We start from the raw sequence: 113,188 nt of genomic DNA, 5'->3' as shown, positions 1-113,188 counted from the left end.
GGCGAGCATCGCCGCGCCCGTGTGATGCGTCGTTGGTGTGCCAGCCGGATACCAGCGCGCCCGCAGTTGCATGAACGGCGTCTCGATCACGCGGTACAGTACCCAGCCGCCCAGGATGCCGGCCGCCATGACCGCTGCAATGGTCAAGGGCGCGCCGGGATCGATGCCCCTGCTGACCAATTCCGGCCGCAAGGCCATGAACACCGGCTTGTGCACCAGGTAGATGGCGTAGGACCACAGGGCCAGGCTGGCCGCGCCGGGAATGCACGCCCGGTTCAGGATCGAGCCGGGGCTGAGCGCCGAACAGGTCAGCAGCGCGAAGCTGGCGGCGACCAGTGAAAACCCGAACGTGGATGCCGCAAAAGCGGTCGGCACGTCGTTCGTTATGCCGTACAGCACAGCTGCCGACATGGCCAGGCCCGCTACCAGCAGCGCATTCCCGTGGCGCAGAATGCGTGCAAAGGCCGCCGGATGGAAATTCTTCAGCATCGCGATGGCGACACCGGGCAGCAACTCGTCGAAGCGGGAAAAGCTCGCGTAGTACACCGGCGCCGCAAAGGCATCCATCCCATCCAGGAACGCCATGCCGCGCACCGTCATGCCGGTGCCGATGGCGGCAAGAAGGGCGCACCAGAGCAGGCGCGGCGAGCGCTCGCTGCCGACCAGTACCAGCACTGCCAGCGGGAACACCAGGTAGAACTGCTCTTCGATGCACAGTGACCACGAGTGCGTGAAGGTTTCCCCATAGTTCAAACCGAAGTTCTGGGTGAAGGTAAGGAACTGCCAGACCGGCGCCATGCTCTTGCCGGCGATGGGACTATCCGGCAGCAGCAGGTACACGGCCAGCACCGCGTAGTAATTCGGCAGTGTGCGCAGCAAGCGGCGTGCGAAGAAGGTTTTCAGGTCCAGGTGATCGCCACGCGCGGCCGGCGCCAGCAGCTGATTGCCGATCAGGTAACCGCTCAGCACGAAAAACAGGTCGACGCCGGCCCAGCCGATTTTCCCCATGAAGCCGAAGGTCGGCGCGTGGCTGACGAAGCCTTGGTAGTGCGACATCAGGACCAGCGCGATGGCGAGCGCGCGCAGGGTGTCCAGCCCGGCGAGCCGGGCGGATGTGGATTGAAGCTGCATCATGCGGAGTTCTTGTCGAGGTGTTGTAGTGCTTCCGCCAGGGCGGGCATATAGGTGCGGCTGGCGCGCAGCACGCTGCCGTCATGCAGGCGCAGCAGGGCATCGCGATTGGTCAGCGAGCGCAGTTCGGCGATCATGTCCAGCCGCACGATGGTCGAGCGGTGCACACGGTGGAACTGGCGCGCATCGAGCTGCATGGCCAGGTTGTGCAGGCGCTCGCGAACCAGCCAGGTCTTGCCGTTCGCATGCAGCGTGGCGTAGTCGCCGTCGGCCTCGATGCGCTCGACCTGCGCAACCGGCACCAGCACCGTGCGCGCGCCGACACGCACGCTAAAGCTGCGCAGCGCCGGCGCGGCTGGTGGCAACGTACGGCCGTGGGCGCGATAAGGAAAGGCCTGCTGCGCGCGGTCCAGGGCTTCGTCCAGGCGTTCGTCATCGACCGGCTTGAGCAGGTAATCCAGGGCCGCCAGATCGAACGCCTGCAGGGCGAAGCTGTCGTAGGCGGTCAGCAGGATCGCCATCGGCCGCTGCGCCGGCGGCAGCGCGGCCAGCACCTCGAGCCCGGTCTTGCCCGGCATCTCGACATCGATGAATACCAGGTCGGGCCGCAGCGCCAGGATGCCGGCATGCGCGCTGTCGCCGTCACCGAACTCACCGACCAGAGCGAAGCCGCTGCGCCGCGCCAGCCTGAGCTTGACCGCCAGCCTGGCCAGCGGTTCGTCGTCGACAATGACAACCCGTATGTTCATGCCGCCGCCTCCATGCTGCGTAGCGGCAGGGCGATACGCACGCCAAAGCGGCCGTCCGGCCCCCATCCCGTCTCGACTTCCTGATCGTCGCCGTACAGGTGGCGCAAGCGTTCCCTCACGTTGGCCAGGCCGATACCGCAGCCCGGCTGCGCCGGCTGCTGACCGTCGTTGCGCACCTCGACCAGCAGGCGCCCGCCGACATGCTCAAGACGGATGTCGAGCCGCCCGGGGACGGACAGCGGCGCGATGCCATGACGGATCGCATTCTCGACGAGGGGCTGCAGCATCAGGTAGGGCATGACGTTGTCGAGCAGGTCCGGACCGGCTTTCATATTCAGGCACAGGCGTTCGCCCAGGCGTGCCTGTTCGATCTTGAGGTAGGCGTCGAGCAGGGCCAGTTCTTCCGCGAGCGAATGCTCGTGGCGGCCGTCGTGCGCAAGCGTGGCGCGCAGGAAGTCGGCCACGCAGCCGAGCATGCGGTTGGCCTCGCGGTTGGACTGGGCCGACACGAGCGCGGAAATCGCGTTCAGGGAGTTGAACAGGAAGTGGGGGTTGACCTGCAGGCGCAGCGCGCGCAGCTGGGCGTCGCGCGCTGCGGCCTGCGCCTCTGCCAGATGCAGGCGCACCTGCTGCAGCGACAGGTAGTAGGCCGCCACTGCATGTACGGCGCAGAACGCGATCAGGGCCAGCCAGCAGCCGTCCAGTCCCTCGGCCAGTTCATTCCAGCGGTAGTGCTTTTGCAGCCCGAGCCAGATGCCCAGGCCCTGTCCCAGCACGGCGTTCAGGATGGACATGGCGTAGCTGGCGGCCAGCAGCACCAGGGCCATGCGCAGCCAGGGCCAGTCACGGCGCCACATGGCGCGCTGCAGCAGCGCCAGCGGAATCAACCACACCAGGCAGGCAACGAAGTACAAGCTGCGAAAGGCCGCAGCATACTCGTAGCCGAAGACAGGCAGCCCGAGGATGGCCATGCAGGCGGCGACCGGCAGGGCGGCCAGCACGGGGACGAACAGGGGCGTTTCGACTTTCATGCCGGCTTTTCGAATTGTAGTGTTGCTATTCTATCGTCTCAGTCGCCCATGGAAAACAGCATCGAGCTGATCTTCCAGCCGTCTTCTGCGCGCACCATTTGCCAGCTCTCGCTGCCGCGGTTGGTCACCTTGCCGTCTGCGAGAAAGTCGAAATCGAACCACACCGAGGCGACGGCGCCATTGGTGTCGACCCGCACGTTGTAGAAACGTTCTTCGATCGGCTTGTCTGCCGTCTGGATGAATTCGGCGAACTTCTTCCAGCTCGAAGGAACCACTTTGCGTGCCTTCGGATTGCGCGCCTTGACTTTGGCCCAGACCGCATCGTCAGCCACCGACAGCCAGCTGTCGTGGTCTTGCAGGAACAGGCTGCCGAGGGTCTTGCCGTCACGGGCGATGATCGCCGCCTTGAATTGATCGACGACCGCGTGGATCGCCGCCACGTCGGCTGCTCGGGCGCCTGGGGCGGCGCCTTCGGCGGCATGTGCGGCACTCGCCAGGCAAAGTGTGAGAAGAAGGGAAGACAGTAGAACGCGCATGGAAACTCCCGGGGGTTGGAAAGATTCCACCTTAGGCAGCAGGCGTACAGCGGTCCAGGGGAATGCGCCGACCCGTGCATACCCTGCGATGAAAGGGTTGAGCCTGAATTGGGAATTTCAAGGAAACCACTGGCTTTCAAGATGGGATCAAAAGATGAACGAGCCAGATCGTCGCCGAGCACGTGTCTGAATGTCAGACGTGACCCCGCTGTGCGACCCCGTTATGCGCGCACTCGTCGCACAAACATCTGCATCAACTTTCTCACGCAATCGGTGTAGACTGGTCCGCGCTTCAGATCCGAAGCGCTACCGGAGTGCATATGAAAGCAATATGGAATGGTGAAGTGCTGGCGCAGTCGAACGATACGGTCGTCGTCGAAGGGAACCATTATTTTCCCCCCGCCTCTTTAAACCGCCAGTTTTTCAGCGACTCGAGTACAACAACCAACTGTCCCTGGAAGGGGACCGCGAGCTACTACAATATCGAGGTGAACGGCAAGGTTAACAAGGATGCGGCGTGGGTGTACGCCACACCAAAATCCGCCGCGTCAAATATTACTGGCCACATCGCGTTCTGGAAGGGTGTGGATGTGACGCCCTGACGCGATTCATCCGTTGTTTCGATAGGCAACTATCGACCCTTAGCAGACGTCGGTAAACAGTTCGGCTGTCCAATCGGCAAACGCGCGCATCGCCGGAGAGAGAAAGCGGCGGTGGGGATAAAGTAACGCTACAGGAACGGGTGCTGGCCGCCAGTCGGCCAGCACCTCGACTAACTCTCCGCTCCGCAATTGTTCCGCCACGAGCATCTCAGCCAACTGAATCAGGCCGCGTCCCTCGATGCCAAGCTTGATATAAAGCCCAGTCTCGTTGACTGCTACATTGCCAGACACCGGAACGGTGACGCAATGCCCGTCTTCGACAAAATGCAGCTCACTTCCCCGCCGCGTCGTGCTGGAAAAGTAGTGGACAGCCTGGTGTGCTTGCAGATCCAGCAGCGTCTTGGGAGTTCCCTTTTCTTCCACATAGGACGGCGCTGCGCATGTGACCCAGCGCAACGGCCCCAAACGACGTGAGACTAGCGTCGAGTCATTGAGGTTGCCGGTACGGATTACACAATCGACGCCATCCTGGATCAGGTCCACCTGACGATCATTTATACCGATCATGAGATAGCTATCGGGGTAGCACTGCTCAAAAAGCCAAGGTAGCTGTCAATCGATCTTTCCCTGACTCTGAATCGCTGCGTACATCCGTTCGATATACTTTCGATTTGCACGTTCTGAAATCAAATAATCTACCTGCTGTAGCAGCATCTTCGCGTGCGGCCATGAGATGAGTAATTCTTGTGGGGCATAAGGCCTTTCCACCACGACTGGCTGTGAGTAACCCATGATTTTGTCTCCATCTAAAATTACTGGAAGGACAAGCCAGTAGATCGAGCCGTTCGCACCTTGAAACGCTGCACATAGAGATCCGCCATCCCTGAGCTCTTCAATTCCTAGTGCAAGGGCAATCGATGGCATCATAAGCTGATAGCCTTAATTTAGAATTGATAACCGCGACTGGTCAATGTCGACCAGTGGCGGTCAGGCCGGACTCGACCCAGAGGGGACCAAACGATGCTCGCTATTCGTAGATCTTTCCCGAGAAGAGAAAAGTTGCGAACTTTCGCCAGGGGGATGCAAGTAAAAGGCCTTGTTGAGAGCCGAACCCTGAATCTTCTGCCCATGCACTAGCCCCTTCCAGAAAGTCTTCGATGGATTCATTTTCCCAGTGTTCAGCATCACCTCTACGATCCACGATCAACGCCTGAACAAAGGCGAGAAACGTTGCTTCATCAGTAACCCCCTCAAGCTGCTCATTCAATTGCGTCATATGGCTTGCTTCCGATGTTTGGCGGTCAATGGCAAAATCCGCTCTTGGCCGAAGGCGGAAGTTCCCGCGAGCATGTATGCCTCAGCCTCTTGTGTCAAACATTACTGTTTCGTTTCTGACCTTATCGTTCGTCCGCACTTATGCTCAGTCACCGCAGGCTTAATGCGTGCGAACTGAACAGAAGCCACCTGATGAGAAAATCGAACTTGATCAGGGCATCAGTACACATCGCGCCGGTAGCGGCCATCTGCCATCATGGCATCGACCGTGGCCGCGCCCAGCACCTCGACCAGTGCATCATGCACGCCGCCAGCCATCCCCTGCAGGCTGCCGCAGACATAGATCGCCGCGCCGTCCCGGACCCACTGGCGCAAGAGGTCAGCCTGCGCGGCAACCAGGTGCTGTACATAACGCGCCGTGCTCCCGTCGCGTGAAAACGCCAGATCGAGCCGGGCGAGGGCGCCGCTGTCGCGCCACTCTTCTAGTTCGCCCCGGCACAGGAAATCGTGGGCTGCATTACGCTCGCCGAACAGCAGCCAGTTGTCGTGGGTGCCAGCGTTGATGCGCGCCTTGAGCAGTGCGCGCAGGCCGGCCAGCCCGCTGCCGTTGCCGATCGCGATCAGGGGCCGCAGCGCATTTTCACCCAGCCGGAAGCGTGCATGCGCGCGCACCCGCAGCCGGATCGTGTCTGTCGCAAGCGCGTCCGTGCACAACCAGCCCGACGCCGCGCCCGGCGTGCCGTCGGCACGCTGCTGCAATCGCACCAGCAACGTAAGTTGGCCTTCTGCGGGCACCGAGGCAATCGAATATTCACGCGGATGCGCCGGGTCGGCCGGCGCGCTGACTTGCGCCAGGTCGCCGGCTTCCCATGCCGGCAGCGCGCCATCCTGCGGTATCAACGCGAGGCGGTATAGCGGCGCGCCGGCGCTGCCGGGATTGAGCAGGGTGCGTCCGGCGATGCGCCACGCGCCGTAGGCGGGTGCTTCCCAGTCCGGTGCGTCGCTCGTGCCGGCCAGATGGCTCAGGTGGTGCTGCCAGGCGGCCAGCGCGTCCGGTGCGCCGCGATCGACGTCGATGCGCTCGAACAGGCTCGTTGCGCCGCGCTCGCGCAGCCAGGCATCGAGCGCGCGGCCGAAGCCGCAATAGTTGGTGTACGTGATGTCGCCCAGGGCCAGCATGCCGTAGTGCAGCTGCGACAGGTCCGGCGTCGTGCCCATCGTCTGCGTGGCAAAGCGCGCGGCGGGATCGGGTGCGTCGCCTTCGCCGTAGGTGCTGCAGACGAACAGGATGCGGCTGGCGCTGGACAACGTAGCCAGATCGAGTGTCGAGATGCAGGCCGCGCGCGCGTCCAGGCCCCCGAGCGCCAGCGTGGCAGCCGTCCGTTCGGCCAGAAATTCTGCGCTGCCGGTCTGGCTCGCGTAGACCACGAGCCAGTCGGCAGCCACGCTGCTGGGGCGCGCCTTGGCCAGATGCATGCGCCACAGACCCAGGCACATCGCAAGATAGGCGCCGGACAGCGCCAATGCGCTCCCCCAGCGCAGCGGTTCGATCGTCAACATCATTGCATCATCATTGGAGCATCATTGCATCATCAAGCGCCAGGCGCCCGTCGTGGTTTCTTTCAAGCCGGCTCCGGCGCGCACGAGAAAGCGCGCCGCAATCCCGCGTTGTTCCGCAAACGCCAGCCCGTCGTCGGGCCCCAGCACCGTCAGCGCAGTGGACAGCGCATCAGCTGCCATGCAGGTCGGCGCCAGCACGGTAACCGAGGCCAGGTCGTGATCCACCGGATAGCCGCTGCGCGGGTCGAGCGTGTGCGCCATGCGCCGCATGCCATATTGAAAGCTGCGACGGTAGTCGCCCGAAGTGGCGATCGCCAGCCCGTGCAGGGCAACGATCGTCTGCCCGATACCCTCGCAATCCGGCACGCCCTCGACCTCGACCCACCACGGCTGGCCATCCGGCTTGACCCCGGCGCCGCGCAATTCGCCGCCCGCTTCGACGACGAAATGGCGCACGCTGCGCTCCTCGAGGCAGGCGGCCATGCGATCGACCGCATATCCTTTAGCGACCGACGAGAAATCCAGGATCGCGCCGCCCGGTTGCAGCAGGCGCCGCCCGGCCTGGTCGAGCACGGGGTGGCGCTCGCCCCGGCGTGCGATAACGTCAGCAACCAGCTCAGCCTGCGGCGCCTGGAACCCCGGCTGGTCGTAGCGCCCGCGGGCGCCGAAACCCCACAGATCGACAAGGGCGCCGGCGGCCGGATCGTAAGCGCCGCCGCTGTCTGCCGCCACCTGCAGCGCATACTCAGCGACCGCGAAAAACTGCGGTGGCAGCGCATGCCAGCTACCTGCCGGCGCGCGGTTGTAGCGCGACAGCAGGGAGTCGGCATTCCAATGGCTCATTTGCGCAACGATCTCGTCCAGCTCGCCTTGCAGCGCCTGGGTGAGCACGGCGCCATTGGCGCCCGGCGGCAGCATCAGCCGCGCCGACCAGGTCGTGCCCATCGACGTGCCGGATGTGGTGAACAGCGTGCTGCCGCCGGGCGGCATGGCCGCGTCGACGTTCAGGGGAACAAGAATGGTGCGCATCGAGCCCGTGCGCCCTTACTGCGGCAGAACGTCGAGCGTGGCCGTATAGCTGTAGCGCTTCGCGCCCGGCGTTGGCGGCCCTTTTGGCGACTCCAGCGGGAACTTGGCCGAGAGCCAGTACATATTCGCTTCCGGCACCGTGAACTTGACCTCGCCCTTGGCGTCGGTGGTAAAGCGTAGCTCGCCCAGCGTGCCGCGGTATTTGACGGCGCCCGGCACCATGCTGAACGGGAAGTTCGGCAGCGGCTTGCCGTCGAGCTGGAAGCGGAAGGTGATCGGCTCGCCCGCGCGCAGGTCGGACGGATTGGTGACCGGGACCATTTCGAGGCCGACGCCGCTCGGCTTGAGCGCCGTGTCGTTCATGTCGTTGGCCGAGACGAAGGTTTCCAGACGAGTGTGCGTGGTGCTGGTGGTCACGTCGGTGGCGCCGGCCGGCACTTGCGCGCCCGGTGTGCCTTCGACGCCGCGGAAGCGCTTGACCTCGCCACCCAGCTTGTAGCTGCCCATCACGTTGTTGCTGACGATGGCCAGGCGGTAGGTGCCGTCCTTTGGCAGGCGGATGTCGATCGTGCTGCGGAATTTGCCGAGCACGGCGCCTTCGGCCTTGGTCGTCACGCCATCGGGGCCCGTGATCGTCAGATTATCCAGGCGCAGCGGCACGTGGTGAAATTCGAACAGGCCTTCCGAGATCGCGCCGTCCAGCGTGACCCACGGTTCCTTCGCTTCGACCATGGCCGTGCTGGGCAGCAGCCAGCCACGGTGCGCCTGCGCGCTCATCGACATGCCGGCCAGTGCCAGGCCGAGCAGGGCGCCCTTGAGGATTCGGTTGTGCATGGGATTCTCTCCTGGTTGTTGTTATTGGAGCTCGAGGGCGACGGCGCCCAGTTCTTCCTTGCCGGCCGCATTCGCTGCGACCTTGCCCTTGCCGGCCCACGTGAACGGCACTTTCACCAGTTCACGCCCGCCCGCTTCGCGCGATGCTTCGACGACCAGCTTGTAGTCGCCGGCCGGCAGTTTGTCGAGGCCGTGCTTGGCGCCGTCGAATTTCATCGTCTGGCTGCCGGCAGGACGGGTCGCGCCGCTGACGCCATCGAGCGGGAATTTCGCATCACGCCCGGCCTTGCGCCACCACGTGCGCAGGTCCTTGACCCATTTGTCGCCGGCGGCGTCCTTTTTGAGGTCGTACAGCACGGCGAGATTGGCCGCGACGCTCTGGTCGGCGCGTTCGAGCCAGATCGCTACATACGGCTTGTGGTATTCGGCCACGTTCAGTTGCGGCAGGTCGAATTTGACGGACAGGTCGGCGGCCATGGCCCAGCCGGAAACGAGCGGCAGGGTCAGGACGAGCGAGTGGGACAGTTTCATTCTTGGTCTTCTCTCAGGTTGGAAATCGGTGGAACGCTCAGTGGGCAAACTTCAGTGGACAAACAACAACGCCAGCACGGCCGGCAGCACGATGCCGAAGCCGATCACCGGCCAGGTCGACGGCCGGTTGGCCGCGTGGTATTTCATGATCAAAAAGCCCGTAATGCAGAACACGATGCACGCGACCGAAAAAATATCGATGAACCAGCTCCAGACGGCGCCCGTATTGCGGCCCTTGTGCATGTCGTTGAGCCACGAAATCCAGCCGCGGTCGGTGCGCTCGAATTCGGCGCTGCCGTCCACCGCGATGCGCAGCCAGGCATCGCCACCTGGGCGGGGCAGGGCGATGTACGCGTCTTCCTCGGTCCATTCGGCGCGCTCGCCGCGCACATCGACGGGGAACGCGCTGTTGGTCCAGTCGGCGATGCTGCTTGGCAGCGGCACCTTGGCATCAGCGTGTTCTTCGGCCCATTGCCTGAATTCGGGAAGCAGTGGCGCTGGCAGTGTGGCTTTCAGGCGCGTGACCTCGGGCGTGGCCTTGATCAGCCCCGCGTTGTTCAGCGTCAGCCCGGTAAAGCTGAACAGCAGCATCGCCATCAGGCAGATTGCCGAGCTGATCCAGTGCCATTGGTGCAGCTGCTTGAGAAACATGGCGCGCCCCGCGCCCGGGAGGCGCTGGGGCATGCCGCCAGTAGCGGGAGCGGGGGCGGGCGTACTGGTTGCTTTGGCCGATGCCGGTAACACCGGCTGGACAACATCAGGGGATGGGGCGGAGGTGGGCATGTGTTAAATGATAACGATTATCATTTACAAGGTCAATGCGGTATTGACGACAACCGCACATTTGCCGCTCAAGAGCGAGTGTTCCAAAACACATTTGGAAATAAATTATTCTGGGAATGTAATCTGCCCTGCATGGGATCATGCGTTACAATCATGAGCGCAAACAGGCAGGATTTTGCACATGTATCGGTACTGAAACAGTCCTTCCCCCACAACTTGATGTCTTGAAGTGCAATCCGCTAAACGGTCAGGCCGTGTCGCGGAAGGTTAAATAACCCGCCCAACCCTCGCGAAGCGCGAAAAGAAAGGTGAGCAAGAATGATGCAACAACAAAACGCCAACTCATACCTGTTCGGCGGCAATGCCCCGTACGTGGAAGAGTTGTACGAGGCCTATCTGGACAATCCGACGTCGGTGCCAGAAAACTGGCGCGCCTACTTCGACCAGATGCAGCACGTGCCGGCCGTCGATGGCTCGAACCGTCCTGACGTCGTCCATTCATCGGTCATTGCGTCGTTCGCCGAACGCGCCAAGCAGGGCCCGATCCGTACCGTGGTCGCCTCGGCTGACTCCGAACTGGGCCGCAAGCGCGTCGCCGTGACCCAGATCACCGCCGCCTACCGTTACCTCGGTTCGCGCTGGGCCAACCTGGATCCGCTGCAGCGCCAGGAACGTCCACTGCTGCCAGAACTCGATCCTGCGTTCTACGGCTTCACCGAGTCCGACATGGACACGGTCTTCAACATCACCAATACGTATTTCGGTCAAGACACCGCGCCACTGCGCGATATCCTGAATATGCTGCGTGACACGTACACCCGCTCGATCGGTGCCGAGTTCATGTACATCAGCGACCCGACCGAAAAGCGCTGGCTGCAAGAGCGTCTCGAGTCGATCCGTTCGACCCCGACCTTCTCGGCCGAAAAGAAAAAACACATCCTCGAGCGCCTGACCGCGGCCGAAGGCCTCGAGCGCTACCTGCACACCAAGTACGTCGGCGCCAAGCGCTTCTCGCTCGAAGGTGGCGAATCGTTCATCGCGTCGATGGACGAAGTCATCCAGCGCGCCGGTGAAAAGGGTGTCCAGGAAATCGTTATCGGCATGGCCCACCGTGGCCGCCTGAACGTCCTGGTCAACACCCTGGGCAAGAGCCCGGCCGACCTGTTCGAAGAATTCGAAGGCAAGCACGCCGACGACCTGCCAGCCGGTGACGTCAAGTACCACCAGGGCTTCTCGAGCGACATCACCACGCCGGGCGGCCCGGTCCACCTGTCGCTGGCCTTCAACCCGTCCCACCTCGAGATCGTCAACCCGGTCGTCGAAGGTTCGGTCAAGGCGCGTATGGAACGCCGTGGCGACCGCAAGGGCAAAGAAGTCTTGCCGATCCTCGTGCACGGCGATGCTGCATTCGCCGGCCAGGGCGTGGTCATGGAAACCCTGAACCTGGCGCAGACCCGCGGCTACGGTACGGGCGGTACGGTCCACATCGTCATCAACAACCAGATCGGTTTCACCACGTCGGATCCGCGCGATGCGCGCTCGACGCTGTACTGCTCGGACGTCGTCAAGATGATCGAAGCGCCGGTGCTGCACGTGAACGCCGACGATCCTGAAGCCGTCGTGCTGGCCAGCCAGATCGCACTCGACTACCGCGCCGAATTCGGCAAGGACGTCGTGGTCGATATCATCTGCTACCGCAAGCTGGGCCACAACGAACAGGATACGCCAGCGCTGACCCAGCCGCTGATGTACAAGAAGATCGCCAAGCACCCGGGCACCCGCAAGCTGTATGCCGAAAAGCTGGCAGCGCAAGGCACCATCGAAGCCGACGGCGGCGACAAGCTCGTCGCTGCGTTCCGCGATGCGATGGACGCCGGCAAGCACACGGTCGATCCGGTGCTGACCAACTTCAAGAACAAGTACGCCGTCGACTGGGCGCCGTTCCTCAATAAAAAGTGGACCGACGCGGCCGATACCGCCGTGCCGCTGACCGAACTGAAGCGCCTGGCGCAACGCATCACCACCACGCCAGAAAACTTCAAGCCACACTCGCTGGTCGACAAGGTGCTGGCCGACCGCGCCAATATGGGCCGTGGCGAAGTCAACCTCGACTGGGGCATGGGCGAACACCTGGCCTACGCGTCGCTGTTGTCGTCGGGTTACGCCATCCGCCTGTCGGGCCAGGATGCCGGTCGCGGCACGTTCGTGCACCGTCACGCCGTGCTGCACGACCAGAACCGTGAGCGTTGGGACCAGGGCATCTACCTGCCACTGGCCAATGTGTCCGAGACCCAGGCCAACTTCACCGTGATCGACTCGGTGCTGTCCGAAGAAGCCGTGCTCGCCTTCGAGTATGGTTTCTCGACCGCCGAACCGAACACGCTGACGATCTGGGAAGCCCAGTTCGGCGACTTCGTCAACGGCGCGCAAGTCGTGATCGACCAGTTCATCGCCTCGGGCGAAGTGAAGTGGGGCCGCGCGTCGGGCCTGGTCATGATGCTGCCACACGGCTACGAAGGCCAGGGTCCGGAGCACTCGTCGGCACGTATCGAGCGTTTCCTGCAACTGTGCGCTGACAACAATATGCAAGTGGTCCAGCCAACGACCGCAGCCCAGATCTTCCACCTGCTGCGTCGCCAGATGGTGCGCCAGTTCCGCAAGCCTTTGGTCATCTTCACACCAAAGTCGCTGCTGCGTAACAAGGATGCCGGTTCGCCGCTGACCGATCTGGCCAAGGGCGGTTTCCAGACCGTGATCGGCGAATGCGACGAGAAGATCGACGCATCGAAGGTCAAGCGCGTGCTGGTCTGCTCGGGCAAGGTCTACTTCGACCTGGTCAATGCACGCAAGGCGCGCAACGTGACGGACACCGCGATCATCCGCATGGAACAGATGTACCCGTTCCCGCACAAGTCGTTCGGCGCTGAACTGAAAAAGTTCCCGAACGCCGGCGAAGTGGTGTGGGTGCAGGACGAGCCGCAAAACCAGGGTCCCTGGTTCCAGATCCAGCACAACATCTTCGAAGGCATGGAAGATGGCCAGCGCCTGGCGTACGCCGGCCGCCCGGCATCGGCGTCGCCTGCGGTCGGTTATGCCGACAAGCACATCGCGCAGCAAAAGGAACTGCTGGAGACTGCGTTCTCGAAGCTCAAGGGCTTCATCCTGACGAAGTGATCGCAAGGCGCCGCACGCAGACGTGCGGCTCCTGACGAAGTAAGCATAAGTAAGACCACGACCCCCGTGCCCGGCGCGGGGGTACTTGCAAAGAATAATTACTGGAGTTTTAAATGGCACAAATCGAAGTCAAGGTCCCTGTATTGTCGGAATCGGTTGCTGAAGCAACCCTGCTGTCGTGGCACAAGAAAGTCGGCGAGTGCGTCGATCGCGACGAAAACATGATCGACATCGAGACCGACAAGGTGGTCCTGGAACTGCCGGCGCCAAGCGCCGGCGTGATCGTGCAACTGCTCAAGGCTGACGGCGATACCGTCGTCGCCGGTGAAGTCATCGCCGTCATCGATACCGAAGCGTCGGCGCAAACCAGCCCGCTGGCAGTCAAGGCCCTCCCGTCGGCCGCGCCAAATGCGTCGATCGGCGCGTCTGCAGCGCCCGCAGCACCAGCAGCAGCGCCAGCATCGAGCGGCTCGAAAGCAGGCGTTGCCATGCCGGCCGCCGCCAAGATCCTGGCCGACAACAACCTGAGCGCCGACGGCGTCGACGGTTCGGGCCGTGACGGTCGCGTCACCAAGGGCGACGCCCTGGCCGCTGTCGCCGGCAAGCCAGCCGCTGCACCTGTACCAGCTGCCGCACCTGCCAAAGCGCCACTGCAGCAAGTCGCTGCCGCCGCGCCTGCCAGCCAGGGTGACCGTCCGGAAGAGCGCGTGCCGATGAGCCGCCTGCGCGCCCGTATTGCCGAGCGCCTGCTGCAATCGCAGTCGACCAACGCCATCCTGACCACGTTCAACGAAGTGAACATGGCGCCAGTCATGGACCTGCGTAACAAGTACAAGGACAAGTTCGAGAAAGAACACGGCGTCAAGCTGGGCTTCATGTCGTTCTTCGTCAAGGCTGCCGTTGCCGCACTGAAGAAGTACCCAGTGCTGAACGCGTCGGTCGACGGCAACGACATCGTCTACCACGGCTACTTCGACATCGGTATCGCTGTCGGTTCGCCACGTGGCCTGGTGGTGCCGATCCTGCGCAACGCCGACCAGATGTCGATCGCCGATATCGAAAAGAAAATCGGTGAATTCGGCCAGAAAGCCAAGGAAGGCAAGCTGACCCTGGACGATCTGAACGGCGGTACGTTCTCGATCTCGAACGGCGGCGTGTTCGGCTCGATGATGTCGACCCCGATCATCAACCCGCCACAGTCGGCCATCCTGGGCGTGCACGCGACCAAGGACCGCGCGGTCGTCGAAAACGGTCAGATCGTGATCCGTCCGATGAACTACCTGGCCATGTCGTACGACCACCGCATCATCGACGGCCGCGAAGCCGTCCTGGGCCTGGTCGCGATGAAGGATGCGCTGGAAGATCCGGCCCGCCTGCTGCTGGACCTGTAAGTCTCAACCTGACCGGCGCCCCGTGGCGCCGGTCATAGTTTGCCGGAGAACGACATGCTGTCAGACGAAATCAAGCGGCTGCACGAGCTGCACCAGGCCGGCGCGCTGACCGACGCCGAATTCGAGCAGGCCAAGGCGCGCATTCTCTCTGGCGCGTCCACCGTCAGCCTGACGAAGGAGAGCGCGTTCAAGAGCGGCTCATCGTTCGACACGCACCGCGACGATCTGCTCAGCGGCCTGCGCCGCACGCGGCTCGATCGCTGGCTCGGCGGCGTGTGTGGCGGCCTGGCGCGCACCTATGGCCTCGAGTCGTGGGTCTGGCGCCTGATCTTCGTGCTGTTCGTCCTGACGTTCGGCTTCGGCATCCTGATCTACCTGCTGCTGTGGGTATTTGTTCCGGAAGAATAAAAAAGGAATCATGTAATGAGCGATAAACAATTTGACGTCGTCGTCATCGGCGGCGGTCCTGGCGGTTACATTGCTGCCATCCGCGCAGCCCAGCTGGGCTTCAAGGTTGCCTGTATCGACGAATGGAGCAACGCCGCCGGCAAGCCTGCCCCGGGCGGCACCTGCACCAACGTCGGCTGCATCCCGTCGAAAGCACTGCTGCAGTCGTCGGAGCACTTCGAGCACGCCGGTCACGCGTTTGCCGACCACGGCATCAACGTTTCGGGCCTCGAACTCGACCTGGGCAAGATGCTGGGTCGCAAGGACACGATCGTCAAGCAGAACAACGACGGCATCCTGTTCCTGTTCAAGAAGAACAAGGTCACTTTCTTCCATGGCCGCGGCGCGTTCGCCGGCACTGCCGAAGGCGGTTACACCATCAATGTCAGCGGCCCGACCACCGACACGCTGACCGCCAAGAACGTGGTCATCGCGACCGGTTCGAACGCACGCCAGCTGCCGGGCGCCGAATTCGACGAGAAACTGATCCTGTCGAACGTGGGTGCACTGGCCATCGATGCAGTCCCGGGCAAGCTGGGCGTGATCGGCGCCGGCGTTATCGGCCTGGAAATGGGCAGCGTCTGGCGCCGTGTCGGCGCTGACGTCACCGTGCTCGAAGGTCTGCCTACTTTTCTCGGCGCCGTCGATGAGCAGATCGCCAAAGAAGCGCACAAGCTGTTCGTCAAGCAGGGCCTCAAAATCAACCTCGGTTGCAAGATCGGCGCGATCACCAAGGGCGAGAATAACGTCACTGTTGCCTACGCCGACAGCACCGGCGCCGAACAGAGCACCACGTTCGACCGCCTGATCATTTCGATCGGCCGCGTGCCGAACACGATCGGCCTGAACGCCGAAGCCGTTGGCGTGCAGCTCGACGAGCGCGGCTTTGTCGTCGTCGACGACGAGTGCCGTACCAATCTGCCAGGCGTGTGGGCAGTGGGCGACGTCGTGCGCGGCCCGATGCTGGCGCACAAGGCCGAAGAAGAAGGCGTTGCCGTGGCCGAGCGTATCGCCGGCCAGCATGGTCACGTCAACTTCAACACGATCCCTTGGGTCATCTACACCTCGCCAGAGATCGCTTGGGTCGGCAAGACCGAGCAGCAGCTCAAAGCCGAAGGCATCGCCTACAAGGCCGGTACCTTCCCGTTCATGGCCAACGGCCGTGCGCGCGCACTGGGCGACACGTCGGGCATGGTCAAGTTCCTGGCCGATGCCACGACCGACGAAATCCTGGGCGTGCATATCGTGGGCCCAATGGCGTCCGAGCTGATTTCGGAAGCCGTCGTCGCGATGGAGTTCAAGGCCTCGGCCGAAGACATCGCCCGCATCTGCCACGCGCACCCGTCGCTGTCGGAAGCCACCAAAGAAGCCGCTCTGGCGGTGGACAAGCGTTCGCTGAACTTCTAAGCAGCAGAAACTTCGCCGGCATGCTTGCCGGCGCGTGAACTCCATGGGGTGGACGGCGTCGCCGTCCACCCCATGTTTTTATCGGTATCCCATGAACGTTCAAGAATATTATGTGCACGAGCTTAACGCGCGTGGTTTCACGTCCGACCCCGCGCAGCAAATGGCGGTGGACCGCCTGCAGCAGGCGTACGACGACTGGGTCGCCTACAAGGCCCAGCGGTCGTCCGCTTTCAAGCGTCTGATCAACCGCCCCACGGTGCCCAAGGGCGTCTATATGTGGGGCGGGGTGGGGCGCGGCAAATCGTTCCTGATGGACTCGTTCTATTCGGTCGTGCCGGTGGTGCGCAAGACGCGCCTGCACTTCCACGAATTCATGCGCGCCGTCCACGGGCAGCTCGATGAACTGAAAGGCGTGGCCGATCCGCTCGACGAAGTGGCCAAGCGCATCGCCAAGAAATACCGGCTGATCTGCTTCGACGAATTCCACGTCTCGGACATCGCCGATGCGATGATCCTGTACAACCTGCTCAAGGCGCTGTTCGACAACGGCGTGAGCTTCGTGATGACGTCGAACTACGAGCCGTCGACGCTGTACCCGGACGGCCTGCACCGCGACCGCATGCTGCCGACGATCGCGCTGCTGCAGGACAAGCTGGACGTGCTGAATGTCGATGCCGGCAACGATTACCGCAAGCGCGCGCTCGAGCAGGTCGAGGCCTATTACACGCCACTCAATGCCGCGTCCGACCGCGCCCTGCGCGATGCCTATGCCAAGGTGGCCGACATCGCCGACGAAGCGCCGATCGTGCATATCGAGAACCGCGAAATCCGCGCGCTGCGGCGTGCCGGGGGCGTGATCTGGTTCGACTTCGCCACACTGTGCGGTGGCCCGCGCTCGCAGAACGATTACCTGGAACTGGCCAGCCAGTTCCACACGGTGGTGTTGTCCGGTATCCCGGCAATGTCGGCGGGCCAGTCGTCCGAAGCGCGCCGCTTCACCTGGCTGATCGACGTGTTCTACGACCACAAGGTCAAGCTGATCATGTCGGCGGCCGTCGAGCCCGAAGAACTCTACACGCAGGGCCAGCTGGCCAATGAATTCCACCGGACCGTATCGCGTATCATCGAGATGCAGTCGCGCGAATACATGCTCTCCGAGCGGCGCGGCGCGGCCGACAAGATCGCCTGATACGGCCAGGCACGACAACAAGGATTCACATGACACGCATTACCACGCTGCGCGCAGGCGCGTTGCTGGCCCTGGCAAGCCTGCTGGCGGCCTGCTCGACGACACAGCCGGCGGCGCCGGAGGTGCCACCTCCCGCATCGACATCGACCGCGCAGGCCCAGGAGCGGCTGGCAGCGGTGGCCGCCGAGCGCCGCGCCATCGAAACCCGCTACGCCGAACGCGAAGTAGTCTGCTACGACAAATTCTTCGTCACCCGTTGCCTGGACGAGGCAAGCGAGCAGCAGCGCGTGGCCCTGCTCGAGCAGCGCGCCATCGAGATCGAAGCCTCGCGCTACCTGCGCCAGGCCAAGGTCGATGAGCGCGACCGCGCGCTGGCCGTGGCCGAAGCCGCGTTCCAGAAAGAAGAAGCCGAACTGGCGGCCAATCCACCGGCCGTCAAGGCACCACCGAGCGCTGCCTTGCCAGCGCCGCGCACGACGCCGGCCGAGTCGCGTGCAGAGCGCACCAAACGCCTGCAGGAGAACGCGGCCCGTGCGCAGAATGCCCAGGCGAGGGCAGCCCAGAATGTGGCGGCGGCCGAAGCACGGCGTGTGGAATCGATCGAGCGTCAGAAGCAGGTGGCGCGCCGTGTCGCCGAGCGCGAGGCAAAAGCCGCCAAGCGCGTGGCTGACGACGCAGCGAAAAAGGCAGGCCAGCCGCCGGCAGCGGGCAACTAGGCGCCGGCCGGTTTGACCAGTTTGACGATGGCCATGGTGCAATTGCCGCCCTTGCCCTGAGAACGCTCACCGGCTTTGCTGATGAGCTTTTCGGCGGCCTGGCGCGGCGTGGACTTGGCGGTCACGGCGGCCAGTTCGGCGTCGGTGAAGAAGTGCCACAGGCCATCGGAGCCGAGCAAAAAGCTGTCGCCGGCAACCAGGCCCGTGTGGCTGCCGGTCGTAACGAACGGCTCCTTGCGGCTGTTTCCCAGTACATTGAGCAGCAGCTTGGAGCGGCGGTGGTTGCGCGCCGCATCGGCTGGCAGGCGGTCGCTCGAGATCAGGTGCTCGACATAGGCGACGTCGCTCGTGCGCATCGCGCACTTGTCGTGCTCGAAGCGATACAGGCGCGAGTCGCCCACGTGGGCCCAGACTGCTTCGCCATGGGGACTGATGACCAGGCCGACGAAGCTGGCGTGAAGCTCCGTTTTGCCGGCGATGGCGTTCATCTTGATCACCGTGTGGGTTTCGCTGATGATCTCGTGCAGCAGTTGGGCCAGGCGCTCGAGGTCCGGGTGGTCGCCCGGCTTGAATTCGTCGAATACCTGGCGCGCCGTGTGCAGCACCTGTTCGGCCCCGGCCGGGTTGGCGATGCCGTCGGAGAGCACCGCGAGCACATAGCCGGGCGCGCGCGCACCCGTAAACAGGGCGGCGCGATCGTTTTGCTGGGGGCGGTTACCGATGTGTTGCGCAGTACCCGCTTCGATCCTGTAGGAAGTCATAAATGCTTGTTTTCTTAGGCCTAACGCCAATCTTTGTTGGCGGCAATGACCGCGTGGATTAAACTATGCACCGAGAACCAACCAACAAGCAAGAAGATTTGCTTACGGCAATACTGGAAGGCCCGCTGCGCCAGCGCCGACCGGCTCCCATTCCCGCAATCCCATCTGTAAACACTGTTTGGAACAGACCATCATGATCGATGTCCAGGACATCCAGCGCCGTATTATTGAACTCGATGTGGAACACCGCGACCTCGATGCCGTCATCTCCATGTTGACGGCGGACGGGCACGCGGACGGGTTACAACTGCGCCGCCTCAAAAAGCGTAAACTGCAGCTCAAAGATCATATTACGCTGCTGAAGATGCAGCTGGTCCCCGATATCCCGGCCTGAGCCATTGCTGCACGCCACGTTTCTTCAAGATAAGTTACGACACATACATTGACCGACCATCTCCCTGTTCCCGGCCCTGCCGCAGAGCCGGCCGGGACGGCTGGGTCGGCCACTGGCGCCGTGGAAGCACATTCCGCTGCGTCGACCGACTCCGCTATCCCCGCCGGCAAGTACGACGCTGACCTCGACCGCCTGTTCGGTGCGGGCGGCCCGCTCGCGCCCGCCGTCGGCACCTTCAAGCCACGCCAGGCCCAGACCGAGATGGCCAAGGCCGTCGCCCACGCCATCGACAACCAGCAAGTGCTCATGGCCGAGGCCGGTACGGGCACCGGCAAGACCTTCGCCTACCTGGTCCCGGCGCTGCTGTGGGGCGGCAAGACGATCGTCTCGACCGGCACCAAGAACCTGCAGGACCAGTTGTTCATGCGCGACATCCCGACCATCCGCGCCGCGCTGCGCGCGCCGGTCTCGGTGGCGCTGCTCAAGGGCCGCTCGAACTATGTCTGCCATTTCCATCTGGAGCGCACGCTGCAGAATGGCCGCCTGACGTCGCGCGACGACGTCGGCCACCTGCGCGAAATCTCGCGCTTCATCAAAATGACGAACTCGGGCGACAAGGCCGAGCTGGCCAAGGTGCCGGAAACCGCCACGGTCTGGAACCTCGTCACGTCCACGCGCGATACCTGCATGGGCGCCGAGTGCCAGTACTATCAGGACTGTTTCGTCATGAAGGCGCGGCGCGAAGCGCAGCAGGCCGACATCGTGGTCGTCAACCACCACCTGTTCTTTGCCGACGTGGCGCTGAAGGACACCGGCGTGGCCGAGCTGCTGCCGTCGGCCAACACCATCATCTTCGACGAGGCGCACCAGCTGCCCGACACGGCGACGCTGTTCTTTGGCCAGTCGGTGTCGACCTCGCAAGTGCTCGAACTGTGCCGCGACGTGCTGGCCGAAGGCCTGGCGCATGCGCGCGGTGGCCCGGACTGGGCCAAGGTCGTGACCGTCGTCGAGAAAGCGGCGCGCGACCTGCGCCTGGCGTTCGGTGAAGGCAATCTGCGCCTGTCGCTGCCGCAGATCATGCCGACGTCGCAGTTCTTCCCGGCGCTCGACAAGCTCAAAGCCGAGCTGGCAGGGATGATCACCGTGCTCGAAGAAAACGCCGCGCGCGCCGAAACGATCGAAGCCTGCCGTGTGCGGGCGCATGACCTGGCCGCCGCCATCGACGGCTGGAAACCGGACGCCAAGGCGCCCGCTGCCGAGCAGGCCGTGCTGTGGGCCGAAGCGTTTGCGTCGTCGCTGCAGTTGCACAAGACGCCGCTGTCGATCGCGCCGATCTTTTCCAACCAGCGCGAAGGCACGCCGCGCAGCTGGATCTTTACGTCGGCAACGCTGGCCGTCAAAAACGACTTCAAGCATTTCTCTGACCAGCTGGGCCTGACGGGCGAGCCGGCCAAAACGTGGCCAAGCCCGTTCGACTACGTGAACCAGGGCTTGCTGTACGTGCCGACCGGCTTGCCGGAACCGCAGGCGGCTGTCTACACCGACGCCGTCGTCGACGCGGCGCTGCCGGTGATCAAGGCCGCTGGTGGACGCACGTTCTTCCTGTGCACGACGATTCGCGCCGTCAACAAGGTGGCGGAACGCCTGCGGGTCGAGTTTGTCGAGCGCGGCTGGGATTTCCCGCTGTTCGTGCAGGGCGAGCGGGGCCGCACCGAATTGCTCGATTCGTTCCGCACGGCCGGCAATGCCGTGCTGGTGGGTAGCCAGAGCTTCTGGGAAGGCGTCGACGTGCGCGGCGATGCGCTGTCGCTCGTGATCATCGACAAGCTGCCATTTGCGCCGCCGGACGATCCGGTGCTGGCTGCGCGCATCGAGGTGATGGAAAAGCAGGGGCTCAACGGCTTCATGCATCATCAGTTGCCCGAGGCGATCATCACGCTCAAGCAGGGGGCAGGGCGCCTGATCCGCGACGTCGACGACCGGGGCGTGTTGATGATCTGCGATCCGCGCCTCATCACCAAGCCGTACGGACGCCGCATCTGGCAAAGCCTGCCATCGTTCAAGCGCACGCGGGTGCAGGAAGACGTGCTGCGCTTCTTCGAACCGGCGGCGGCAGAGGCGGATGACAGCGATACCGGCGCGGGTGCTTGAGCGCCAGTTTAAGAGCGTGGTGTTTCGGCCGTTGCTGCTCTTGCCACGCTGCTTGTCAATTCGCTAAGACATCCCTCTTGGTGGCGTGTCAAAGCGGCATTCAGCGTTCCGGATCATGAAATCCGGCTGCATTTTTCCGCGACCAAGTGTCGATACAAGCGTTGCTTCAGGTAAAATCGCCTTCATGCGGATACTGATTAGCAACGACGATGGCTATCTCGCGCCCGGCATCCAGGCGCTGGCGGATGCGCTCGCGCCAATCGCCGAGATCGTCGTCGTCGCGCCCGACAGCAACCGCTCGGGCGCATCCAACTCTCTCACACTCGACCGCCCCCTGTCGGTCCACAAGGCGGCAAACGGCTTTTACTTCACCAATGGCACGCCGACCGATTGCGTGCACATTGCGCTGACCGGGATGTCCGATGCGCTGCCCGACCTCGTGGTTTCCGGCATCAACAATGGCCAGAACATGGGCGACGACACGCTGTATTCCGGCACCGTGGCTGCGGCCACCGAAGCGTATCTGTTCGGCGTGCCGGCCATCGCGTTCTCGCAGGTCAATAGCGGCTGGGCCCACGTGGACGATGCGGCCCGCGTGGCGCGCGACATCGTGGAGCGTTTCGCCGCGGGCGGGTTTGCCGCCTTGCCGTCGCCGTTCCTGCTCAACGTGAACATCCCGAACCTGCCGTACGAGCAGATCGGCCCGCTGACGCCGGCCCGCCTCGGCCGCCGTCACCAGGCCGAACCTGTCATCCGCGCCCAGGATCCGCGCGGGCGCGAGATCTTCTGGATCGGCGCCCCGGGCGCCTGCCTCGATGCGGGCGAGGGCACCGATTTCCACGCCACGGCGCAGGGGCGCGTGTCGATCACGCCGCTGCAAATTGACCTCACCCACAAGACCCAGCTCGATCTGCTGGCTGGAGCCTTGCCATGAAAGACGCGCGGCCGAACTTCCCGTTGCCCCTGTCGTCGACGACCAGCGGCGTGCGCAAACCCGGCGCGCCGGCACCGGTGTTCACCCCGCAGACCGCGACCCGCAACGCCGCCAGTGGCAGCAAGGCGCCGCCGGAGGCAGGGCCGGCCGCACGCGCGCCCGGCTATGTGCCGGCTGCTACCGGCGCACCGACCGCCCAGCGTTCGGACCTGGCGGCCACCGAGGCGGTGCGCCGCGCGATGGTCGCGCGCATTGCGCGCCATGGCGTCAATGACCCGCAGGTGCTGCGCGCCATGGAAATCGTGCCGCGCCATCTGTTCCTCGAGCCCGCGATGTCGGGCCAGGCGTATGTCGATGCGTCGCTGCCAATCGGTCATCAGCAGACGATATCGCAGCCGTATATCGTGGCGCGCATGATCGACATGATGTGCGCCGGCCGCAAGCTCGAGCGCGTGCTCGAGATCGGCACGGGCTGCGGCTACCAGGCCGCGGTGCTGTCGTTCGTCGCGAAGGACGTATACTCGATCGAGCGCATCAAGGCCCTGCACGAGCTTGCCAAAACCAATCTGCGCCCGATGCGCATATCGAACCTGCGTTTGCAGTATGGCGATGGTATGTTAGGCTTGCCGCAGGTGGCGCCGTTCGACGGTATCATTCTCGCGGCCGCCGGCCTCGATGTGCCGCGCGCGCTGCTCGAGCAGCTGGCCATCGGTGCGCATCTGGTCGCGCCCGTTGGCGCCGAGGTGCAGCACCTGCACCGCATAACCCGCACCGGCAAGGCCGAGTGGACCAGCGAAACGCTGGAAGCATGCCACTTCGTGCCCCTGCGCCCGGGCACCATCTAATTTCAATCTGGGCCGCCAGGCCCGCAGTACGCCGACAAGACTAAAGAATGCCAATGACACAAGCACCGCGTTTCGCCCTCCTGACGATCATCATCGGCCTCGTTGCCGGCTGTTCCACCACGACCCGCCAGGCGCCCGTCGTCGAGCGCGGCACCGCACCAGTCCAGACCCGCCCGGCACCGGTGCGCGTCGACGATACCCCCAAGCACGACGAACGCGGCATGTATACCGTGCGCAAGGGCGATACGCTGCTGCGCATCGCCTTCGACTTCGGCCAGAACTACCGCGACCTGGTCGACTGGAACAGGCTGGCCAATCCGGACGACATCAAGGTCGGCCAGGTACTGCGCGTGAGCCCGCCGGGCGGCGAGCGCACGGCCAACGTCCAGACCCAGCCGATCCCGATGCCGCCGGCTGCTACCGCGCCGCGCAAGGCCGAGCCGCGCGTCGACAAGAAACCAGTTACCGAAAGCACGGCCGATACGCGGCCAAGCGTCCCGGCCGTCACGCCGGTCGTACCGGCAGCGCCAGCGGCCCCGGTTGCCGGCGCCAGCGACGAAGCGCGCCTGAGCTGGATGTGGCCATCGGAAGGGCGCGTCATCGCCACCTTCGACGACGGCCGCAACAAGGGCCTGGACATCGCCGGCAAGGCCGGCCAGCCCGTGGTGGCCGCCGGTTCCGGCAAGGTCATGTACGCTGGCAGCGGGATTCGCGGTTATGGTAACCTCGTGATCGTCAAGCATAGCAACAGCCTGTTGTCGGCCTACGCGCACAATCGCAAGATTGTCGTGAAGGAAGGTGACAACGTGGCCAAGGGCCAGCTGATCGCCGAAATGGGCGATTCCGACGCCGACCTGGTCAAGCTTCACTTCGAGATTCGCCAGCAGGGCAAGCCGGTCGACCCGACGAGGTTCCTGCCCGTTCGATAGGATGGTATGACACAGCCGCCGCACTCGCTCGATTCGCAGGACACCGACGAGTTTCCGGATGACCCGGAAAGCGGGGCGGTGGCTGCTGCGGGCGACGGCGAGCCGCTGGCGGTTGCCACCGTTGTCGATACGGTCGACGAGCTGCGCAAGGTCTTGCAGGCCGAGCTCGCGACCGACACCACCCAGCACTACCTGAACCAGATCGGCACCCGCGCGCTGCTCACGCACGCCGAGGAAGTCCATTTTTCCACGCTGGCCAAGGCCGGCGATTTTGGCGCGCGCCAGACAATGATCGAGCACAATCTGCGCTTGGTCGTCTCGATCGCCAAGCATTACATCAACCGCGGCGTGGTGCTGCTCGACCTGATCGAGGAAGGCAATATCGGCCTGATGCGCGCGATCGACAAGTTCGAGCCCGAGCGCGGCTTTCGCTTTTCGACCTACGCGACCTGGTGGATCCGCCAGAGCATCGAGCGCGCGATCATGAACCAGGCGCGCACGGTGCGTTTGCCGGTGCACATGGTGCGCGAACTCAATGGCGTGCTGCGCGCCAAATACCATCTCGAAGCGCAAACCCGTGACGGCAAGGAAGCCTCGAGCGAGGATATCGCCAGCCTGGTCGGCCGCCCGGTCGAAGAGGTGCAGGACATCCTGATGCTGTCCGAACATCCCACCTCGCTCGATGCGCCGCTCGACAACGATCCGCAATCGAGCCTGATGGACGTGCTGCCCGACGACGGCGAGAGCAGCCCCGATGCCCATGCCGAGCAGCAGGAAGCCGCGCTGCTGGTGCGCGACTGGCTGGCGCGCCTGCCGGACAAGCAGCGCCTGGTCGTCACGCGCCGCTTCGGCCTGGACAACGACGAGCCGGCCACGCTCGAGACGCTGGCCGACGAGCTAGGCGTCACGCGCGAGCGGGTGCGCCAGATCCAGCAGGAAGCGCTGGTGAAACTCAAGCGGGCGATGGCCGCCCGTGGCGTCGTGCGTGACGCTTTGCTGTAGGGTGGACGGGGCACCGTCCACGCGGTGATGGTTGGCAGCCAGATCATCCGGCACGTAAGCGGCGCCGATAACGCTCACCGCGTGGGCGGCAAAGCCGCCCACCCTACGCCGTCCACGCGGTGATGGTTGGCAGCCAGATCATCCGGTTACGATAGCGCCTCATCCGTTTCCTTGCTATCATGCGCGCGCCTGTGCGGCCGCGCCGCCAGCGCATTCTCCCCTCGACGCTCACTCCTTTCTGATCGCCCATGCACGACATTTTCATCGACATCAAATCCCTTGACATGGACGGGCGCGGCGTTGGCCACCTCGAGAACGCCGACGGCTCGCCCGGTAAAGTGGTCTTCGTCGAAGGCGCACTGCCGGGCGAGCGCGTCAGCTACGAGACGCTCAAGAAAAAGAAGAACTGGGAAGCGGGCCGCATGGTCACGCTGCAGCGCGCGTCGTCGATGCGGGTCGAGCCCAAATGCATCCACTTCGGTTACTGCGGCGGCTGCTCGATGCAGCACCTGGAGCCGGGCGCGCAGGTCGCGATGAAGCAGCGCGTGCTCGAAGATAACCTCAAGCACATCGCCAAGGTAAAGGCCGAGACCATCCTGCGGCCAATGTACGGCCCGACCTGGGATTACCGCTACCGCGCGCGTCTGTCGGTGCGTAACGTGCCGAAGAAAAACACGGTGATGGTGGGCTTTCACGAGAAAGCCTCGGCGCTGGTGGCCGACATCGTCACCTGCGAAATCCTGCCCGACCACGTCGCGCGCCTGATCGTGCCGCTGCGCGAACTGATCGCGGCACTGTCGGTGATCGACCATGTGCCCCAGATCGAGCTGGCGATCGGCGAAGGATCGACCGTGCTGGTACTGCGCATCATGGCGCCACTGAGCCGCAAGGACGAAACGCTGCTCAAGGCATTTGCCGACACATGGAAGATTCACTGGTGGCTGCAGCCGAAGGGGCCTGACTCGGCGCATCCGTACTATCCGCTGGGCACCGACCTGTATTACACGCTGCCCGAGTTCGGCATCCGCATGCCGTTCAAGCCTACCGACTTTACCCAGGTCAACCACCAGATCAACCGCGTGCTGGTCTCGAAGGCGCTGCGCCTGCTGGACGTGCAGCCGACCGACCGCGTGGCCGACCTGTTCTGCGGCCTGGGCAACTTCACGCTGCCGCTGGCAACCCAGGCGCGCGAAGTCGTCGGCATCGAGGGCAGCACGGCGCTGACCGAACGCGCGCTGGACAATGCCCGCGCCAATGGCCTGGCCGCCAAAACGGCATTCTCGACCCGCAACCTGTTCGACGTGACGAAAGAAGACCTGGTGACGCTGGGCCGGTTCGACCGCATGCTGATCGATCCGCCGCGCGATGGCGCCATGGCGCTGGCGCAAGCACTGGCCGAGCTGCGCACCACCCACGAGCACCTGATGCCGCAGCGGATCGTGTACGTCTCGTGCAGCCCGTCGACACTGGCACGCGACGCCGGCATCCTCGTGCACGAAGCCGGCTACGTGATGACGAAGGCAGGCGTCGTCAACATGTTCCCGCACACCTCCCACGTGGAATCGATCGGTGTGTTCGAGCTGGGTGAGAAGCCAGCTCCAGCAGAGGAGTGGACTTGAAAAGCCGGGGTCAGGTCTGACATTCGGACACGACCTCGACAGTCGGGCAGCGGAAATTGGCTGGGATCGGGTCATGCTAACGATGGGCTAGACACCGTTGGAAGTGGTTAAAGCTGAGGTCGTGTCCGAATGTCAGACCTGACCCCCGCTGTGGGTACGGAAGTGAATGAACGAAAAAAAACCGGCCAGTGGCCGGTTTTTTTATCGGGGCAGGGGACGATCAGTCGTCGCCGCCCACGATGCCCAGCAGGCGCAGCAGGCTGGAGAAGATGTTGAAGACGTTCAGGTAGATCGACAGCGTGGCGGTGACGTAGTTGGTTTCGCCGCCGTTGACGATGCGCTGGACGTCATACAGGATGAAGGCCGAGAAGATACCGATCGCCAGGATCGAGATCACGATCGACAGCACCGACATCTGCAGGAAGATGTTGGCGACGACGGCCAGCAGCAACACGACGACGCCGGCCATCAGCCAGCTGCCCATGCCCGAGAAATCGCGCTTGGTCGTGGTGGCGATGCTGGCCATCACGGCGAACACGATCGCGGTGCCGCCGAAGGCGGTCATGATCAGGCTGCCGCCGTTCGAATAGTTCAGCGTGTGCGTCAGCAGCGGGGCCAGCATCAGGCCCATGAAGAACGTAAAGCCCAGCAGCAGGGCAACGCCCAGGCCGGAGTCCTTGTTCTTTTCAATCGCCCACATGAAGCCGAATGCGACGGCCATGAAGATCACGAAGCCGAGGATACCGCTGAACAGCGCGACACCCATGGACACGCCAAGGAAGGCGCCTGCCACGGTCGGGATCATCGATAGCGCCAGCAACCAGTAAGTATTGCGTAGCACTTTGTTACGCGAGGCCTGGCCACCTTTGGTCAGGTCGATGGTACTTTGGGTACTAGGATACATAGTGCCTCCGGAGGAATGAATAACTGCAGGTACTGTACAGCAACTACCTATCATCCTATAACACGTGGCTTAAACGAGCATGAAGGTTGACGGAGAAACTGGACGTAGATTTGCCGCCACTGTACCACCTTGCCGACCGCCACCGCAATATGAGCTTTTCGGGTCGGATATGGTAAAATTGAAGGTTAATTGAGTCCCAAAGTTTGTTTACATCGCTCAGTTCTAAACCTTTCATTTTATTGGAGTTTTCTCATGGCAATCGAACGCACCCTGTCCATCATCAAGCCTGACGCAGTCGCAAAAAACGTGATCGGCAAAATCTACAGCCGTTTCGAAGAAGCTGGCCTGAAGATCGTCGCTGCACGCATGGTGCAACTGTCGCGCGCTGAAGCCGAAGGCTTCTACGCTGTGCACGCTGCACGTCCATTCTTCAAGGACCTGGTCGACTTCATGATCTCGGGCCCAGTCATGGTCACCGCCCTCGAAGGCGAAGGCGCGATCCTGAAAAACCGCGACCTGATGGGTGCAACCGATCCAAAGAAAGCTGACGCCGGCACCATCCGCGCTGACTTCGCCGATTCGATCGATGCCAACGCTGTTCACGGTTCGGACGCTGCCGAAACCGCTGCTGTGGAAATCGCTTACTACTTCCCGGCACTGAACGTCTACTCGCGTTAATTAGTAAGGGGGAGCGCAGTCCGGGCGCGCCCCGGAGCATTCTCCCCGGACTAATGCAATGAGTAACCCGCTCGCCTGCGGCCAAGGGCTGACGCGAGCGGGTGCTGAAACTGAGGAATTTTTGCCATGACGACGCTCACCAACCTGCTGGACCTCGATCCCGCGCAACTCGTCGCTTATTGCGCCGACTTGGGTGAGAAGCCGTTCCGCGCCAAGCAATTGCAACGCTGGATCCACCAGTTTGGCGCCGCGGACTTCGACAGCATGACCGACCTGGCCAAGTCGCTGCGTGAAAAGCTGCGTACGCGCGCCGAAGTGCGCGCGCCAGCCATCGTCAGCGACAACACGTCCACCGACGGCACGCGCAAGTGGCTGGTCGATGTCGGCAATGGCAATGCGGTCGAAACCGTGTTCATCCCGGAAGAAAACCGCGGCACGCTGTGCATCTCCACGCAAGCCGGCTGCGCCGTCAACTGCCGCTTCTGCTCGACGGGCAAGCAGGGCTTCAACCGCAACCTGACAGTGGCCGAAATCATCGGCCAGCTGTGGATGGCCGAGTTCGAGCTGCGCCGCACCAAAGGCATCGAGCCAGGCCCGAAAGGCGAACGCCAGATCACCAATGTGGTGATGATGGGCATGGGCGAGCCGCTGCTGAACTACGAACCCACTGTTACCGCGCTCAAACTGATGCTCGACGATAACGCCTACGGCCTGTCGCGCCGCCGCGTGACCTTGTCGACCTCGGGCGTGGTGCCCAACATCGACAAGCTGTCGCAGGATGTGCCGGTGGCCATGGCAGTGTCGCTGCACGCGTCGAACGATGCGCTGCGCGATATCCTGGTGCCGCTGAACAAGAAATACCCGCTGCGCGAACTGATGGCTGCCTGCAAGCGCTATCTCGAGTTTGCGCCGCGCGACTTCATCACCTTCGAATACTGCATGCTCGACGGCTTCAACGACAGCGACGAGCACGCACGCGAACTGATCGCGCTGGTCAACGACCCCGTGGTCGGCGTGAACTGCAAGTTCAACCTGATTCCGTTCAATCCGTTCCCCGAGTCGGGCCTGTTCCGCTCCAAGAATCCCCGCATCAAGGCGTTTGCCCAGGTGCTGATGGATGCTGGCATCGTCACCACCGTGCGCAAGACGCGCGGCGACGATATCGACGCCGCCTGCGGCCAGCTGGCCGGTGAGGTCAAGGACCGCACCCGGGTGGCCGAGCGCATGGAGAAAATGGCCGAGTACCAGAAAAAGTTCGGCGCCGACTTCGGGCGCATCGTGGAGATCCCGACCTGATGAAGCTTGCCGCCGCCGCGCTTGCACTCGCCTCGACCCTGACCCTGCTGGCCGGATGCGCCAGCAACGCGGGCAGCGGGTCGGGTACTACCGGCGAGCTCAAGACGGCGTCGGATCAGACGGCGGGCGAGAAGCGTGCGTCGATCCGCATTCAGCTGGCGGTCGGTTATTATCAGCAGGGCAAGTACGAGATCGCGCTCGACGAAATCAAGAAGGCGCTGGCGGCCGATGCGGCCTATGCCGATGCGTACGGCTTGCGCGCGCTGGTCTATACGTCGATGGGCCAGTATCCGCTGGCTGAAGAGAATTACCAGCAGGCGCTGCGCCTGCGCCCGAACGATCCGGAGTTTTCAAACAACTTCGGTTCGTTTTTGTGCCAGTCGGTCAACCGCCCGGCCGAGGCAATGCGTTATTTCGATGCGGCACTGAAGAACCCCACTTACCAGACGCCGCTCAGCGCGCTGGTGAATGCGGGCGTGTGCAGCATCAAGAACCGGAACAACGATGCGGCCGAGCGCTATCTGCTCGAAGCCTTGCGTCTGAACCCCGGTCTGCCGACGGTCAATACCGGATTGGCGCGGGTGTACTACGAGCGGCGCGACCTTGAGCGCGCCGGTTTTTTCATCAACCGTCTGCTCGAGACAGCCAAGCTCGAGACGCTGTCGGCCGATGCGCTGTGGCTTGCCATGCGCATCGGCCGCAAGGCGGGTGACCGGACCCATGAAGCGTCGCTGGCAGCCCAGCTGCGGCGCCGCTTCCCCGGTTCGCCCGAGTACGCAGCGTACGAGCGCGGGGCGTTTGGTGAGTAAAGAAGAACAAGGACAAGGACAAGGACAATGAACGAGCAAGCAGACCAGCCAGCCGCACCGGGCAACGCGTCCGGCATCCCTGGCAAGACCCTGCAATCCCAGCGCGAAACCATGGGCTGGAGCGTCGAGCAGGTTGCCGACCAGCTCAAGCTGGCGCCGCGCCAGGTGCTGGCGCTGGAAGCGGGCGATTACGCGTCGCTGCCCAGCCCAGCCGTCACGCGCGGTTTCGTGCGCGCTTACGCGAAGCTGCTGCGCATCGACGCGGCGCCACTGGTGTCGATGATCGAACTGAACATGCCGCCGGAAGCCCGCGCGGGCGCCCAGTCGGCGATGGCTGCTGCGCGCCGTGAACAAAAACCGGCTGCGTTCTCGGAAACCCGCTTCCCGATCAATGGCAAGCGCCGCAGCCTGCCGCTGGGCTGGATCGCCGCCGTGGTCGTCGTGGCCGGCGCCGCCGTTGCGGCCTGGCAGTTCAACCTGATTCCAAGTCTGAACCGCGATGTCGAATCGGGCGATACGATGGTGCTCGAGAATCCGGCTGCCGGTGTCGTGGCACCGGGTACTGCTGCGCCGGTCCAGCAAGGCCTGATCAATCCGTCGGTGCCGCTCATCTCGGTGCCGTCGCCATCGAGCCAGGGCACGGCCCCGGCGGGTGCACCGACGACGGCGCCAACGACGCCGACCGCACCGGCTGCGGCGCCTGCCGCGGCGCCGGTCACTGCGCCGGCAACCGCCACGCCGGCGCCAGTTGCTGCTGCACCGGCCGCCGCAGCACCGGCTGCCGCAGGCGCGAACACGCTGGTGCTGAACGTGCGCGCCGATTCGTGGATCGAAGTGCGCCCGAGCGGCGGCGGTCGTCCGCTGATCTCGCGCCTCGTCAAGGCCGGCAGCACCGAGTCGGTCGAAGTCGCCGGTCCTGTCAACCTGACCGTCGGCGTGCCGGGCGCCGTGACCGCGACACTGCGCGGCGCCGATGTCCCGCTGCCACAGCAGCCGGGCAAGACCATTGCACGCGTGGCCCTGAAATAAGCTGATCACTCGCTGGAACCAACATGAATTCCTTGAACGAAACCCCTGTCCCCGAATTCGCATCGGCCGCCGCCATTCCGTCGGGTCCGATGGCCCGCCGCGCCAGCCGCAAGGTCCTGGTCGCGCACGGCGCGCGCCAGGTGTGGGTCGGTGGCGATGCGCCGGTCGTCGTGCAGTCGATGACCAATACCGATACCGCCGACGCGATCGGCACAGCGATCCAGATCAAGGAGCTGGCGCGTGCCGGTTCCGAGATTGTGCGCATCACCGTGAACACGCCGGAAGCCGCGGCTGCCGTGCCGGCGATCCGCGCCCAGCTCGACCGCATGGAAGTCGATGTGCCGCTGGTTGGCGACTTCCACTACAACGGCCACCTGCTGCTGCGCGACTATCCCGAGTGCGCGCAGGCGCTGTCGAAATACCGCATCAATCCGGGCAATGTGGGGCAGGGCGCCAAGCGCGACACCCAGTTCGCCCAGATGATCGAGATCGCCGCCAAGTACGACAAGCCGGTGCGCATCGGCGTGAACTGGGGCAGCCTGGACCAGTCGCTGCTGGCGCGCATCATGGACGAGAACGCCTTGCGCACCAATCCATGGTCGGCCCAGGCCGTCATGTATGAAGCCTTGATCACGTCGGCCATCGAAAACGCGATCCGCGCTGAAGAAGTGGGCCTGGCGCGCGACAAGATCATCCTGTCGTGCAAGGTCTCGGGCGTACAGGACCTGATCGCCGTGTACCGCGAACTGGCCCGCCGCTGCGATTATCCGCTGCACCTGGGCCTGACCGAAGCGGGCATGGGCAGCAAGGGCATCGTCGCCTCGACCGCCGCGCTGTCGGTGCTGCTGCAAGAAGGCATCGGCGACACGATCCGCATTTCGCTGACACCTGAGCCGGGCGGCGATCGCACCCGTGAAGTCATCGTCGGCCAGGAAATCCTGCAGACGATGGGTCTGCGCAAGTTCACGCCGATGGTCATCGCGTGCCCGGGTTGCGGCCGCACGACGTCGACCGTGTTCCAGGAGCTGGCTGACAATATCCAGACCTTCCTGCGCGACCAGATGCCGGAATGGAAAAAAACCTATCCGGGCGTGGAAGGCATGAACGTGGCCGTGATGGGTTGTATCGTCAACGGTCCCGGCGAATCGAAGCACGCGAATATCGGCATCAGCTTGCCGGGCACGGGCGAATCGACGGCGGCGCCGGTGTTTGTCGATGGCCAGAAGTTTGCCACGCTGCGCGGCGAACGAATTGTCGAAGAATTCCAGACGATTGTGCTGGACTATGTGAAGAAAAACTACGGCCGCGAGTCGGTGATGTAGGGTGGACGGCGTAGCCGTCCACCCTACGCGATGAATTGGTTCCAGCAGTATCGGCACCGTTTGAACGCGCAAACAATTGGTTCAGGCAGTACAAGCACCGTTTGAACACGAAAAAGAGTTAACAGAAAATGTCCAAACCAGAAAAAATCGTCGCCATCAAAGGCATGAACGATATCCTGCCCAGCGATGCACCGCTGTGGGAATTGTTCGAGAACACCACCGAAACGATCCTGAAAAGCTACGGCTACCAGAAGATTGTCACGCCGATCGTCGAGCAGACGAGCCTGTTCTCGCGCGCCATCGGCGCCGTGACCGACATCGTCGAAAAAGAAATGTATTCGTTCGAAGATTCGATGAACGGCGACCAGCTGACGCTGCGCCCGGAAGGCACCGCCAGCGTTGTGCGCGCCGTGCTCGAACACAATCTGGTCTACGACGGCCCGCGCCGCCTGTGGTACAAGGGCCCGATGTTCCGCCACGAGCGTCCGCAGCGCGGCCGCTATCGCCAGTTCTTCCAGTTCGGCGCTGAGGCCATCGGTTTTTCGGGCCCGGACATCGATGCCGAGCTGATCATGATGTGCCGTCGCCTGTGGGATGACCTGGGCATCGAGAACGTACGCCTCGAACTGAATTCGATCGGCAATGCCGAAGAGCGCCAGCGTCACCGCGCCGACCTGATCGCCTACCTCGAGCAGCACGAAAGCATCCTGGACGCCGAGGCCAAGCGCCGCCTGCACAGCAATCCGCTGCGTATCCTCGACACCAAGAACCCGGCCATGCAGGAAATGGTCAACGCGGCCCCGCGCCTGCTTGATTATCTGGGCGAAGAATCGCTGGCGCACTTCAACGGCGTCAAGTTCCTGCTGGACCAGAACGCAGTGCAGTACACCGTGAACCCACGCCTCGTGCGCGGCCTGGACTATTACAACCGCACCGTGTTCGAGTGGGTCACCGATGCACTCGGCTCGCAAGGCACGATCTGCGCTGGCGGGCGCTACGATCCGCTGGTGGAAACCTTTGGCGGCAAGGCCACGCCGGCCGTCGGTTTCGCGATGGGCATGGAGCGTATCATCGAGCTGATGAAGGCGATGGGCGAGCCGGCCGAGCCGAACCAATGCGACGTCTATATGGTCCATCAGGGCGAGAAGGCGCAGCTGCAAGCCTTCATCCTGGCCGAGCGCATTCGGGATGCCGGACTGGATGTTGTGTTACATTGCGCAACGCCAGCGGGTGCCGGCAGCTTCAAGAGCCAGATGAAGAAGGCCGACGGGTCCGGCGCGGCGTTTGCCGTGATCATTGGCGACGACGAAGTTGCCAACGAAACCGCGGCCGTGAAGACGATGCGCGGCGAGATCGGCGAGCAGCAGCAGAGCACCGTGCCATTCCTGGAAGTGGTCGATTACCTGGTCGACCAGATCACTGGCGCGCACGTGCATGACGAACACTGCGGTCACGATCACGATCACATCCATAAGCATTAACACCCGTCGTATTACGCATTCCATCCACTCACTACAAGAACACGCACATGGCATACGATCACCAAGAGCAGGAACAACTTGATTCCTTCAAGGCGTTCTGGTCGAAATACGGCAACATCATCGTCTGGGTCCTGATCCTGGCGCTCGGTTCATTCGCCGGCTGGAATTTCTGGAAGACCCACCAGGCCAACAAGTCGATCGAAGCTTCCGCGCTGTACGACGAACTGCAGACGTCGCTGCTGGCCAATGACAATGCCAAGGTGCAGCGTATCGCCGGCGACATCCGCGCCAAGTACGAAAGCTCGCCGTACACGCAGATGGCAGCCCTGGCCGCAGCCAAGACGGCGTTCGAAGCGAACGACCTGAAAACCGCGAAGGCCCAGCTGCAATGGGCGGCCGACAACGGCAACGATGAATACAAGTCGATCGCCAAGCTGCGCCTGGCTGGTGTGCTGCTCGATGAAAAAGCCTTCGACGAGGCCCTGAAAGTGTTGAATGGCACGTTCCTGCCGCAGTTCACTGCTGAAGTGAACGACCGCAAGGGCGATGTGCTGGTCGGCCAGAACAAGCTGAACGAAGCGCGTGCTGCCTACGTCGCGGCACTGGCCGCGATGGATGCCGCCAGCCCGGCACGTCAACTGGTGCAGGTCAAGCTCGAAGCCATCGGCGGCACGGCGCCGGCAGACAAGACCGGCCAAGCGCCAGCCGCAGACCAGAAAGCGGCTGCGTAAATTTTTCGCATGAGATGGCCCGCGTCCGCCTTCGAGCGGCCGCGGGCTTTGCGTCCTTTATAGTCCAGGAACAAGGTAGAACATAATGCGTATTAGCAGCAAGCTTGTTGGCGTCGGCGTACTGGCCCTGATGACGGGTTGCTCAACCCTCAATTCGCTCAATCCATTTGCATCCGACAAGAAGGGCGATCAACCCGCCAAGCTCGTCGAACTCAAGGGCAGCATGGCCGTGCGCACCGCATGGAAACTCGACATCGGCAAGGCCAAGGGCTACCAGTTCTCGCCTGCGCTGACCGGCAACACGCTCGTCGTGGCCGCGGCCGATGGCGCCATTGCGCGCGTCGACGCCGCCACTGGCAAGCAGCTGTGGCGCGTCAAGGCCGACAGCGACCTGTCGGCGGGCGTGGGCACGGATGGCAACCTGATCGTCGTCGGTGGCGAGAAGGGCATCCTGATGGGCTACAACATGGACGGCAAGCTGCTCTGGAAAACGCAGCTGTCGAGCGAAATCCTGTCGGCGCCGGTCGTGTCGCAAGGCATCGTCGTCGCCCGTTCGATCGACAACCGCATCGTCGGTGTCGATGCGACCGATGGCAGCAAGAAATGGACCGTGCAGAAGGTCGCGCCGCCGCTGACGCTGCGTAACGCGCCGGGCATGATCGTTGCCGGCACCGACGTGATCGTCGCGCAGCCGAGCGGCAAGCTGTCCGCACTGATCATCGCTACCGGCGCACCGCGCTGGGACGTCGAGGTCGGCATCTCGCGCGGCGCGACCGAACTGGAGCGCGTCACCGATATCGGCGGCGCCCCGGTGCTGTTCGAGAACGAGGTGTGCGCCGCTTCCTACCAAGGGCGCGTAGGCTGCTTTGACGTGGTGACCGGTTCGGCGCGCTGGACGCGCGACCTGTCCTCCAGCGTCGGCGTGGCCGTCGACCAATTGTTCGTGTTCGCACCGGACGACAAGGGAGCACTCAATGCATTCACCCGCGACACGGGCGCCAGCAGCTGGAAGAACGACAAACTGTCATTCCGCCGCCTGTCGACCCCGCTGTCGTATGGCCGCGCCGTCGCGGTCGGCGACTACGAAGGCTACGTGCACTTCCTGTCGCGCGAAGATGGCTCTTTCCTGGCGCGCGCCGCAACCGACGGGAGCCCGATCGTGGGCACGCCGCTGGTGGCCGGCGCAAACCTGATTTTTCAAACACAAAACGGAACTGTGACCGCCATCGCGGTCGAATAAGAAAACATGAAGCCGGTAATCGCACTCGTAGGTCGACCCAACGTCGGGAAATCGACCTTATTTAACCGCATGACCCGTTCGCGCGACGCGTTGGTGGCCGACATGCCAGGCCTGACGCGCGACCGCCACTACGGCGAAGGCCGCATTGGCGAACGACCATTCCTGGTCATTGACACGGGCGGTTTCGAGCCGGTCGCCAAAGAAGGCATCATGCACGAAATGGCGCTGCAAACGCGCCAGGCCGTCGCCGAAGCCGACGTGGTCGTGTTCATCGTCGACGGCCGTCAGGGCCTGACCCCGCACGACAAGACCATCACCGATTTCCTGCGCAAGAGCGGCCGCAAGGTCATGCTCGTCGTGAACAAGTCCGAAGGCATGAAGTACACGGCCGTTACAGCCGACTTCTATGAGCTCGGCATGGGCGATCCGTACGTCATTTCGGCTGCCCACGGCGACGGCGTGACCGACCTCGTGGTCGAGGCGCTCGACGCTGCGTTCGCCGCGCGGCCGGACGAGCCGGCCGAACTCGAGCACGTCGACCATGGCATCAAGATCGCCATCGTCGGCCGCCCGAACGTGGGCAAGTCGACCCTGATCAATACGCTGGTCGGCGAGCAGCGCGTGATCGCGTTCGACATGCCGGGCACCACGCGCGACTCGATCGAAGTACCGTTCGAACGCGACGGCAAGAAGTTCACGCTGATCGACACCGCGGGTATCCGCCGTCGCGGCAAGATCTTCGAGGCCATCGAGAAGTTCTCGGTCGTCAAGACGATGCAGTCGATCGCCGACGCCAACGTCGTCGTGCTGCTGCTCGACGCCCAGCAAGACATCTCGGAACAAGACGCGCACATCGCCGGCTTCATCCTGGAGTCTGGCAGGGCGCTGGTCGTCGCCGTCAACAAATGGGATGGCCTCAAGACAGACGAGCGCGACGAAGTCAAAATCGATCTCGACCGCAAGCTCGATTTCCTCAGCTTTGCCAACACGCACTTCGTCTCGGCACTGCGCGGCACCGGCATCACGCAACTGATGAAATCGGTCGAGGCGGCCTATGCTGCGGCCACTGCCAACCTGTCGACGCCGCGCCTGACGCGCGCGCTGCAAGAGGCGGTAGAGAAGCAGGAGCCGAAACGCAAGGGCTCGGGCCGTCCCAAGATGCGCTACGCCCACCAGGGTGGCCAGAACCCGCCGATCATCGTCATCCACGGCAATGCGCTGGACGGGATCAGCGAGCCCTACAAGCGCTATCTTGAGAAGCATTTCCGCGAGACGTTCAGCCTGGTCGGCACACCGCTGCGGATCGAGCTGCGCAGTGGCAAGAACCCGTTCGCGAAGCCGTAGCAGTACGACAAAAAGTGGCGAAACAGGTTACAGTAGTTCAGGGCCGCATTCGCTTTGGCAGAATATGGCCTCACCCATGTGGCATGACTACTTGAAAATCGGCAAATCGCCTCAAACTTTTAACTACAACAACATCACGGAGCTGTTATGAGCAACAAAGGGCAACTGTTACAAGACCCATTCCTCAACGCCTTGCGCAAGGAACACGTCCCTGTCTCGATCTACCTGGTCAACGGTATCAAGCTGCAGGGTCATATCGAATCCTTCGACCAATACGTCGTTTTGCTTCGCAACACCGTGACCCAGATGGTCTATAAACACGCCATCTCCACCGTCGTGCCGGCCCGCGCCGTCAACCTCAATCTTGACTCCAGCGAAGCCGAGTAACGCCGATGGCTGACGCCCCCGGCACGCCGCTCATGCGCGCAGCCCTGGTCGGCATCGACTTCGGGACTGGCGACTTCAACGCCAGTCTCGAAGAGTTGTCCCTGCTTGCGAAGTCCGCTGGCGCCGAACCGATCACCACGATCACGGCCAAGCGCTCGAGCCCCGATCCCGCACTCTTCATCGGCAGCGGCAAGGCCGATGAAATCGCCCTCGACGCCAAGGCACTCGGCGTCGACATCGTCATCTTCAATCACGCACTCTCGCCTGCCCAGCAGCGTAATCTCGAGCGTCGTCTCGAGCTGCGTGTCGTCGACCGTACCAGCCTGATCCTCGATATCTTTGCGCAGCGCGCCAAGAGCCACGAGGGCAAGCTGCAGGTCGAGCTGGCCCAGTTGCAGCACCTGGCCACGCGCCTGATCCGCGGCTGGACTCACCTTGAACGGCAAAAGGGCGGTATTGGCCTGCGCGGTCCGGGTGAAACCCAGCTCGAAACCGACCGCCGGCTGATCGGCGAACGCGTCAAGGCGCTGCGCGCACGGCTGGCCAAGCTGCGCAAGCAGCACGAAACCCAGCGCCGCCAGCGCGGCCGCAACAACACGTTCTCCGTCTCTCTGGTCGGCTACACCAATGCCGGCAAGTCGACGCTGTTCAACTCGCTGACCAAGGCCGGCGTGTATGTGGCGAACCAGCTGTTCGCCACGCTGGACACGACCAGCCGCCGCATGTACCTGGGCGACGACGTCGGCAGTGTCGTGATTTCCGACACCGTCGGCTTCGTGCGCGACCTGCCGCACCAGCTGGTGGCGGCGTTCCGCGCCACGCTCGAAGAAACGATCCATGCCGACCTGTTGCTGCACGTGGTCGACAGCGCGTCACCCACGCGCATGGAGCAGGTGGAGCAGGTCAACGAGGTATTGCGCGAGATCGGCGCCGATCATGTTCCCCAAATCCTGGTCTGGAACAAGATCGATGCTGCGGGCCTGGAGCCCGGGGTCGAGCGTGATGAGTATGATAAGATCAACCGGGTGTTCATCAGTGCCCATAGCGGCGCCGGCCTGGATCTGCTGCGTTCGGCGATCGCCGAAACCGCCAAGTCCGGACCTGGTCAAAGCTATCGAGCCACCCCGGAAAACGAAGAACAGGACGACGCTTTCGAGCTCGCCGAGGTCGATGCGTCGGTGGACGCGCTGCCTGACGCGCTACCCGAAGGTCCTGCCGACCATCTGCCAACTTCCACCCTTGTCGGGCCACGCTAAGCCTATGTTTGTTTCCATACTAAAAAGATTCGGCGTCAAACTGTCGCTGAACGACCCACGCTGGGGCCGCAACCCAGAAGATGACCGCAAGGCCCAGGACGGTCGCCGTCCGGGCGACGGTCCGCCCGACCTCGACCAGATGTGGCGCGATTTCAATGCGCGCCTCAACAAGATGTTCGGCAACCGTGGCAACAACGATGGCGGCGGCGACAGCGGCGGCCCGAACCGCGAAATGCGCGGCGCCGGCATTGGTGCAGGCGTCATAGCCATCATCGTTGGCTTCATCTGGCTGGCCTCGGGCGCATTCATCGTGCAAGAGGGCAAGACGGCCGTCGTCACGACGTTCGGCCAGTTGAGTCACACGACGACGCCTGGTTTCAACTGGCGTTGGCCGTACCCGATCCAGGCCCACGAAATCGTCGATGTCTCGACGATCCGTACAGCCGAGATTGGCTACCGTGGCACGGCGAGCAACAAGCAGCCGCAGGAATCGCTGATGCTCACCGATGACGAAAACATCGTCGACATCCAGTTCGCGGTCCAGTACACGCTGAAGGATCCGGTAGCATGGGTATTCAACAACCGTGACCAGGACGACACCGTGCGCCAGGCGGCCGAGACGGCCATCCGTGAAGTGGTCGGCCGCAGCAAGATGGACTTCGTCCTGTACGAAGGCCGCGAGAAAGTTGCTGCCGACGTGCAGGCGCTGATCCAGACGATCACCGACCGCTACAATCTGGGCGCGCTGATCAGCAACGTGACCATGCAGGGCGTGCAACCGCCGGAGCAGGTGCAGAGCGCGTTCGACGACGCCGTGCGCGCCAGCCAGGATCGTGCCCGCGCCCGCAACGAAGGTGAAGCGTATGCCAACCAGGTGATCCCGACCGCGCGCGGCCAGGCGTTCCGCCTGCAGCAGGATGCCGAAGCGTATCGCTCGATGGTCGTCGAGAACGCGACTGGTAATGCGTCGCGCTTCGACCAGGTGGTCGCTGCCTACGCCAAGGCGCCGGGCGTGACCCGCGACCGCATGTATGTCGACACGATGCAGCAGATCTTCTCCAGCACCACCAAAGTGATGATCGACTCGCGTGCCAATAACAATATGCTGTACCTGCCGCTCGACAAGCTGATGCAGCAGGTTGCAGCCAACGATGCCCAGGTCGGCAGCAAGTCGGGGCCGGTGCAAGTGCCAGCCACTGCCCAGCCGGCCGAAGTGACCCAGGCCCTGGAAGCCGTGCGCCAGCGTGACGAGCGCAGCCGCGATTCCTCACGTGATCGGGAGACCCGTTAATGAACCGCCTCGTTACCATCTTCGTGGCCGGCTTCATCGCACTGATGCTGCTGTCGTCCACTATCTTTGTCGTCGATCAGCGCCGCTACGCAATCGTGTTTGCGCTCGGCCAGGTCAAGGACGTGATCGACAAGCCGGGTCTGCACTTCAAGCTGCCGCCACCGTTTCAGAACGTGGTCTACATGGACAAGCGCATCCTGACGCTCGACACGCCCGACGTGAACCGCTTCATCACGTCCGAGAAGAGCAATGTGCTGGTCGATTCGTTCATCAAGTGGCGCATCAGCGATCCGCGCCTGTACTACGTCAGTTTCGCGGGCGATGAAACGCGCGCGCAGAACCGGCTCTCGCAGGTCATCAAGGCAGCGCTCAGTGACGAGATCACCAAGCGCACCGTGCGGGAAGTGATTTCGGGCCAGCGCGCAGCCGTGATGGCAGCGGTGCAGGCCAAGCTCGTCGCTGAAGCCGCGGAAGTCGGCATCGGCATCGTCGACGTACGCCTCAAGCGCGTCGAGTACACCGAGCAGAACATCAACTCGGTCTACGAACGCATGCGCGCCGAGCGTGTCCGCGTCGCCAACGAATCGCGTTCGACCGGTGCTGCCGAATCCGAGCAGATCCGCGCCGATGCCGATCGCCAGCGCACCGTGATCATCGCCGAAGCGTTCCGCGACGCCGAAAAAGTCAAAGGTGACGGTGATGCCAAGGCATCGGCCATCTACGCCGAAGCCTTTGGCAAGAACCCGGAATTCGCGCGCTACTACCGTTCGCTCGAAGCGTACCGTGCGAGCTTCAAGGACCGCAGCGATGTCATCGTTGTTGATCCAAGCTCGGAGTTCTTCAAGTACTTCAAGGCGCCTGCAGGCGGCGGCAAATAACGCCGTTCCCGCCTCGCTGCGGGGGTAGTTGAACACTCTGGGGGAGCAGGGCCACTGGCCTTGCTCCCCCAGTTTCGTTTGCGGCAGGCATTGCCCGTACTGTCCGGCATCGTGGCAGATTATCAGCCTTGACCCCCGCCGGTCCCGCTTTCGCTGCCTCAATCTGGTGGTTTTCGGTTAAAATCACCGATTCGGCGTTCGCGTCGTGCGCTGGCACGCCTGTCGTACGACGCTTGCCATTGACTATCCCAAACCCATAACGTCGTTGCCCATGCCGAATTGGCTATTGCCTGAAAATATCGCCGATGTCTTGCCGTCCGAAGCGCGCAAGATCGAAGAGTTGCGCCGACTAATGCTCGACAACTTCCGGCTCTACGGTTACGAACTGGTGATGCCGCCACTGCTCGAGTATCTCGATTCGCTGCTGGCCGGCGCCGGTGCCGATACCGACCTGAAAACCTTCAAGGTCATCGATCCGCTGTCCGGCCGCCTGCTCGGCTTGCGCGCCGACATGACCACGCAGGTCGCGCGCATCGATGCGCACCTGCTCAACCGCGACTCGATCACCCGCCTGTGCTACGCCGGCAGCGTGCTGCATACCCGCCCGTCGGGCCTGCATGCCACGCGCGAGCCGATGCAGATCGGCGCCGAGATCTACGGCCACGCGGGCCTGGAAGCCGATGCCGAGATCCAGGAACTGGCGCTGGGTTCGCTGGCTCTGGCCGGCTTCACGAATGTGCGCCTTGATCTGGCCCACGTCGGCGTGCTGCGTGCACTGCTCGACGACGACCCGGCCGCCAAGCGCGACGAGAACCAGCTCTACAGCCTGCTGCGCGCCAAGGATGCGCCGGGCCTGGACGCCATCTCGCAGAATTACTACCCGCAGACCCGCAAGGCGCTGCTGGCCTTGCCGCGCCTGTACGGCAATATCGACGTGCTGGCCGAAGCCCGCGAAGCCCTGCCGGCGCTGCCGGGTGTGCAGCGCGCACTGGCCGAACTGGCGGCGCTGGCCGCCGGCGCACTGGACCGCGCCGAGATCGCGATCGACCTGGCCGACCTGCGCGGCTACCAGTACGAAAGCGGCGCCATGTTCGCGCTGTACGTGACGGGCTTGCCGAATGCGGTTGCGCGCGGCGGTCGTTACGACCATGTGGGCGAAGCATTCGGCCGTGCGCGGCCCGCAACGGGCTTTTCGCTCGACCTGCGCGAGCTGGCCCGGCTGCTGCCGATGGCCGAGCGCAAGCATTCCATTCGCGCGCCGTGGGGCAATGCCCCCGAGCTGAAGGAAAAAATCGCTGACCTGCGCAAGGCAGGCGAAGTCGTGATCCAGAGCATGCCGGGTCATGACAATGTTCAGGACGAGTTCGAGTGCGACCGCGTACTCGTCCTCGAAAGTGGAAATTGGATTCTCAAAAACTTAGGTTAAGTGATGTCAAATACTAACGTGGCAAAGAACGTCGTTGTCATCGGCACCCAGTGGGGCGATGAAGGCAAGGGCAAGATCGTCGACTGGCTCACCGACCACGCCGCTGGCGTGGTGCGTTTCCAGGGCGGCCATAACGCTGGTCACACCCTGGTGATCAAGGGCCAGAAAACCGCGCTGCAGCTGATCCCTTCGGGCATCATGCGCGAAGGCGTCGCCTGCTACATCGGCAACGGTGTCGTGGTCTCGGTGCCGGACGTCATGCGCGAAATCGACAAGCTGGCCGCGGCCGGCGTCGAAGTCGTCTCGCGCCTGATGATCTCGGAAGCCTGCCCGATCATCCTGCCGTACCACGTCGCCATCGACAAGGCACGCGAACTCAAGCGTGGCGAGAACAAGATCGGTACCACGGGCAAGGGCATCGGCCCGGCCTACGAAGACAAGGTCGCCCGCCGCGCCATCCGCATCGCCGACCTGCTCAACGCAGAGCGCTTTGCCGAGAAGCTCAAAGAGAACCTTGACTACCACAACCACGTGCTGGTGAACTACCTGGGCGCTGAAGCGATCGACTTCCAGACCACGTTCGACGACGCGATGGCTCTCGTGCCACGCCTGCGTCCAATGGTCGGCGACGTGTCGTCCGCCCTGTACGCCGCGCACAAAGCCGGCGGCAAGCTGCTGTTCGAAGGCGCGCAGGGCTCGCTGCTGGACGTCGACCACGGCACCTATCCGTTCGTCACATCGTCGAACTGCGTGGCCGGCAATGCCGCGGCGGGCGCCGGCGTCGGTCCGAACATGCTGCACTACATCCTGGGCATCACCAAGGCCTACACCACCCGCGTCGGTTCGGGCCCGTTCCCGGCCGAACTGCCAACCGACGCTGGCGTCGGCGAGCACCTGTCGCGCGTGGGCCACGAGTTCGGCACCGTCACGGGTCGCGCCCGTCGCTGCGGCTGGTTCGACGCTGCGCTGCTGCGCCGCTCGGTCCAGATCAATGGCGTGTCGGGCATGTGCCTGACCAAGCTCGACGTGCTGGACGGCATCGAGTCGCTCAGGCTGTGCACCGGCTACAAGATCGACGGCCGCGCGGTCGACATCTTCCCGGTCGGCGCTGAAGACGCAGCGCGCTGCGAGCCCGTGTACGAAGAGATGCCAGGCTGGACCGAAAGCACCGTCGGCGCCAAGTCGATGGAAGAGCTGCCGGCCAACGCCCGTGCCTACATCCAGCGCATCGAAGAACTGGTCGGCGTGCCGATCGACATGGTCTCGACCGGTCCTGACCGCGAAGAAACGATCGTGCTGCGTCACCCGTTCGCGGCCTAACGACAAAATCTGGAGTCAAAAAAGATGAATTCCCCTGTATCGACGGAAAAAGACCTGTGGGTCTCGTGGGACGAATACCACCGCCTGATCGAGCGCCTGGCGCTGCAAGTGTATGAATCGGGCTGGAAGTTCGACCAGGTGCTGTGCCTGGCGCGCGGCGGTGTGCGTCCGGGCGACGTGTTCTCGCGCATTTTCGATGTGCCGCTGGCGATCCTGTCGACCAGCTCGTACCGCGAAGAAGCGGGCACCAAGCAAGGCGACCTGGACATCTCGAAGTACATGACGATGACCAAGGGCCCGCTGGCCGGCCGCGTACTGCTGGTCGACGATCTGGCCGACTCGGGCGTCACGTTGCGTAAAGTCAGCCAGCATCTGACCGAAAACTACCCGCAGGTCACCGAAGTGAAATCGGCGGTCATCTGGGTCAAGGGTACGTCGTCGATTCGTCCAGATTATTTCCTGGACGACCTGCCGCACAACCCATGGATTCACCAGCCGTTCGAAGAATACGACGGCCTGCGTCCGCACCAGCTGTCGGCCTGGTTGAAGAAGTTCGAGAAGTAATCGCTTGAGAAATCATCTGGTCGTTCATCGACCGGTCGAAGCGGGGACAGGCAGCAGCCTGTCCCCGCTTTTTTATGCTGCAGGCAGCTGCCGAGAAGCTGTCTATGCAACCATGCCCTCTGGTAAGATTGCGTCTGTTCCAAAGTCGGTAACCCCAACAATAACAAGCCATGACCCAAAGCTTTTTCTCCACGTTCATTCTGCTCATCCTCGTGACCGACCCGTTCGGTAACGTCCCGCTGTTCGCGGCCGCCCTGAGAGACACGCCAATCGAGCGCCGCAACCGCATCGTGATCCGCGAGTGCGCGATTGCGTTCGTGCTGCTGCTGGTGTTCATGTTCTTCGGCAAGCACTTCCTGGAAGCGTTGCACCTGAGCCCGATCGCACTGCGCATCGGCGGCGCCGTGATCCTGTTGATGATTGCGATCCGCATGATCTTCCCGCACCCCGATGGCGTGCTGGGCAAAAGCGAAGGCGGTGAGCCGTTCATCGTCCCGCTGGCGATTCCTGCGCTGGCCGGCCCATCGGCGCTGGCTACCGTGCTGCTGCTGTCAGCCACCAGCTTTACCGAAACGATGGTGCATGTGGCCGCGCTGGCGGCGGTCGGCATCGTCTGGCTGGCCGTGTTCCTCAGCGCTGAAAAGCTGCAGCAAAAGCTGGGTCCACAGGTCATGACGGCGTTCGAGCGCCTGATGGGCCTGATCCTGACGGCAATGGCGGTCGAGATGCTGCTGGGCGGTATCCGCGAGTTTGTGCAGACGCTGTAACGCTCGCGTCACGCTCGTTTTACGCTGGCGTGCGTGAGCGGCGCTGCAAATCTGGCACACTTCGCTTGCGCGGTGTGCGCGGATCAACACGAAGCATCATGGGTATGAATCAGGTAGTGGGAGCGCCGACAGACGTGCGGCAAGAACCGTCATTATTCCTCGGCGACGGCACGGTGCGCGCGCTGATGCGCGAACACGACTGGACTGCCTCGCCACTTGGGCATCCACGCGACTGGCCGCAGGCCTTGCGCACGACGGTTGCGCTGATGCTCGACTCCAAGTTCCCGATGTTCGTCGCTTGGGGCGACGAGCTCGGCTTCCTGTACAACGATGCCTACAGCGTGATTCTGGGCGCCAAGCACCCGGCGTCGCTCGGCCAGCGCTTTCGCGACGTGTGGTCGGACATCTGGGAGGACATCGCGCCACTCGTCGAACGTACGATGGGCGGCGAGTCCATTTACCTCGATCGCTTTCCATTGACCGTGCGCCGCCATGGGTACGATGAAGCAACTTGGTTCCGCTTTTCGTATTCGCCCGTACGACGTGAAGATGGCCTGGTCGCCGGCCTGTTCTGCGCCTGTGTCGAGACCACCAACGAGGTGCTGGCGCAGCGTTACCGCGACGAAGAACACAGTCGCCTCATCAACCTGTTCGAGGAAGCGCCCGGCATCATCGCCGTGTTACGCGGCCCCGACCATGTATTCGAACTGACCAACCGGTCCTACCTGACACTGGTCGGCCATCGCGATCTGATCGGCAAGCCGGTGCGCGATGCGTTGCCCGAGGTGCAGGGGCAGGGCTACTTCGAGTTGCTCGATCAGGTCTATGCCAGCGGCCAGTCGTTTGTCGGTCATGCCGTGCCGCTGCGCGTGCAGCGCGAGCCGGGCGGCCCGCTCGAAGAATGTTTTCTCGATTTTGTCTATCAGCCGATCCGCGACCAGTACGGGAAGGTGACGGGTATTTTCCTGGAAGGCAGCGACGTCACGGTGCGCAAGCGCATCGAGGACGAGCTGCGCGAAGCCAACCGCCAGAAGGATGACTTCCTGGCGATGCTCGCGCACGAACTGCGCAATCCGCTCGCGCCCATCACCACTGCCGCGCAACTGCTGCAGCGCGGCCAGATGGACGCGCCCGGCATTGCGCGCGCCAGTGCGATCATCGCGCGCCAGGCCCAGCACATGACGGCGCTCGTGAACGATTTGCTGGACGTCTCGCGCGTCACGCGCGGACAGGTCACGATGGCGCAGGAGAACGTTGCCGTTGACTCGCTGGTGCAGGAAGCGGTGGAGCAGGTCCGTCCGCTGATCGACAGTTGCCAGCATGCGCTGTTCCTCGACATCGAACCGGGCCTGTACGTGCTGGGCGACCGCACGCGGCTGATTCAGGTCCTGTCCAATATTCTGAACAACGCCGCCAAGTACACGCCAGCCGGAGGGCGCATCGTGCTGAGCGTGCGTACCGATGGTGGCGACGTGCGCATTGCCGTGCGCGACAACGGCCAGGGCATCGAGCTGCCGGTGCTGCCCTACATTTTCGACCTGTTCATCCAGGCCGAGCGCACGCCAGACCGCTCGCAAGGCGGGCTGGGCCTCGGGCTGGCGCTGGTCAAGAGCCTGGTCCTGCTGCATGGCGGCCGCGTCGATGCGCTCAGCGACGGACTGGGCGAGGGCAGTGAATTCGTCGTCTACCTGCCGCTGCTGGCGCCGGTCGTGCCGGTGCCAGCCGAAGCGCCAGCCGCGCCCGCGACTGAGGCGTCAGGCTTGCGCGTGCTGGTGGTCGACGATAACGTTGACGCCGCCGAGATGCTGGCCACGCTGCTGGAGATGAATGGTTACGCCGTCAGTGTCGAGTTCGATGGCGCCAGTGCGCTAGCCACGGCACTGCGCGAGCGGCCGGCTGTGGCGCTGCTCGATATCGGCTTGCCGGACATGGATGGGATGGAACTGGCGCGCCGTCTGCGCGCACAACCGCAGACGGCCGATGCGGTACTGGTGGCGCTGACCGGGTATGGCCAGGCGGAAGACCAGGAGCAGGCCCGGCAGGCCGGCTTCAACCATCATATGGTCAAGCCGGCCGATATCGACCGGTTAATGACGTTGCTGGCCAGCATAGAGCGCTAAGCCGGCAACGTCTGGCTCGCCTTACTTGCCCAGCATCGAAACGACGTTGTCGGCCCCTGGCGCGCCGAACGCCTGCTGTTTGAGCACATGCAACTGGTCGCGCACCTGCGCGGCTTTCTCGAACTCCAGGTTCTTGGCGTGATCGACCATGAGTTTTTCGAGGCGCTTGATTTCCTTGCTGATCTGCTTCTCGCTCATCGACTCGATCTTCGCCGTTTCCTTGGCGTCCTGCAGCACCTCGCGCTCCGCATTCGGGTTGTACACGCCGTCGATCATTTCCTTGATCTTCTTGTGCACGCCTTTCGGGATGATGTTGTTCTCGAGGTTGAACGCAATCTGCTTGGCACGGCGGCGTTCGGTCTCGTCGATGGCGCGCCGCATCGAATCGGTAACGCGGTCCGCATATAGGATCGCCACGCCGTTCAGGTTACGCGCCGCGCGGCCGATCGTCTGGATCAGCGAACGCTCGGAGCGCAGGAAACCTTCCTTGTCGGCGTCAAGCACGGCTACCAGTGACACTTCCGGCAAGTCGAGGCCCTCGCGCAGCAGGTTGATGCCGACCAGCACGTCGAACGTGCCCAGGCGCAGGTCGCGCAGGATTTCGACGCGTTCGACCGTGTCGATGTCGCTGTGCAGGTAGCGCACCTTGATGCCGTGGTCGCCCAGATATTCGGTGAGCTGCTCGGACATGCGCTTGGTCAGCGTCGTCACCAGCACGCGCTCGTCCTTGGCAATGCGGTCGTTGATCTCGCCCATCAGATCGTCCACCTGCGACAGGGCAGGGCGCACGATGATCATCGGGTCGACCAGACCGGTCGGGCGCACCACTTGCTCGACGACGTTGTCGGCGCGGCCCTGTTCGTACTCGGCCGGTGTGGCCGAGACGAAAATCGTCTGGCGCATCTTGCCTTCGAACTCGACGAATTTCAGCGGCCGGTTATCCAGCGCCGATGGCAGGCGAAAGCCATACTCGACCAGGTTTTCCTTGCGCGAACGGTCGCCGTTGTACATCGCGTTGAGCTGGCCGATCATGACGTGCGACTCGTCCATGAACATCAGCGCGTCTTTCGGCAGGTAGTCGATCAGCGTCGGCGGCGGCTCGCCCGGCATCGCGCCGGACAGGTGGCGCGAATAGTTCTCGATGCCCTTGGTGAAACCGATCTCGGCCATCATTTCGAGGTCAAAGCGGGTGCGCTGCTCGAGGCGCTGCTCTTCGATCAGCTTGTTCTGCTGGCGGAATTCTTCGAGGCGGTCGCGCAGCTCGGCCTTGATCGACTCGACCGCGCGCAGCACGGTCGAGCGTGGCGTGACGTAGTGCGAACCCGGATACACGGTAAAGCGCGGGATCTTCTGGCGCACGCGGCCCGTCAGTGGATCGAACAACTGCAGCGATTCGATCTCGTCGTCAAACATCTCGACGCGGATCGCCAGCTCGGCGTGCTCGGCCGGGAAGATGTCGATCGTGTCGCCGCGCACGCGGAACGAGCCACGTGAGAAGTCCATCTCGTTGCGCGTGTACTGCATCTGGATCAGGCGCGCGATGATGTCGCGCTGGGCCACTTTGTCCTTGTGGCGCAGCGTCAGAATCATCTTGTGGTATTCGTTCGGATTACCGATACCGTAGATCGCCGAGACGGTGGCCACGATGACGACGTCGCGCCGTTCCATCAGCGACTTGGTGCACGACAGGCGCATCTGCTCGATGTGCTCGTTGATCGACGAGTCCTTTTCGATGAACAGGTCGCGCTGCGGCACATAGGCTTCTGGCTGGTAGTAATCGTAGTACGAGACGAAATACTCGACCGCGTTTTGCGGGAAGAATTCGCGGAACTCCGAATACAACTGCGCCGCCAGCGTTTTATTCGGCGCAAAAATGATCGCGGGCCGGCCGGCCTGCGCGATCACATTGGCCATCGTGTAGGTCTTGCCGGAGCCCGTGACGCCCAGCAGCGTCTGGTACATCAGGCCGTCGTCGATGCCTTCCATCAGGCCCTTGATCGCGGTGGGCTGGTCGCCCGCCGGCTCGAACGGCTGGTGCAGTTTGAACGGCGAATCCGGGAACGTGATGACGGTCGGTTCGGGAGAAGTTGCGATGGATAATTCAGCCATGCTTACAGACCTTTGTTAGAATGAGAATCCGCTCGCGGCCCTGCAGGTTCAAGGGCCGCTGTCTATACAATTGCAAACCCCGCCGCTGCTAATCCAGCCAACAAAACCGAGTTTATCAGATGACTTCCACTGCCTCCGCCAGCCTGTTCAGTGCCATTGAAATGGCCCCACGCGACCCGATCCTGGGCATTACCGAAGCCTTCAACGCCGACACGAACACCGCGAAAATCAACCTCGGCGTGGGTGTCTATTATGACGACAAGGGCAAAGTGCCGCTGCTCGAGTGCGTGCAGAAAGCGGAAGCGAAACTGATGGAGCAGCCAACGCCGCGAACCTACCTGCCGATCGAAGGTCTGGCAGCGTACGACAAAGCGGTGCAAGAGCTGGTATTTGGTGCCGACAGCCCGGTAATTCAAGAGAAACGCGCGCTGACCGTGCAAGCCATCGGCGGCACCGGCGCACTCAAGATCGGCGCCGACTTCCTCAAGCGCTTCCTGCCATCATCCGACGTGTACATCAGCGATCCGAGCTGGGAAAACCACCGCGCGCTGTTCGAAAGCGCCGGTTTCACCGTCCACAACTACGCGTATTACGACGCAGCCACCCGCGGCGTGAACTTCGACGGCATGCTGGCCGCCCTGAAGGCGATGCCGGCAGGTTCCATCGTCGTGCTGCATGCGTGCTGCCACAACCCGACCGGCGCCGACCTGACGCAAGACCAGTGGGACCAGGTGATTGCTGCCGTTCAGGCCGGCAATCTGGTGCCTTTCCTCGACATGGCGTATCAGGGCTTTGCCAATGGTATCGATGAAGACGGCGCCGTCGTGCGTCGCTTCGCTGCGACCGGCATGGCGATGCTGGTGTCGAACTCGTTCTCCAAATCGTTCTCGCTGTACGGCGAGCGCGTGGGCGCGCTGTCGATCGTGGCCACCACAAGCGAAGAAGCCACGCGCGTGCTGTCGCAACTCAAGCGCGTCGTGCGCACCAACTATTCGAACCCGCCAACCCATGGCGGCAAGGTCGTCGCTACCGTGCTGGCAACGCCTGAACTGCGCAAGCTGTGGGAAGAAGAGCTGGCCGGCATGCGCGTGCGCATCCGCGAAATGCGCGGCGCGATGGTCGAAAAGCTCAAGGCCAAGGCCCCGGGCCACGACTTCGAATTCGTGCGCGAGCAGGTCGGCATGTTCTCGTACTCGGGCTTGACCAAGGAGCAAGTGGGCAAGCTGCGCGACGAATCGATCTACGCCGTGGATACGGGCCGCATCTGCGTCGCGGCGCTCAATTCGACGAACATCGATCGCGTCGTTGACGCCATCGCCAAAGTTCTCTAAAATCTTGGCTCTCTTGATCGCTGTAGGCGCGCAAGAGAGCAGCAGTAGATGGAAAATGAAACGCCTGTTCCGATTTGACAGAAACGTTTCATGAACCATATAATGCCAGCTTCAATTCCCTGATAGCTCAGTTGGTAGAGCGACGGACTGTTAATCCGCAGGTCCCTGGTTCGAGTCCAGGTCGGGGAGCCAGAATACAAGAAGGCCGCATCGAAGGATGCGGCCTTTTTCGTTATGCGGCCTTATGTCGTCTTTTTGGAGAGTTCGCGTGAAGCAACCACTTAAAAGTCACGCCACCTTGATCGAAGGGCAGATGTTCCGCTTCGCGCGAGCCGGGCAGGGCAGTCCCTCGATCGTGCTGATCGGCGGCGCCGGCGGCCCGCTCGATGGCTGGTTCAAGCTGTATCCCGAGATCGAGGCGCTGGGCACCGTGTTCAGCTACGACCGGCCGGGCACGGGCGGCAGTCCGAAGCCGACCGAGGCGCAGTATGGCGAGACCGTGGTCGCGCAGCTGCGTCTGTTGCTGCAGTTCGCCAAGGTGCCGCCGCCGTTCGTGCTGGTGGCGCATTCCTTCGGCGGCCTGCACGCCAACCTGTTCGCGCGCGAGTTCGCCGATGAGGTGGCGGGCGTGCTGTTCATTGAGGCGACGGCGCCACAGGACATCGACAATCTGAAGCAACACCAGTCGGCGCTGCAGCGGGGCTTCGTCAAGCTGCTCGACCGCGTGTCGCCGCGCGATGCGTTCGACGAGCTGCGCAACGAGCGTGAGACCGTCAGGGATATTCTCGAGGCGCCGGCATTCCCGCCCGTGCCGGTGACGGTGCTGTCGGGCACGAAGCGCCTGCCGAGCTGGCTGGTGCCGGCGGCGCTGGTGCGTGAGCGCGAACGTTCGCAGCTGGCGCTGGCAGCCTTGTCGCCATTGGGTGAGCGGGTCGTGGCCGAGCGCAGCGCGCATTTTCCGCAGTTGTCCGAGCCGGAACTGGTGATCGATACCTTGAAGCGCTTGCTGGCGCGGATCGGTCGCTAGATTTTCTTTTAGAAAAATTTGCGAAATCGACACCAGCAGGTATAATGCGGCCTCAATTCCCTGATAGCTCAGTTGGTAGAGCGACGGACTGTTAATCCGCAGGTCCCTGGTTCGAGTCCAGGTCGGGGAGCCAGAATACGAAGGGCCGCATGCAAATGCGGCCCTTTTTGTATTGGGGCCTGGATCGGCTTACTTGCCCGACACCGGCTTGACCTTCGCCGCTGCCTCAAGCGCACGTTCACGCGCCGTCGCGATATCATCGGCCGTCGCCAGTGCCACGCCCATGCGCCGCCGTGCAAACGACTCCGGCTTGCCAAACAGGCGCACATCGGCGCCCGGTACCTGCAGCGCTTCGGCCACGCCCTCGAACGCAATCCCGGCTTCATCGAGCTGACCGTAGATCACGGCCGATGCACCCGGCGCGCGCAGGGCCACGTTCACCGGCAAGCCGAGAATCGCCTTCGCATGCAGTTCGAACTCGCTTTGCACCTGGCTGGCCATCGTCACCATGCCCGTGTCGTGCGGGCGTGGGCTCACTTCCGAGAACCACACCATATCGCCCTTGACGAACAGTTCGACGCCGAACACGCCCAGTCCGCCCAGATTGCCTGTCACCTTGGCAGCGATTTCGCGCGAGCGCTCCAGTGCCAGCGGCTGCATCGGATGCGGCTGCCACGATTCGACGTAGTCGCCCTGGACTTGCTTGTGCCCGATCGGATCGCAGAAGCTCGTTTCAATCTGGCCATCCGCGCCCAGCGAGCGCACCGTCAGCAACGTGATTTCGTAATCGAAGTCGATGAAGCCTTCGGCAATCACGCGCCCGGCATCGACGCGCCCGCCGCTGGCGGCGTATGCCCAGGCCGCGGCCACGTCGCCCGCACCATCGAGCTTGGACTGGCCCTTGCCCGACGACGACATCACCGGCTTGACCACGCACGGAAAGCCCACGGCAGCGCACGCAGCCTGCAGCTCGGCCAGGCTACTGGCAAACTGGTACGGCGACGTGGCCAGCCCCAGTTCTTCGGCGGCCAGGCGGCGGATGCCTTCGCGGTTCATCGTCAATTGCGCCGCGCGTGCGGTCGGGATGCAGGTGATGACGCCCGCCGCTTCCAGTTCGGCCAGCTTGTCGGTGGCGATCGCTTCGATTTCCGGCACCACGAGGTGAGGGTGCTCTTGCGCGATCAGCGCTTCGAGCGCGGCGCCGTCGGTCATGTCGATCACGTGCGCGCGGTGCGCGACCTGGTGACCCGGCGCGTTTGAATAGCGGTCGACCGCGATCACTTCGACGCCCAGGCGTTGCAGCGAGATGATCACTTCCTTGCCCAGTTCGCCCGAGCCGAGCAGCATGACGCGGGTTGCGGAAGGAGAGAGTGGGGTGCCGAGGGTGCGTGAAATGGTCATGGTCGTTCGGGGAACAAGGAGGTGGTGGGAAGCTGCGACTATAGCAAAAGCGCCCTTTGGCAGCGGCCGGCCAGCCGATTCACACACTGCTCTGGTCAAACCGCAAATGCCCAGCTATAATATTGCCTCAATTCCCTGATAGCTCAGTTGGTAGAGCGACGGACTGTTAATCCGCAGGTCCCTGGTTCGAGTCCAGGTCGGGGAGCCAGAACAAGAGAAGGGCCGCATGCGAATGCGGCCCTTTTTGCATTTCCGGCGCCAGTCAGTCAGCGTCCCTTCTTTTTATTTGCGGTGTAGGTCCGCGTATAAAACCCCGCCGGCTTCTTCGCCACCCACAGGATGAACGCCGCGATATCCGCGTGCCCGCGCAGCGCTTCCCACGTGTGATAGGTCTGCAGCAGTTCGCGCTCGGTGAACGCCGAGTGGATCTTGCGATGGCAGATCTTGTGGATCGGGTACTGGTCGCGCCCCTTGAACGTCTTCGGGATCAGGTGATGGCGGTCGACGTGCTCCGTTCCCAGCGGTCGCCCGCATAGCGGGCAGGGGTCATCGGGCGTGGTCGTGGCTTGGTGAAGTGGCATGCGCGCCATATGCAGGGCGATTTTTTACCGCACAAGTCTTGACCCGAGTTTGCTGGAATGATACCAAGCGGGACGAACCCTTGTTAAATGGTATTAGTGTAGAATTAACCCTGAATTATCGCGCAGCACGTTACCCCTCCAGCCCTGAAAGCGACGCAGTTTGCAATGATCGAAGACAACTCCACCGTTTGTTCCGTGCTGTTGATCGACGATGAGTCGTTTGCCCAGGACATCATCGCCCATGGCCTCAAAAGCTGTGTCGGTCACCAGCTCCGGTACGAATCCAGCCCGGCGCGTGCCGTCGAGGTCGCGCGCGATGTCGATGCGACGGTGGTGATCGTTGATTTACGCATGCCTGGTGGTATGGATGGTTTCGACGTGATCGCCATGCTGCGCGCGCATCCGGACACGCACGACGTGCCGGTCATCCTGCTCTCTTCCGAAGACGACCCCGACACCAAGGCCAAGGCCTTCGCCATCGGCGCCAATGACTATATGGTCAAGTGGCCCGATCCGCGCGAACTCGTGGCGCGCGTGCGTTACCACAGCGGCGCCTGCATCGCGCGGCGCGAGCGCGACGAAGCCTTTGCGTCGCTGCGCCTGAGTCAGGAGCAGCTGGCGGCGAGCCAGCTGGCGCTGCACCAGGCGCAAAAGATGGAAGCGATCGGCCAGCTCACTGGCGGCGTGGCCCACGATTTCAACAACGTCCTGCAAATCATCGGTGGCAATCTGCAATTGCTGAAAATGGTCGGCAACCTGAACGACGCTGCGCGTACGCGCGTCGAGATGGCGCTGTCGGGCGTCGAGCGCGGCGCCAAGCTGGCCGCCCACCTGCTGGCCTTCGCGCGGCGCCAGCCGCTGCAGTCGATCGTCATCGATCCGACCCACCTCGTGCGTGAGCTCGACGACATGGCCCGCCGCGTCCTTGGCGCCGGCACCCGTGTCGAGACCGAGGTCGCGCCGGCACTGGGCAGCACCATGGTCGATCCCAACCAGCTCAACAATGTGCTGCTGAACCTGGTCATTAATGCGCGCGACGCAATGCCCGATGGCGGCACGCTGACCATCCGCGCCGTCAATGCGGCGGCCGATGACGATTTGCCGCCCGACGTTCCGCACAACGATTACGTGATGCTCGAGATCGCCGATACGGGCAAGGGCATGCCGCCCGACGTGCTGCGCCGGGCGTTCGAGCCGTTCTTTACCACCAAGCCGACGGGCCAGGGCACGGGCCTGGGGCTGTCGATGGCGTATGGTTTCGTCAAGCAGTCTGGCGGCGAAATCGTGCTGCGCAGCAAGCCGGGCAAGGGCAGCAGCGTGCGTATCTATCTGCCACGCAGCACCGCGACGCCGGCTGAGCAAGCAGAGGCAGCCGTGCACCCGTCACTGACAGGCGGCCTGGAAACCATTCTTGTGGTTGAAGACGAAGAGGACGTGCGCTCATCGACCTGCGGCATCCTATCGGCGCTCGGCTACGAAGTGCTGGAAGCGAGCGATGCGGCCAGCGCTGCGGCGCTGGTGGAAGAAGGCCGGCATATCGACCTGGTGTTTACCGACGTGATCATGCCGGGGCCGCTGTCGAGCCTGCAACTGGGCGAGATCGTGCGCCGTCACCTGCCGGAGTGCGAAGTGCTGTACACGTCAGGCTACGCCGAAGGCGTGCTGACCCACGAAGGCAAGCTGGACGCGTCGGTCCATCTGCTGCAGAAACCCTACCATCCGGACGCGCTCAGTGCGCGCATCCGTCATTTGCTGCGTCGTTCGCGGCGCGCCTCAGGCAAGCCGCAAACGGCCAGTCACTTCGGCTTGATGTAACGGTGCGAGCCTGGCGGCGGCTCGTTGAGCACCGCCCAGAAGATTCCCAGGTCGGCAATCGCGCGCACGAATTCATTAAAATCGACCGGCTTGACCACATACGCATTCACACCCAGCTCGTAGCTGCGGATCACGTCCTGTTCTTCCTTGGACGACGTCAGCATCACCACCGGCACTGACCGCAGGTCAGCGGTGTTGCGGATTTCCTTGAGCACTTCGAGTCCGTCTACCTTCGGCAATTTCAGGTCGAGCAGGATCACGGCCGGATTGCCGAGCTGGCGGCCGTCGAATTCGCCGCGCCGGTGCAGATAGTCGAGCGCCTCGGCGCCGTCGCGCGCGACCACGACTTCGTTGGCCAACTGGCTCTTCGACAGGGCGATGAGGGTGAGCTCCAGGTCGTGTGGATTGTCTTCTACCAGGAGGATGGGCTTAAGCATGGGTGCCTTGTTCTGTGATGGCTTGTTTGGGGAGGGTAAAGGAGAAGGTCGCGCCTTCGCCCTGGATCGAGTCGGCCCAGACGCGGCCGTTGTGGCGTTCGATGATGCGCCGCACATTGGCCAGGCCGATGCCCGTGCCCTGGAAATCTTCCATCCGGTGCAGGCGCTGGAATACACCGAACAGCTTGTGCACGTAATCGCGGTTGAAGCCGGCGCCGTTGTCGGCCACGTGGAACGCGATATCGTCGCCGGCATCCTCGGCCCAGATCCGGATCACGGCCGGGTTGCGTCCGTTGGTGAATTTGACGGCGTTGGACAGCAGGTTGAACATTGCCAGGTGCAGGAAACTCGGATCGCCCTGCACGACCGGCAGGCGGTCAATGTGCCAGTCGACGCGGCGCTGGCCGATCTCGATGCCCAGCTTGTCGATGCAGCCCGATACTAGGTCGGTCATGTCGATGCTGGTAGGGCGCAGCGCGGCCCGGCCCATCTGCGAGAACGACAGCAGATCGTCGACCAGCTTGCCGGCCAGGCGCGCCGACTCCTTGATGTTCTTCAAAAAGCGCTGGCGCAGGGCCACGTCTTCGCTGCCGGCCGATTCGAGCAGCAGGTCGGAGAAGCCGGCGATATGGCGCAGCGGCGCGCGCAGGTCGTGCGAGACCGAATACGAAAACGCTTCGAGTTCCTTGTTGGCGCGGCCCAGTTCTTCGGCCAGTTCGGCCATCTGCTCGGCGCGCTCGAGCGCGATGCCCAATAGCGCCGTGCGGAACTCGGTGGTCATCTCGATTTCGGCGGCGTGCCACGGCAGGCTGTGGCCGTGGATGGTTTCGCGCCAGGTGGCAAAGCTTTGGCGCGGCGTCAGTTGCCCTGGCGTGCCGGCACTGGCTTCCTTCTCGTGCGGATTGCCGGCCCATTCGACGGTCTGCACCAGCTCGGGCCGGAACCACAGCAGGTAATGCTGGTGGATGCGCGAGATCGGCAGCGCCAGTAAACCGCTGGCATTCTGGATAAAAGCCCTGGCCGGCGGGTATACGGCGGCCAGTTCGTCGGTATGAAAGACTTCGGTGTGGCCATGCACGGCGAGCCACGTCGACAGGTCGCGGATGGCTGTTTCGTCGGGCGTGTCGCCGTAGGTCAGGATGCGGTCGTCGACCACGACGGCCACGCCGCCGGCACGCGCAAAGCGCAGCAGTTCGCTGAACACACCGCTGAGGTTGTCGACAAAGTCGGTGCCCTTGGTGAGGCGGCCGAGCACCTCGACCATGATGCGGCGCACGTCGAGGCGGAACTGCAGTTCGGCGCTGTCTTCGCGGCTTTCGATGCACAGTGCCAGGATCTGGCCTAGCTGCTCGCAGGCCGTGCGCTTTTCGACCGATACCGGGCACGGCGTGGCGTTGTGGCATGCGATCAGGCCCCACAGCTTGCCCCGCACGATCAGCGAGACCGACATCGACGCCAGTGTGCCCATATTGCGCATGTATTGCAGGTGCACGGGCGAGACGCTGCGCAGCGCGGCAAATGACAGGTCGTTGCGCGCGCCGCTGGCCGGATTCTCGGCCGGGATCAGCGCCTCGGCCTCGTAATTGGCGTCCTGGATCACGCGGATCGGCGAGAGCGTGTACAGCTCGCGCGCCTGCGACGGAATATCGCTGGCCGGGAATGCCTGGCCCAGGTATGACTTGTAGTCGGGCGCTTTGGCTTCGGCCACCACGCGGCCGTGGCCGCTCGGGTCGAACCGGTACACCATCACGCGGCCGTAGCCCGTGACCGAGCGCACGTGGCGCGCGGCCAGATCGGTCAGTGCGGTGATCGACGCGTGCTCGCCGACTTTGGCGAGAAAGTCAGTGATGAGCGGGTATAGATGGCGAAAGTCGGCCGGCTCGGCGCGCTCGACGGTTTCGAATTCAGCGATCACCAGGCCATCCCAGACGTGACCGAGCACATCGAAATGGCGGCCATTGTCGAGCGTGACGGTACCGAGATACATCGGGCGCTGGCCGAGCGTGTCGCTGGCCAGTTCGCGCGCCATGCGCTCGCCACAGGCCTGGCCAATAACGGCGGCCACTGGCAGGCCGAGCGCTGCTTCCGGTGCCAGGCCCGCCAGCGGGAGCAGGTTGGCGCTGGCCTGCAACACGTCGAGTGCAGGCGAGAGCGTCAGCATGAAGCCGTGTGGCTGGATACTTCCAGGCGTGCGAATCGGTTCGCTGGCGCAGCTGGAAATGTCGAGTTGGTCGGGGGATGCCTGGGTCATGGGCCTTTGGGGTAACGCACAGGTGAGCAGGGCCATATTGTAACGTGAAAGTGTGTTTTCAAATCACGGTGTAACGATTTGTCCCCGCTTCGACGTGTCCTTGAAATGAGAATTGTTCTCATTTAAGATGGGTCCTGGTCCAGGAACAGGAGGCGCAGATGACCGCATACCGGGAAGCCGATGGCTTGGGTGGCGAACACGTGACGTTGCTACGGGCGCATGCAGACGCACAGGCGCGCTGCAGTGCGCTGCTGCAGGCGCAGGCCGCGCGCATCGCCGCCATGGAAGCGCAGTTGATCCGCGCGCGCGCCGCGGCGATGCGCGTGACGACGGCGCTGGCGTGGGAACGCGAAGACCGCGCCGCCCTTGATGCGGCGCTGCCGGGCCTCGGCCGCCGCGTTGCGCTGGGCCGCCAGGTGGCTGCGTTGCAGACGCGCGTGCATGACTTGACGCGTACGCTGCAGCGCCGTGAGCTGGCCGGGCAGACAGGCAGCGCGGGTCACTCGGCGCACTCGCCGGCAGGATTGGCCGCGGACCTGGAAGCGAGCCTGCAGGCCGCCGACCTGGTGATTTGCCAGACCGGTTGCATGAGCCACGGCGACTACTGGCGCGTGCAGGACCATTGCAAGCGCACCGGCAAGCTGTGCATGCTGGTGGACCAGCCCGACGGGTTGCAGATTGTGCGGATCCACCGGCCTGACGAGGTGTTTTTACCCTGAGATACAGAGGCAGGAGGGGTCGGGACGCGGGTTTGGTTATGTCGTTCATGCGTGTAAGCCAGGCTAGCGCCGTGGTGTGCGGCGGTGGGGTGAACGCGTGGGCGGCATAGCCGCCCACGCTACAGGATTGCCGGTCTGCGCAGAGGCGTTCTCCCGGCGCTACAGCGCGAAGATGATGTCGCTGATCCGGTCGTACAGCGGATCAGCCGATGGCCCTTGATTGGGCCAGTTCAGGATATCGAAGTGGTCGTATCCCGGGTAGTTGCCCAGAAAGTTCCATGTTCCGGGCAGCGCCGTGCCGTTGTAGTCGCGTACCGGGTGCCCGCCGGGCGCGCGCATGCTGACCGTGTTGACGACGCCGTCGCTCGCGAACCAGTCGCTGTCGATGCGCACCCGGTTTGGCACATTGATGGTGTAGCTGCCCATGCCGCGCTGGGCGGCCGAGGGCACGATCCACTCGCCGGCGAACGATTTGAAGTAGGGCATCATGTCGGCGCGCGCGTACTGGAACGCCGTCGTCTGGATTGGTGCGATCGCGCGGTCGGTGCCGTTGCAGCACCAGCTGCCGCTGGCGGTGGCAAGGGTAGCAACTGAAAAATAGTAGACGCTGGGCGAAGTGAGCGCCCACCGGTTGAATTCGCGAGCGCCGTCCGGCGCGAGCTCCCAGCTGGCAGCCCGGTTGCGCAGGATGTCGCGCAGCACGATGGGCACATTGGGCAGGATATTCAGGACCGCGTCACTGAGCGTGGTGCCATTGTGCGGCGCCGAGATCGTCGTCGCGCTGCGGATCCAGCCCGTCTTGCCGCCCCTGAACAGCGCGCCGTCGCCTTCGTCCGTCGTTGCGCCGTGCTCGAGCAGCTGGATCAGGGCGCGGATGGTCGTGCCGCCCTGGCTGTGGCCGATCATGTGGATCGGATGGTTACGGCCCCATTGCGGGTACAGTGCGAGCGGATAGGCGTGCGGGTTGTTGCGTGCATCGGCGGCCCAGCATTTGCCGGGCGGCTTTTGCACCTGACCGGGCACGCCCTGGGCGGCGACGTGCGCCTTGCCGTAGTCGACGCAGCCGCCCTTGATCTGCGCATACAGCTCGGCTGCGCGGTCCCAGTTCGACGCGATCGGGCTGACGGCGGCGGCAACCACCGTGTGCGGGCCGCGGTAGACCTGCATGTGCGCGGCGATGTCGCCATAGCCGCCCCAGTAGTTGAAGCCGCTCTTCTGGAACTCGTCGGGGCCGAAGCCCAGAAAGCCGTGTACCAGCACGACAGGATCGTTGTTCGCGGCTGTGGCGGCGGGGACAGCCAGCAGCCCGATGGCGAAAACGAGAAACGCGGCAGCGCAGGCGTGGACGAGACGAACCATTGGTATGCTCCTGACAATGCAACAGCCGCATTGTCTGATGCATCACGAAGCGGCGGTTTGCGCTGGATCGACCGGGCGCACCGTAAAGCGAACTCATGCAGGAAGAACTGCGCAAGCCGCTTGACAAGCCCGCGCGATCAGCGCGCGGTCGTACTACCCACCGATGTCGTCGGATCGGATTCGGCCGTCGGGGCCGGCGCCGGCATGATTGCCGCCGTGGCCGCTGCCTTCTCGGCCCCGTCGATGCGCTCGTCATGCCAGACCACATAGTCGTCGACCGAGTACAGTCGGCACGGCTCCTTGCTCTTGGCCGAGCACGTGGCCAGTGCGCGTCCGTCCGGATCTTCGCCTTCCTCGGCCCAGGTCCAGCCGCCGCTGGCCGACACGGCAAACGCACGCGGCGTCATCTTGGTCAGGTAATCGCGGTAGGCGCGGCGGCCGGTCTCGGACAGGAACGGTACGGCGGCGATATCGTCGACCTGCGCGTAATCGGTGCGCGCCGGGCTGGGCGGGGCAGGGACGTCGATCACGACGGCGGTCGGCATCCCGATCTCGCGCAGGAACTGTTCAGTATCTTGCAGCCAGACTTTTTCGCCGTCGCGGCTGGCCAGCATGCCGTGTGCGTCGCGCTTGAAGGCGGGGAATTCGACCAGGCGGCCACGGCCGCCGGCCGCGGCATAGGCGGCGTGCATGCGGCTGGCCAGCTCCGGGCCGAACAGTGAATCGTTCTGGCCGTACATCCACAGGCTCGGGACTTTTGCCTTGGCGCCGTAGTCGGCAAAGGCCGCCACCAGTTGCGAGCGCCACGCGCAGCGGTTGCTGTCGTCGCGCAAGCCGCCCGCAAAATTGATCAGGCCGCGCACGCCCGGCAGCGCCTCGGTGCCCAGCGCGATGGCCGCCAGCCCGCCATACGACTGGCCGGCCACGATCATGCGACCGCCGTCGATCCATGATTGCTGGCGCGCATAGGCGAGGGTGGCGCGGATGTCTTCGGCCTGGGTGTAGCCATTGGCCGTCATGTCGCAGCCGCGATCGCGGTAGCGCCCGCCTGACTTGGAAAAGCCCTGGCGCATCGGCACCATCACCGCATAGCCACGCTTCACGAACACGGACGCCATATGATAGAAGCGGTCGCGCGACTGCAGGCTCGGGCGGCCCGGATCCTTGCCGTGGTTGATGACGATCAGGGGGAAGGGCCCGGCGCCATCGGGCTGGAAAACGGTGGTTTCGAGCAGGACATCGTCTGGCCCGGCCGGCACCTGGATGACGCGCTCGTTCATCCGGTAGTCGAGCGTGCTGGTGAGGGGCTTGGGTGCCGGCAGTTCTTGCGAGAAGCCGACTGCGGGCAGCATCGCCAGCGTGGCAAGCGAAGCGGAGATCAGGGTGCGAATGGCGTGGATGTTCGACATGGCTGACTCTGGAAATGCTGCCACACGAAACTATTTCCGCACGGCACAACTTGAGTCTAGAGCCAATAAATCCGTAGAGCAATATCTGGTTGGTCAACTTTTGCATTAAATGGTTTGGGTGTGGCGAAAGCGCCATCCGACGTGAAGTCGAGCAAAGGCGTAAGATAGCGAGCCTGACAATTACGGTGAAACAGCAGGATGAGCAAGTACGCGCCACGCGAATGGGCACCCGACGAAAAGCCGATGCTGCCCGGCTCTCCGTCCACGCCAGCGCACACGACAAAGCTGCGATTGGCCTATCTGGCGGTCGGCATCCTCGTCACGATCACGGGCGGCCTGGGCAACGCACTGGTCGCCGTCAACCTGATCAATCTGCAGGGCGTGCTGGGCGCGTATCAGACCGAAACGGCCTGGCTGCCGGCCGCCTACGTGATGGCCAACGCGTCGATGAACCTGCTGCTGGTGAAATTCCGGCAACAGTTCGGCCTGCGCCTCTTTACCGAATGCTTCCTGGTGCTGTACGCGCTGGTCACGCTGGCCCACCTGTTCGTCAACGATCTCGGCTCGGCCATTGCCGTGCGCGCCGCCCACGGCATGCTGGCCGCCGCCGTCAGTCCGCTTGGTCTGTATTACACGTTGCAGGGCTTCAAGAAAGAATGGCGCCTGAAAGGCATCGCGATCTCGCTCGGCACGGCCCAGCTGGCGCTGCCGCTGGCCTATATTTTCTCGGGCGACCTGCTGCGCATTGCCGAGTGGCGCGGCCTGTACATGTTCGAGCTGGGCCTGGCGCTGGTGTCGCTGGGCGCCGTGCTACTGCTCAAGTTGCCACCGGGCGACCGGATCAAGGCGTTTCGCCCCACCGATTTCGTCACGTTCGCGCTGTTTGCGCCGGGCATGGCGCTGCTGTGCATGGTGCTCACGTTCGGGCGCATCTTCTGGTGGACCGAACAGGCGTGGATCGGCGTGGCGCTGGCGGTGTCGATCTTCCTGCTCGCGGCCGCGATGTGCGTCGAGCACAACCGGGCGAACCCGCTGCTCAACCTGCGCTGGCTGACCAACCGCAGCATCCTGCGCGTTGCGCTCTCGCTGCTGCTGGTACGCATCGTGCTGTCCGAGCAGAGCGTGGGCGCCGTGGGTTTTCTGCGCGCCGTGGGGTTGGACAATAACCAGATGCAGTCGCTGTTCCTGTGCGTGCTGGCGGCCACCGTTGCCGGCATCGTGGTGTCGGCGCTGACCGTCAACGTGAAGCACCTGATGGCGCCGCAGGTGATTGCGTTGCTGCTGATGGCGCTGGGCGCCTGGATGGACGCGCATGCCAACAACCAGACCCGCGCCGAGCAGATGTACCTGAGCCAGAGCCTGCTCGCGTTCGGCGGCACGCTGTTCATCGGGCCGTCGCTGATCTCGATGATCGTCACCGTGATCGGCAATCCTGGCGCCCTGATCAGTTTCTCGGTGCTGTTCGGCCTGACCCAGAACCTGGGCGGCCTGATCGGCTCGGCGCTGGTCGGCACATTCCAGATCATGCGCGAGAAATTCCACTCGTCGACGATTGTCGAGGGCCTGAGTTTGCTCGATCCGCTGGTGGCCGGGCGCATCCAGTCCGGTGCGGCGGCGGCCGGGCAGTTGCTGGCCGACCCCGCCGCGCGCACGCGCCAGAGTCTGGCGTCGCTGGCCGCCAGCGCCACGCGCGAAGCCAACATCCTGGCCTACAACGACGTGTTCCTGATGATCTCCCTGATTGCTGCCGTGAGCGCGACCTGGATCTTCCTGCACGCCGTCTGGATGCATTACAACCCACCGGCTACCGCGGCGGCAGCGGCGCCGGCACCGGCACCCGCCGCACCTGTCAATAACATTCCTGCACCCATTACCGTCACCGATTGATATGTCAGAACCCGTTCCTACCCCCGCGCGCCCGAAGCGCAAGATCATCCTCAGTGCGCTGGCCTTTGCCGCCATCGCGCTCGTCGGCATCCTGATCGTGCTGTACGCCTGGAACCTGCCGCCGTTTCGCAGCACGCTGCAGGCGACCGAGAACGCGCTGGTGCGCGGGCAGGTGACGATCATCAGTCCGCAACTGAGCGGCTACGTGACCGAGGTCCGCGTGCAGGATTTCCAGACCGTCAAGAAGGGCGAGCTGCTGCTGCGCATCGATGACCGGATCCCGATCCAGCGCCTGGCGCAGGCCCGCGCCGAACTGGCCAACCGCAAGGCGGCGCTGGCCAATTTCGCGCAGACGAACGCCAGCGCCCGCGCCACCATCGCCCAGAACCAGGCGCTGCTGGCATCGAACGAAGCGCAGGCCCGGCGCAGCAGCGCCGACCTGCGCCGCGTGGAAGAGCTAGCGGCCGATGGTTCGCTGTCGGCGCGGGAACTGGACGCCGCGCGCGCCACGCGCGCCCAGTCTGCGGCCAGCCGCGACCAGGCGCGCGCCTCCGTCGAAATCGCCCGCCAGAACCTGGCGTCGGTCGGCGTCAACCGCGCTGCCCTCGAAGCGGCAGTCGCCAGCGCCGAAGCGGCTGTCAAGCTGGCCGAGATCGACCTGGCCAATACCAACATCACTGCGCCGCGCGACGGCCAGCTGGGGCAAGTGACCGTGCGTCAAGGCGCTTTTGTGAATGCCGGCGCGCAGCTGACCGCGCTGGTGCCGAACCAGATGTGGATCATCGCCAACCTGAAGGAAACGCAGATGGCGGGGGTGGCCGTTGGCCAGCCGGTCAGTTTTAGTGTTGACGCGCTGGGCGGCGCCAAGCTGCGCGGGCACGTCGAGCGCATCGCGCCGGCGACCGGTTCGGAGTTTTCGGTGATCGCGCCGGACAACGCCACCGGCAACTACGTCAAGATTGCCCAGCGCATTCCGGTGCGCATCAGCATCGCCCCGAACCAGCCGCTGGCCAACCGCCTGCGGCCCGGGATGTCGGTGGTGACGACGATCGATACGGCTGCTGCCACCACGGCGAACGCGGGGCAGCGGTGAAGCGGCGGTTAGTGGTTCTGACGGTGCCACTCCTGTTGGCCGCCTGCGCGATGGCGCCGCAGCCGGCGCCGCCGTCCTCGGTGACGGTGCCGGTGGCGTGGCGCACGACCTTGCCCGGCGCGAATGCCAGCGTCGAGCGTGACTGGTGGCGCGCGTTCGGCGATCCGGCGCTGGACGCGCTGGTGCGACAGGCCCAGGCGAACAATGGCGACCTCAAAATCGCCCGCGCGCGGCTGCAGGAATACCAGGCGCGCATTCGCGTGGCCGACAGCGCGCGCCTGCCTGCGCTGAACCTGTCGCTGGCGCCGACGCGGGCGCGCGCCATCGGCCCGCAAGGCACGCCGATTGAATCGACGTCGCTCGTGGGCGCGGTGCAGGCCAGCTACGAGCTGGACCTGTTCGGCCGCGTGGCCAACACGGTCGAGGCGGCGCGGTTCGAGGCGCTGTCGCAGGAGGCGGCGCTGGAAGCAGCGGCGCTGGCGGTGGCGGCCAATACGGCGTCGGGTTACCTAAACCTGCTGGGCCTGGACGCGCAGCTGGCACTAGCCAAGGCCACGCTGGCCTCGCGCGAGCGCTCGTACAACCTGGCGCGGCACCAGTTCGAGGTGGGCTACAGCTCGCGCCTGGAAATGTCGCAGGCCGAAGCCGAATTGCACGCGACGGCCGGCACCGTGCCGCAGCTGGAGCGGCAGGTGGCGCAGCAGGAGCAGGCACTGAATCTGCTGCTGGGCGCGAGTCCGGGCGCGATTGCGCGCGGTACCGATCTGCTGTCGCTGCGTGAGCCGACCCCGGGCGCCGGCTTGCCATCCGAACTGCTGCGGCGCCGGCCCGACATCGCCCAGGCCGAGCAGGCCATCGCGGCGGCCGACGCCAGCCTGGCCGTGGCGCGCGATGCGCTGCTACCGTCGATCCGGCTGACGGCGTCGCTCGGGGCAGGGGCGGGCGGTATCTCGCAATTGCTGCGCTCGCCAACGGAATTGTGGAGCATCGGCGGTAGTGTCCTCGCGCCACTGTTCGACGCGGGCCGCCTGCGTGCGCAGGCCGAGATCGCCGGCACGGTGCGCGATCGCGCCATCTATGGCTATGAATCCGTGGTGCGCACGGCGTTTGCCGAGACCGAGAATGCCCTGGCGTCGATCGACGGCTTGCAGCGGCAACTGGTGGAAGCCGAGGCACGGCGCGCGGCGGCCGGCGAAGTGCTGCGCGTGGCCCACAACCGCTACACGAATGGTTATGCGTCGTACCTGGAAGAGCTCGACGCGCAGCGTACCGCGTTCAGTGCCGACCTCGCGGCGCTGCAACTGCGCACGAGTTTGCTGGCGGCGCATGTCGATCTGTACCGGGCGCTGGGTGGCGGCTGGACGCCGGCGCCGTGAACGGTGCGGCTGGCTTGAAGCGCGCTGTCTGCACGACCTGCCTGCGGGCGCAGTCGGCCTGCATTTGTCGCTGGATCACACCGGTGCAGGCGCAGGCGCACTTGCTGATCCTGCAGCATCCGCTGGAAGTGGGCAATGCCAAGAACAGCGCGCGCTTGCTGCACCTGTGTGTGAATGGCAGTGTAATGAAGGCCGGCGAAGCGTTCGATGCCGGGGTGCTCGACAGCCTGCTGCATGCGGACGGGCGCACGCCCGTGCTGCTGTATCCGGCCACACCAGATGATGCCGGCCTGCCCGCACCGCCGCCGATGCCGGCGCTGCCCGCCGACGCGCTGCGGCTGGTGCTGCTCGACGCCACCTGGCGCAAGAGCCGCAAGATGCTGTATCTGAACCCGGCGCTGCAACGGCTGCCGCGCCTGGGCCTGACGGACGTGGCGCCTTCGAACTACCGCATCCGCAAGGCGCACGCGCCGCATCAGTTATCAAGTCTCGAAGCGGCGGCGCAAGCGCTTGGACAACTTGAAAACGCGCCCGGGTGCTTTGGCCCGCTACTTGACGCCTTCGACGGGTTTGTCGCACAACAGGCGGCCTACGTGCGTGCTTGAGCTGCCGGATCACTCGCTGCAACGCAAGCGAATCCGATGAACAGGGTGTGAACCGTTGTGTGGGTTGCTGAACTGAAAAACCCGTGACGGTGAACCGCATTTTGACCTGTTTCCTGTATGATCAAATCATGCAAGAACAATCCTCAACCTCCCCCACGGTGTACTACGACGGCGGCTGCCCGGTATGCACCCGCGAGATCGCCCTCTATCAGCGTCAGGACGGAGCCGACCAGGTGTGCTGGGTCGACGTCGCCCACTGCGCGCCCGAAGCGCTTGGCCCGGGACTGAACCGCGAGGCCGCCATGGCGCGCCTGCACATGCGCCGTCCCGATGGCACCCTGGCCAGCGGTGCGGAGGCATTCACCCTGCTGTGGCGGTCCCTGCCACGCTGGGCGTGGCTTGGACGGCTGCTGGGGTCCAGGGTCGCGCTGGCGTTGCTGGAGCCGGCCTATCGCCTGTTCCTCGTCATGCGGCCGCTGTGGCGCGGCCGCGGCAGCAAGCGATGAGTGGCACGTGCCTACGGGTGGCGGTGGTGGGGGCCGGCATTGCCGGGGCCACCTGTGCGCGCGCGCTGGCCGATGAAGGGCATGCGGTGCAGGTGTTCGACAAGTCGCGCGGGGTTGGCGGGCGCATGTCCACCAGGCGTGTGACGTCGATTGCTGGCGTCAACGCCATGCTGGGTCTGGATCACGGGACGCCGTGCTTTGCTGCCACGGGCGCCGACTTCCTGGGTTTCGTGGAAGAGAGTCAGCGCGCCGGGCTGCTGGCGCGCTGGACGCCGCGGCTAGCGCATGGCGCAGCCCTGCCTGGCGGCGCGTTCTGGGTTGCCACGCCCGACATGCCGGCCCTGTGCCGCGCGTTGTTGAAGGACCTGCCGTTGCATACCCTGTGCACGGTCGATGGCGTGCGTCGCAGCGGCGCAACGTGGTCTCTGGAGAGTGCCGGTGTGACCGTGGCCGATGGCTTCGACGCCGTGGCGCTGGCGATCCCGCCGCAACAGGCGGCCGCGCTGCTGGGCGTGCATCGCCCGGATTGGGCCGCGCGCGCGCAGGCCGTGCCGATGTTGCCCGTCTGGGTCTTGATGGGCACAACCGACGCGCCCGCAACGGGCTGTGACTGGGACCTGGCGCTGCCCGCATCCGGCCCGTTGGCGCTGGTGGTGCGCAACGATGCCAAGCCGGCCCGCGCAGTGCTGGCGGGGCAGGCCCAGTGGGTGGTGCACGCAACGCCCGACTGGACCGGCGCGCATCTGGATACGCCGCCTGACCAGGTGCAGGCGATACTGCAGGCGGCGCTTGCCGATTGCATCGGCGGCACTCTGGCCTGGCGTTTCGCGGCCGTGCATCGCTGGCTGTATGCAACGTTGGCAGCGGCGCCCCGTGACGAGGAGACCGCTGGCGCCTGGTGGGACGCGGGCATGGGACTTGGCGTGTGCGGCGATGCCCTTGCCGGCGGCGGTGTGGAAGGCGCCTGGCGCTCCGGCCGCGCATTGGCAGCGCTGGTGTCTGCTGCTGCGAGCGAGGCCCAAACATGAGCGCGCTTGCAAACGAAATCGCCCGCTTCGACCGACTCGGCGCTACCTGGTGGGATCCGAACGGCCCGATGCGGCCACTGCATGTCACGAACGCGTTGCGCCAGGCCTATCTGCTGGCGTGCATGGCCTCGCATTTCGGCCGCGCCGATACGTCGCTGGCGGGTCTGCGCATCCTCGACGTCGGCTGTGGCGGCGGGCTGCTGTCCGAACCGCTGGCGCTGCGCGGCGCGCACGTGGTCGGCAACGATGCCTCACCCGGCAACCTGGCGGCGGCGCAACGCCATGCCGCTGCGAGCGGCGCGGTAGTCGATTATCGCCTGGGCGAACTGGAGACTGTCCTGCAGCCCGATGAATGCTTCGACGTGGTACTGGCGCTCGAAGTGGCCGAGCATGTGGCCGACCCCGACGCCTTCATCGAAGAGGTGGCTCGGCGCGTGGCGCCCGGTGGTTTGCTGCTGGCGTCGACGATCGACCGCAGCTGGAAGAGCTACCTGTTGGCCATCGTGGCAGCGGAGTACGTGTTGCGCGTGCTGCCACGTGGCACGCACCAGTGGCGTCGCTTCGTCAAACCCGCCGAGATGCTGGCTGCAGCCACTGGGGCCGGGCTGCAGCGGATCGATCTACGCGGCATGCGTTACCTGCCGGTTTTGCATCGTGCCTCATGGTGCAACGATACGAGCGTGAACTATCTGGCGACCTTTGCCCGTCCGCACAACTAGCGGCTTGCGTGCGTCTTGAATTTGGTGGAGTAGCGGCGTAATATACTGTATGGACATACAGTATGGAGCAGCGGCCATGATCGACACCGATGAGCCCATCCGTCGCGAGCGGGTAGAAGAACACATCATGCTGGCGCCGCCGCGCGTTGCACGCAAGGGACGTGGTGCGGTGTCAAATATGCAAGGACGCTATGAGGTCAACGGTCGTGAACGTTTTGACGACGGCTGGTTTGATGCTGATTCTGAATCGACTGCCGGGTCGACCGGTGAACCGGCTGCGTTCAAGACGGTGGTCACCGACGAGTTCGCCAAGACTATCCTGTCGCGCAACACGTCGCCCGATATTCCGTTCAGCGTATCGCTCAATCCCTACCGGGGTTGCGAGCACGGCTGCATTTATTGCTTCGCGCGGCCCACGCACAGCTATCTCGGCCTGTCGCCGGGCCTCGATTTTGAGTCGCGGCTATTCGCCAAGGTCAATGCCCCGGAATTGCTGCGGCGCGAACTGGCTAAGACAGGCTACGTCCCCGAACACATTGCCATCGGCGTGAACACCGACGCCTACCAGCCCTGCGAGCGTGAGCGCCAGATCACGCGCCAGGTACTGGAGGTATTGTCCGAATGCCGCCACCCGCTTGGCCTGATCACCAAGTCGTCGCTGATCGAGCGCGACATCGACCTGCTGGCGCCAATGGCGGCCAACAATCTGGCGTGCGCGGCAGTGACGCTCACGACGCTCGATGCCCAGATATCACGAACGCTCGAGCCACGCGCGGCCGCGCCGATGCGCCGTCTGCGCACGATCCGTAAGCTAACCGACGCCGGCATTCCTGTCAGCGTGAGCGTGGCGCCGATCATCCCGTTCGTGACCGAGCCCGAGATCGAACGCATCCTCGAGGCGGCGCGCGACGCCGGCGCGGTCGGCGCGCACTACACGGTGCTGCGGCTGCCGCACGAAGTCAATCCGCTGTTCCAGGAATGGTTGCAAGCCCATTTTCCGGACCGCGCGCAGCGGGTGATGAACCGCATCCGCGAGATGCGGGGTGGCAAGGATTACGATGCCGACTTTGCACAGCGCATGCATGGTGACGGCGTGTGGGCCGACCTGATCCGGCAGCGCTTTGAAAAAGCGGTCGAACGCCTTGGCTTCAAGTCATTGCGCGGCCGCTTCGGGCGGCTCGACCGCTCGCAATTCCGGCGGCCACTGGTGGTGCCGGCGGGTACAGCGAAGGCACGCGCAAGCGTCGCGAGCCAGTTGGACCTGTTCTGAACGCGCGCGCGTACATCGACGCATTTCTCGAGCACATATGTTGCAATTGCCCGCGGTGGCTGCCGCCCGCACCGATGCTTGTCTGACGCTTGTTCCTGGCAGGCCGCCATGGTTGCCGACCCTGCGCGGGCTGGTACACCATTGACGTCCATCTACCGAGCAACCCGCCTCGATTGCCCATGCGATACTCGCATCAATCAAAAGGAGAGCGCGATGTTTTTTGATAGCTGGGAAAGTCTGTACCGTGTTGTCGTGGTCGGGGTTGCTGCTTATGCGGGCCTGATCTTTCTGCTTCGGCTGAGCGGCAACCGAACGCTTTCAAAAATGAATTCGTTCGATTTTGTCGTGACGGTGGCTTTCGGATCGACCTTGTCGACCATCCTGGTCAACCAGAATGTCAGCCTGGCGCTGGGCCTGGCGGCACTGGCCCTACTGGTCGTGCTGCAACTGGCGATCACGTGGTGCTCAGTGCGCTCATCGCTGGTCAACGCCATCGTCAAGACCAGGCCGACCGTGCTGCTAAAAGGTGGCCAGCTCTGCCAGGATGCCCTCAAGCGTGAGCGCGTAACCGACGACGAGGTCATGGCCGCAGTGCGCAAGCAAGGGCGTGGATCGTTGCACGACATCGATCTCGTCATCCTTGAAGCCGATGGCAGCCTGTCGGTCATTCCGACCAGCCAGGCCGGCGACCGCTCCGCCTGTGCAAAACTTGGTGGCGTCGCGGACTGATCCGCGTCGCGCTGCGCCTCAGGTGGCGCAGGGCACCACTTTCCGCACGAGCCGTTCCACGCTCAGGCCCTGGATCAACACCGACAGTACAACCACGATATAGGTCATCGTCACGATCACGTCGCGTTCCGGGCCGGCGGGCAGCGACAGGGCCAGTGCCACGGAGATCCCGCCCCGCAAGCCACCCCAGGTCAGCACCTGCCACGCGCCTTGCGGCAGGCCCGCGTGCTTGCCGAGCGCCGCGACCGGCAGACCGGCGCTGAGCAGGCGGGCGAGCAGGGTCACCCCGGCCGCGAGGAGGCCTGCGGCCAGCAACGGCCCCGAAAACGGCAACAGCAGGGCTTCGAAGCCGATCAGCACGAACAGCACGGCGTTGAGCATCGAATCGAGCAGCTCCCAGAAGCCATCGAGCTGTTCGCGCGTGTGCGCCGACATCGCCTTGCGCCGGCCGCGATTGCCGATCAGGATGCCGGCCGCGACCATTGCCAGCGGACCGGACACGCCGAGAACATGGGTCAGGCTGTAGCCGCCCAGGACCGCTGCTACTGTCAGCAGGACTTCTTCCTGGTAGCTGTCGATGCTTTTGAGCATGAGGTAAGTCACGCCGCCAAGGACGGCCCCGAACGCGATGCCACCGCCGGCTTCGCGCAGCAACAGCACCGAGGTTTCGACGCCGCCCGGCACATGATGCTCGACCGCAATCGCTGCCATGACTGAAAAGATGACGATCCCGACGCCGTCGTTGAACAAGGATTCGCCTGACACCACCGACTCGAGACTGGCCGGCGCCCCGACCTTGCGCAGCAGTCCGGTAACCGAAATCGGGTCGGTCGGCGCGATCAGCGCCCCGAATACCATGCAGAACGGCAGCGGCAGGGCGAGTCCGGTCAGCGGCAGCAGGTAGTACAGGCCGAATCCGACCGCCACCGCGGCGGCCAGCGTGCCGAACACCGCCAGCAAGCCGATCTGCCAGCGGTAGCGCGCCAGTTGCTGCAGGTCGACGTGCAGGGCGCCCGCGAACAACAGCAGGCTGAGCATGCCTTCCATGAGCACCTGCGAAAAGTCGACCGTACCGAGCAGCTCGGCCGCATACTGCCGCGGATGGGTCACGCCCGCGTAGTCGAGCAGGAGCGCCGCAGTGGAGAGCATCAGGGCCGCAGCCATCACCCCGATCGTCGACGGGAGCTTGAGGAAGCGGGCGTTGAACCAGGCGATCACGGCAGTGATAACCAGGAAGACCGGGATAAATTCAGGCATCGTTGGGCCTTTCGCTCGAACAGGTGGTGGTGCCGGATGCCACGAACGGTTGGGAAGGGGCAGTCTTCAGGCTGCGGCTCGCGCGCCTGCTGGCCAGATTGCCGTAGCGGGCATGGCAGAGGCGTACCTGCGCCAGATCGGGGGCAAAGTCGAGTGCGCGCTCGGCCCGTGCCAGCGCGAGGCCGGCGTGATGGCGTGCGGCGGTGCGCGTTGTTGCGTCGTCGCAGGTACCGATCTCGCCCAGCACGCGCTGCACATGCAGCGCCACTTCGACCAGATGGGCACCGTCGCGCGCGATGGCGGTAAAGCTCTCTTCGACCATGTCGCCGAGCACCAGGCACGGCACCGACACCCGGCTGCATTCCGGCTCGGCGTGTTCGGCCTGACGGCCCCAGAGCGCGAACAGGCGGTGCAGCGTGTCGAGGATGGCGATGGCCGTGCCCGGATCGTTGATCGCCGGCGACAGCGCGCGGCAGCCGATCTCGGCCAGCACCACGAGTCCGAAGCGGGGGTCGTCGTCGAATTGGCGCAGCGGGCCGATAATGAATGCCTTGTCGAGGTCGGCTTGAGCAGGGGACGTACTGTCGACGCCATCATTGAGGATATGGGCGAGCGGGCGCGAAGGGACGACCGACGCGCCCGGCAGTACCGCCAGGCTGATACGTAATTTGTGTCTGGTGGCGCAGCGCTGCAACAAATCCATATCGACCCGCTGCAGGAATCCGATGCGCTCGCTGTACATCGGCACACCGAGCGGCGCGTCGTGCAGCGCCACGCCACCAAGCCACGGGTCGTTCTGGCGGCGTTTCATGGCAGCCATGGTCGCCTGCTCGACCTTGGCAATGACGGCGCCGAGCCGCCCCAGTCGCGCGATGCTGTCGACCCAGCGCACGAACACCAGCACGACGGCAACGATGGTGAGCAGCGTCAGAACAAACAGCGTGAAGCGGCCCGCCTTGCCGAAATAGTCGTTGGTCGTGGCACTCAGCGCGACGATGGCGTAAATGAACGCCCCCACGAAGATCGACAGCGCGTTCTGCGACACGTCATCCGCCACGATCAGCGGGAAAGCGCGCGCGGTGGCGGATTGCCCGGTCGATGCATATGCCGACACCATCGACGCGACCGCGAAAGTGGCCACGCCCAGCATGCTCGCAGCGATGATCTCCAACATGTCGACCACCGAACCCTGCGCGATCTCCGGGACCTTCCAGTCGATCGGAATGGTGTCGGCCAGTTGCGCCAGCAGGACCCCGCCGACGGACAGGATGCAGGCGATCAGCGGTTTGACCCAGAGGCGCTCGCGCAGGCGGTTGAACAGGAACTGCAGTCGGTTTCGCATGATTCTGTCAGCTTTCGGTTAGCGTCTGGTCCAGGCGCCCGGCCTGCTGGCGGTGACAGCAGACGCCAAAGTCTGGATGCCGGACCGCAGCTTGTCGGTTCGCGATGCAACACACACGGGTGGCAGCCGACACGTGTGCCAGCGCCCTCAAGCCGCGGGCTTACCGGCTCGGCGCGCGACGGATCGCGATCTCGGGATTGGCCAGGTGGACCGTCTGGGTCGGGTAGGCAAAGCCGATTCCCGCATCCTCGAAGCGCTCGAACAGAAGCTCGTTGATTGCCTGCTGGATGTCCATATAGACGCCATAGTCCGGCGACAGCACGGTGTAGACGATCTCGAAGTCGAGCGACGACGCGCCATACGCCTTGAAGTGCGCGCGGTCGAAGCGCACGTTCGCTTGCGCTTCGACCGCTGCGCGCAGGATGCCCGGAATGGCGTGCAACTGCTCGCGGCTGATCTCATAGACAACGCCGATCGAAAACACGATACGGCGCGTCTCCATGCGCTTGAAATTGTGAATCCGGCTCTGGAGCAGGTCGCTGTTGGAAAATACGACCTGCTCGCCGCCGAGGCCGCGGATGCGGGTTGTCTTCAGGCCCACATACTCCACCGTCCCTGCAATATCGCCGACCGAGACGAAATCGCCCACCACGAATGGTTTGTCCAGCACGATCGACAGCGAAGAAAACAGGTCGCCCAGGATGTTCTGGAGCGCAAGCGCGACCGCGATGCCGCCAATGCCCAAGCTGGCCACCAGGGTCGTAATGTTGACCCCAAAGTTGTCCAGAATCATCAGCAGGATGACCAGCCACAGGAAGGTGCGTGCCAGGAAGCCGATGGCCGCGGTCGAGGTGGCGCTGGCCACATCTTCGGCGCTGCGCTTCGCGCGATAGCGGCGCAACCAGGCATGCAGGCCGGCATCGGCCCAACGCGCCACCTGCAGCAGCAGAACGGCCACGGTCAGGTGCGACAGCAAGGTTGCAAGCTTGGGCGGCAGCGTCAGCCAGTGCGCTCCGGCGAACAGGCCGATGAGTACGATGAACAGGGGGTGCGTTGCTGACAGCACCTTGATAGCGAGATCGTCAAGATAAGTCTCGGTGTGCGCGGCGTAGGCGCCAAGCCGCTTGACCAGCACCCGCTTGATGATGAAAAGTACCAAGGAGACAGTCAGGGCGACGCCGATGGCGACCGTCCAGACCGTCAATTCGTTATCCAGGATGATGTAGTTCATTGGTGGGTGCCGTAGCGCGTGGTCGTTGATTCTTAATATTGTAGAGACGATAACGTATTCGTACAAATACACCTGCTGTGTCCCGTACCGGACGGGCGCCGCCGAGGGAGCAGGGATCGTTCGTGGCAGGTTGGCAGCTGCTACTTGTCGCGCCGAAACGTACGGCGCCCGCTGGCCAGATTGCGTAGGCTTGAGCCTGGATACCGGATGGCGATCTGCTCCGCAGGCGCGGGGCGGCCACGTTGAACGGTGATATCGGTTGAACCCGGAAACCTGGAGAACCCATGACAAACGACAATGTTCAAGATTGCATCGATGCCTGTAATGCCTGCGCGGCAGCGTGCGATGCATGCTCCGCCGCCTGCCTCGGCGAGGAGGATGTCAAGATGATGTCGCGCTGTATCTCGCTCGATATGGACTGTGCAGCCATTTGCCGGCTTGCTGCCGCGTACATGGCACGCGGTAGTGAATTCACTGCGGCAATCTGCTCCCTCTGCGCGCAGATCTGCTCGGCCTGCGGCGACGAGTGCGCGCAGCATGAAATGGATCATTGCCAGCGCTGTGCGCAAGCATGCCGGCGCTGCGCCGAGGCCTGCCGCGCGATGGCCGATCCGGCCTGACGCCTGCTGAGAAAGGTACTGAAGCGTTCGTTTTATCTTAAGATGCAACATTGACCGGCTGACCAATCCGAATGGCGGTATTGGCGCTGGCCTCCAGCACGAGGCATGGCTGTGCAGCGCTAGCGCACGGCTTGAAGCCGACGCGTTGCATTTCAAGAGATTCCATGAGCCCTTCGGTCAGTGCAGGACAGGACGCGATTCCCGGCGCTATCAGCGCTGACGGCGTTGCCGTCTCGATGGAGCAGGCGCTGCATACCGCCGGCGTCGGCAAGTTTCAATACCGCATTTTTCTGATCTTCGGCCTGGTGTGGCTGGCCGACGCGATGCAGGTGCTGTCGATCGGCTTTTCTGCGCCGTCGATCGCAAAAACCTTCGGGCTGTCGATGCCGCAGGCCTTGCAGACGGGGACCGTGTTCTTTGTCGGCATGCTGATCGGCGCGTTTGTCTTCGGCCGCCTGGCGGATCGCATCGGCCGCCGGCCCGTGCTGCTGATGGCGGTGGTGATCGATGCCTGCTTCGGCGTGGCCTCGGCATTTGCGCCCGATTTTACCTGGCTGCTGGCGCTGCGCCTGATGACGGGCATCGGCGTGGGCGCGACGCTGCCGGTCGACTACACGATGATGGCCGAATTTTTGCCCAGCGACCGGCGCGGCCGCTGGCTGGTGCTGCTCGAATCGTTCTGGGCGCTTGGCACGATCGCCCTGGCCGTGCTGGCCCTGTGGGCGGTCGGTTGGGGCGACGATGCTTGGCGCGTGATTTTCCTGGTCACCGGCATCCCGGCGCTGGTCGGCATCGTGCTGCGCTGGTATATCCCGGAGTCGCCCATGTACCTGCACCGCAGTGGCCAGCCGGACGAGGCGCGCGCGGTGCTGGAACGCGTGGCCAGGACGAATGGCCGCACGCTGACGATGCCGCCGTTGCTGCCCGAGCCGCAAGTCAGGACGACCTTGCTGTCGCTGTTCTCGGGCGGACTGCGCCGGCGCAGCATCGCGCTGTTCGTCGCCTGGGGCCTGATTTCGATTGCCTATTACGGCGTGTTCGTCTACCTGCCGATCCGCCTGAGCGCGGAAGGCTTCGGCTTCATGCGCGGCCAGGAATTTCTGATCGTGCTGGCACTGGTCCAGCTGCCCGGCTTCGCGCTGGCCGCGTATGGCGTCGAACGCTGGGGCCGCAAGCCGACGCTCGTCGGTTTTCTCTTGCTGAGCAGTGTCGGTTGCCTCGGCTACAGCCTGGGCAGCTCGACCGTGCTGGTCGTCGGTTCGACGCTGTTGATGAGCTTTGCGCTGCTCGGCACGTGGGGCGCGCTGTATGCGTTCACGCCCGAGGTCTACCCGACCCGCCTGCGCGCCAGTGGCATGGGTACGGCCGGGGCAGTTGCCCGTTTCGGCGGCCTGTTCGCGCCGGCGATCGTCGCGCCGGTGATGGCGACGCATTTCACGCTGGCGCTGATCATGCTCTCTGGCTTCCTGCTCATGGGCGCCATTGCCATCCTGTGCGTGGATACCGAGTCGCGCCAGCGCGCGCTCGACTGAACCGTTGAGTTGTCACGGCGGCTCGGCTAGGATGTCGCATCGATCGTTACAGGATGCAGGCATGGGTGAGCAGGGGGCAGATAGTCGGCTGGTGGTGTTTGTCGGCGCCGAGTCGACGGGGAAATCGACATTGGCCAGCATGCTGGCGCGCGGGCAGGGCGCGCAGTTCGTGCCCGAAATCGGCCGTTTTGTCTGGGAAGAAAAGCAGGGCCAGCTGGTGGCCGCCGACTACGTCGAGATCGCCGAACGGCACCGCGCTGCCGAAGACGCCGCTATCGCGAACGCCGCTGGCGACTACGTCTTCGTCGACACCAATGCACTGACCACGCTGCTGCTCGGCTTGCGCTTCGGCCAGGTGACCGAGCCGGTGCCACCGGCCCTGCTGCGCTACGCGCTGGAATGCCGCACGCGCTACCTGCACCACTTCGTGTGCGCCGACGACATCCCGTACGAAGAAGAGCCAGGCGTGCGCGAAAACGCCGCGTGGCGCACGCAGATCCAGCAACTGGTACTGGACGATCTGGACCGGCGCGACATCGGCTACACGATCCTGACGGGTTCGCTCGAACAGCGTGCTGCGCGGGTACTGGCCACGCTTGCAGCCATCGCGCAGCACGACGACTCAAACGCTGACTCCATCAAGCGTACTGCTGCGTAACCCCCAGCGCCGCCAAATGCCGCTCGATCTCGAACACGTGCGGATCGGGTTTGCCCAGCGCGCGCAGTGACTGCGCCAGGCCCAGCAGGTAGTCGCTGTTCGGGCCGCTCGGGCCGCGCGCCGTCGCGATCTGGCGCGCAATCGCGTGCTCATCGGCCGGGCCCAGGTACGCCGCGTTGTCGTGCGTGGCGATATACACGATGCCTTCGTCGCTGCTGCCGTCGTCAAATTGCATTTGCGTCGCCAGGCGCAGGTAGCCGTTCTTTTCGCGATGGTCGAGGTGCGCGAATTCTTCGGGCGTGACGAGAAACGCCATGCCGTGGCAGACCGCATCGGGATCCGGTACCAGCGTCACCACACGCCCCGGCGCCGTCTCGGTGCCGCGGTGATCGTGCGAGCCTTGCCAGAAGCGGCGTGTCCAGCCGCGGATGGACGCCGCGCGCTGCTGAAGAAACGGGAAATCGGGTTTGAAGATCAGGGAGCCGTAGCCAAACAGCCAGACGCTGGCATGGCCATCGAACTTGTTCATCTGGCGGTTGATTGCGATGGTATCGTGGGACATTGCGGGTCCGATAAAAAAGACACGACCCATTGTAGCGTGCCTTTTTGTGAGAATCAGCCTTCCGCTTGCGCCCGTTTTACATATCCAAAGAGGAATTCCACATAACTCTCGGCGGCCGGCGACAGCGACCGGCCGGGCCGCGTGTAGACGAAAAAGCGCCGCTGCAGCGTCGGCGCATCGAGCGGGCGCATCGTCAATCCGTACAGCGTGGCCAGCGGCGCCGCATAGGGCAGGCACACCGTCACGCCCAGACCCGCACTCACCATGGCCAGCGCCGTCGTCATGAAGGTCACTTCGTGCGCCGGCGTGAGCGCAATGCCCGTGCGCGAGGGCGGTACTGCGTCGAGCAGCAATTCGGTGAACTGGCCCTGCAGCGAAATGAACGGGTAGGCCGCCGCATCCTGCCACGTCACCCGCTCGAGTGCGGCCAGCGGATGCTGGTGCGGAAACACCAGCGCGAACGGCATGGAGAACAGTTCGCTCGCCAGCAGCGGCGGCGCAGGCGTGCGTTCCGGGCCGATGCCCACATCGGCCTCGCCCGACAGCACGCGCGTGATGACGCCCTCGACTTCGGTATCGGCCAGGCGCACGACGATCTCGGGGTGCTGCGCGCGGTAGGCGGCGATGCTTGGCGGCAGCAGCGTGCACGCCATCAGCTGTGGCGCCGCGATGCGCACGACACCTTTCTTCAGGCGCGTGTGGTCGGCCACGTTAGCCAGCGCACCGTCCAGGTCGTCGATGATCTGGCTAAATAAGGGCAGCAATTCGCGACCGATGTCGGTCAGGCCGATGCGGCGCGTGCTGCGGTCGACGACCCGGGCGTCCAGCGTCTGCTCGAGCTCCTTGATCAGGCCCGACAGTGCCGATTGCGTCACGTGCAGCGTCTGCGCGGCCAGCGTGAAATTGCCGGTGCGGGCCAGCGCAACAAAGGCGCGCATTTGTCGTAACGTTGGATTCATCAGATAAGGTGATATATCACACTGAAAATATCGTTTGTATGATAGTGCGTTTTACCTTGTAATGGCGGCTACTCAGCAATAACAAAAGGACAGTCCATGAAACTCGCCACCCTCAAAGCCGGCGGCCGCGACGGCACCCTGGTCGTCGTCAGCCGCGATCTGGTCACCTGCCAGCAAGTCCCGACCATCGCGCGCACGCTGCAGGCCGCGCTCGACAACTGGGATGCGTGCAAGCCGCAGCTCGACGACGTCTACAAGCAGCTCAACGACGGCAACGCCGAGGCGGCCGAATCGTTCATCGAGGCGGCCTGCCACTCGCCGCTGCCACGCGCTTACCAGTGGGCCGACGGCTCGGCTTACATCAACCACGTCGAGCTGGTGCGCAAGGCGCGCGGCGCCGAGGTGCCGGCGTCGTTCTATACCGATCCGCTGATGTACCAGGGCGGCGGCGATTCGTTCGTCGGCCCGCTTGATCCGATCGCGGCGCTGTCCGAAGACTGGGGCATCGATCTCGAAGCCGAGGTGGCCGTGGTCACGGGCGACGTGCCGATGGGCGCCGACGCAGCCGAGGCTGCCAGCGCCATCCGCCTGGTCATGCTGGTCAACGACGTATCGCTGCGCAACCTGATCCCGAACGAACTGGCCAAGGGCTTCGGCTTCTACCAGTCCAAGCCGGCCAGTGCGTTTTCGCCGGTCGCGGTCACGCCAGACGAGCTGGGCGACGCCTGGCAGGGCAACAAGCTGCATCTCCCGATCCTGGTCACGCTCAATGGCGCCGCGTTCGGCAAGCCGAATGCCGGCGAAGACATGACCTTCAGCTTCGCCCAGCTGATCGCGCATGCGGCAACCACGCGCGAACTGTGCGCGGGCAGTATCATCGGCTCGGGCACCGTGTCGAACAAGCAGGGCGGGCTGTATGGCTCGAGCGTCGAGCATGGCGGCGTGGGCTATTGCTGCCTGGCCGAAGTGCGCATGTACGAAACCATCGAAGGCGGCGCGCCCAAAACGCCGTACCTGTCATTCGGCGACACGGTGCGCATCGAAATGCTGGACGCGGGCGGGGCCAGCATCTTTGGCGCCATCGATCAGGAAGTCGTCCGTTACCACGAGAGGCAACCATGAAACTGTATACCTACTTTCGCAGCTCGGCCGCCTACCGGGTGCGCATTGCCCTGAACCTGAAAGGGCTGGCCTACGACGCGGTGCCGGTGCACCTGCTCAAGGATGGCGGGCAGCACCTGCAGGACGACTATCGCCAGATCAACCCGAGCGGCCTGGTGCCGGCGTTCCAGGATGACCGCATCACGCTGTCGCAGTCGCTGGCCATCATCGAGTATCTCGAAGAAGTGTATCCGGACGTGCCGCTGCTGCCGAAGGATGCGCCGGGCCGGGCGCGCGTGCGCGAGCTGGCCCAGATCATCGGCTGCGACATCCACCCGATCACCAATCTGCGGGTACTCAATTACCTGGCGCGCGAGATCGGTGTGCCGGACCAGGCAAAGAGCGAGTGGTACCGTCACTGGGTGATCGAGGGGCTGCAATCGCTCGAAGCCCATCTGGCGCGCGATCCGGGCGCGGGGCCGTTCTGCCACGGCGACCATCCGACCATCGCCGATTGCTACCTGGCGCCGCAGGTATTCAATGCGCAGCGTTTCAATATCGATGTGTCGGCCTACCCGAATATCGACCGCATCAATGCGCTGTGCATCGCGTTGCCGGCGTTCCAGGCGGCGCACCCGTCGCGCCAGCCCGATTCCGAATAGCGCGCGGGTGGATGCGAAGGGCGGCGGCGCGCTACAATCGCCGCCTCTTTCCATTGCCATTTCGCCATGACCGACTCCGCCGCGCCTGCCTCCAGTCCCATCGCCATCCCTGCACCGATCCTGCAGGCCCTCGACCTGGCCGATGCCTCGTGGCGCCCGATTCTCGAAGCGGGGCTGCAGGCGGTGGCCCGCGCCAATCCGGGCTACTTGCCGGCGCTGGCGCAGGACGATTACGTCCCCACGGAACACCGCATGTTCGCTGCCTTTGCCCAGCCGCTGGACAAGGTGCGCTACGTGCTGGTGGGGGAGGGGCCGTACCCGCGCGCCGCGAGCGCCACCGGCGTGAGCTTCATGGATGGCGCCGTGGGCGACCTGTGGAGCGACGCAGGACTGTCCAAGCCGGTGAACCGGGCGACGTCACTGCGCAACTTCATGAAGATGCTGCTGGTGGCAAGCGGCCAGTTGCAGCCCGATGCGACCAGCGGGGAGGCGCTGGCGCCGATCGCCCAGGCCGCGCGCGCTGACGGCTCCATCCAGACGCTGGCGCAGTTGCAGGACAATCTCGTGCACGAAGGCTTTTTGCTGCTCAATGCCGCGCTGGTGTTTCGCAAGCACGTCAAGCCGGTCATCGATGCGCGCGCCTGGTTGCCGTTCCTGCAGACGGTGCTGGCGGCGCTGGCCGCCCAGCCGCAGGTGCCGACGCTGGTCCTGTGGGGCAAGATTGCCGAGCAATTGCAGAAGTTGCCGGAGACGGCTGCCTTCCCGCAGGCAGTGGCCGAACATCCCTACAACCTGAGCTTCATCGGGCATCCGGGCATGCAGGCGCTGTTCGGGCCGATGGGGTTGCTCAGAGCCCGCTAATCACGTGGACGGCTGCAGGCAGGGTAGGGTGGACGGGTTTCCCGTCCACGCGTTCAATAAACCCGTACGTCATACATCACGTTGGGTTGAACGCGTTGATGGCATAGCCATCCACCCTACGGATGACGTGACTTTTCAGGACGAACATGACCCGCCGTTTTTGGGGTGGTCCAAGACAAGATCATTGCGATTTGCTATACTTGACTAAATCGTTCAACTAATCAGGTCTTTCCCCGATCTCAGAGGGAACCGTGCTACAGGCTGCGGCGCCGACTTGGTACTTGGATAAGAGAAATATTTTATCATTCACCGGGGTTGAAATGCGTCTGACCACCAAAGGCCGTTTTGCTGTCACTGCGATGATCGACCTTGCCATGCGTCAAGGCAATGGTCCGGTCACGCTGTCGGGCATCAGCCAGCGCCAGGCCATTTCGCTGTCGTACCTCGAGCAGCTGTTTGGCAAGCTGCGCCGCCACGAAATCGTCGAATCGATCCGTGGTCCGGGCGGCGGCTACAGCCTGGCGCGCGCGGCGGGCAAGGTGACGGTGGCGGACATCATCATCGCCGTCGACGAGCCGCTCGATGCAACCCAGTGCGGCGGTAAAGAGAACTGCCATGGCGCCCACACCGACGGCGCCCGCTGCATGACCCACGAACTGTGGACCACGCTGAACGAAAAAATGGTCGACTACCTCGATTCGGTATCGTTGCAAGACCTCGTCGACCAGCAGCGCCAGAAAGAACAGAACGTCGTGCACGTGCACCGCGGCGCCCCCGCCGCAGTCGGACATAACTAAAGCTACCGGAGTAAATCAGATGAACGCGCCAATGGACAAGACCACCGAGCAGAGCTTCGCGCCAGCTCCACATTTCCCGATCTACATGGATTACTCGGCCACGACGCCGGTCGATCCACGCGTCGCCGACAAGATGATCCCGTTCCTGCGCGAGCAGTTCGGCAATCCTGCGTCGCGCAGCCACGCCTACGGCTGGAACGCCGAAGCGGCCGTCGAAGAAGCGCGCGGCCACGTCGCCGCGATGATCGGCGCCGATCCGCGTGAAATCGTCTGGACCTCCGGCGCGACCGAAAGCAACAACCTGGCAATCAAGGGCGCAGCCCAGTTCTACAAGACCAAGGGCAAGCACATCATCACGGTGAAAACCGAGCACAAGGCCGTGCTGGACACCGTGCGCGAACTCGAACGCGTCGGCTTCGAAGCGACCTACCTCGAGCCGCAAGCCAATGGCCTGATCACGATCGAACAGCTGTCAGCGGCAATTCGTCCTGACACCATCCTGGTGTCGGTCATGTTCGTGAACAACGAAATCGGCGTCGTGCAGCCGATCGCCGAAATCGGCGAACTGCTGCGCTCGAAGGGCATCATCTTCCACTGCGACGCGGCCCAGGCTGTCGGCAAGGTCGAGATCAACCTCGAAGTCCTGAAGGTCGACCTGATGACCTTCACCGCGCACAAGGCCTACGGCCCGAAAGGCATCGGCGCGCTGTACGTGCGTCGCAAGCCGCGCGTGCGCCTCGAAGCGCAGATGCACGGTGGCGGTCACGAGCGCGGCATGCGTTCGGGCACGCTGCCAACGCACCAGATCGTCGGCATGGGCGAAGCCTTCCGCCTGGCCAAGGTCGAGATGGACAGCGAGCTGACCCGCGTGCGCGCCCTGCGCGATCGCCTGGCTCGCGGCCTCATGGAGATCGAAGAAGTCTATATCAACGGCGACATGGATCACCGCGTGCCGCATAACCTGAACGTCTCGTTCAACTATGTCGAAGGCGAGTCCCTGATCATGGCGATCAAGGACCTGGCCGTGTCGTCCGGTTCGGCCTGCACCTCGGCCAGCCTGGAACCATCGTACGTGCTGCGCGCCCTGGGCCGCAGCGACGAGCTGGCGCACAGCTCGATCCGCTTCTCGATTGGCCGCTTCACGACCGAAGAAGAAATTGATTTTGCCGTCAACCTGCTCAAGAGCAAAGTTGGCAAGCTGCGTGAACTGTCGCCGCTGTGGGACATGTTCAAGGACGGGATCGACATCAGCTCGATCCAGTGGGCTGCACACTGATCTGCTCATACCGAGCGCGCATTTTCTAAACATACTGGAGCATCACCATGGCATATTCGGACAAAGTACTGGACCACTACGAAAACCCACGCAACGTCGGCGCGTTCGACAAGGGCGACGATGACATCGGCACCGGCATGGTCGGCGCGCCGGCCTGCGGCGACGTCATGAAGCTGCAGATCAAGGTCAACGACCAGGGCCTGATCGAAGACGCAAAGTTCAAGACGTATGGCTGCGGTTCGGCCATCGCATCGAGCTCGCTGATCACTGAATGGGTCAAGGGCAAGAGCCTGGACGAAGCACTGGCCATCAAGAACACGCAGATCGCCGAAGAGCTGGCACTGCCGCCAGTCAAGATCCACTGCTCGATCCTGGCAGAAGACGCGATCAAGGCCGCTGTGGCCGACTACAAGGCAAAGCACGCCGACAAAGCAGTCGCAGCGGCGTAATTCCTGGTAATAGAACTGAGCTGGAGAAGCACAACATGGCAATCACCCTGACCGAAAAAGCTGCAAAGCACGTCAACCGTTACCTCGAACGCCGGGGCAAGGGCATTGGCTTGCGTTTCGGTGTGCGCACCACCGGCTGCTCCGGCCTGGCCTACAAGCTCGAGTACGTCGATGAAAGCGCAAACGAAGACAGCGTCTTCGAATCGCATGGCGTGCAGGTATTCGTTGATCCGAAAAGCCTGCCGTACATCGACGGCACCGAGCTTGATTTCGCCCGCGAAGGCCTCAACGAGGGCTTCCGCTTCAATAATCCGAACGTCAAGGACAATTGCGGCTGCGGCGAGAGCTTCCGCATCTGATCGCGCATGCAGAATCATTTCGAACTGTTTCAACTGCCGGCCCGCTTCGAGGTCGAACAGAGTGCCCTGGATGCCGCCTACCGCGAGATCCAGGGCCGCGTCCATCCTGACCGGTTTGTCGGCAGCAGCGACGGCGAAAAACGCGTCGCGATGCAATGGGCGACGCGCGCCAACGACGCCTACCAGACCCTGCGCAATCCGCAAAAGCGCGCGCAGTATCTGTGCGAACTGAACGGCGTCGACCTGCAGACCGAATCGAATACCGCGATGCCCACCGCGTTCCTGATGCAGCAGATGGAATGGCGCGAAGAACTCGGCGATGCGCGCGCTGGCAAGGATGCTAGCGCGCTCGACGCACTCGATGCGCAGGTGCGCGCCGAACGCAAGCAGATGCTGGTCACCGTTGGCCAGCAGCTCGATGCGGGCGACTACGCTGCTGCTGCCCAGGGCGTGCGCTCGCTGATGTTCCTCGACAAGTTCGGCGACGAAGTGCAGTACGCCTTCGAAGCGATCGAGGCATAACCTTCCTGCTTTTCATCGTGGACGGCGGTGTCGTCCACGCCCCGCTATGCCGGTCGGACGCGTAAAATAGCGTCCGCACCGTCCCGGCATGCAAAAATAACACTGGTATCACGACTATGGCACTCCTCCAAATCGCCGAACCCGGCATGTCCACCGCCCCGCACCAGCACCGCTTGGCCGTCGGCATCGATCTGGGCACCACCAATTCGCTCGTTGCCACCGTTCGCAGCGGCAGCCCCGAAGTGCTCAGCGACGAGGAGGGCCGCTCGCTGCTGCCGTCGATCGTGCGCTACCTGGATAACGGCCATGCGCACATCGGCCACAAGGCGCGCGCGCACCAGACCACCGACCCGAAGAACACGATCGTCTCGGTCAAGCGCTTCATGGGCCGTGGCCTCAAAGACATCACGCACGCAGAAAACCTGCCGTATGACTTCGTCGATGGCGAGGGCATGGTCCAGTTGAACACCGTCGCCGGCGTGAAAAGCCCCGTTGAAATCTCGGCCCAGATCCTGGCCACGCTGCGCCAGCGCGCTGAAGATTCGCTGGGCGACGACCTGGTTGGCGCCGTGATCACGGTGCCGGCGTACTTCGACGATGCACAGCGCCAGGCCACCAAGGATGCAGCCCAGCTGGCGGGCCTGAATGTCCTGCGTCTGCTGTCCGAGCCGACCGCGGCTGCCATTGCGTATGGCCTCGACCAGGGCAAGGAAGGCGTCTACGCCGTGTATGACCTGGGCGGCGGCACGTTCGATATCTCGATCCTCAAGCTCTCGAAAGGCGTGTTCGAAGTGCTGTCGACTGGCGGCGATTCGGCGCTGGGCGGCGACGACTTCGACCATCGCCTGTTCTGCTGGATCATGGAGAAGGCGCGCCTGGCGCCGCTGTCGGACCAGGACACCGCAACGTTGATGGTCAAGGCCCGTCAGGCCAAGGAACTGCTGTCGACGAACGAAGAAACGACGATCGAGGCAATCCTGAAGTCGGGCGAGCTGGTGCAGGTGACGATCATGGCCACCGAATTTGTCGAGATCACGAAGCATCTGGTCGGCAAGACGATGAACGCGATCCGCAAGGCGATGCGCGACGCCGACACGAGCGTCGAGGACGTCGACGGCGTGGTGATGGTCGGCGGCGCGACGCGCATGCCGCACGTGCGCCGGGCAGTGTCGGAATTCTTCCAGACCATCCCGCACGCCAACATCGACCCGGACCGCGTGGTGGCGCTGGGCGCGGCGATCCAGGCCAATCTGCTGGCCGGCAACCGCGCCGATGGCGAAGACTGGCTGCTACTGGACGTGACCCCGCTGTCGCTGGGCATCGAGACGATGGGCGGCCTGGTTGAGAAGATCATTCCGCGCAACTCGACGATTCCGGTCGCGCGCGCGCAGGAATTCACGACCTTCAAGGATGGCCAGACGGCACTGGCGGTGCACGTGGTGCAGGGCGAGCGCGAGCTGGTGTCGGACTGCCGTTCGCTGGCGCGCTTCGAGCTGCGCGGCATCCCGCCGATGGCGGCCGGCGCGGCGCGCATCCGCGTGACCTACCAGGTCGACGCCGATGGCTTGCTGGCGGTGGCCGCGCGCGAAATGCGTTCGGGCGTGGAAGCATCGATCACGGTCAAGCCGTCGTATGGTCTGGCGGACGACCAGGTGGCGCGCATGCTGCAGGATTCGTACACGTCGGCTTCGAGCGACATGCAGATGCGCGCGCTGCGCGAAGAGCAGGTCGAGGCCGAGCGCATCCTGCTGGCGACGCAGTCGGCGCTCGACAGCGATACCGATCTGCTGTCGCCCGACGAGCAGGCCACCATTGCCGCGCAATTGCAACTGGTGCGCGATGCGGTGGCGATGTCGAACGACACGACGCTCGAACCGGGCCTGCGCCAGAACGTGGTGCACGATGCAGTCCAGGCGCTGGCGCATGGCACCGAAGAATTCGCGGCGCGCCGCATGGACAAGAGCGTGCGCAAGGCATTGTCGGGCAAGTCGCTGGACGAAATTTAAGACGCAACTTCGACGTAGGGTGGACGGCTCGGCCGTCCACGCGTGGATAGTGATCGGTGCCGCTGTCGTGCCCGATGATCTGGCTGCCAACCATCGCCGCGTGGACGGCGCAGCCGCCTCGCCGGCCGCGTCCACCCTACGCCTTACCGCATCATACAAAACAATCAACTGAGGTAACCCAAGTGCCACAAATCGTCATCCTCCCCCACCCAGTGCTGTGCCCAGAAGGCGCCGTGCTTGACGCGCCAAGCGGCAAATCGGTCTGCGACGTCCTGCTCGAGAACGACATCGACATCGAACACGCCTGCGACCGCGTCTGCGCCTGCACCACCTGCCACGTAATCGTGCGCGAAGGTTTCAACTCGCTGAACGAACAGCAAGAGCAAGAAGAAGACATGCTCGACAAGGCCTGGGGCCTGGAGCCCAATTCGCGCCTGTCGTGCCAGGCGATCGTCGCTGACGAAGACCTGGTGGTCGAGATCCCGAAGTACACGATCAACCACGCTGCCGAAAAGAACCACTGATCTTCATGAAGCGTGTCGAGAACGTCAAGAAAGCCCCGGCTGCGCCGGAGCTGCCACCCGAGGTTCGCCCGGGCCAGTCGATCGAGCTGCTCAAAGAGCTGCACATCCTGACCCGCGACGGCAAGTTGAACCAGGACAGCCGCCGCAAGCTCAAGCAGGTCTACCACCTGTACAACTTCATCGAGCCGCTGCTGCGCGATGTGCAGGGGGCGAAGGGCAGCGTGTCGCTGGTCGACCATGGCGCCGGCAAGTCGTACCTCGGCTTCATCCTGTACGACCTGTTCGTGAAAGCCCAAACCGAGGGTTCGCACATCTACGGCATCGAGACGCGCGAAGAACTGGTCACCAAATCGACCGAGCTGGCCGCGCGCCTGGGTTTCAAGGGCATGTCGTTCCTGCCGCTGTCGGTGGCCGAATCGACCACGTCGAGCGCGCTCCCGGAATCGATCGACATCGTCACCGCGCTGCACGCCTGCAATACCGCCACCGATGACGCCATCGACTTCGCGCTCAAGAAGAACGCGAAGCACATGGTGCTGGTGCCGTGCTGCCAGGCCGAAGTCGCCACCGTCCTGCGCAAGAACAAGGGCAAGGACGTGAAACGCAGCGCGCTGACCGAAATCTGGCGCCACCCGATCCACACGCGCGAATTCGGCAGCCAGATCACCAATGTGCTGCGCTGCCTGCAGCTCGAAGCGCATGGCTACCAGGTCACCGTGACGGAGCTGGTGGGCTGGGAGCACTCGATGAAGAACGAGCTGATCATCGCCACCTACAAGAACCTGCCGCGCCGCCGCCCGACCGAACGCCTGCACGAGGTGCTGGGCGAACTGGGCCTGGCTGAGATGACCGAACGTTTCTACGCCCCACAAGCCGCCACCACGGAGTGACAACAAGCATGAGCGACAACACGCAAGGCTGGATCGACCTGCGCAGCGATACGGTGACGCAGCCAGGCGCCGCGATGCGCGCCACGATGGTGGCTGCCCACGTCGGCGACGATGTGTATGGCGACGACCCCACCGTCAACCGCCTGCAGGATTACGCGGCGGAGCTGTTCGGTTACGAGGCCGGCATGTTCGCCCCGAGCGGCACGCAGACCAATCTGATCGCCCTGATGACCCACTGCGGTCGCGGCGACGAATACCTGGTCGGCCAGGAAGCGCACACCTACAAGTACGAAGGCGGCGGCGCTGCGGTGCTGGGCAGCATCCAGCCTCAGCCGATCATCAATCAGCCGGATGGCTCGATCCTGCTGGCCGACATCGAGGCCTACATCAAGCCCGACGACATGCACTTCGCGCGTACCCGCCTGCTGGCGCTGGAAAACACGATTGGCGGCCGGGTGCTGAGCCAGGAGTACGTGGCTGCAGCCACGACGCTCGCGCACGAGAAGGGCCTGGCCACGCACCTGGACGGCGCGCGCATCTGCAATGCCGCCGTCAAGCAGGGCATCAGCCTGGCGGACGCCGTCAAGGGCTTCGACACCGTCTCGGTGTGCCTGTCCAAAGGCCTGGGCGCACCGGTCGGCTCAGTGCTGCTGGGGCCGAAAGCCTTCATCGAGCAGGGCAAGCGCTGGCGCAAGATGCTGGGCGGCGGCATGCGCCAGGCCGGCGTGATCGCCGCTGCCGCGTACTACGCGCTCGAACACAATGTCGCGCTGCTGGCGCAGGACCATGACAACGCGGCCGAACTGGCGCGCGGCCTGGCCCTGATCCCGGCGCTCACCGTCAGCACCCCGCAAACGAATATCTTCTGGATCGACGTGCCGGCTGCCGCCTGCGCACCGCTGCGCGCGGCGCTCGAACGGGCGCAGATCCGCGCCACGGTCGGCCCCAGAATGCGTCTCGTGACGCACCTCGATGTCTCCGCGCGCGATGTCCAGCGCACGGTCGACGTCTTCACCGCATTTTTTACTGATTGGCGTGCATGACAACTGAAGAAGCAATCCGCCTGGCCAAGCGCGTGGCCGACGTGGCAGGGTGCTCGCGCGCCGATGCCGAGCGTTATATCGCCGGCGGCTGGGTCAGCGTCGATGGCGCCGTGGCCGAAGATCCCGCCACCCGCGTCACGCCGGAGCAAAAGGTCGAGCTGCTGCCGGGCGCGACGCCGGTCGAACCGGATCCTGTGACGATCCTGATGCACAAGCCGGCCGGTATCGAAATTGAAGCGGCGCTCGCCAGCATCACCGCCGAGAACCAGGTGCTGGAACACGGGCGCGGCAAGCCGTTCCTGCGCCGGCACCTGTTCAAGACCACGGCTGCCACGCCGCTGGAAACCATGGCCTCGGGCCTGATCGTGTTCAGCCAGGATTTCCGTGTGATCCGCAAGCTGGTCGACGATGCATCGCGCAACGAGTCCGAATACGTCGTCGAGGTCGACGGCCAGATCGCCGACAATGGCATGGCCAAGCTTGGCCGCATGTTCAAGGCCAGCTGGCAAAGCGAGCAGCGCCTGCGCATCGCCGGCAAGAACATCCAGCGCGGCCAGATCGAGCGCCTGTGCGGCGACGTGGGCCTGCGCGTGACGGCATTGCGCCGCCTGCGCATCGGCCGCATCTCGATGGGCCCGATGCCGGCCGGCGGCTGGCGCTTCCTGCGCGAGACCGACCAGTTCTGATTCAATGACGGGGAACGTGTTGATGGCATGTCATGCTGGTGTCATCGACGCGTCCTATGCTGGCGGTTTTTCATCCCTGGAAAACCGCCCATCATGCTGCAACGCTCCCGTGCTACCACCCGCTACCTTCCGATGATTGCCACGATTGCGCTGGCGTGCACGCTCGCTGCCTGCGGCGGCGACAATGACGACGAACCGACGCCCACCACGCTGACGCTGGAAAAAATCGGCAGCTACAACGGCGGCGCCGTCGGCGCGGCCGAGATCACCGCCTACGATGCGGCCAGCAAGCGCCTGTTCGTCGTCAACGGCGCGAATGGCACCGTCGATGTGCTGGACCTGAGCGCGCCCAACGCGCCCAAGCTGCTGGGAACGATCAGCGTGGCGGGCCTCGGCAAGGCCGTCAATAGTGTCGCCGTGTTCGATGGCCTGGTGGCACTCGCGATCGAAGCGGCGGTCAAGACCGATCCGGGCACCGTGGCGTTCTACAATGCCGCCGACCTCAAACTGATCAACAGCGTGAAAGTCGGCGCGCTTCCTGACATGCTGGTGTTCACGCCGGACGGCACCAAGGTGCTGGTGGCGAACGAAGGCGAGCCAAGCGGCTATGGCGTGGCCGGGACCAGCGATCCGGAAGGCGCGGTCAGCATCGTCACCGTCAATCGCGGCGGCACGCCAAACGTCGCCACCGCGGATTTCCGCAGCTTCAATGGCCAGGAAACGGCGCTGCGCGCGCAGTGCATCCGCATCTTCGGCCCCAAGGCCACGGCGGCGCAGGACTTCGAGCCGGAATACATCACCGTCAGCGAAGACGGCAAGACGGCCTGGGTCACGCTGCAGGAGAACAATGCCATTGCCATCGTCGATGTGGCCAGCGCGAAGGTCACATCGATCAAGCCGCTCGGCTTCAAGGACCACAATGTCGCCGGTTTCGGTCTGGATGCGTCGGATGAAGATGGCGGCACCAATACGAACAGCGGCACGCCCGCCACGAAGATCGGCCCGCAGCCCGTGAAAGGCATGTACCTGCCGGACGCGATTGCCGGCTACACGGTCGACGGCAAGCATTACCTGCTGACCGCGAACGAGGGCGACGCGCGCGCCGACTGGCCGGGCTTTAATGAAGAGACGCGTATCCGCGCCCATTGCACGGCAGGGCTGGATCCGAGCGTGTTCCCGAACGCCGGCAACGCGACGTTCGACTCGAACCTGGGCCGGCTGCGCGTGACGACAACGCCCAACGGCGGCGGCATGACCGGCAAGAACGCCGCCGGCCAGTGCACCGAGCTGTACACGTTTGGCGGCCGGTCGTTCTCGATCTGGGACACGGACATCAAGCGCGTCTACGATTCGGGCGACGAATTCGAGCGCCGCACCAGCGCGTTGCCGAATGCGCGCTTCAACGCCAGCAACGACAACAACAATCTGGAAGACCGCAGCGCCTCGAAAGGTCCGGAGCCGGAAGGCGTCGTGGTCGGCAAGTTCGGCGACAAGCAGTATGCGTTTGTCGGCCTGGAGCGCATCGGTGGCGTGATGGTCTACGACATCACGAAACCGGCAGCGGCGTCATTCGTGACCTACCTGAACACGCGCGATGGCGACAAGGGCGACCTGGGACCGGAAGGCTTGACGTTCATCCCGGCGCACAAGTCGCCCAACGGCAAGCCGTTGCTGATCGTCGGTAACGAGGTCAGCGGAACGACTGCCGTCATGCAGGTCAATCTGACGTATTAATTGTCAGAGCGCTTGCCCAGCCAGGAGAGGCCGACGGCGGCCGCGATCAGCACGGCGCCCACGGCAAGCGTGCTGTCATTCGATGGCACGCGAGGCTGAACGTCGCGCCGCGCTCTGGCAGGGGCAGGGGCAGGGCGCTTCACCATGCCGCTGTGCACGCCACTGGCGCCCTGCTGCGGCTCGTACAGCGCGCCCACCGTGTCTTCGGTGGGGTCAGCACGTTTGGCCCAGGTTTCCATGAAGCGGTTCATGCCCGATGCCAGCAGGTCGGGCGCCAGTTGCGTGAGCTTCTTGGTCACGTCAGGCGCGCCCAGCAGCGTGACGGCGCGCGGCTTGCGCACCAAAGCGACGACGGCGTTGGCCACTTTTTCGGGGGCCAGCACGCCTGGCGGATACGACAGCCTGGCGCCCGTATAGTTGGCGGCGTGTTTGAAGCCCGGCGTATCGACGAAGGACGGGTAGATGTCGCACACGTGGATGTCGCGCTTCTTGCCCAGTTCGGCGCGCAGCGCCTCGCTGAAGCCGCGCAGGCCAAATTTGCTGGCGCCGTAGGCCGCCGCGTACGGCGTGGCGACGAAGCCGCCCGACGAAATCATGTTCACCCAGATGCCGTAATCCTGTTCCAGGAAAATCGGGATCACGGCGTGCGCATCGTTCATGTGCGTGATCAGGTTGGTCTCGATGACCTGGCGGTGATGCGCGATCGGGACGTCGGCGAATTTGCCGACGACGCCACTGCCCACATTGCTGAACCAGAGGTCGATCTGGCCGAGAAGCTCGCGTGCATCCTGCGCGAACGCGGAGACCGCGTCGGCGTCGGTAGCATCGACGACGAGCACGTCGGCATGGCCACCGGCCTGGCGGCAGCGCCGGGCGACGTCGTCGAGGCCTTCCTTGCCACGGGCGCCGAGCACGAGGTGGGCGCCCTGGCGGGCGAAGGCGATGGCAGTGGCGGCGCCGATGCCGCTGGAGCCGCCCATGATGACGACGCGAAGATGTGATTGGTGCATGGCGTACCCTTATTCAATGATTGACGAGTTCGTAGACCGTTCAATTATTGGGGCATTTCCGCGACGACGTATTTCGAATTCCGCGTGACAAGTTAACGCTGTTGCAAGCGCAGCGCATCCGTGGCATCGACTGCGCCGGTGACGGTGTCGGCAATGGCAAGACGGACCGTGAACGTGCTGCCGCGGCCGATACCATCGCTGGCAGCGATGACGTCGCCGCCATGCAGGTCGATGATGCTCCTGACCAGCGCCAGCCCGATGCCCAGGCCCCCCTGGGCCCGGTCCGGCGAGCGCTCGGCCTGGGTGAACAGGTCGAACATGCGCGGTAGCAGCGATGCATCGATGCCGACGCCGTTGTCGCGCACGGTAATCGCCACCGTGTCCGGTTCGCGCGTCACAGTTACCTCGATGCGTCCGCCATGGGATGTGTACTTGGCTGCGTTGTTGAGCAGGTTGGCCAGCACCTGTACCAGGCGATGCGCGTCGCCGGCAATGTGGGCGCCGGCGGTATCGCCCGTCACGCTCAGCGTATGGCCGCGCGCCGTGATCAATGGCTGCGACTGCTCGACGGCATTGGCCACGAGCTGCATCGGGTCGAGCAGCGCGCGGTCCAGCTTGATCAGGCCGCGGGTCACGCGCGACACGTCGAGCAGGTCGTCGACCAGCGATGTCATGTGGCGCACCTGGCGGCTGATCACTTCGCTGGAGCGCCGGACCCGTTCTTCGCTGGCGGTGCCGAACTTGAGCATCTCCGCCGCTGCAGCGATCGGCGCCAGCGGGTTGCGCAGTTCGTGCGCCAGCATGGCCAGGAACTCGTCCTTGCGGCGGTCCTGATCCTGCAGCGAACCGTACAGGCGTGCATTCTCGAAACCGGTGGCCGCGATCGACGCCAGTTGCACGAGGATGGCTTCGTCCTCGTCCGTGAAGTCGCCCTCGAACCGGTCCGACGCCTGGATCAGGCCGATGTTCTTGCCCATGCGGTCGATCAGCGGCACGGCCAGCCAGCCGCGCAGCACCGGATGCGCGCCGGCATGCTCGCCAAAACCGCGCCAGGCGGGATGCGCCTCGAGCTGTGCTTGTGTAAGGCGCATGACGCGGTTGTCGCGACACACCTGCGCGTAGATCCCGGAGCCGTCCGTCCTGGCATCGTAGCCACGGTAAGCGGCGTACTTGTCCGACAGCGAGACGGCGTTGATCGCCTGCGTCCAGCCGCCCGCTTCGGTGAGCGAGACGACCGCCTGGTGGGTCTGCAGGATGTCGCGCACGGCCGTCACCAGCGCCTGCGCGATGTCTTCCGCCGCCAGCACCGTGTGCAGCGTGCGGCTGGCCTGCGCGACCTTGGCCAGCAGGGCGTTGTTGCGTTTTTCGCGGTCGAGCCGCTGGGCCAGTTCGAGCTCGGCCGCGATCATGTCGTGGATGTCGGTGTTGGCGCCGATCCACTCGCGAATCGAGCCGTCCTCGGCCAGGATCGGGATGCCCTTGACCGCGGTCCAGCGGTAGCTGCGGTCGGCGCAGCGCAGCCGGTACTTCGTCTCGAACACCGAGCGGGCGGCAACGCAGGCCAGCCACAGAGACTGGGCAGGTGCGCGGTCATCGGGGTGCAAGGCATCGACCCAGCCGAATTCCTTCCACTCGTCGTAGGTCTGGCCGGTATAGGCGCGCCAGGACGGCGAGTCTTCCAGCACCCGGCCATCCGGGGTATTCGACCAGACGATTTGCGACGTGGCCATCACGAGCGAGCGGAAGCGCTGCTCGCGCAGGCGCAGCGCGCTGTCGGCCGCCATGCGCTCGGTGATGTCCTCGTGCATGAGCATCACTTCGAGGGTGTTGCCGGCCTTGTCCTTGATCGGCCGCGCCTTTGCGGTGACCCAGCGCTTCGGACCGTGGCCATCGAGCGCGCTGACGTCATACAGCGCCGCCGGCAATTCAATCGGCTCCCCCTGCAGCGCCTGCGCCAGCAACGCGGCGATGCCGTTGTCGGCCAGTTGCGGGTCGTGCAGCACGTTGTAGTCGCCGAGCACGTACGCCATCAGCGGCGTGCCTTCGTGGATCTGCCACAGGTTTTCCCATGCCTTGTTGACACGCGTGGTGTGCCCCGATGGTGCGAGGATCTGGATGCTGATTGGCGCCTGTTCGAATAACGCCTGGAAACGGGTGTCGGGCATGCTTGCTGATTCTGATTCTAAAAACGTGAGGTGCGCGGTGGAAGACAAAGCAAACTCGCGCTGATTGGTATTTCGCGACCCGCATGATGTCACAGCCTGGCCACCTCGTTGCGACGATCATTGCGTTGGTGCGTGGATGCCACGCCGGTCATGCTGGATGCATGATGCCGGACGGCGCTGGTAAGCCGGCTTCACTGCTTGCCGTCGCGCCGTACCGGTTTGGGCAGGCCGATCTGGCGCGTGCCGGCCAGGCGGTCATGCAGGAACTGCCGGTCGCGGTCGAGCCAGGCCGTCGCTGCCCAGGCGGCAACGCCGAGTGCGAGCGCGATAGCGATGTCGGCCTTCGCATGCAGACCGAAGGCCGCGCAGACGACCAGCGCGGGCGCGAACCAGCCCCAGGCTGCCAGGTAGCGCAAGATGGCGACGCGCCAGGGCAGGCGGGCATGGCCCGGCGAGACGAGCCTGATGCGCCAGGTCTTCATCGCCAGCGTGTGCCCGCTATCGCGCCAGCACCAGGTGAAGTACAGGCCCGTGATCACGAACAGGTACACCTTCAGGCCGTGCTGGAAGAGGGGATCCTGGCGGTTGCCGGTAATAAGCAGATACAGCAGGACGGCCAGCATCTCGACCGCGAACAGCAGGAAGAATTCATACACCATCACCGCCAGGCGCCGCTTGATCGTGGGCGTGCCAGCAAGCGCCAGCGCAGCCTCGGGCAGCACGACCGGCGGCTCAGTTGCTGGCATTGGCTGATTGGTTGGCGGCCTGGGACGCGCCGGGCTGGGCGCCTGACGTGGCGACAGCGCCGCCATTTGCGGGCGCTGCCGGGACAGGCGCGAGCGACGGCGCGGTGGTGGGGGTGGACGTGGGCGCAACGGGCGCCGGTACGACGGCAATCGCCGACGGCGGCGGCGTATCGGGCGTGCCGATCAGCACGCACTCGGCGCCACGGCGCGTCGTGTTCGCCGCACACGGCATCGGCACGACCAGTTGCGGCGCATCCGGCAGCGCGATCGGCGCGCTCTTTTGCAGCGTGGACGGCTTGCTGGCCAGCTTGCGCTTTTGCTCGGCCGACAGCTGCTTGTAGTTTTCCCAGTTGGCGGCCTTGTCGCCCTGCGCCAGCTTGTTGGTCTTGCTGAAGTTCTCGCGCGCCAGGTCACGCTGCTGGGGCGTGAGTTTCATCCACTGGCGCATGCGTTCCTGCACGCGTTGCTGCTCGGCCGGGGCCATCGAGGCAAAGCGCGCCGAGACCTCGATCCAGCGGCGCTTGCGCGCGCCTTCCATGCGGTCCCATTCGGGGGCGAGCGGCGCGAGCGCCACCTGTTGCGCACTGCTCAGGTCGCGCCATAGCGGCTTGTCGGGGGCCTTGCGGATCGGGCGCATGCTCGCGCTCGTCTCGGTCGCTACGGGCAGGATGGATGGCGTCTCGAAGCGATCGACGATCACCCAGGCCAGCGCAGCAGCGACCACGACGCCGATGACTGTCTTCAGCACGGGGAAGCGCGATGTCGAGACGTTCTTCTTGGTCATTGCTGGCGCTGCTGCGACTCCAGATAGGCGTTGAAACCCGGGTCGAGGTAGGCAGTCAGCGGCAATTCGTCGGCCAGCACGGCGGCGTCGATGTCCGCCAGTGCAGCCAGTTGCTGCTGTTGTTCGTGCTGGTAGAAGCTACCCATGCCAATCACCAGCGCCAGGAGCGGCACCGCGATGGCCAGGCGCGACACGGTCGGCCCGGCAAGGAATGCGCCCAGCCCGCGCCAGCCGGCGCCGGCGCCAGCAGAAAAGCCGAAGCGGGCGGCGTCAGGTTTCTTGCGCGCCATGGCGGCAGCGCGTGCGGCGGCCAGCCGGTTAACGGTCGAAGCCGGCAGGTGGTCGAGCTGTTCATCCAGCGCGTGGCGTATCTTGTACGCCAGATTGATGTCGTCGGTGTTCATAGTGTGATTCCCTTGGCCTGGAGTGCTGCCGCGAGGGCGTGGGTGGCGCGCGAGCAATGCGTTTTGACGCTGCCCTCGGAACATCCCATTGCTGCCGCCGTTTCGGCGACGTCCATATCTTGCCAGTAACGCATGAGGAAGGCTTCCCGTTGACGCGCGGGGAGTTTTTGTACTTCGTCATCGATCAAGCGCAAGGTCTGGGTACGCTCAACCTGGTCCGCGCTCGACTCTGCGGCCGCCGAACCCTGCTCGGCCTCGAGTGAGGCGAGTATATCAAAGTCATCATCGTCGTTTCCGTCGCCCCGCCCGAAGCCGGAGAACAGGCTGACCCAGGTATTGCGCACTTTTTCGCGGCGAAAGTAATCGAGGATCGTCGTCTGGAGGATGCGCTGGAACAGCATCGGCAGCTCGGCTGCCGGCTTGTCGCCGTATTTTTCGGCGAGCTTGATCATCGCGTCCTGCACGATGTCCAGCGCCGATTCGTCCTTGCGAACCGCATAGACTGCCTGCTTGAACGCGCGCCGTTCGACATTCTGCAGAAAGTCGTTAAGTTCTTTGTCTGTGGCCATGCAGGTTCAGGGGGAGGCGCGCAAGTGGGTCGTGCTTTAGGGAAAACTGTCGCATCCTAGCAAAAAACCATCCGGCCTGCATCGGAATCGCTCAGCCACCAGTTCCGCCATGCCCGCTGCATCGGGACCAACGTGACACTGATTGGCAGACGGACAGGCTCAGGTCGGCCCTCGGTGCATGCCCGTTGCAGAGCCCAGTGTCGCAATGCGGTACGTGGCTTCCTGTCCGCCATCGTCTGTCGTGATGAACTCAGTGCCGTTGGCGCCCATGTTGAACATGCGGCCGGCCCCGGCCGGAATCAGCGACTGCACGCGGCGCACGGCGTGGCCGGCCAGCCCGTGCGCGCCCTGCGCCACCAGCACCGTGCCATCGACGCCATCCCCGTCTGGCGCATCCCCGCGCAGGTCGATCAGCGGGATGGCCGCGCCATGCCAGGCCATGGTGGGGCCCAGCGGTACGTCCAGCGGCACGATCTGTTCGATTGCAGCGAGCGGCAGCGCCTGGAGGCCGGCGGCGTCGAACACGACATAGGCTTCGGCATTGCTGGTACTGGCGCTGGCGGACGCCGTGGACGTGACGCTGTCGCCGCGCGCCAGGGCTGCCTCGGGATGCCGCGCCAGCAGGCGCGCGACGTCGACCAGCAGCACGGTGGCGCCGCTGGCGTCGATGACATTTTCGCCAACGCCATCCGTGCTGGGTACGCCGGGACCGAATTCCTCGAGCCGCAGCACGGCCTGCACCGGTACGCCCAGCGCCAGATCGGCGTGCTGCAGCACGGCGAGCAGGGGCGCAGCAGCGACGCGCGTGGCGACGCCAGGCGTCTGGAACAGCGCCGCGCTGGCAATCAGCGCCAGCTGGCTGTCGTGCCAGTGGCACCAGGCGCTGCTGCCGATATGCGTCAGCGCCGGCAAGGCAAGCACTTCGGCCAGCGCGGCTGGTGGCACGCCAATCAGACCGTGGACGGTGTCGAGCAGCGCGTAGCAGGTGCGTTGCAGCGTGTCGGCCACGGGCGGGGCAGCGGCCGTGGCGGCCGTCGGCGCTGTGCTCCAGCACTGTGCCAGATCGGCCAGCCGGGTCACTTCCAGCAGGCTCAGAAGCACGCCGTCCCCGGCCGGCACAGAGCTGTGGAACACATCGTCCGGATCGTCGCCGTGATGCAGGCGCTGCAGCGCCGCTGCCTCGACCTCGACCAGCTCCTCGAGCGCATCGACGCGCAGGCCGACGGTGCGCTCGCCATCGCGCAGCAACAGCAGTTGCGGGACGGCGCCCGCCGGCGCTGCGCCGACGTCGAGCCAGCGCGCCAGGTCGACTACCGGCACGGCCATGCCCTCGTGCTCGACCATGCCGAGCAGGGCGTGGGTGCGCAGGGGGAGGCGACCAAGCGTCTTCGGCAACGGCAGCGCCTGGAGCACGGCCTCGATCCGTATGCCGATCCCGACCTCGCCGATCCGGATGCGCGCCAGCGTCAGCTGCGCGCTGCAGGTGGCCGGCATGGCCTAGCGCTCTCGCGCCACTGCCTCGAGCTCGGCCAGCAGGCGTGAAGCGTCGCGGGTGGAGTCGGCCTGATGGTGGGTGGCGCTGCCAATGCCGGCGATTGAACTGCTGGTGGCGGCGACCGACTCGAGAATGCGCTCGAATGCATCTTCCACATCGCCCGCCAGGCGGGTGCCTTCGTCGACACGGCTGACCGTCTCATTGATCAGCTTGGATATCTCGCGCGCCGCCAGTGCCGATTTCTCGGCCAGCTTGCGCACTTCGTTGGCCACCACCGAAAAGCCGCGCCCATGTTCGCCCGCGCGCGCCGCCTCGATCGCAGCATTGAAGGCCAATAAATGGGTCTGGCCGGCGATGCTGGTGATGGTGTCGATGATTTCGCGCACGTCGCCGGACGAGGTCTGAATGGCTTGCATGGCGCCCTTGGAGCGTTCCAGCAAGCGGCTGCCGCTGGCCGCACCGTCCTGGGTGCGCGCCGCCATTGCGGCAGACTCACGCGCGCCATCGGCGATCGCGGTGATCGAGCGGTCCAGGCCGTTCAGGGCCGTGCCGATGGCGTCGATCTTGGCGCTCACCAGTTCTTCGCGCCGCACCTGGGCCGTCACGTCCATCGCGAACTTGACGACCTTGTACGGTTTGCCGGTGGCATCGAGAATCGGATTGTAGGTGGCCTGGATCCAGATGTCGGCGTCGTGCTTGCCACGGCGCTGGAAGCGCCCGGCCTGGAACCGGCCCTGGCCCAGGTCGGCCCAGAAGTGGCGGTATTCGGCGCTTTTGGCCAGCTCCGGGTCGCAGAACAGTGTGTGGTGGCAGCCGACGATCTCGTCTTCGGTATAGCCCATGGTGCGCAAGAAATTCTCGTTGGCGGACAAGACATTGCCGCGCATATCGAATTCGATGACTGCCTGCGAGCGTCCGATCGCGTCAAGCTTGCCGCGCGATTCGGCGGCCAGCAGCTTCTGCTCGGTGATGTCGGTGGCGAACTTGACCACCTTGACCGGCTTGCCGTCGGCGTCGAAGATCGGGCTGTAGGTGGCCTGGATCCAGACCGGTGCGCCGTCACTGCGGATGCGCTTGAATTCGCCGGTATGGAACTCGCCCTTGGCCAGGCTGTGCCAGAACATCTGGTATTCGGGCGAGCGCTGATAGGCGGGTTCGCAGAACATCGCATGCTGGCGTCCAATGACCTGATCCTTCTCGTAACCGAGGGTAAGCAGGAAATTACGGTTGGCGTGCAGGATGCGGCCTTCGAGATCGAACTCGATCACTGCTTGTGCGCGGTCGATGGCCGTCATGGCGGCCATGGCCATTTCCTGGAGATTGTCGTTGGGGGCTTGCATAGCTGAATCCGGAACAGAGGGGAGCAAAAAAACCGTATTTCGAAGAAATAATCTTAAGCGCTTTTTTCTTCGAAAGTTGATTTCCATGTGGCAATAATCTGGATTTTACTTCGTTGCGCCGGATTTACAACACACGCACTGTACGTGCACCAAAAACGAGCGGGTCAGAGCCTGCTCGCTACGCCGCAGTGCGGTGCGTTGCCCCGGGCGCCTACCCGGCAGCCGCACCATGCCAGCTATGTACGCCAATCAAGGTCGCATCTTGTCGAAAGACAAAGCTTGACCAGAATGGTGCGGCGCGGTATGGTGTTCCTCACGCTTTGCACCCTCAAAGCATCAACGTCATGCGGGAGTCGCCCACAACGCCCCGTCCGCCATGGCACGCTTTCATTTGTAGGCAGTTTGCTCCGACCCGTGCCACAAGCGCGAGAGATGCGTCCAACCGCTACAAACACTCAAGCCTAACGAGTTGCGCCCAGCGTCAATGCGTACGGTCCCTACGGCGACCCGAACCATCGACGTGCACGCAGAAAGAAGTGGAGCCTGAGGGTTGTAAGCGCAGCACGCATATCGCCAGGAACGAGCATCCGATCAATCAACCCTATGGGTTTTGAAAGGAATGGTTATGAGTTTCGATCCAACAGTCCCCATCACGGGCGCTGAAATCGTTGTCCGTTGTCTGGCAGAAGAGGGCGTCAAGCACGTTTTCGGTTATCCGGGCGGCGCGGTTCTGTATATCTACGACGCGATCTTCCAGCAAGATAAATTCCAGCACGTTCTCGTTCGCCACGAGCAAGCTGCGGTGCATGCCGCCGATGCGTATTCGCGCAGCTCGAATACCGTGGGCGTCGCTCTCGTCACATCTGGTCCGGGCGTCACCAATGCCGTCACCGGCTTGTCGACCGCCTATATGGATTCGATCCCGATGGTTGTGATCTCGGGCCAGGTGCCAAGTCACGCGATCGGCCAGGATGCGTTCCAGGAATGCGACACCGTGGGCATCACCCGCCCGGTGGTCAAGCACAACTTCCTGGTCAAGGACGTGCGCGATCTGGCCTCGACCATCAAGAAAGCCTTCTTCATCGCCCGCACCGGCCGGCCCGGCCCCGTGCTGGTCGATATCCCGAAGGACATCACGGTCAACAAATGCCTGTTTGAGTACCCGCGCGAAGTCGACATGCGCTCGTACCGTCCGGTCGACAAGGGCCATGCCGGCCAGATCCGCAAAGCGGTCGCGCTGCTGCAGAACGCCGAGCGGCCGATGATCTATGCGGGCGGCGGCGTGATTCTGGCCAATGCCTCGAATGAGCTCAACCGCATGGTCGAGACCACGGGCTTTCCGATCACGAATACGCTGATGGGCCTGGGCGCGTCGCGTTCGTCCGATCCGCACTTCGTCGGCATGCCGGGCATGCACGGCACCTATGAAGCGAACATGGCGATGCAGCACTGCGACGTGTTGATCGCCATCGGCGCCCGCTTCGACGACCGCGTGATTGGCAACCCGAAGCACTTTGCCTCGCATCCGCGCAAGATCATCCATATCGACATCGATCCTTCGTCGATCTCCAAGCGTGTGAAAGTGGATATCCCGATCGTCGGCAACGTCAAGGACGTGCTGACCGAACTGCTCACGCAGCTCGAGGCCGGCACTGGCCATGCGAACGCGCCGGCGCTGCAAAGCTGGTGGAAGCAGATTGCCGAATGGCGTGGCCGCGATTGCCTGGCGTATGCGAGTTCCGGCACGCTGATCAAGCCGCAGGCCGTGATCCAGCAGCTGCACAAGGTCACCGATGGCGACGCGTTCATCACGTCCGACGTCGGCCAGCACCAGATGTGGGCCGCGCAGTACTACCCGTTCGACAAGCCGCGCCGCTGGATCAATTCCGGTGGCCTGGGCACGATGGGCGTGGGCCTGCCGTTCGCGATGGGCGTGCAGATGGCCAACCCGGACGCCACCGTGGCCTGCGTTACTGGTGAAGGCTCGATCCAGATGTGCATCCAGGAGCTTGCCACTTGCAAGCAATATCACCTGACGCCGAAGATCATCCTGCTCAATAACCGCTTCCTGGGCATGGTCCGCCAGTGGCAGCAGATCGATTACGGCTCGCGCTATTCCGAGTCGTACATGGATTCGCTGCCGGACTTCGAAAAGCTGGCCGAGGCCTATGGCCACGTCGGCATGCGCATCGAAAAACCGGGCGATGTCGACGGCGCGCTGCGCGATGCATTCGCCATGAAAGACCGCCTGGTATTCATGAACTTCATCACCGACCAGAGTGAAAACGTGTGGCCGATGGTCAAGGCGGGCCGCGGCCTGAACGAAATGCTGCTTGGCTCGGAGGACCTGTAAATGCGTCATATTATTTCTGTCCTGCTGGAGAACGAAGCCGGTGCGCTCTCGCGCGTGGTCGGCCTGTTCTCGGCGCGCGGCTACAACATCGAAACGCTGACCGTGGCGCCGACCGAAGACGCAACGCTGTCGCGCATGACGATCGTGACGTCCGGCTCGGACGACATCATCGAGCAGATCACGAAGCACCTGAACCGCCTGATCGAGGTGGTCAAGGTGGTCGACCTGACCGAGGGCCAGCACATTGAGCGCGAGCTCATGCTGATCAAGGTGCGGGCGGTCGGCAAGGAGCGCGAAGAAATGAAGCGCACCGCCGATATTTTCCGTGGCCGCGTCATCGACGTCACCGAAAAGACCTACACGATCGAGCTGACCGGCGCCAAATCGAAACTCGACGCTTTCATCGACGCCATCGACCGCGCCTCGATCCTCGAGACGGTGCGCACCGGCGGCTCGGGCATCGGCCGCGGCGAACGCATTCTGAAAGTTTGAGCGACGCTCAACATCACACAATTCAAATTAAATAACAGGACAAAAAAAATGAACGTTTTCTACGACAAGGACTGCGACCTCTCCCTCATCAAGGGCAAGAACGTTGCCATCATCGGTTACGGCTCGCAAGGCCATGCGCACGCCCAGAACCTGAGCGAATCGGGCGTCAATGTCACCGTCGGCCTGCGCCGCGGCGGCGCCTCGTGGGGCAAGGTCGAGCAAGCCGGCCTGAAAGTGGCGGAAGTCGATGAGGCAGTGAAGAACGCCGACGTCATCATGATCCTGCTGCCGGACGAAAACATCGCCGAAGTCTATAAGCAGAACATCGAGCCGAACGCCAAGCAAGGCGCGGTTCTGGCCTTCGCCCACGGCTTCAACGTCCACTACGGCCAGGTCGTCCCACGTGCCGACCTCGACGTGATCATGGTCGCGCCGAAAGCGCCGGGCCACACGGTGCGCGGCACCTACACGCAAGGTGGCGGCGTGCCGCACCTGATCGCCGTGTACCAGGACAAATCGGGCGCTGCCCGTGACATCGCCATGTCGTACGCGATGGCCAACGGCGGCGGCCGCGCCGGCATCATCGAAACCAACTTCCGCGAAGAAACCGAGACCGACCTGTTCGGCGAGCAGGCCGTGCTGTGCGGCGGCGCGGTCGAACTGATCAAGGCGGGCTTCGAGACGCTGACCGAAGCCGGTTACGCGCCGGAGATGGCGTACTTCGAGTGCCTGCACGAACTCAAGCTGATCGTCGACCTGATCTATGAAGGCGGCATCGCCAACATGAACTACTCGATCTCCAACAACGCGGAATACGGCGAATACGTGACCGGCCCGCGCGTCGTGACCGAAGACACCAAGAACGCGATGCGCCAGTGCCTGAAGGACATCCAGACCGGCGAATACGCCAAGAGCTTCATCCTGGAAAACAAGGCTGGCGCACCGACCCTGATCTCGCGCCGTCGCCTGACTGCCGAGCATCCGATCGAAGAAGTCGGCGCGAAGCTGCGCGCGATGATGCCGTGGATTGCGAAGAACAAGCTGGTGGATCAGTCGAAGAACTAAGTTTGTGGCCAGACCATCGCGTGCGGTGGTGTGGTGTTAGTGATCTACGCGTGGTCGGCGAGCCGCCTCGCCGGCCGCGTCCACCCTACACTTGATGCGTGGCATGGAGAACCCGGCCGCACGCACCTCGTAGGGTGGACGGCCTTGCCGTCCACGCGTTCATCTGACGATTGCCAACACGTTTCAAAAGCTACTCATTTGCAACTGTCCATTACAAATTACCGATGTTTTCCCTGTGCAAGGTATCGTATAACCAAGTCGGACATACGTCGCAACTCACAGGAGAACAACAATGGCATTCACCAAATCCCTCGTCGCCGCCGCCCTCGTGCTGGCCTTCAGCGCTGCCCAGGCGCAGACCGCCCCGTCGACTGCGACCACCGGCACCATGGTCATCGTCCCCGCCTTTGGCGAAGTCAAGCACGCCAATGACGAAGCGACGATCACGTTCGCCGTCGAAGAGCACGACAAGGACAAGAACGCCGCCGCGGACCGCGTCAACCGCAAGATGAAAGAGGGCACCGAGATCGTGCGCCGCGCCGATCCGAAAGCCGAACTGAAAACCCAGGGCTACTACACGTACCCGGTGTACCCGGAAGTGCAGCCACAGCCTGTCGGCCGCGTGGTCGCGCCGGTCAAGCCGGTGCCGATTGCCTGGCGCGTCGGCCAGTACCTGGAAGTCAAGACCACGAACCTGGCCGCGCTGCCGAAAACGGCCGCTGCCGCGCAGAAGGTCCTGCAGATCAATAACATCAACTTCGGCCTGACCCCGGCGACCGAGAAGCGCCTCGACGACCAGCGCATCGCCGCCACGTACCAGAACCTGAACGAGCGCATTGTCTCGATCGCCAAGGCGATGGGCCGTCAGCCGGGCGACGCCGTGCTCGATACGGTTGACTTTGAAGGTTCGGGCAACTACGCCGGCGATGCAGCCGCGCCTGCGCCGATGATGATGCGTTCGAGCGCCAAGCGCGAGATGGATGATGGCATGGCCGAACCGAGCTTCGAGCCAGGCGAAACCACGCTGCAGATGCGCCTGGTGGGCAAGGTCAAGTTCAAGTAATCGCGCCATCCGGCACGGTCGTGTTCAAGTAGGCGCAGTCAGCGTTGTCTGTTGATGACGCCGATTGCGATGCAAAACAATTGTTCTGCTGAACTGACCCGCCCGCCATCCAGTGCCCAGCGCCACCCCAGGTAGTTGGGCAGGTAGCGCGATGCCACCCCGCGAAAGCCCAGTAGCCAGGCCTTGAAGCGCCCGTGGTACGCGTTCACGTTCTGTACGTGGATGGCGCGGCTACCCGAATGCCTGACGCGCACGCCGGCGCGCAGATTGACCGTCTCGTGCGCAATCCTGTGCTTGCGTGCAAAGGCCCGGTACGCGGCGTGGCTGTCGCTGACCAGGAGTGCCTGCGGGTCAAGTCTGGGCAGCAAATCGCGTTCGAGTTGCGCGGCAGTCAGTGCGCCACGGCCAGTGACTGCATCGATGGTGCGGCCATTCCGGTCGCGTGCTACCAGGATGCAATCGAGATGGCGGGAAATGCCCCGCATGGGCGCGCGCCCGCCCCGTCGGCGTGGCGGGCGGTCGAGCGTGCGTGATCCTTTTTGCGATTCGAGCAGGAATGTCTCATCGGCCTCCACGATACCGTTGAGCGATGCAGGCCTGTCGAGCTTGACCCAATCGAGAAAGCGGTGGCGCCACCGGAATGCCGTGTTGCGGTGCACGCCGACCCGTTCTGCGCCCTTGCGTACGGATAGTGAATCGAGCAGCACCTGCGAATAGGCGAGCCATTTGGCCTTGTGCCTGAGCCGTGCCAGCGGCGTGCCGCTCAGGTCGTTGAACGTGCGGCCACAGGCGCAGCAGCGAAAGCGCTGCAGGTCGTTGGCGAATCCGTGTCGATTGCAGCGTTCGTTGCCACAACTGGGACAGCAGCGCGCTGGCGCTCGGGCCTGCGCGATCAGTGCGACCACCTGGTCGAGGCCGGCTGCGGGATGCAGGGCGTCAAGCACTTGCCGGCGCTGTGGTGGATTCAGCGCTGACAACCTGGCAAACCAGTTCTTGAAACGTGGCGCTTTCATGGGCGACTCCTGACGCTGGGGACAGGCGTTGGACGACGAAACTGCTCATCAGTTCATGGCTCGGCTCTATGTAATGTTGACTGCGCCTTCAAGTAAGCGCCATGCAATTGCCAGCCGGGTTAGCGTAGTGTTTCGCTATCACGGGTCCCGCCTCTATAATGGCTGGGAACAGTCGCTCGGCGGCTCACTTGAATACGATTGCTTATGCCAACTTTTCCACGAAGAAGAAAGCCAGGGACCCCGCCCAACGGTCCACGATTCTCCCGCCTGAAAAAGCGTTTCGCGCCCCGTACGCAAGGGCGCGCGGCCGGTGAGCGCAGCCGCGGCATCTATCTGCTGCCCAATGCCTTCACCACGGCCGCACTGTTCTGTGGTTTCTACGCCATCGTCATGGCAATGAACCAGCGTTTCGACCAGGCGTGCTGGGCCGTGTTCATCGCGATGATCCTCGACGGCCTGGACGGGCGCATCGCCCGCCTGACCAATACCCAATCCGAATTCGGTGCCCAGTACGACAGCCTGGCCGACATGGTCTCGTTCGGCGCCGCACCGGCGCTCGTGATGTACGAATGGTCGCTCAACGGCCTTGGCAAGGTCGGCTGGGTCGCCGCCTTCATCTACTGCGCCTGCGCCGCCTTGCGCCTGGCACGCTTCAATACCAATATCGAAGTGGTCGACAAGCGCTTCTTCCAGGGCTTGCCCAGCCCGGCTGCAGCGGCGCTCGTGATCGGTTTCATCATGATGATGATCGATCCCGATATCAGTGTCATCCCGCGCAAGGTCGAGTGGGTGTCGTGGGGCATCACGGTTTTTGCCGGCCTGACGATGGTATCGAACGTGCCGTTCTACAGCTTCAAGGACATCAACTTCCGCAAGTCGGTGCCGTTTATCGCGGTGTTCCTGATCGCGCTGGTGCTGGCGCTGCTGGCGATCGACCCGCCCAAGGTGCTGTGGCCGATCTTCGTGATCTACGGCCTGTCGGGCTACGCCGTGTATGTGTGGCAGCGCGCGAAGGGCAAGCGGGTCAGCATCATCCCGCTCGACGACGCCGACGACGACCTTCACCGCTGATCACAGGCCCCAGCAACCATGAGAGCTCCTTACTTCGCGGCCAGCGCCGCCACCGTTCTGCTCCTGTCGGGGCTGCTCGCGGCCTGCTCGCCGCTGTCGCTGGTCAATGCGGTCTCGCCGAGCGGCGCCACGCGCACGGTGGCTTCGGCCGCCTACGGCACCAATCCGCGTCACGTGCTCGACATCTACCGGCCTGAAAACTGGACCGGCCCGGCGCCCGTGATCGTGTTCTATTACGGTGGCAACTGGGTCGACGGCGAGCGCGCCGACTATGCCTTCGTCGGTCGCGCGCTCGCGGCGCGTGGTTTCGTGGTCGTCATTCCCGACTACCGCCTGTACCCGCAGGTGCGCTATCCGGACTTCCTGAACGACAGCGCCGAAGCGCTGGCCTGGACGTCGCGCCGGATCAAGGCCTATGGCGGCGATCCGAAGCGCATCTATGCGATGGGCCACAGCGCCGGCGCCTACAACGCCGCGATGCTGGCCCTCGATCCGCGCTGGCTGCGGGCGCAGGGCACGGCACCGAGCATCCTGCGTGGCTGGATCGGCATGGCCGGCCCGTACAACTTCCTGCCCATCGAAAATGAAACGACGCGCCCGGTGTTCCTGTACCCGAATACGCCGCGCGATTCGCAGCCGATCAACCACGTGACGGTCAATGCGCCGCCTGCGCTATTGATTGCGGCGCGCAACGATTCGACGGTGAACCCGGAGCGCAACACCGGCGCGCTGGCCGACCGGCTGCGCGCAACGGGTGTGCCGGTGCGCGAGGTCAGCTTTACTGGCGTGAACCACGTCACGCTGCTCGCCACGCTATCGAGCTCGCTGCGCCGTCTGGCGCCGTCGCTCGACGCGATCGAAGACTTCGTGCACAGCGACGGCGGGCGCAAACTGCCCCCGGCGCGCTAGGCAAATTCACACAGCAGCCTCTACCAGGGGCTGCGGTCCCTTGGTTCGTACATCGGGTCCGGCCCGTTCATCATCTGGCGCACGACGCCTCCCTCGTCAAAGTGAACGTGCATCATCGAGTTCCAGACGCCAGCCTCCTTGTAGCGGTATGACCAGACCTCGTAGTTCTGCATCGCCACGCGCGAGCGTTCGGCAGGGCGCCCGATCGTGCGCAATACCTGCTCCTTGGTGGCCTGATCGACCTTGAGCGTGGCGAATTTTTCACCGGTAAGCACCTGCTCGTAAGCCGTCAAGCGGCCATCGGGCCCGATGCGCGCCATCCATGTGTACTGGCCCATCGGCCCCGTCGCATACTCGAGAGAACGCGCCGCGCCATCGCCGTCAACGTAAATGGACGTCGGCTTGCCGAGCTTGGCCTGGACCGCATCGGCTGTTTCGCCCGGCAGCGGGGCAGGGCGGGTGGCGCACGCCGCCAGCAACAGGGTGGCGGCCAGCGTTGTTATTTTCATCATCGGGTGCATTATTTTGTCCTTTACTTGGCGGCAGGGCGGGCAAATGCTGGTGGGCACCCGCGTTTTGCACTATACTTGCCGGTCTGTCCGAATCCGGGCAGGCATTTTAATCAATCACGGTGCGCTGGGTTGCGACTCTTGCACCGCATGTGAAAGGTAACATCATGACCGTAGAAACTCTGAACAAAGCCGCGATTATCGCGGACAACGCACGCGGCGAAAAAGACACCGGTTCGCCAGAAGTGCAAGTTGCACTGCTGACCGCACGCATCAACGACCTGAACGGCCACTTCAAGGCCCACCAGAAAGATCACCACTCGCGTCGTGGTCTGATCATGATGGTCAACCGTCGTAAGAGCCTGCTGTCGTACCTGAAGAACAAGGATCTGAACCGTTACCGCGACCTGATCGCCAAACTGGGCCTGCGTAAGTAATTCGTTTGCGCCAGACGGTTTAAGTCTGAAGATGCCTGCGCCAGTTCTCTGTCGCGGGCATTTTTCGTTTTTGAGCGGTTTGTTTGTTGTTGCAAGGCTGTTCTGCTCGTGAACGGCCCGTGGTGAGAGGTGAACGACAGCACCTGAAAATCTGTCGGCAAAATGAAAGGGATACCCCATGTTTAACAAAGTTACGAAAACCTTCCAGTACGGTCAACACACTGTCACCCTGGAGACGGGCGAAATTGCGCGCCAGGCAAGCGGCGCCGTCGTGGTGTCGGTCGAAGATACCGTCGTGCTGGCAACCGTGGTCGCACGCAAGGATGCCAAGCCGGGCCAGGATTTCTTCCCGCTGACCGTCGACTACCTCGAGAAAACGTATGCTGCGGGTAAAATCCCGGGCGGTTTCTTCAAGCGCGAAGGCCGTCCTTCCGAAAAAGAAACGCTCACCTCGCGCCTGATCGACCGTCCAATCCGTCCGCTGTTCCCGGAAGGCTACCTGAACGAAGTCCAGGTCATCATCCACGTGCTGTCGGTCAACCCTGAAATCGATCCGGACATCCCTGCGATGATCGGCGCTTCGGCCGCCCTGTGCATCGCCGGCATCCCGTTCAGCGGCCCGATCGGCGCCGCGCGCGTCGGCTACGCGAATGGCCAGTACATCCTGAACCCGACCACCACCGAGCTGAAGACATCGCAGATGGACCTGGTTGTGGCCGGTACCGAAACCGCCGTCCTGATGGTCGAATCCGAAGCCAAGCAACTGTCCGAAGAAATCATGCTGGGCGCCGTCGTGTTCGGCCATGACCAGATGAAAGTCGTGATCGATGCGATCCACGACCTGGTCGCCGAAGGCGGCAAGCCGGAAGTCGAATGGGCGCCGGCGCCAAAGAACGAAGAACTGATCGCCCGTATCGGCGAACTGGCCGGCGCGAAAGTGCGCGATGCGTACCAGACCCGCGAAAAGTCGGCGCGTCAGCAAAAGCTGAAGTCGTTGTCGTCCGAAGTCATGGCTGACCTGAGCGCCGCTGGCGTGACGGCAGATGCTGGCGACGTCGGCAACATCCTGTTCGACATGGAAGCCAAGGTCGTGCGTTCGCAGATCCTGGAAGGCGAGCCACGCATCGACGGCCGCGATACCCGCACCGTGCGTCCGATCTCGATCCGTTCGAGCGTGCTGCCACGCACCCACGGTTCGGCCCTGTTCACCCGCGGTGAAACGCAGGCGCTGGTCGTTGCCACGCTGGGCACCGCCCGCGACAGCCAGAAGATCGATGCGCTGATGGGCGAGTACACCGATTCGTTCATGATGCACTACAACATGCCTCCGTTCGCCACCGGCGAAACCGGCCGCGTCGGTACGCCGAAGCGCCGCGAAGTCGGTCACGGCCGTCTGGCCAAGCGCGCGCTGATCGCTGCGCTGCCGGATCCGGAAGACTTCAGCTACTCGGTGCGCCTGGTCTCGGAAATCACCGAGTCGAACGGTTCGTCGTCGATGGCCTCGGTCTGCGGCGGTTGCCTGGCACTGATGGACGCCGGCGTGCCGATGAAATCGCACGTGGCCGGTATCGCCATGGGCCTGATCAAGGAAGGCGGCAAGTTCGCCGTGCTGTCGGACATCCTGGGCGATGAAGATCACCTGGGCGACATGGACTTCAAGGTGGCCGGTACCGCAGCAGGCATCACCGCGCTGCAGATGGACATCAAGATCCAGGGCATCACCAAGGAAATCATGCAAGTGGCACTGGCGCAAGCCAAAGAAGGCCGTCACCACATCCTGGGCGAAATGCAGAAGGCCATGCCTACCGTGAAGACCGAGCTGTCGGACTTCGCGCCACGCCTGATCACCATCCGCATCAACCCGGAGAAGATCCGTGACGTCATCGGCAAGGGCGGCGCTGTCATCCGCGCGCTGACCGAAGAGACCGGCACCCAGATCGACATCAGCGACGAAGGCGTGGTTACGATCGCGTCGGTCGACGCTGCTGCCGGCCAGGAAGCCAAGCGCCGCATCGAAGAGCTGACCGCATCGGTCGAAGTGGGCAAGACCTACGACGGCACCGTGCTGAAACTGCTGGACTTCGGCGCGATCGTCCAAGTCATGCCAGGCAAGGATGGCCTGCTGCACATCTCGCAGATCGCCAACGAGCGTGTCAACGCTGTTGCCGACTACCTGAAAGAAGGCCAGCAAGTGCGCGTCAAGGTCCTCGAGACCGACGAGCGTGGTCGTCTGAAGCTGTCGATGAAGGCAGCTGATCCGGTCGAAGGCGCAGCGGTATAAGCACGCTGCAGGCAACGGGAGCGGTTCGCCGCTTCCGTGTGAAAACCGCCAGTGCGTGAGCTTGGCGGTTTTTTTTACCCAAAATTTAGTTAGACATTCTAACGGTTGATACTCAACTAACCCGAAAATTTCTGCAGAAGGTGATCGATTTCTATTCACATTATCTATAAATCATTCTTCACTGAACGGCTCCGAATCTATCGGAGAACTTTGTGCATTATGTAAAGAACGTGAGAGCTTTAGCCATTCAGGCTGTGGTAATTGCGCAGACGCAGAGAAGTGAGACATGGTTGCGACTCCTCGAAGAATCCAAGAAATGAAGTTTGGTATCGTCGATTCAATAGCTTGAGAGAATTTATCAAATTCCTTTTCAACATAATCATCTGCAGCTTTTGATCGAACTCTTGCCGGAAGCGAGTCGAACATATCACGTAGCGACGATTTATTGAGATGCTGTCCGATGACCGTAGGGAGGTCATCTTTTTTTAAGAAGCTACGCTGTTTCGGTTCAGTGCAGACCTTTTTCAAATAAGGATCCTGCAATTCTGGAATTGACGCGAAGTAGATTATTGCCTTAGCTATAACATCCTGGTCGGGTATTGGAAAATCCTCTTCATTTAAAAATTGCAACATTAACCTGCAAGACTTTGGTGAAAAGCCGCTTCTGTTAGCTGCGACGCCTAGTTCAGTTAGTCGTACTGGACTATTGCGGATGGCAAAAGGTCCTCCTGCTTCGTTTTCTACTAAAGTTTGATTTAGTGCATCGGTCACAGCTTCGTGCATCAAAGTGTAATCACCAGATGCATTTGCGTAAGTCGAGAGGACTAAATCTTTAACAATATCATTGCTGTTAGGATTTTCTGCTATGCAGGCAAGCAGTTGCGATGCACATGCAG

At 63.7% G+C, this 113,188-nt stretch carries 106 protein-coding genes, 3 tRNA genes and 1 pseudogene (2 of these 110 running past the window's edge); 73 read left to right on the top strand and 37 right to left on the bottom strand.

Annotated elements, in window-relative coordinates; genetic code table 11:
* The 4 genes in view from AC56LV_RS10435 to AC56LV_RS10420 are tightly spaced (at most 38 nt apart) and all read right to left on the bottom strand, a layout consistent with a single transcriptional unit that may run on beyond the window.
* Positions 1–1,134: the 5' portion of an acyltransferase family protein gene (locus AC56LV_RS10435; protein WP_499557431.1), read on the bottom strand. The gene continues 21 nt to the left of window position 1, outside the view; the window shows 1,134 of its 1,155 coding nt (coding positions 1–1,134); it begins with the start codon at positions 1,132–1,134; the stop codon falls past the left edge of the window.
* The gene (locus tag AC56LV_RS10430; RefSeq protein WP_499557430.1) at positions 1,131–1,880 is read right to left on the bottom strand and encodes a LytR/AlgR family response regulator transcription factor; all 750 of its coding nucleotides are present in this window, start codon (positions 1,878–1,880) and stop codon (positions 1,131–1,133) included. The genes AC56LV_RS10435 and AC56LV_RS10430 overlap by 4 nt, the downstream gene beginning before the upstream one ends.
* Positions 1,877–2,911 carry a sensor histidine kinase gene (locus AC56LV_RS10425; RefSeq protein WP_499557428.1) on the bottom strand — a complete coding sequence of 345 codons (1,035 nt, stop codon included), beginning with the start codon at positions 2,909–2,911 and terminating at the stop codon, positions 1,877–1,879. The genes AC56LV_RS10430 and AC56LV_RS10425 overlap by 4 nt, the downstream gene beginning before the upstream one ends.
* A gap of 38 nt (positions 2,912–2,949) precedes the next feature.
* On the bottom strand, positions 2,950–3,447 hold the full coding sequence (locus tag AC56LV_RS10420; protein ID WP_499557426.1) for a nuclear transport factor 2 family protein: 498 nt from the start codon (positions 3,445–3,447) through the stop codon (positions 2,950–2,952).
* A 320-nt stretch (positions 3,448–3,767) separates the two neighbouring features.
* Here AC56LV_RS10420 and AC56LV_RS10415 point away from each other — a divergent pair, with 320 nt between their 5' ends.
* Positions 3,768–4,049 (top strand): DUF427 domain-containing protein, encoded by a 282-nt coding sequence (locus tag AC56LV_RS10415; protein WP_332533587.1) that lies wholly within the window; start codon positions 3,768–3,770, stop codon positions 4,047–4,049.
* A 39-nt stretch (positions 4,050–4,088) separates the two neighbouring features.
* On the opposite strand, the pseudogene AC56LV_RS10410 reads toward AC56LV_RS10415, so the two are convergent.
* From AC56LV_RS10410 to AC56LV_RS10375, 8 genes and pseudogenes are all read right to left on the bottom strand, one after another.
* Positions 4,089–4,631, bottom strand: a pseudogene (locus tag AC56LV_RS10410) (LysR substrate-binding domain-containing protein); the annotation flags it as partial.
* Between the two features lie 30 nt (positions 4,632–4,661).
* A complete protein-coding gene (locus tag AC56LV_RS10405) occupies positions 4,662–4,976 on the bottom strand; it encodes a hypothetical protein (RefSeq protein ID WP_499557424.1) in 315 nt (104 codons plus the stop codon).
* A 100-nt stretch (positions 4,977–5,076) separates the two neighbouring features.
* The gene (locus AC56LV_RS10400) at positions 5,077–5,325 is read right to left on the bottom strand and encodes a DUF7660 family protein (RefSeq protein WP_499557422.1); all 249 of its coding nucleotides are present in this window, start codon (positions 5,323–5,325) and stop codon (positions 5,077–5,079) included.
* A gap of 218 nt (positions 5,326–5,543) precedes the next feature.
* Positions 5,544–6,887: a sulfite reductase subunit alpha gene (locus AC56LV_RS10395; RefSeq protein ID WP_499557420.1), complete on the bottom strand. Its 1,344-nt coding sequence runs from the start codon at positions 6,885–6,887 to the stop codon at positions 5,544–5,546.
* A gap of 18 nt (positions 6,888–6,905) precedes the next feature.
* Positions 6,906–7,913 carry an FAD:protein FMN transferase gene (locus AC56LV_RS10390; RefSeq protein WP_499557418.1) on the bottom strand — a complete coding sequence of 336 codons (1,008 nt, stop codon included), beginning with the start codon at positions 7,911–7,913 and terminating at the stop codon, positions 6,906–6,908.
* 15 nt (positions 7,914–7,928) lie between these two features.
* Complete coding sequence (locus tag AC56LV_RS10385) at positions 7,929–8,747, bottom strand: DUF4198 domain-containing protein (RefSeq protein WP_499557417.1); 819 nt, start codon at positions 8,745–8,747, stop codon at positions 7,929–7,931.
* A gap of 21 nt (positions 8,748–8,768) precedes the next feature.
* Positions 8,769–9,278 carry a DUF2271 domain-containing protein gene (locus tag AC56LV_RS10380; protein ID WP_499557415.1) on the bottom strand — a complete coding sequence of 170 codons (510 nt, stop codon included), beginning with the start codon at positions 9,276–9,278 and terminating at the stop codon, positions 8,769–8,771.
* 51 nt (positions 9,279–9,329) lie between these two features.
* Positions 9,330–9,962, bottom strand: coding sequence for a PepSY-associated TM helix domain-containing protein (locus AC56LV_RS10375; protein ID WP_499557413.1), 633 nt, complete (start codon positions 9,960–9,962; stop codon positions 9,330–9,332).
* Positions 9,963–10,379: 417 nt separating this feature from the next.
* On the opposite strand from AC56LV_RS10375, the gene AC56LV_RS10370 reads away from it, so the two are divergent.
* The 6 genes from AC56LV_RS10370 (at position 10,380) to AC56LV_RS10345 (ending at position 18,385) form a co-directional block, all read left to right on the top strand.
* The gene (locus AC56LV_RS10370; protein WP_499557411.1) at positions 10,380–13,235 is read left to right on the top strand and encodes a 2-oxoglutarate dehydrogenase E1 component; all 2,856 of its coding nucleotides are present in this window, start codon (positions 10,380–10,382) and stop codon (positions 13,233–13,235) included.
* 113 nt (positions 13,236–13,348) lie between these two features.
* Positions 13,349–14,626: a 2-oxoglutarate dehydrogenase complex dihydrolipoyllysine-residue succinyltransferase gene (odhB, locus tag AC56LV_RS10365; RefSeq protein WP_499557409.1), complete on the top strand. Its 1,278-nt coding sequence runs from the start codon at positions 13,349–13,351 to the stop codon at positions 14,624–14,626.
* Positions 14,627–14,680: 54 nt separating this feature from the next.
* Positions 14,681–15,034 carry a PspC domain-containing protein gene (locus tag AC56LV_RS10360; protein WP_499557407.1) on the top strand — a complete coding sequence of 118 codons (354 nt, stop codon included), beginning with the start codon at positions 14,681–14,683 and terminating at the stop codon, positions 15,032–15,034.
* A 15-nt stretch (positions 15,035–15,049) separates the two neighbouring features.
* Complete coding sequence (gene lpdA / locus AC56LV_RS10355; RefSeq protein WP_499503191.1) at positions 15,050–16,480, top strand: dihydrolipoyl dehydrogenase; 1,431 nt, start codon at positions 15,050–15,052, stop codon at positions 16,478–16,480.
* Positions 16,481–16,571: 91 nt separating this feature from the next.
* Positions 16,572–17,669 (top strand): cell division protein ZapE, encoded by a 1,098-nt coding sequence (gene zapE / locus AC56LV_RS10350; RefSeq protein WP_183555436.1) that lies wholly within the window; start codon positions 16,572–16,574, stop codon positions 17,667–17,669.
* Positions 17,670–17,698: 29 nt separating this feature from the next.
* Positions 17,699–18,385, top strand: coding sequence for a hypothetical protein (locus tag AC56LV_RS10345; RefSeq protein WP_499557405.1), 687 nt, complete (start codon positions 17,699–17,701; stop codon positions 18,383–18,385).
* Here the strand turns inward: AC56LV_RS10345 and AC56LV_RS10340 are convergent.
* Complete coding sequence (locus AC56LV_RS10340) at positions 18,382–19,146, bottom strand: PP2C family protein-serine/threonine phosphatase (RefSeq protein WP_499557403.1); 765 nt, start codon at positions 19,144–19,146, stop codon at positions 18,382–18,384. The genes AC56LV_RS10345 and AC56LV_RS10340 overlap by 4 nt on opposite strands.
* A 193-nt stretch (positions 19,147–19,339) precedes the next feature.
* Here AC56LV_RS10340 and AC56LV_RS10335 point away from each other — a divergent pair, with 193 nt between their 5' ends.
* The 7 genes from AC56LV_RS10335 (at position 19,340) to rlmD (ending at position 27,020) form a co-directional block, all read left to right on the top strand.
* The gene (locus AC56LV_RS10335; RefSeq protein WP_183555433.1) at positions 19,340–19,540 is read left to right on the top strand and encodes a YdcH family protein; all 201 of its coding nucleotides are present in this window, start codon (positions 19,340–19,342) and stop codon (positions 19,538–19,540) included.
* A gap of 48 nt (positions 19,541–19,588) precedes the next feature.
* The gene (gene yoaA, locus AC56LV_RS10330; RefSeq protein ID WP_499557401.1) at positions 19,589–21,691 is read left to right on the top strand and encodes a DNA repair helicase YoaA; all 2,103 of its coding nucleotides are present in this window, start codon (positions 19,589–19,591) and stop codon (positions 21,689–21,691) included.
* A gap of 184 nt (positions 21,692–21,875) precedes the next feature.
* On the top strand, positions 21,876–22,625 hold the full coding sequence (surE, locus tag AC56LV_RS10325; protein ID WP_499557399.1) for a 5'/3'-nucleotidase SurE: 750 nt from the start codon (positions 21,876–21,878) through the stop codon (positions 22,623–22,625).
* Positions 22,622–23,470 (top strand): protein-L-isoaspartate(D-aspartate) O-methyltransferase, encoded by an 849-nt coding sequence (locus tag AC56LV_RS10320; protein WP_499557397.1) that lies wholly within the window; start codon positions 22,622–22,624, stop codon positions 23,468–23,470. The genes surE and AC56LV_RS10320 overlap by 4 nt, the downstream gene beginning before the upstream one ends.
* A gap of 53 nt (positions 23,471–23,523) precedes the next feature.
* Positions 23,524–24,399: a peptidoglycan DD-metalloendopeptidase family protein gene (locus AC56LV_RS10315; protein WP_499557395.1), complete on the top strand. Its 876-nt coding sequence runs from the start codon at positions 23,524–23,526 to the stop codon at positions 24,397–24,399.
* Between the two features lie 6 nt (positions 24,400–24,405).
* Positions 24,406–25,401, top strand: a complete 996-nt coding sequence (rpoS, locus tag AC56LV_RS10310) for an RNA polymerase sigma factor RpoS (RefSeq protein WP_499557393.1) — start codon at positions 24,406–24,408, stop codon at positions 25,399–25,401.
* Positions 25,402–25,649: 248 nt separating this feature from the next.
* The gene (gene rlmD / locus AC56LV_RS10305; RefSeq protein WP_499557391.1) at positions 25,650–27,020 is read left to right on the top strand and encodes a 23S rRNA (uracil(1939)-C(5))-methyltransferase RlmD; all 1,371 of its coding nucleotides are present in this window, start codon (positions 25,650–25,652) and stop codon (positions 27,018–27,020) included.
* Between the two features lie 220 nt (positions 27,021–27,240).
* Here rlmD and AC56LV_RS10300 read toward each other — a convergent pair whose 3' ends face one another.
* On the bottom strand, positions 27,241–27,924 hold the full coding sequence (locus AC56LV_RS10300) for a Bax inhibitor-1/YccA family protein (protein WP_183555426.1): 684 nt from the start codon (positions 27,922–27,924) through the stop codon (positions 27,241–27,243).
* A gap of 252 nt (positions 27,925–28,176) precedes the next feature.
* Between AC56LV_RS10300 and ndk the strand changes: the two genes are divergently transcribed.
* The 18 genes from ndk to AC56LV_RS10210 all read left to right on the top strand — a co-directional run bounded on the left by ndk (position 28,177) and on the right by AC56LV_RS10210 (position 47,863).
* Positions 28,177–28,602, top strand: a complete 426-nt coding sequence (gene ndk, locus AC56LV_RS10295) for a nucleoside-diphosphate kinase (RefSeq protein ID WP_367610835.1) — start codon at positions 28,177–28,179, stop codon at positions 28,600–28,602.
* Positions 28,603–28,728: 126 nt separating this feature from the next.
* On the top strand, positions 28,729–29,898 hold the full coding sequence (gene rlmN / locus AC56LV_RS10290) for a dual-specificity RNA methyltransferase RlmN (protein WP_499557389.1): 1,170 nt from the start codon (positions 28,729–28,731) through the stop codon (positions 29,896–29,898).
* A complete protein-coding gene (gene pilW, locus AC56LV_RS10285) occupies positions 29,898–30,707 on the top strand; it encodes a type IV pilus biogenesis/stability protein PilW (RefSeq protein WP_499557387.1) in 810 nt (269 codons plus the stop codon). Before rlmN ends, pilW begins: the two co-directional genes overlap by 1 nt.
* A 27-nt stretch (positions 30,708–30,734) precedes the next feature.
* Positions 30,735–31,736, top strand: a complete 1,002-nt coding sequence (locus AC56LV_RS10280; RefSeq protein WP_499557385.1) for a RodZ domain-containing protein — start codon at positions 30,735–30,737, stop codon at positions 31,734–31,736.
* Positions 31,737–31,759: 23 nt separating this feature from the next.
* A complete protein-coding gene (gene ispG / locus AC56LV_RS10275; protein WP_499557383.1) occupies positions 31,760–33,058 on the top strand; it encodes a flavodoxin-dependent (E)-4-hydroxy-3-methylbut-2-enyl-diphosphate synthase in 1,299 nt (432 codons plus the stop codon).
* Positions 33,059–33,186: 128 nt separating this feature from the next.
* Positions 33,187–34,539 carry a histidine--tRNA ligase gene (hisS, locus tag AC56LV_RS10270; RefSeq protein WP_499454929.1) on the top strand — a complete coding sequence of 451 codons (1,353 nt, stop codon included), beginning with the start codon at positions 33,187–33,189 and terminating at the stop codon, positions 34,537–34,539.
* Between the two features lie 47 nt (positions 34,540–34,586).
* Positions 34,587–35,270: a YfgM family protein gene (locus AC56LV_RS10265; RefSeq protein WP_499557381.1), complete on the top strand. Its 684-nt coding sequence runs from the start codon at positions 34,587–34,589 to the stop codon at positions 35,268–35,270.
* Between the two features lie 85 nt (positions 35,271–35,355).
* On the top strand, positions 35,356–36,510 hold the full coding sequence (gene bamB, locus AC56LV_RS10260; RefSeq protein ID WP_499557379.1) for an outer membrane protein assembly factor BamB: 1,155 nt from the start codon (positions 35,356–35,358) through the stop codon (positions 36,508–36,510).
* A 6-nt stretch (positions 36,511–36,516) separates the two neighbouring features.
* The gene (gene der / locus AC56LV_RS10255) at positions 36,517–37,854 is read left to right on the top strand and encodes a ribosome biogenesis GTPase Der (RefSeq protein WP_183555417.1); all 1,338 of its coding nucleotides are present in this window, start codon (positions 36,517–36,519) and stop codon (positions 37,852–37,854) included.
* A gap of 147 nt (positions 37,855–38,001) precedes the next feature.
* Complete coding sequence (gene hfq / locus AC56LV_RS10250) at positions 38,002–38,241, top strand: RNA chaperone Hfq (protein ID WP_183555416.1); 240 nt, start codon at positions 38,002–38,004, stop codon at positions 38,239–38,241.
* A 32-nt stretch (positions 38,242–38,273) separates the two neighbouring features.
* Complete coding sequence (gene hflX / locus AC56LV_RS10245; protein WP_258835116.1) at positions 38,274–39,497, top strand: GTPase HflX; 1,224 nt, start codon at positions 38,274–38,276, stop codon at positions 39,495–39,497.
* A 4-nt stretch (positions 39,498–39,501) separates the two neighbouring features.
* Positions 39,502–40,788 carry an FtsH protease activity modulator HflK gene (gene hflK / locus AC56LV_RS10240; RefSeq protein ID WP_499557377.1) on the top strand — a complete coding sequence of 429 codons (1,287 nt, stop codon included), beginning with the start codon at positions 39,502–39,504 and terminating at the stop codon, positions 40,786–40,788.
* Positions 40,788–41,666 (top strand): protease modulator HflC, encoded by an 879-nt coding sequence (gene hflC / locus AC56LV_RS10235; RefSeq protein WP_499557375.1) that lies wholly within the window; start codon positions 40,788–40,790, stop codon positions 41,664–41,666. The genes hflK and hflC overlap by 1 nt, the downstream gene beginning before the upstream one ends.
* 271 nt (positions 41,667–41,937) lie before the next feature.
* Positions 41,938–43,092 carry an ATP phosphoribosyltransferase regulatory subunit gene (locus AC56LV_RS10230; RefSeq protein WP_499557373.1) on the top strand — a complete coding sequence of 385 codons (1,155 nt, stop codon included), beginning with the start codon at positions 41,938–41,940 and terminating at the stop codon, positions 43,090–43,092.
* 3 nt (positions 43,093–43,095) lie between these two features.
* Positions 43,096–44,412 (top strand): adenylosuccinate synthase, encoded by a 1,317-nt coding sequence (locus AC56LV_RS10225; protein ID WP_499557371.1) that lies wholly within the window; start codon positions 43,096–43,098, stop codon positions 44,410–44,412.
* A 24-nt stretch (positions 44,413–44,436) separates the two neighbouring features.
* Positions 44,437–44,976: a phosphoribosyltransferase gene (locus AC56LV_RS10220; protein ID WP_183555411.1), complete on the top strand. Its 540-nt coding sequence runs from the start codon at positions 44,437–44,439 to the stop codon at positions 44,974–44,976.
* A gap of 170 nt (positions 44,977–45,146) precedes the next feature.
* The gene (locus AC56LV_RS10215) at positions 45,147–45,743 is read left to right on the top strand and encodes a MarC family protein (protein WP_499557369.1); all 597 of its coding nucleotides are present in this window, start codon (positions 45,147–45,149) and stop codon (positions 45,741–45,743) included.
* 98 nt (positions 45,744–45,841) lie between these two features.
* Positions 45,842–47,863 (top strand): hybrid sensor histidine kinase/response regulator, encoded by a 2,022-nt coding sequence (locus tag AC56LV_RS10210; RefSeq protein WP_499557367.1) that lies wholly within the window; start codon positions 45,842–45,844, stop codon positions 47,861–47,863.
* 21 nt (positions 47,864–47,884) lie between these two features.
* Here AC56LV_RS10210 and uvrB read toward each other — a convergent pair whose 3' ends face one another.
* Positions 47,885–49,972: an excinuclease ABC subunit UvrB gene (gene uvrB / locus AC56LV_RS10205; protein ID WP_499557365.1), complete on the bottom strand. Its 2,088-nt coding sequence runs from the start codon at positions 49,970–49,972 to the stop codon at positions 47,885–47,887.
* 119 nt (positions 49,973–50,091) lie between these two features.
* On the opposite strand from uvrB, the gene AC56LV_RS10200 reads away from it, so the two are divergent.
* The 4 genes from AC56LV_RS10200 (at position 50,092) to AC56LV_RS10185 (ending at position 52,463) form a co-directional block, all read left to right on the top strand.
* On the top strand, positions 50,092–51,303 hold the full coding sequence (locus AC56LV_RS10200; protein WP_499557363.1) for an amino acid aminotransferase: 1,212 nt from the start codon (positions 50,092–50,094) through the stop codon (positions 51,301–51,303).
* Between the two features lie 116 nt (positions 51,304–51,419).
* Positions 51,420–51,495 (top strand) — tRNA-Asn (locus AC56LV_RS10195).
* Between the two features lie 76 nt (positions 51,496–51,571).
* Positions 51,572–52,330 (top strand): alpha/beta fold hydrolase, encoded by a 759-nt coding sequence (locus tag AC56LV_RS10190; RefSeq protein ID WP_499557361.1) that lies wholly within the window; start codon positions 51,572–51,574, stop codon positions 52,328–52,330.
* Between the two features lie 57 nt (positions 52,331–52,387).
* Positions 52,388–52,463, top strand: a tRNA-Asn gene (locus AC56LV_RS10185).
* A 56-nt stretch (positions 52,464–52,519) separates the two neighbouring features.
* Here AC56LV_RS10185 and purT read toward each other — a convergent pair.
* On the bottom strand, positions 52,520–53,731 hold the full coding sequence (gene purT, locus AC56LV_RS10180) for a formate-dependent phosphoribosylglycinamide formyltransferase (RefSeq protein WP_499557359.1): 1,212 nt from the start codon (positions 53,729–53,731) through the stop codon (positions 52,520–52,522).
* A 132-nt stretch (positions 53,732–53,863) separates the two neighbouring features.
* Between purT and AC56LV_RS10175 the strand changes: the two genes are divergently transcribed.
* Positions 53,864–53,939 (top strand) — tRNA-Asn (locus tag AC56LV_RS10175).
* A 58-nt stretch (positions 53,940–53,997) separates the two neighbouring features.
* Here the strand turns inward: AC56LV_RS10175 and AC56LV_RS10170 are convergent.
* A complete protein-coding gene (locus tag AC56LV_RS10170) occupies positions 53,998–54,312 on the bottom strand; it encodes an HNH endonuclease (RefSeq protein WP_499557357.1) in 315 nt (104 codons plus the stop codon).
* 165 nt (positions 54,313–54,477) lie between these two features.
* On the opposite strand from AC56LV_RS10170, the gene AC56LV_RS10165 reads away from it, so the two are divergent.
* A complete protein-coding gene (locus tag AC56LV_RS10165; protein ID WP_499557355.1) occupies positions 54,478–56,127 on the top strand; it encodes a response regulator in 1,650 nt (549 codons plus the stop codon).
* Here AC56LV_RS10165 and AC56LV_RS10160 read toward each other — a convergent pair.
* Positions 56,109–56,564, bottom strand: coding sequence for a response regulator (locus AC56LV_RS10160; RefSeq protein WP_499557353.1), 456 nt, complete (start codon positions 56,562–56,564; stop codon positions 56,109–56,111). The genes AC56LV_RS10165 and AC56LV_RS10160 overlap by 19 nt on opposite strands.
* Positions 56,557–58,815 carry an ATP-binding protein gene (locus tag AC56LV_RS10155; RefSeq protein ID WP_499557351.1) on the bottom strand — a complete coding sequence of 753 codons (2,259 nt, stop codon included), beginning with the start codon at positions 58,813–58,815 and terminating at the stop codon, positions 56,557–56,559. The genes AC56LV_RS10160 and AC56LV_RS10155 overlap by 8 nt, the downstream gene beginning before the upstream one ends.
* Positions 58,816–58,973: 158 nt before the next feature.
* Here AC56LV_RS10155 and AC56LV_RS10150 point away from each other — a divergent pair, with 158 nt between their 5' ends.
* A complete protein-coding gene (locus AC56LV_RS10150; RefSeq protein WP_499557349.1) occupies positions 58,974–59,534 on the top strand; it encodes a DUF2325 domain-containing protein in 561 nt (186 codons plus the stop codon).
* 159 nt (positions 59,535–59,693) lie between these two features.
* Here AC56LV_RS10150 and AC56LV_RS10145 read toward each other — a convergent pair whose 3' ends face one another.
* A complete protein-coding gene (locus tag AC56LV_RS10145; protein ID WP_499557347.1) occupies positions 59,694–60,893 on the bottom strand; it encodes an esterase/lipase family protein in 1,200 nt (399 codons plus the stop codon).
* 137 nt (positions 60,894–61,030) lie between these two features.
* Positions 61,031–62,302 carry a dienelactone hydrolase family protein gene (locus AC56LV_RS10140; RefSeq protein ID WP_499557346.1) on the bottom strand — a complete coding sequence of 424 codons (1,272 nt, stop codon included), beginning with the start codon at positions 62,300–62,302 and terminating at the stop codon, positions 61,031–61,033.
* Positions 62,303–62,500: 198 nt separating this feature from the next.
* Between AC56LV_RS10140 and AC56LV_RS10135 the strand changes: the two genes are divergently transcribed.
* From AC56LV_RS10135 to AC56LV_RS10095, 9 genes are all read left to right on the top strand, one after another.
* Positions 62,501–64,189, top strand: a complete 1,689-nt coding sequence (locus AC56LV_RS10135; RefSeq protein WP_499557344.1) for an MFS transporter — start codon at positions 62,501–62,503, stop codon at positions 64,187–64,189.
* A gap of 1 nt (position 64,190) precedes the next feature.
* Positions 64,191–65,282 carry an HlyD family secretion protein gene (locus AC56LV_RS10130; RefSeq protein ID WP_499557342.1) on the top strand — a complete coding sequence of 364 codons (1,092 nt, stop codon included), beginning with the start codon at positions 64,191–64,193 and terminating at the stop codon, positions 65,280–65,282.
* 23 nt (positions 65,283–65,305) lie between these two features.
* Positions 65,306–66,658, top strand: coding sequence for an efflux transporter outer membrane subunit (locus tag AC56LV_RS10125; protein ID WP_499557340.1), 1,353 nt, complete (start codon positions 65,306–65,308; stop codon positions 66,656–66,658).
* Positions 66,655–67,263: a tRNA-uridine aminocarboxypropyltransferase gene (locus AC56LV_RS10120; RefSeq protein WP_499557338.1), complete on the top strand. Its 609-nt coding sequence runs from the start codon at positions 66,655–66,657 to the stop codon at positions 67,261–67,263. The genes AC56LV_RS10125 and AC56LV_RS10120 overlap by 4 nt, the downstream gene beginning before the upstream one ends.
* 83 nt (positions 67,264–67,346) lie before the next feature.
* A complete protein-coding gene (locus AC56LV_RS10115) occupies positions 67,347–67,769 on the top strand; it encodes a thiol-disulfide oxidoreductase DCC family protein (RefSeq protein ID WP_499557336.1) in 423 nt (140 codons plus the stop codon).
* On the top strand, positions 67,766–68,797 hold the full coding sequence (locus AC56LV_RS10110) for an NAD(P)/FAD-dependent oxidoreductase (protein ID WP_499557334.1): 1,032 nt from the start codon (positions 67,766–67,768) through the stop codon (positions 68,795–68,797). Before AC56LV_RS10115 ends, AC56LV_RS10110 begins: the two co-directional genes overlap by 4 nt.
* Entirely contained in the window at positions 68,794–69,516 is a 723-nt protein-coding gene (ubiG, locus tag AC56LV_RS10105; RefSeq protein WP_499557332.1) for a bifunctional 2-polyprenyl-6-hydroxyphenol methylase/3-demethylubiquinol 3-O-methyltransferase UbiG, read from the top strand. Before AC56LV_RS10110 ends, ubiG begins: the two co-directional genes overlap by 4 nt.
* 76 nt (positions 69,517–69,592) lie before the next feature.
* A complete protein-coding gene (locus tag AC56LV_RS10100; protein WP_499557330.1) occupies positions 69,593–70,786 on the top strand; it encodes a PA0069 family radical SAM protein in 1,194 nt (397 codons plus the stop codon).
* A 213-nt stretch (positions 70,787–70,999) separates the two neighbouring features.
* Positions 71,000–71,515, top strand: coding sequence for a DUF421 domain-containing protein (locus AC56LV_RS10095; RefSeq protein ID WP_499557328.1), 516 nt, complete (start codon positions 71,000–71,002; stop codon positions 71,513–71,515).
* An 18-nt stretch (positions 71,516–71,533) separates the two neighbouring features.
* Here the strand turns inward: AC56LV_RS10095 and AC56LV_RS10090 are convergent, their stop codons facing one another.
* The 3 genes from AC56LV_RS10090 to AC56LV_RS10080 all read right to left on the bottom strand — a co-directional run bounded on the left by AC56LV_RS10090 (position 71,534) and on the right by AC56LV_RS10080 (position 75,345).
* Complete coding sequence (locus tag AC56LV_RS10090; protein WP_499557326.1) at positions 71,534–72,772, bottom strand: cation:proton antiporter; 1,239 nt, start codon at positions 72,770–72,772, stop codon at positions 71,534–71,536.
* Positions 72,765–74,114 (bottom strand): DUF2254 domain-containing protein, encoded by a 1,350-nt coding sequence (locus AC56LV_RS10085; protein WP_499557324.1) that lies wholly within the window; start codon positions 74,112–74,114, stop codon positions 72,765–72,767. The genes AC56LV_RS10090 and AC56LV_RS10085 overlap by 8 nt, the downstream gene beginning before the upstream one ends.
* A gap of 160 nt (positions 74,115–74,274) precedes the next feature.
* Entirely contained in the window at positions 74,275–75,345 is a 1,071-nt protein-coding gene (locus tag AC56LV_RS10080) for a mechanosensitive ion channel family protein (RefSeq protein WP_499557323.1), read from the bottom strand.
* A gap of 284 nt (positions 75,346–75,629) precedes the next feature.
* Here AC56LV_RS10080 and AC56LV_RS10075 point away from each other — a divergent pair, with 284 nt between their 5' ends.
* From AC56LV_RS10075 to AC56LV_RS10065, 3 genes are all read left to right on the top strand, one after another.
* Entirely contained in the window at positions 75,630–75,965 is a 336-nt protein-coding gene (locus AC56LV_RS10075) for a four-helix bundle copper-binding protein (protein ID WP_499557321.1), read from the top strand.
* A gap of 236 nt (positions 75,966–76,201) precedes the next feature.
* Positions 76,202–77,497 (top strand): MFS transporter, encoded by a 1,296-nt coding sequence (locus AC56LV_RS10070; RefSeq protein ID WP_499557998.1) that lies wholly within the window; start codon positions 76,202–76,204, stop codon positions 77,495–77,497.
* A 61-nt stretch (positions 77,498–77,558) separates the two neighbouring features.
* Positions 77,559–78,155, top strand: coding sequence for an AAA family ATPase (locus AC56LV_RS10065; RefSeq protein ID WP_499557319.1), 597 nt, complete (start codon positions 77,559–77,561; stop codon positions 78,153–78,155).
* Here AC56LV_RS10065 and AC56LV_RS10060 read toward each other — a convergent pair.
* Positions 78,136–78,717, bottom strand: a complete 582-nt coding sequence (locus AC56LV_RS10060) for a gamma-glutamylcyclotransferase (protein ID WP_499557317.1) — start codon at positions 78,715–78,717, stop codon at positions 78,136–78,138. The genes AC56LV_RS10065 and AC56LV_RS10060 overlap by 20 nt on opposite strands.
* Before the next feature lie 53 nt (positions 78,718–78,770).
* Complete coding sequence (locus tag AC56LV_RS10055) at positions 78,771–79,676, bottom strand: LysR family transcriptional regulator (RefSeq protein WP_499557315.1); 906 nt, start codon at positions 79,674–79,676, stop codon at positions 78,771–78,773.
* A 96-nt stretch (positions 79,677–79,772) separates the two neighbouring features.
* Between AC56LV_RS10055 and AC56LV_RS10050 the strand changes: the two genes are divergently transcribed.
* From AC56LV_RS10050 to AC56LV_RS09985, 14 genes are all read left to right on the top strand, one after another.
* Entirely contained in the window at positions 79,773–80,798 is a 1,026-nt protein-coding gene (locus AC56LV_RS10050) for a fumarylacetoacetate hydrolase family protein (protein WP_499557313.1), read from the top strand.
* Complete coding sequence (gene maiA, locus AC56LV_RS10045; RefSeq protein WP_258834963.1) at positions 80,795–81,439, top strand: maleylacetoacetate isomerase; 645 nt, start codon at positions 80,795–80,797, stop codon at positions 81,437–81,439. Before AC56LV_RS10050 ends, maiA begins: the two co-directional genes overlap by 4 nt.
* Positions 81,440–81,505: 66 nt before the next feature.
* Positions 81,506–82,300: a uracil-DNA glycosylase family protein gene (locus AC56LV_RS10040; protein ID WP_499557311.1), complete on the top strand. Its 795-nt coding sequence runs from the start codon at positions 81,506–81,508 to the stop codon at positions 82,298–82,300.
* A 320-nt stretch (positions 82,301–82,620) separates the two neighbouring features.
* Complete coding sequence (gene iscR / locus AC56LV_RS10035; RefSeq protein ID WP_332530980.1) at positions 82,621–83,097, top strand: Fe-S cluster assembly transcriptional regulator IscR; 477 nt, start codon at positions 82,621–82,623, stop codon at positions 83,095–83,097.
* A gap of 19 nt (positions 83,098–83,116) precedes the next feature.
* A complete protein-coding gene (locus AC56LV_RS10030) occupies positions 83,117–84,373 on the top strand; it encodes an IscS subfamily cysteine desulfurase (RefSeq protein WP_499557309.1) in 1,257 nt (418 codons plus the stop codon).
* A gap of 47 nt (positions 84,374–84,420) precedes the next feature.
* Positions 84,421–84,822 (top strand): Fe-S cluster assembly scaffold IscU, encoded by a 402-nt coding sequence (gene iscU / locus AC56LV_RS10025; protein WP_367610878.1) that lies wholly within the window; start codon positions 84,421–84,423, stop codon positions 84,820–84,822.
* Positions 84,823–84,857: 35 nt separating this feature from the next.
* On the top strand, positions 84,858–85,181 hold the full coding sequence (iscA, locus tag AC56LV_RS10020; RefSeq protein WP_183555379.1) for an iron-sulfur cluster assembly protein IscA: 324 nt from the start codon (positions 84,858–84,860) through the stop codon (positions 85,179–85,181).
* Positions 85,182–85,187: 6 nt separating this feature from the next.
* On the top strand, positions 85,188–85,703 hold the full coding sequence (gene hscB / locus AC56LV_RS10015; RefSeq protein ID WP_499557308.1) for a Fe-S protein assembly co-chaperone HscB: 516 nt from the start codon (positions 85,188–85,190) through the stop codon (positions 85,701–85,703).
* A 116-nt stretch (positions 85,704–85,819) separates the two neighbouring features.
* Positions 85,820–87,709, top strand: coding sequence for a Fe-S protein assembly chaperone HscA (gene hscA, locus AC56LV_RS10010; RefSeq protein ID WP_499557306.1), 1,890 nt, complete (start codon positions 85,820–85,822; stop codon positions 87,707–87,709).
* Between the two features lie 182 nt (positions 87,710–87,891).
* Complete coding sequence (fdx, locus tag AC56LV_RS10005; RefSeq protein ID WP_183555376.1) at positions 87,892–88,233, top strand: ISC system 2Fe-2S type ferredoxin; 342 nt, start codon at positions 87,892–87,894, stop codon at positions 88,231–88,233.
* 5 nt (positions 88,234–88,238) lie between these two features.
* Positions 88,239–89,123, top strand: coding sequence for a class I SAM-dependent methyltransferase (locus tag AC56LV_RS10000; RefSeq protein WP_499557304.1), 885 nt, complete (start codon positions 88,239–88,241; stop codon positions 89,121–89,123).
* Between the two features lie 8 nt (positions 89,124–89,131).
* A complete protein-coding gene (gene ltaE / locus AC56LV_RS09995; protein WP_499557303.1) occupies positions 89,132–90,166 on the top strand; it encodes a low-specificity L-threonine aldolase in 1,035 nt (344 codons plus the stop codon).
* On the top strand, positions 90,163–90,852 hold the full coding sequence (locus AC56LV_RS09990) for an RNA pseudouridine synthase (protein WP_499557301.1): 690 nt from the start codon (positions 90,163–90,165) through the stop codon (positions 90,850–90,852). The genes ltaE and AC56LV_RS09990 overlap by 4 nt, the downstream gene beginning before the upstream one ends.
* A gap of 93 nt (positions 90,853–90,945) precedes the next feature.
* The gene (locus tag AC56LV_RS09985; protein ID WP_499557299.1) at positions 90,946–92,586 is read left to right on the top strand and encodes a choice-of-anchor I family protein; all 1,641 of its coding nucleotides are present in this window, start codon (positions 90,946–90,948) and stop codon (positions 92,584–92,586) included.
* Here AC56LV_RS09985 and AC56LV_RS09980 read toward each other — a convergent pair.
* The 8 genes from AC56LV_RS09980 to AC56LV_RS09945 form a co-directional block, all read right to left on the bottom strand.
* Entirely contained in the window at positions 92,583–93,596 is a 1,014-nt protein-coding gene (locus AC56LV_RS09980) for an SDR family oxidoreductase (RefSeq protein ID WP_499557297.1), read from the bottom strand. The two genes, AC56LV_RS09985 and AC56LV_RS09980, sit on opposite strands and share 4 nt — an antisense overlap.
* Before the next feature lie 92 nt (positions 93,597–93,688).
* A complete protein-coding gene (locus tag AC56LV_RS09975) occupies positions 93,689–95,761 on the bottom strand; it encodes a PAS domain-containing sensor histidine kinase (RefSeq protein WP_499557295.1) in 2,073 nt (690 codons plus the stop codon).
* A gap of 191 nt (positions 95,762–95,952) precedes the next feature.
* A complete protein-coding gene (locus AC56LV_RS09970; RefSeq protein ID WP_499557293.1) occupies positions 95,953–96,507 on the bottom strand; it encodes an RDD family protein in 555 nt (184 codons plus the stop codon).
* Positions 96,494–97,291 (bottom strand): DUF3106 domain-containing protein, encoded by a 798-nt coding sequence (locus AC56LV_RS09965; protein ID WP_499557291.1) that lies wholly within the window; start codon positions 97,289–97,291, stop codon positions 96,494–96,496. Before AC56LV_RS09965 ends, AC56LV_RS09970 begins: the two co-directional genes overlap by 14 nt.
* Positions 97,288–97,695, bottom strand: coding sequence for a DUF3619 family protein (locus AC56LV_RS09960; protein ID WP_499557290.1), 408 nt, complete (start codon positions 97,693–97,695; stop codon positions 97,288–97,290). The genes AC56LV_RS09965 and AC56LV_RS09960 overlap by 4 nt, the downstream gene beginning before the upstream one ends.
* Entirely contained in the window at positions 97,692–98,264 is a 573-nt protein-coding gene (locus tag AC56LV_RS09955; protein WP_499557288.1) for an RNA polymerase sigma factor, read from the bottom strand. The genes AC56LV_RS09960 and AC56LV_RS09955 overlap by 4 nt, the downstream gene beginning before the upstream one ends.
* Positions 98,265–98,423: 159 nt before the next feature.
* A complete protein-coding gene (locus AC56LV_RS09950) occupies positions 98,424–99,758 on the bottom strand; it encodes a chemotaxis protein CheW (RefSeq protein WP_499557286.1) in 1,335 nt (444 codons plus the stop codon).
* A 3-nt stretch (positions 99,759–99,761) separates the two neighbouring features.
* Positions 99,762–101,099 carry a methyl-accepting chemotaxis protein gene (locus tag AC56LV_RS09945; protein WP_499557284.1) on the bottom strand — a complete coding sequence of 446 codons (1,338 nt, stop codon included), beginning with the start codon at positions 101,097–101,099 and terminating at the stop codon, positions 99,762–99,764.
* Positions 101,100–101,724: 625 nt separating this feature from the next.
* Here AC56LV_RS09945 and AC56LV_RS09940 point away from each other — a divergent pair.
* The 4 genes from AC56LV_RS09940 (at position 101,725) to AC56LV_RS09925 (ending at position 106,072) form a co-directional block, all read left to right on the top strand.
* Positions 101,725–103,452: an acetolactate synthase 3 catalytic subunit gene (locus tag AC56LV_RS09940; protein WP_499557282.1), complete on the top strand. Its 1,728-nt coding sequence runs from the start codon at positions 101,725–101,727 to the stop codon at positions 103,450–103,452.
* Entirely contained in the window at positions 103,453–103,944 is a 492-nt protein-coding gene (ilvN, locus tag AC56LV_RS09935; RefSeq protein ID WP_183555358.1) for an acetolactate synthase small subunit, read from the top strand.
* A 48-nt stretch (positions 103,945–103,992) separates the two neighbouring features.
* Positions 103,993–105,009 carry a ketol-acid reductoisomerase gene (ilvC, locus tag AC56LV_RS09930; protein WP_183555357.1) on the top strand — a complete coding sequence of 339 codons (1,017 nt, stop codon included), beginning with the start codon at positions 103,993–103,995 and terminating at the stop codon, positions 105,007–105,009.
* Positions 105,010–105,301: 292 nt separating this feature from the next.
* Positions 105,302–106,072, top strand: a complete 771-nt coding sequence (locus AC56LV_RS09925) for an SIMPL domain-containing protein (RefSeq protein WP_499557280.1) — start codon at positions 105,302–105,304, stop codon at positions 106,070–106,072.
* A gap of 38 nt (positions 106,073–106,110) precedes the next feature.
* On the opposite strand, the gene AC56LV_RS09920 is transcribed toward AC56LV_RS09925, so the two are convergent.
* A complete protein-coding gene (locus AC56LV_RS09920) occupies positions 106,111–107,085 on the bottom strand; it encodes an IS1595 family transposase (RefSeq protein WP_499557278.1) in 975 nt (324 codons plus the stop codon).
* A 204-nt stretch (positions 107,086–107,289) separates the two neighbouring features.
* On the opposite strand from AC56LV_RS09920, the gene pssA reads away from it, so the two are divergent.
* Both pssA and AC56LV_RS09910 read left to right on the top strand, forming a co-directional pair.
* On the top strand, positions 107,290–108,156 hold the full coding sequence (gene pssA / locus AC56LV_RS09915; RefSeq protein WP_499557276.1) for a CDP-diacylglycerol--serine O-phosphatidyltransferase: 867 nt from the start codon (positions 107,290–107,292) through the stop codon (positions 108,154–108,156).
* Between the two features lie 18 nt (positions 108,157–108,174).
* Positions 108,175–109,065, top strand: coding sequence for an alpha/beta hydrolase (locus tag AC56LV_RS09910; protein ID WP_499557274.1), 891 nt, complete (start codon positions 108,175–108,177; stop codon positions 109,063–109,065).
* A gap of 20 nt (positions 109,066–109,085) precedes the next feature.
* Here the strand turns inward: AC56LV_RS09910 and bamE are convergent, their stop codons facing one another.
* A complete protein-coding gene (gene bamE, locus AC56LV_RS09905) occupies positions 109,086–109,577 on the bottom strand; it encodes an outer membrane protein assembly factor BamE domain-containing protein (protein WP_499557996.1) in 492 nt (163 codons plus the stop codon).
* Positions 109,578–109,741: 164 nt separating this feature from the next.
* Between bamE and rpsO the strand changes: the two genes are divergently transcribed.
* Entirely contained in the window at positions 109,742–110,011 is a 270-nt protein-coding gene (gene rpsO, locus AC56LV_RS09900) for a 30S ribosomal protein S15 (protein ID WP_183555352.1), read from the top strand.
* 178 nt (positions 110,012–110,189) lie between these two features.
* Positions 110,190–112,292, top strand: a complete 2,103-nt coding sequence (gene pnp / locus AC56LV_RS09895) for a polyribonucleotide nucleotidyltransferase (RefSeq protein ID WP_258834934.1) — start codon at positions 110,190–110,192, stop codon at positions 112,290–112,292.
* 171 nt (positions 112,293–112,463) lie between these two features.
* On the opposite strand, the gene AC56LV_RS09890 is transcribed toward pnp, so the two are convergent.
* A protein-coding gene (locus AC56LV_RS09890; RefSeq protein ID WP_499557272.1) for a DEAD/DEAH box helicase crosses the window boundary here: on the bottom strand, positions 112,464–113,188 show its 3' end. 2,071 nt of this gene lie beyond the right edge of the window; the window shows 725 of its 2,796 coding nt (coding positions 2,072–2,796); its start codon lies off the right edge, out of view — the gene reads right to left on this strand; the stop codon is at positions 112,464–112,466.

This window comes from Telluria sp. RB2R28 (assembly GCF_059685835.1).
Note: the sequence above shows the minus strand (reverse complement) of the source record. Positions and strands in the feature narration are given on the sequence as shown.

Bases quoted from the DNA above. Each gene is read 5' to 3' on its own strand.
- iscA (WP_183555379.1), top strand. From the start codon at position 84,858: ATGGCAATCACCCTGACCGAAAAAGCTGCAAAGCACGTCAACCGTTAC.
- bamB (WP_499557379.1), top strand. From the start codon at position 35,356: ATGCGTATTAGCAGCAAGCTTGTTGGCGTCGGCGTACTGGCCCTGATG.
- AC56LV_RS10065 (WP_499557319.1), top strand. From the start codon at position 77,559: ATGGGTGAGCAGGGGGCAGATAGTCGGCTGGTGGTGTTTGTCGGCGCC.
- rlmN (WP_499557389.1), top strand. From the start codon at position 28,729: ATGACGACGCTCACCAACCTGCTGGACCTCGATCCCGCGCAACTCGTC.
- AC56LV_RS10100 (WP_499557330.1), top strand. From the start codon at position 69,593: ATGATCGACACCGATGAGCCCATCCGTCGCGAGCGGGTAGAAGAACAC.
- purT (WP_499557359.1), bottom strand. From the start codon at position 53,731: ATGACCATTTCACGCACCCTCGGCACCCCACTCTCTCCTTCCGCAACC.
- AC56LV_RS10385 (WP_499557417.1), bottom strand. From the start codon at position 8,747: ATGCACAACCGAATCCTCAAGGGCGCCCTGCTCGGCCTGGCACTGGCC.
- AC56LV_RS09960 (WP_499557290.1), bottom strand. From the start codon at position 97,695: ATGAACACCGACGACATCAATCTGGCGTACAAGATACGCCACGCGCTG.
- AC56LV_RS10055 (WP_499557315.1), bottom strand. From the start codon at position 79,676: ATGAATCCAACGTTACGACAAATGCGCGCCTTTGTTGCGCTGGCCCGC.
- AC56LV_RS10085 (WP_499557324.1), bottom strand. From the start codon at position 74,114: ATGCGAAACCGACTGCAGTTCCTGTTCAACCGCCTGCGCGAGCGCCTC.
- rpoS (WP_499557393.1), top strand. From the start codon at position 24,406: ATGACACAGCCGCCGCACTCGCTCGATTCGCAGGACACCGACGAGTTT.
- AC56LV_RS09910 (WP_499557274.1), top strand. From the start codon at position 108,175: ATGAGAGCTCCTTACTTCGCGGCCAGCGCCGCCACCGTTCTGCTCCTG.
- AC56LV_RS10320 (WP_499557397.1), top strand. From the start codon at position 22,622: ATGAAAGACGCGCGGCCGAACTTCCCGTTGCCCCTGTCGTCGACGACC.
- odhB (WP_499557409.1), top strand. From the start codon at position 13,349: ATGGCACAAATCGAAGTCAAGGTCCCTGTATTGTCGGAATCGGTTGCT.
- AC56LV_RS10280 (WP_499557385.1), top strand. From the start codon at position 30,735: ATGAACGAGCAAGCAGACCAGCCAGCCGCACCGGGCAACGCGTCCGGC.
- AC56LV_RS09980 (WP_499557297.1), bottom strand. From the start codon at position 93,596: ATGCACCAATCACATCTTCGCGTCGTCATCATGGGCGGCTCCAGCGGC.
- pilW (WP_499557387.1), top strand. From the start codon at position 29,898: ATGAAGCTTGCCGCCGCCGCGCTTGCACTCGCCTCGACCCTGACCCTG.
- AC56LV_RS10215 (WP_499557369.1), top strand. From the start codon at position 45,147: ATGACCCAAAGCTTTTTCTCCACGTTCATTCTGCTCATCCTCGTGACC.
- AC56LV_RS10070 (WP_499557998.1), top strand. From the start codon at position 76,202: ATGGAGCAGGCGCTGCATACCGCCGGCGTCGGCAAGTTTCAATACCGC.
- ispG (WP_499557383.1), top strand. From the start codon at position 31,760: ATGAATTCCTTGAACGAAACCCCTGTCCCCGAATTCGCATCGGCCGCC.
- AC56LV_RS10165 (WP_499557355.1), top strand. From the start codon at position 54,478: ATGATCGAAGACAACTCCACCGTTTGTTCCGTGCTGTTGATCGACGAT.
- AC56LV_RS10225 (WP_499557371.1), top strand. From the start codon at position 43,096: ATGTCAAATACTAACGTGGCAAAGAACGTCGTTGTCATCGGCACCCAG.
- uvrB (WP_499557365.1), bottom strand. From the start codon at position 49,972: ATGGCTGAATTATCCATCGCAACTTCTCCCGAACCGACCGTCATCACG.
- AC56LV_RS09970 (WP_499557293.1), bottom strand. From the start codon at position 96,507: ATGCCAGCAACTGAGCCGCCGGTCGTGCTGCCCGAGGCTGCGCTGGCG.
- AC56LV_RS10090 (WP_499557326.1), bottom strand. From the start codon at position 72,772: ATGCCTGAATTTATCCCGGTCTTCCTGGTTATCACTGCCGTGATCGCC.
- AC56LV_RS09945 (WP_499557284.1), bottom strand. From the start codon at position 101,099: ATGCAAGCCCCCAACGACAATCTCCAGGAAATGGCCATGGCCGCCATG.
- AC56LV_RS10095 (WP_499557328.1), top strand. From the start codon at position 71,000: ATGTTTTTTGATAGCTGGGAAAGTCTGTACCGTGTTGTCGTGGTCGGG.
- AC56LV_RS10300 (WP_183555426.1), bottom strand. From the start codon at position 27,924: ATGTATCCTAGTACCCAAAGTACCATCGACCTGACCAAAGGTGGCCAG.
- AC56LV_RS10050 (WP_499557313.1), top strand. From the start codon at position 79,773: ATGAAACTCGCCACCCTCAAAGCCGGCGGCCGCGACGGCACCCTGGTC.
- AC56LV_RS10155 (WP_499557351.1), bottom strand. From the start codon at position 58,815: ATGACCCAGGCATCCCCCGACCAACTCGACATTTCCAGCTGCGCCAGC.
- AC56LV_RS10220 (WP_183555411.1), top strand. From the start codon at position 44,437: ATGAATTCCCCTGTATCGACGGAAAAAGACCTGTGGGTCTCGTGGGAC.
- AC56LV_RS09925 (WP_499557280.1), top strand. From the start codon at position 105,302: ATGGCATTCACCAAATCCCTCGTCGCCGCCGCCCTCGTGCTGGCCTTC.
- AC56LV_RS10405 (WP_499557424.1), bottom strand. From the start codon at position 4,976: ATGATGCCATCGATTGCCCTTGCACTAGGAATTGAAGAGCTCAGGGAT.
- AC56LV_RS10210 (WP_499557367.1), top strand. From the start codon at position 45,842: ATGGGTATGAATCAGGTAGTGGGAGCGCCGACAGACGTGCGGCAAGAA.
- AC56LV_RS10380 (WP_499557415.1), bottom strand. From the start codon at position 9,278: ATGAAACTGTCCCACTCGCTCGTCCTGACCCTGCCGCTCGTTTCCGGC.
- AC56LV_RS10230 (WP_499557373.1), top strand. From the start codon at position 41,938: ATGCCGAATTGGCTATTGCCTGAAAATATCGCCGATGTCTTGCCGTCC.
- AC56LV_RS10360 (WP_499557407.1), top strand. From the start codon at position 14,681: ATGCTGTCAGACGAAATCAAGCGGCTGCACGAGCTGCACCAGGCCGGC.
- AC56LV_RS10030 (WP_499557309.1), top strand. From the start codon at position 83,117: ATGAACGCGCCAATGGACAAGACCACCGAGCAGAGCTTCGCGCCAGCT.
- AC56LV_RS10140 (WP_499557346.1), bottom strand. From the start codon at position 62,302: ATGTCGAACATCCACGCCATTCGCACCCTGATCTCCGCTTCGCTTGCC.
- hflX (WP_258835116.1), top strand. From the start codon at position 38,274: ATGCGCGCAGCCCTGGTCGGCATCGACTTCGGGACTGGCGACTTCAAC.
- pssA (WP_499557276.1), top strand. From the start codon at position 107,290: ATGCCAACTTTTCCACGAAGAAGAAAGCCAGGGACCCCGCCCAACGGT.
- hflK (WP_499557377.1), top strand. From the start codon at position 39,502: ATGTTTGTTTCCATACTAAAAAGATTCGGCGTCAAACTGTCGCTGAAC.
- AC56LV_RS10390 (WP_499557418.1), bottom strand. From the start codon at position 7,913: ATGCGCACCATTCTTGTTCCCCTGAACGTCGACGCGGCCATGCCGCCC.
- AC56LV_RS10420 (WP_499557426.1), bottom strand. From the start codon at position 3,447: ATGCGCGTTCTACTGTCTTCCCTTCTTCTCACACTTTGCCTGGCGAGT.
- hfq (WP_183555416.1), top strand. From the start codon at position 38,002: ATGAGCAACAAAGGGCAACTGTTACAAGACCCATTCCTCAACGCCTTG.
- hisS (WP_499454929.1), top strand. From the start codon at position 33,187: ATGTCCAAACCAGAAAAAATCGTCGCCATCAAAGGCATGAACGATATC.
- AC56LV_RS10395 (WP_499557420.1), bottom strand. From the start codon at position 6,887: ATGATGTTGACGATCGAACCGCTGCGCTGGGGGAGCGCATTGGCGCTG.
- AC56LV_RS10425 (WP_499557428.1), bottom strand. From the start codon at position 2,911: ATGAAAGTCGAAACGCCCCTGTTCGTCCCCGTGCTGGCCGCCCTGCCG.
- AC56LV_RS10000 (WP_499557304.1), top strand. From the start codon at position 88,239: ATGAAGCGTGTCGAGAACGTCAAGAAAGCCCCGGCTGCGCCGGAGCTG.
- AC56LV_RS10400 (WP_499557422.1), bottom strand. From the start codon at position 5,325: ATGACGCAATTGAATGAGCAGCTTGAGGGGGTTACTGATGAAGCAACG.
- zapE (WP_183555436.1), top strand. From the start codon at position 16,572: ATGAACGTTCAAGAATATTATGTGCACGAGCTTAACGCGCGTGGTTTC.
- ubiG (WP_499557332.1), top strand. From the start codon at position 68,794: ATGAGCGCGCTTGCAAACGAAATCGCCCGCTTCGACCGACTCGGCGCT.
- AC56LV_RS10200 (WP_499557363.1), top strand. From the start codon at position 50,092: ATGACTTCCACTGCCTCCGCCAGCCTGTTCAGTGCCATTGAAATGGCC.
- AC56LV_RS10040 (WP_499557311.1), top strand. From the start codon at position 81,506: ATGACCGACTCCGCCGCGCCTGCCTCCAGTCCCATCGCCATCCCTGCA.
- AC56LV_RS10415 (WP_332533587.1), top strand. From the start codon at position 3,768: ATGAAAGCAATATGGAATGGTGAAGTGCTGGCGCAGTCGAACGATACG.
- AC56LV_RS10145 (WP_499557347.1), bottom strand. From the start codon at position 60,893: ATGGTTCGTCTCGTCCACGCCTGCGCTGCCGCGTTTCTCGTTTTCGCC.
- pnp (WP_258834934.1), top strand. From the start codon at position 110,190: ATGTTTAACAAAGTTACGAAAACCTTCCAGTACGGTCAACACACTGTC.
- hscA (WP_499557306.1), top strand. From the start codon at position 85,820: ATGGCACTCCTCCAAATCGCCGAACCCGGCATGTCCACCGCCCCGCAC.
- ltaE (WP_499557303.1), top strand. From the start codon at position 89,132: ATGAGCGACAACACGCAAGGCTGGATCGACCTGCGCAGCGATACGGTG.
- hscB (WP_499557308.1), top strand. From the start codon at position 85,188: ATGCAGAATCATTTCGAACTGTTTCAACTGCCGGCCCGCTTCGAGGTC.
- iscR (WP_332530980.1), top strand. From the start codon at position 82,621: ATGCGTCTGACCACCAAAGGCCGTTTTGCTGTCACTGCGATGATCGAC.
- AC56LV_RS09940 (WP_499557282.1), top strand. From the start codon at position 101,725: ATGAGTTTCGATCCAACAGTCCCCATCACGGGCGCTGAAATCGTTGTC.
- AC56LV_RS10315 (WP_499557395.1), top strand. From the start codon at position 23,524: ATGACACAAGCACCGCGTTTCGCCCTCCTGACGATCATCATCGGCCTC.
- AC56LV_RS09920 (WP_499557278.1), bottom strand. From the start codon at position 107,085: ATGAAAGCGCCACGTTTCAAGAACTGGTTTGCCAGGTTGTCAGCGCTG.
- AC56LV_RS10340 (WP_499557403.1), bottom strand. From the start codon at position 19,146: ATGACTTCCTACAGGATCGAAGCGGGTACTGCGCAACACATCGGTAAC.
- AC56LV_RS09965 (WP_499557291.1), bottom strand. From the start codon at position 97,291: ATGACCAAGAAGAACGTCTCGACATCGCGCTTCCCCGTGCTGAAGACA.
- AC56LV_RS10150 (WP_499557349.1), top strand. From the start codon at position 58,974: ATGACCGCATACCGGGAAGCCGATGGCTTGGGTGGCGAACACGTGACG.
- AC56LV_RS10375 (WP_499557413.1), bottom strand. From the start codon at position 9,962: ATGCCCCAGCGCCTCCCGGGCGCGGGGCGCGCCATGTTTCTCAAGCAG.
- surE (WP_499557399.1), top strand. From the start codon at position 21,876: ATGCGGATACTGATTAGCAACGACGATGGCTATCTCGCGCCCGGCATC.
- maiA (WP_258834963.1), top strand. From the start codon at position 80,795: ATGAAACTGTATACCTACTTTCGCAGCTCGGCCGCCTACCGGGTGCGC.
- AC56LV_RS10265 (WP_499557381.1), top strand. From the start codon at position 34,587: ATGGCATACGATCACCAAGAGCAGGAACAACTTGATTCCTTCAAGGCG.
- AC56LV_RS09950 (WP_499557286.1), bottom strand. From the start codon at position 99,758: ATGCCGGCCACCTGCAGCGCGCAGCTGACGCTGGCGCGCATCCGGATC.
- AC56LV_RS10370 (WP_499557411.1), top strand. From the start codon at position 10,380: ATGATGCAACAACAAAACGCCAACTCATACCTGTTCGGCGGCAATGCC.
- AC56LV_RS10430 (WP_499557430.1), bottom strand. From the start codon at position 1,880: ATGAACATACGGGTTGTCATTGTCGACGACGAACCGCTGGCCAGGCTG.
- iscU (WP_367610878.1), top strand. From the start codon at position 84,421: ATGGCATATTCGGACAAAGTACTGGACCACTACGAAAACCCACGCAAC.
- ndk (WP_367610835.1), top strand. From the start codon at position 28,177: ATGGCAATCGAACGCACCCTGTCCATCATCAAGCCTGACGCAGTCGCA.
- AC56LV_RS10080 (WP_499557323.1), bottom strand. From the start codon at position 75,345: ATGAACTACATCATCCTGGATAACGAATTGACGGTCTGGACGGTCGCC.
- bamE (WP_499557996.1), bottom strand. From the start codon at position 109,577: ATGATGAAAATAACAACGCTGGCCGCCACCCTGTTGCTGGCGGCGTGC.
- ilvN (WP_183555358.1), top strand. From the start codon at position 103,453: ATGCGTCATATTATTTCTGTCCTGCTGGAGAACGAAGCCGGTGCGCTC.
- AC56LV_RS10335 (WP_183555433.1), top strand. From the start codon at position 19,340: ATGATCGATGTCCAGGACATCCAGCGCCGTATTATTGAACTCGATGTG.
- hflC (WP_499557375.1), top strand. From the start codon at position 40,788: ATGAACCGCCTCGTTACCATCTTCGTGGCCGGCTTCATCGCACTGATG.
- AC56LV_RS10135 (WP_499557344.1), top strand. From the start codon at position 62,501: ATGAGCAAGTACGCGCCACGCGAATGGGCACCCGACGAAAAGCCGATG.
- AC56LV_RS10110 (WP_499557334.1), top strand. From the start codon at position 67,766: ATGAGTGGCACGTGCCTACGGGTGGCGGTGGTGGGGGCCGGCATTGCC.
- AC56LV_RS10170 (WP_499557357.1), bottom strand. From the start codon at position 54,312: ATGCCACTTCACCAAGCCACGACCACGCCCGATGACCCCTGCCCGCTA.
- AC56LV_RS10345 (WP_499557405.1), top strand. From the start codon at position 17,699: ATGACACGCATTACCACGCTGCGCGCAGGCGCGTTGCTGGCCCTGGCA.
- AC56LV_RS10075 (WP_499557321.1), top strand. From the start codon at position 75,630: ATGACAAACGACAATGTTCAAGATTGCATCGATGCCTGTAATGCCTGC.
- der (WP_183555417.1), top strand. From the start codon at position 36,517: ATGAAGCCGGTAATCGCACTCGTAGGTCGACCCAACGTCGGGAAATCG.
- AC56LV_RS10060 (WP_499557317.1), bottom strand. From the start codon at position 78,717: ATGTCCCACGATACCATCGCAATCAACCGCCAGATGAACAAGTTCGAT.
- AC56LV_RS09955 (WP_499557288.1), bottom strand. From the start codon at position 98,264: ATGGCCACAGACAAAGAACTTAACGACTTTCTGCAGAATGTCGAACGG.
- AC56LV_RS09990 (WP_499557301.1), top strand. From the start codon at position 90,163: ATGACAACTGAAGAAGCAATCCGCCTGGCCAAGCGCGTGGCCGACGTG.
- rlmD (WP_499557391.1), top strand. From the start codon at position 25,650: ATGCACGACATTTTCATCGACATCAAATCCCTTGACATGGACGGGCGC.
- AC56LV_RS09975 (WP_499557295.1), bottom strand. From the start codon at position 95,761: ATGCCCGACACCCGTTTCCAGGCGTTATTCGAACAGGCGCCAATCAGC.
- AC56LV_RS10160 (WP_499557353.1), bottom strand. From the start codon at position 56,564: ATGCTTAAGCCCATCCTCCTGGTAGAAGACAATCCACACGACCTGGAG.
- rpsO (WP_183555352.1), top strand. From the start codon at position 109,742: ATGACCGTAGAAACTCTGAACAAAGCCGCGATTATCGCGGACAACGCA.
- ilvC (WP_183555357.1), top strand. From the start codon at position 103,993: ATGAACGTTTTCTACGACAAGGACTGCGACCTCTCCCTCATCAAGGGC.
- lpdA (WP_499503191.1), top strand. From the start codon at position 15,050: ATGAGCGATAAACAATTTGACGTCGTCGTCATCGGCGGCGGTCCTGGC.
- AC56LV_RS09985 (WP_499557299.1), top strand. From the start codon at position 90,946: ATGCTGCAACGCTCCCGTGCTACCACCCGCTACCTTCCGATGATTGCC.
- AC56LV_RS10130 (WP_499557342.1), top strand. From the start codon at position 64,191: ATGTCAGAACCCGTTCCTACCCCCGCGCGCCCGAAGCGCAAGATCATC.